This window comes from Kingella potus, assembly GCF_900451175.1.
Lineage (GTDB): Bacteria > Pseudomonadota > Gammaproteobacteria > Burkholderiales > Neisseriaceae > Neisseria > Neisseria potus.
On the sequence record NZ_UGJJ01000003.1, the window covers coordinates 224,607 to 338,629 of the forward strand.

A 114,023-nucleotide genomic window follows, 5' to 3' on the forward strand; every position below is an offset into this window, starting at 1 on the left:
AAAGTCGGCGCACGCGCGATGGCGGGCATCGCTTTGCAGGAGCAAGGCGTTGAAAAAGAAGTGGTTCCCGATTTTTACGCCGTGAAAGAAGCCGTGTTCCCGTTTATCAAATTCCCCGGCGTGGACACGATTTTAGGCCCCGAAATGCGCTCCACCGGCGAAGTGATGGGCGTGGGCGAAACCTTCTCCGAAGCCTACCTGAAAGCCCAACTCGGCGCGGGCGAGCGCATGCCCGCCACCGGCAAAGTGTTTATTTCCGTGCGCGGAGAAGACAAGCCGCTGATTGTTCAGACGGCCAAAAACTTCCAAACCTTAGGCTACGGCGTGTGCGCCACACGCGGCACGGCGGCCTATCTGCAAGAACACGGCGTGGTGGTGCAGACGGTAAACAAAGTGCCCGAAGGCCGCCCGCATATTGTGGACGCGATTAAAAACGGCGAAATCGCGCTGGTGGTAAACACCACCGCCAGCGACCCGCAAGAAATCGCCGACAGCCACAGCATCCGCCGCACTTCGCTCACCCAGCGCGTGCCGCAATACACCACCGTCGCCGGCGGCGAAGCCATGAGCGAAGGCGTGAAGAGCCTCAACGACATGGGCGTGTACAGCGTGCAGGAACTGCACGGACGGCTGAAGAAACACCCGGCCTGAGCGGCAGAAAGGCCGTCTGAAAATACGGTTGCGGCAAAGCAAAACAGCATCGCGGATTTCAGACGGCCTGCAAACGACAAAGAGCGCGTGCGCCGCTTTGGCGGCACACCCCACCTGATTCTGCGCAGGCTGCTGCCCGCAGCAAGCCCGTTCCAGCCACCCGCGTAGGGTGTGTCGCCCCAGCGGCACACGTGTTCTCCGAATTTCGGCAAAAGGCCGTCTGAAAAGCCGATTTTGCGTTTTTCAGACGGCCTGTGCAGGTATAATCCCACCCTTTGCGCCTGCCGTCCCGCCAAGTGCGGCAGGCCGTCTGAAACTTCCCTCCAAACCCATTATTTCAGGAGCAAACCCATGAGTGCCATCATCGACATCTTCGCCCGAGAAATCCTCGACTCGCGCGGCAACCCCACCGTCGAATGCGACGTTTTGCTGGAAAGCGGCGTAATGGGACGCGCAGCCGTACCCAGCGGCGCGTCCACCGGCCAGAAAGAAGCCTTGGAGCTGCGCGACGGCGACCCCTCCCGCTACTTGGGCAAAGGCGTACTCAAAGCCGTTGCCCACGTCAACAACGAAATCGCCCAAGCCCTCATCGGCATTGACGCATCCGAGCAGTCCTACATCGACAAAATCATGATCGAACTTGACGGCACCGACAACAAAGGCAACCTCGGTGCAAACGCCACACTCGCCGTATCGATGGCCGTCGCCCGCGCCGCCGCCGAAGATGCCGGCCTGCCGCTCTACCGCTACCTCGGCGGCGCAGGCCCGCTGGCCATGCCCGTACCGATGATGAACGTCATCAACGGAGGCGCACACGCCAACAACAGCTTGGATATTCAAGAATTTATGATTATGCCCGTCGGTGCGCCCACCTTCCGCGAAGCCCTGCGCTGCGGCGCGGAAGTGTTCCACGCCCTGAAAAAGCTGTGCGACAAAAAAGGCTATCCCACCACCGTCGGCGACGAAGGCGGCTTCGCCCCCAACCTGAACAGCCACGAGGAAGCACTGCAACTGATGCAGGAAGCCGTAGAAGCCGCAGGCTACAAAACCGGCGAAGACGTACTCTTCGCGCTCGACTGCGCGTCCAGCGAATTCTACAAAGACGGCAAATACCACCTCTCCGCCGAAAAACTCTCCCTAACCGGAGCCGAATTTGCCGACTATCTCGCCCGCCTGGCCGAAAAATACCCCATCGTCTCCATCGAAGACGGCATGGACGAAAACGACCGCGAAGGCTGGAAGCTGCTTACCGCCAAACTCGGCGGCAAAGTCCAGCTCGTCGGCGACGACCTGTTCGTTACCAATCCGCAAATCCTTGCCGAAGGCATCAAAGACGGCATCGCCAACGCCCTTTTGGTAAAAGTGAACCAAATCGGCACCCTGAGCGAAACCCTCAAAGCCGTCGAGCTGGCCAAACGCAGCCGCTACACCAGCATCATGAGCCACCGCTCCGGCGAAACCGAAGATTCCACCATTGCCGATCTCGCCGTTGCCACCAACTGTATGCAAATCAAAACCGGCTCCCTTTCCCGCTCCGACCGCATGGCCAAATACAACCAACTCCTGCGCATCGAAGAAGAATTGGGCGAAGCGGCCTTCTACCCCGGCAAAGCCGCGTTCTACCAACTCGGCCGCTAAACCCCGCCATGAAGTGGACAACGCTGGTACTGCTGGCCGCACTGGGACATTTCCAGTACAAACTTTGGGTGGGCAAAGGCAGTTATGAAGATGTCGCGCAGATGGAGCAACGGGTACGTACCCGCGTGGCATCCAACCAAATCCTGCAACTGCGCAACAACGCCCTGGCCGCCGAAGTGGCCGACCTGCAAAGCGGCAGCGATGCCATCGAAGAAATCGCCCGCACCGACTTGGGCTACATCGCACAAGGCGAAATCTACTACCGCCTGGTCAAACCCGCCGAGTAAACAGCACATACCGGCAGGCCGTCTGAAAACCGCAATTACGGTTTTCAGACGGCCTTTCTTTATTTGCGGATAGATCCGGACACCATATCGCAGCAGGCCAAACCGATACCGGCCATACCGGCCGCTTCCGGCAATATATTCGGACAAACAAACCGTCGGCAGCCGTGGAATCCGGCCTGCCGCACCGCTTCTTACCCCGCCCCGCCCAAACAATCCCCCTAACATTTTTTATCCTGCATTGATACTATCAAACAAATAAAAACAATAAATTAAAAAATAGCTTGCAAGAAAGAATAGTTTTAATTAGTATGCCGCCCCTATGAAAAACGATAGCCTGCTCACCTTTTCCGTACTCGGATTTGTCGCACTGATGCACGCGGTGTTGTTTGCCCTGCTCATGATGCTTACCACCTCCCCTCCGCCTCCTGTGGAGGAAATGGAGTTTGTCGATCTGAGCGCGTTCGGCGAACCCGGCGGAGGAGGCGGCGGCGAACCCGAAGCCGCTCCTGCGCCCGAACCCGCCCAAGCCGAGCCGCCCAAGCCCGAGCCGGAAAAACCCGAACCGCCCAAGCCTGTGGAAAAACCCAAGCCCGTGGTGAAAGAGCCGGAAAAACCCAAGCTCAAGCCCGTGATCACACGCGACAAAAAAGCCGACATTCTCGTTCCGAAAGAAGAGAAACCCAAGCCCAAACCCGAACCCAAGCCGGAACCGAAACCCGAGCCCAAGCCCGAACCTAAAGCCGAACCCAAACCCGCAGCTCCCGCACCGCAGCCGGAGAAAAAACCCGAGTTTACCGCCCCCGGCGGCACCGGCAGCGGAGAAGGCCGCGGCACCGACCCCAAAGCCCACGGCAAACCCGGCAGCACGGGCACAGGCGGCGGCAAAGGCGGCGGCGACGGCACAGGCGAAGGCAACGGCAGCGGATCGGGCAAAGGCCCGGGCAGCGGCGGCGGATCGGGCGGCGGCGACGGTGCGGGCAGCAGTGCCGGCAACGCCATTGTCAAAGCAGGCGGCCGTCTCGCCACACCCGAATACCCGCCCATGTCGTTGGAACACGACGAAGAAGGTACGGTCGTAATGGATTTGCTGGTAGACCCGAGCGGCCGCGTAACCGAGGTAAAAGTCGTCAAACGCAGCGGCTATCCGCGCCTCGACAAAGCCGCCGAACGCGGCGCAAGAAGCGGACACTACCAAACCAACGGCAAATGGGTACGCTTCAAGAGCGCGAAAATCGTTTTCGAGCTGAACTGAATCCCGCCATCGGGCCGTCTGCAAAAACAGCGCAGTTTTCAGACGGCCTGAAACAGAAATTTTTCAAATCAACAACCAAGGAAGCATGACAACATGAATTTATTACACGTTTTCGAACAAGGCGATTTCGTCCTCATCACCGCCTTCATCATCCTCATCATCATGAGTATGGCCACATGGACGGTGATGATCGTCCGCGCCATCAAGCTGCGCCGCGCCAAAGCAGGCAACGCCCGCGTCAAAGACCTGATTTGGAGCGCGAAATCCCTTGACGAAGCAGTAAAAATCGCCCGAGAACACGAATCGCCGATGAGCGACATACTGCTGGATGCCGTGAAAACCGACGAAATCTTCCACCGCAACAAAGATGCCAACCTCGCTTCCGGCGTACCCTTCGGCCCCTACCTGATGCGCCAAATCCAATACAACATCGGCCAAATCATGCGCCGCTTCGACGGCGGCCTGACCGCCCTCGCCTCCATCGGCTCGAGTGCGCCCTTTATCGGCCTGTTCGGCACGGTATGGGGCATCCACAAAGCCCTGCTCAACATCGGCCAAAGCGGCCAGGTCAGCATTGCCGCCGTGGCCGGCCCCATCGGCGAAGCCCTGATTGCCACCGCCGTCGGCCTGTTTGCCGCCATTCCCGCCGTGCTGGCCTACAACTTCCTCGTGCGCGGCAACAAAACCCTGTTGCAGGATCTGAACGCCTTCGGCCACGACCTGCACGCGCAAATCCTCAATAAAAACGGAGAATAAGCCATGTCTTTTTCCATGAACGAAGGCGGCGATGACGCACCGGTAAGCGACATCAACGTAACCCCGCTGGTGGACGTGATACTCGTGCTGCTTATCGTCTTCATGATTACCATGCCCGTGCTGACCCACTCCATCCAGATCCAGCTTCCCACCGCCTCGGAAACTGCCGGAGCGCAAGAAGAAACCAAGCCCAAAGATCCGATGTGGCTGAGCATAGACGAAAGCGGCCAATACTTCATCAACCGCACCGACACGCCCATAGCGAAAGAAAACCTCTCTTCCGCGTTTGCCCAAGCGGTTGCCGACAATCCCGAAGTCATCCTGGCGGTGGACGCATCCAAAGACGTAGATTACGGTACGGTCATCCAGGCCATCGACATGGCCAAAGAAGCCAAAATCAAAAAAATCGGCTTCAACACCGAAGTAAAAAACGTCGCCTCCCCGCAGTAACACTGGCGCACAAAAACAGGCCGTCTGAAAACTCCTTTTCAGACGGCCTGTTTGCCATCCCCGCCATGTCGGAACCGATGTCGGGTGTCTCGCTCCGACGACACGCGCGCGCCCTGCCCTGCTGGGAACTTTTCGGCAATACATCCAAACCGAAGCCGCAAACGGTTTGCCGGCCACGCCTGTCTGAGGCCGTCTGAAAACCCGTTTTCAGACGGCCTCAGCCTTTTTCCCCACCCTGCCCCGTTGTCCGCACCCTCCGCCAAATGGTATAAAGCAGCCCGATTCCCGCCGTACAAACACTATTTTCAGACGGCCTCCACCTCCCAAAAGGCCGTCTGAAAACGTTTCCGCCAAAACCAAAACCACATCTGCCCACGGAACCCAGCCATGAAAAAACTCGACACCCAATCCCCCACTTTCCCTTCCGAACTCAACGCCCTGCTGGCGTTTGAAACCGCGCAAAACCCCGAAACCGAACGCATCGTGGCCGACATCTGCGCCGACGTACGGCAGCGCGGCGATACCGCACTCATCGAATACACCAACCGCTTCGACGGCACAGCCGCACAAAGCATGGCCGACCTGACGCTGGCGCAAAACGATCTGCAAGCCGCCTTCCACCGCCTGCCGCACGACATCCAAACCGCCCTGCAAACCGCCGCCGAGCGCGTAAAAAGCTACCACCGCCGCCAAAAAACGGAATCGTGGAGCTACACCGACGAAGACGGCACCCTGCTCGGCCAACAAATCACCCCGCTCGACCGCGTCGGCATTTACGTCCCCGGCGGCAAAGCCGCCTACCCCAGCTCCGTCATCATGAACGCCATGCCCGCGCACGTGGCCGGCGTAGGCGAAATCATCATGGTTGTCCCCACACCGAAAGGAGAACGCAACGACATCGTACTGGCCGCCGCCTACGTTGCCGGCGTACACCGCGCCTTTACCGTCGGCGGCGCACAGGCCGTAGCCGCGCTGGCCTACGGCACCGAAAGCATCCCGCAGGTCGATAAAATCACCGGCCCCGGCAACGCCTTTGTCGCTGCCGCCAAACGCCGCGTATTCGGCGTAGTCGGCATCGACATGGTGGCCGGCCCCTCCGAAATCCTCGTCATTGCCGACGGCAGCACACCCGCCGACTGGGTGGCAATGGACTTGTTCAGCCAGGCCGAACACGACGAAATAGCCCAGGCCATCCTAATCGGCACCACACAGCAATATCTCGACGACGTTCAAACCGCCATGAACCGCCTGATAGACACCATGCCGCGCCGCGCCATCATCGAAGCCTCTTTAAACAGCCGTGGCGCAATGATACTGGCCAAAGATTTGGACGAAGCCTGCGCCATCGCCAACCACATCGCGCCGGAGCATTTGGAGCTTTCGGTAGAAAACCCGCAGCATTGGGCGGAAAAAATCCGCCACGCAGGCGCAATCTTCATGGGACGCTACACCAGCGAAAGCCTCGGCGACTATTGCGCAGGCCCCAACCACGTCCTGCCCACCAGCCGCACCGCCCGCTTCTCCTCCCCGCTGGGCACCTACGATTTTCAAAAACGATCCAGCCTGATCCAAGTTTCCGCAACAGGCGCACGCAAACTGGGACAAACCGCCAGCCTGCTGGCACACGGCGAAAGCCTCACCGCCCACGCACGCGCGGCAGAACTCCGTTTCCAAGAGTAAGCCGCAACAAACGGCAACAGGCCGTCTGAAAAGCCCGACAAGGTTTTTCAGACGGCCTTTCCCATCCGCAGCCGACCACCGGCAAAATATCCGGCAAACCCGTTTCACAGCAGCCAGAGGCCGTCTGAAAAAATGATTTCCATACCGTTTACCACCGTTTCCGCTATACTGTCCGCATTTCCAACCGCAAGGAGCAAGCACATGAAAAACATCCTACTTCTCTCCCTCGCCGCCATCACGCTCACCGCCTGTTCCGGCTCCTCCGTCAACCTCGGCATCGGCGGCTTCGGCCGCCATCTCGGCTTAGGCACATCCGTCAGCATCCCCGTCGGCGGCAAAAAAACCCCGTCCGATGCCGACATCCCCGACACCGCCAAAGAACAAACCGTCGTCGTCCGTTTCGCCGCCGACGGCCAAGCCACCGACAGCCCCGCCAAAGGCGGCAGCTACCGCCAGCTTCTCGGCAAACGCAGCGACAGCGAATACCTGGTGCAGGACTTCTACGAAGACGGCGGCGCAAAACGCACCGACCCGATGGTGCTTACCCGCCAAGCCCTGTTTTCCGCCGACGCACACCCGCAAGACGGCACACTCACCGTCTACTCCCCCGACGGCAAAATCCTGCGCCACCAGCTCTACCGCAACGGCCAGCCCGCCGCCCAGCAATAAACCGCACGCAAAAACAGCCCGACAAGCAATCGGGCTGTTTTCCGTTTCGATGACTTTCCGGCCGGCCGAAACCTTTGCCAAACCCCTAATCTGCCCGAAACCCGTACCTGTCCGAAACCCGTACCTGTCCGAAACCCGTCATTCCCGCGCAGGCGGGAACCTCCTTGGATACTTTGAAATTATTGTAAAAACAACGCAACAAAATTCCCGCCTGTGCAGGCATGATAGAAAGAAGGCTTTTGCAAAGGTTTCAAACAGCGGCGACACAAACGAAAAACGCTTAACAAGTTGAATTTAATAAACAAAAAAGACTTTCCGTATAGATTTTCGGAAAGTCTTTTTTTCAAAACTGGCACGCCCACGGGGATTCGAACCCCGGTTGCCGCCGTGAAAGGGCAGTGTCCTAGGCCTCTAGACGATGGGCGCGTTGCGGGAAGACGCGCACTATACGGAAGGGGGGGTTTTACGTCAAGCGCGGGGGCGGCGGGCGGATTTCAGACGGCCTGCCACGGGCGGGGGCATACTGTATAATGCGGCGGTTTGACAAAAGGAACCAGCCATGTGGTTTAAGCAAATCAGTTTTTACCCGCTTGATAAAGAAAAACTGCCCGATCCGGAAACGCTTTCCGACAAACTCGGCGCAGCGGCATTTGCCCGCTGCCAGGGGCTGGACCGGTTCAGCGAAGGCTTCGCACCTGCCGTTCCGTTTTCGCCCGAACCGGTTTTTCCTGCCGACTACACTTGGCGCGTGGCCTTGAAAAAAGAGGAAAAAGTGCTGCCCGCCGCCGTGATACGCGATGTTTTGGACGAAAAAGTGGAGGAAATCCAAAACAACGAGGCGCGCAATGTCGGCCGCAAGGAAAAGCAGGAGCTGAAAGAACAGATTACCGACGACCTGCTGCCGCGCGCCTTTACCCGCAGCAGCCGCGTGCAGGCTGTTTTCGATACGCGGCACGGTTTTTTGCTGGTAAACAGCGCATCGCCGGCCAAGGCCGAAAATATGCTGACCAAGCTGCGCGAAGCCTTGGGCGGCTTGGAAGCGTCGCTGCCGCATACCAAACAGTCGCCATCCAGCCTGATGACGGCCTGGCTGCTCGACGGGCATTGCGCCGGCGGTTTCAAACTGGACTGCGACTGCGAACTCAAAGGCGCGGGCGATATTGTGCCGGTGGTTAAAGTGTCGAAACAGGATCTGACCGCCGACGAAGTGGTGCAGCACGTCAGAAACGGCAAAACCGTTACCCAGCTCGGCCTGGTATGGCGCGAGCGGATTGCCTTTGTTTTAACGCAGGATTTTACGCTCAAACGCATCCAATACCTCGATGTGTTGCAGGAAGAGGCGGAAAGCCACGGCGACGATGCCGAAAGCCTGACTTTCGCTTCGCAAATCCTGATGACCGAAGCCCTCAGCACCATGATTGCAGAACTGGCCGCACACTTGGGCGGCTGGCAGGACTGATTTTTCAGACGGCCTCAAAATATGTTTGAGGCCGTCTGAAAACATAGGAAACAAAGAAAACCTTATCCGGAAACAATAGATTTGCTTTTCATCCGACTTGCCGGAAACAGTACGGAATATTGAAGACAGAAAAGGACAAAAATGTTGAAAAACATACTTCTGCTGCTGACCGCCCTCACCGCCCTACCCGCCCACGCGGCCTCTCTGCCTTCCTACGGCGGGCAAGGCTGCGCCTATGAAGGCGCAGTCGGTGCGGACAATCTCCCCGAAGGACAGGGCGTGTGGACGTGCGCCAACGGCAACCGCTACGAAGGCGCGTTCAAAAACGGAAAATTCAACGGCAAAGGCCGTTTTACGGTAACACAGCGCGGCGACATCTTCCTCGAACCCTTCGGCGTATACAGCGCGTATTTCAAAGGCATGACCGTCGAAGGCGGCTTCCAGAACAACCGCGCCTCCGGCCGCCACAAAATATTTGAAAACGGACAACAGCTTTTCGATGTCCGTTTCGACAAAGGCATCATGAAAGACGTAAAACTCACCGCCAAACCGAAAAAATGATTTTTCAGACGGCCTCTATACCATTGCAGGCCGTCTGAAAACGCCACCGAACCGCAAAACAGGACTCCCCATGAGCATCAAATCCGACAAATGGATCCGCCGCATGAGCGAACAGCACGGCATGATCGAACCCTTCGAGCCGCGCCAAATCAAAGAAACCGACGGCAAAAAAATCATCTCCTACGGCACATCCAGCTACGGCTACGACATCCGCTGTGCCAACGAATTCAAAATATTCACTAACATCAACAGCACCATCGTCGATCCGAAAAACTTCGACCCGAAAAACTTCGTAACAGTGGAAGACGAGTGCTGCATCATCCCCCCCAACTCCTTCGCCCTCGCCCGCACCGTCGAATACTTCCGCATCCCGCGCAACGTGCTGACCGTGTGCCTGGGCAAATCCACCTACGCCCGCTGCGGCATCATCGTCAACGTAACCCCGTTCGAGCCTGAATGGGAAGGCTACGTTACCCTCGAATTTTCCAACACCACCCCGCTGCCCGCCAAAATCTACGCGGGCGAAGGCGTGGCGCAGGTATTGTTTTTCGAAAGCGACGAAATCTGCGAAACCTCCTACAAAGACCGCAGCGGCAAATACATGGGGCAAACCGGCGTAACCCTGCCGAAAACCTGATCCGCCGTTTTCAGACGGCCTTTTTGCAAGATTAGAGGCCGTCTGAAAAACACATCCGTCCCATTCCACCATCCGGCCGACACCATGCTCCTGCTTATCTCACCCGCCAAAAACCTCAACGAAAAAGATCCCGCACCCGTCTGCGGACACACCCTGCCCGCCCTGCTACCGGAAGCCGCAGAGCTTATGGACGAAGTCAGGCAACTGGCTCCGCAGCAAATCGCCGCGCTCATGCACGTTTCCGACAAAATCGCCCTCCTCAACGCCGAACGCAACGCCGCCTGGCACACACCGTTTACCCCTGAAAACGCCAAACAGGCCGTCTTCCTCTTCAACGGCGACGTATACGGCGGACTCGATGCCCCCAGCATCGGCACCGACGGCCTTGCCTATCTGCAACAACACCTGCGCATCCTCTCCGGCCTCTACGGCCTGCTGCGCCCGCTCGACCTCATCCAAGCCTACCGCCTGGAAATGGGCATCCCCTTTGCCAACCGTCGCGGCAGAAACCTTTACGAATACTGGGGCGCACGCATCACCGCCCTGCTCGCCGACACCCTGCGCGAACAACAGGCCGACACCATCGTCAATCTTGCCTCGCAGGAATACTTCAAAGCCGTGCAGCCGGAAAAACTGCCCGCCCGCATCATCACACCCGTCTTCAAAGACGAAAAAAACGGCGTGTATAAAACCATCAGCTTCCACGCCAAGCGCGCGCGCGGCCTGATGGTGCGCTATGCCGCCGAACACCGCGCCGCCGTCCCCGAACAGCTCAAACACTTCGACAGCGAAGGCTACGCCTACAACGACGCCGCCTCCACGGAAAACGAATGGGTCTTCATGCGGGCGGCACGAAAATAAGGCCGGCGCGCTCTTGCCAAACCCAAAACGCTCGGATATTATGCGCGGCTTCAAGAAACGGAAGCGTGGCAGAGCGGTTTAATGCAACGGTCTTGAAAACCGTCGAGGGTTGATAGCCCTCCGTGAGTTCGAATCTCACCGCTTCCGCCACTCTTGCACTTTCAAATGCGCCGTAATACAGGAAACGTGGCAGAGAGGCTGAATGCAGCGGACTCGAAATCCGCTAAGGGCGCAAGTCCTTCGTGGGTTCGAATCCCACCGTTTCCGCCAACAGCCGGTTCAGATAAAACAGGGTAAGGTTTTAACGACTTACCCTGTTTTCTTTTCGGCTGTCTGAAAACGGCAAAGCAGTAAATCCGCAGAAACAGACTTTTAAAAAAAGGCGAAACCGCCGAAAATATCCGCCCCATATCGACCTCCGTTACCGCCGCCGAACTGCCATGAACCGCTTCCAAAGCCTTACCTTCCGCCTCAAATTCTTCACCCTGTTGTGGATTGCCGTGTCCGTCGCCTCGATTGTGTTCACGCTTTATCTTTCGCTGTGGCTGGAAGGCAATGCGGCGGCGATCAACGATTTGGGCAGCCTGCGTTTCCAAAGCTACCGGCTGGCACTTTTGGCGGAGGAAGCCGTGCCGCAGCCGGAAATCGACGCGCGGATCGGGCAGTTTGACGAAGTGTTGGCCGCCGTGCGGCGCGGCGATCCGCAGCGGCCGCTGTCGCTGCCGGACAATCCGCAGGTCATGGCGCGGATGGCCGCTTTGGAGACGCAGTGGCGGCAGGAAATCAAGCCGGTTTTCCAAGCCGCCTCGGCGGGACGCAAAATCGGCTCGGCGCAACTGGACAGCTTTCTCCACACCGTCGACGACACCGTGGCGGCGGTGGAGCGCACCAGCGCGGCCTACATTACCTGGCTGCGCATCTTCCAAAGCGCACTGCTCGCGCTGGTGCTGGTCAGTTCGGCGGTGATGGTGTGGCTGACGCGGATTTGGATTATCGCGCCGCTGCAAGAGCTTTTGAGCGGCGTTCAGGCGGTGCGCGACGGCGACTTCGGCGTGCAGATGCAGGCGGCGGGTTCGTCGGAATTTGCCGAAGTAAACAGCGGCTTCAACCAGATGAGTGCGCGGCTGTCCGAGCTGTACGGCAGCCTGGAGCAGCAGGTGGCGGAAAAAACGCAGGATTTGGAACGCAAAAACTTCATCCTCGGCACGCTTTATGCGTTTTCCTCGGTGCTGGGCAAGCCGCAGAGCGCGACGGAGGCTTCGGAAGTGTTTTTGGAGCGGCTGATGAAAATCGCCGAAGCCGATGCGGGCAGCGTACGCCTCACCGACCCGAAGCGGCAGCGCATGGACTTGGCCGCGCAGATCAGCCTGCCCCAATCCCTGCAACAGTCCGAAGCCTGCTCGAAAATCGGCGACTGCTTCTGCGGCGCGGCGGTGCAGAACAACGAAGCGCGTGCCATCCGTTTTTACGACACGCGCCCCAAAGCCGCCGACCTCGGCCCGCAATACGACTACGAATGCCGCCGCCACGGCTTTGCAGACCTGCGCGTGCTGCCCATCCGCTACAAGGAGCAGGACATCGGCATCGCCACCCTCTACTACCGCCATACCCAGGAAATCGGCGGCACCGTGGGCGAGCTTTTGGAGCTTTTGTGCAGCCAGTTCGGCGTGGTCGTTACCAACAGCCGTCTGGGCGAGGAAAGCCGCCAGCTTGCCGTGTTGCAGGAGCGCAACCTGATTGCCCAGGGGCTGCACGACAGCATCGCCCAAACCCTAGCCTTTCTGAATTTGCAGGTACAGATGCTCGAAAGCGCGCTGGACTCGGGCAGCAGCGAGCTGGCCGGCGAAAACCTGCAATTCATCAAAAGCGGCGTACAGGAATGCTACGACGATGTGCGCGAACTGCTGTTGAATTTCCGCACCAAAATCGGCCGCCGCGATTTTGCCGAAGCAGCCGACGAAGTGGTTGCCCGCTTCCGCCGCCAAACCGGCACCGAAGCCCATATCGTCTGGACGCAGGACCAGGGGATGCCCCTTTCCAGCGACCAGCAGCTCCAATGTATTTTCATTTTGCAGGAAAGCCTGTCCAACATCCGCAAACACGCCCGCGCCGCCCGCGTGGACATCGAAATCGACAACGGCCGCGACTTCGTGATGACCATTACCGACAACGGCATCGGCTTCGATGCCGAACACCTCGAAAAGCTCTCCGGCAACCACGTCGGCCTCAACATCATGAAAGAGCGTGCCGCCCGCATCCGTGCGCAACTGAACCTCGCCTCCCAACCCGGGCAGACCCGCATCCGCCTGATTCTGCCCGCCCAAGAAAGACACCCCGCATGAACACCGAAAACCAAAACATCCGCATCGTCCTCATCGACGACCACACCCTCTTCCGCAGCGGCATCAAAGCCCTGCTCGCCCGCCAGAGCGGCTTTGAAATCGTCGGCGAAGCCGCAGACGGCCTCTCCGGCATCAAAACCGTGCGCCAGACCGAGCCGGACGTGGTGCTTTTGGACTTGGATATGCCCGTGATGAACGGCCGCGAAACCCTCGCCCAAATCCTCAGCGTCCGCCCGCACCAGTGCGTCGTCATGCTGACCGTGTCCGAAGACAGCGACGACCTGCTCGAATGCATGAGGCTGGGTGCGCACGGCTTTCTGCTCAAAAACATCAACGCCGACTTCCTGACCGAATCCATCCGCAACGCCGCCGAAGGCAACAACGTCTTCTCGCCCGAAATGATGGCCAGCATGGTGCAGTCGCTCATCCGCCCCGCCAAACCCGCGCAGGACAACCGCCTCGAAGAACTCACCGCCCGCGAACTCGAAGTGCTCGGCTACCTCGCCGCCGGCCACAGCAACAAAATCATCGCCCGCAGCCTCGATTTGGCCGAGTCCACCGTCAAAGTCTATGTGCAGAACATCCTGCGCAAACTCGAGCTGACCAGCCGCGTCCAGGCCGCCGTGTATGCCGTGCAGCACAAAGTGCCGCTGCCGCCGGAAAAAGCATAAGGCATCCGCTGCGCACAAACACACCACGCTTGGAGGCCGTCTGAAAACACAGTTTTGCCAAACCCTGTTTTCAGACGGCCTTTTTTACCCGCCCCGCCGCAGCGCGGCAAAACACGGCTCAAACACCTCCCCCGCTTCACCCGCCCCCTGCCGTTTCCCCGTCGGCGGCTATATAATCCGCCCTTTTTCAGACGGCCTTAACCGGAGGACAACCATGCTGCTGGCACTCACACTGGACGACTTCGTCATCGTCGACCACCTCGACCTCGACTTCCAACCCGGCTTCACCGTACTCACCGGCGAAACCGGCGCGGGCAAATCCATCACCCTCGACGCAATCGGCCTGCTCCTGGGCGACAAGGCCGACTACGCCCAAGTGCGCAGCGGCGCGAAAGAAGCCCGCCTGTCCGCCCTGTTCGACCTCTCCGGCCTGCCCGATCTGCAAAGCGACCTCGCCGCGCAAGGCCTCATCGAAGAAAACGCGGCCGAACTCACCATCCGCCGCATCATCGATGCCAAAGGCAAAAGCCGCAGCTACATCAACGGCCAGGCCGCCACCCTCGCCCAACTCAAAAGCATAGGCAGCCGCCTGATTGACATCCACGGCCAACACGCCCACCAGTCGCTCAACCGCGAAGCCGTCCAACGCGAACTGCTCGACGCATACGCCGGCTGCACGGAGCTTGCCGCCGAAGTCAAAACCGCCTACCGCAGCCGCCAAGCCGCCCTCGAAGCCCTGCGCACCGCCCGCGAAGAAGGCGAACAGCTGCAAACCGAACGCGAACGCCTCGAATGGCAGGCCGGCGAACTCGACCGCCTCGCCCCCCTTCCCGGAGAATGGGAAAGCCTCAGCCGAAGCCACGACAGCCTCGCCCACGCCGCCGAACTCATCCGCGCCGCGCAGGAAGCCGAAGAAACCATCAACGGCGAACAAGGCCTGCAATACCACGTTTACCGCTGCCGCAAAACCCTCGAAAGCCTCAGCCACCTCGAACCCCGCTTCGCCGAAAGCGTAGAGCTCCTCACCAGCGTCGAAGCCGAACTGGAAGAAGCCGCCGCCGCCGTGCGCAGCGTCGCCTACCGCACCGAACTCGACCCCGCCGAGCTGGCCGCCAAAGAAGAACGCATGGGCGAACTCATGTCCGCCGCCCGCAAATACCGCATCGAGCCGCAGGAGCTGCCCGCCAAACTCGCCGAAACCGCCGACGCACTCGGCCGCCTCGAAGCCGCCGCCGACACAGAAGCACTCGAAGCTGCCGTGCAAAAATGCGAACAAGCCTATATGCAGACCGCCGAACAGCTCTCCGCACACCGCCGCCAAGCCGCCGCCCGCCTCGGTGAAGAAACCACCGCCTATATGCAGAAACTCGCCATGAAAGGCGCGGAGTTTGCCGTAGCCCTCCAAGCCGCCCCACCCTCCGCCCACGGCCTCGAACAAGTGCAGTACCAAGTATCCGCCAACCAAGGCAGCCCCCTGCGCCCCCTGGACAAAGTCGCCTCCGGAGGCGAACTCGCCCGCATCAGCCTATCCCTGCAAGTGGCCGCCAGCCGCCACACCGCCATCCCCACCCTCATTTTCGACGAAGTGGACACCGGCATCGGCGGCGGCGTGGCCGAAACCGTCGGCCGCGCCCTCGCCGCCCTCGGCCAACAACGCCAGGTACTCGCCGTAACCCACCTGCCCCAAGTCGCCGCCTGCGGCCGCAACCACTGGCAGGTCAGCAAAAACAGCGACGGCACGCAAACCCTCAGCAGCATCCGCGTCCTCGACGGCGACAGCCGCACCGGCGAAATCGCCCGAATGCTCGGCGGCGAAACCATCACCGACACCACCCGCCGCCACGCCGCCGAAATGCTGGAAAACGCCCAAAAAGCGTAGCACCCGTTTTTCAGACGGCCTCCATACGCAAGCCGTCCGCCAAACAAGATACACCGCCCAAGCAGCACCCGCACACCACCATGCCGGTCAAAGGCCGTCGAAAACCGTTTTGCAGTTTTCAGACGGCCTTTTGTCGGAGTTTGGGAAGTTTGGGAAAAGTTTTGGGGACGAAGTTTGGGAGAACGCGTGCGTCGCTGTGCGACACCCTGCGCGGTTTGCATGATGTAGGGCGTGCCGCCCCAAAGCGGCGCACGCGTTCTTTGTTTTACAGGCAACATCTCCGACCAATCCGCAAAACCGCGTGCATGGCAGAGCGACACCCTAACGCGGGAATCGGCATGAAAAAACAGCAAACCGTCAGGTAGGGTGTGTCGCCAGAGCGGCGCACACGGCCAAAGGTTTGACGGTTGTTCCCGAACTTGCGGCAAACGGGGACGTGCAGAACTGTTATCCCATGCAGAGGGCGGAGATTGGTTTTCAGACGGCCTGCTTCCCTCTCCCGCTCTGTACATGTACATACGGGGGAGGATTAGGGTGGGGGAAGCTGCCGCTTCGGCTGCACTGGCGGTGTTCCGGTGCTTGCAGCGGAAAAGCGGTTCGGGAAACCCGTCCCCGTCCCCGCCTCTCCCCCGCGCGGGAGCAAGGGAGGGGGTGGGTAGATGTCGGATTGCCTGTTGTGGAACTTGCGGCAGACGCGTGCGTGGCAGAGCCGCACCCTGCGCGGACGCTAAGGCCGTCTGAAATGCTGTACGGCAGATTTTCAGACGGCCTTTTTATCGAGGATGGAGGAGACGCGTGCGTCGCTGGGGCGACACACCCTACTCGGGTGGTAGGAACAGGTTTTCAGAAAGAGACAAAGCCGAAAACCACAGAAGGTACGGATACGGCAAGGCAGCAGATTTTTTATTTTGTTCCGCTATACGCTATATATGTGTCTGGCGCACGCATTTTCGGATTGCGGCTGAAAGACAATCCCCGACCAAAAACCGCGTGCGCCGGAGCGGCATCCCTGTCTGAATGAACGGCAGCAGGCCGTCTTAACCGCCCATCGGCACTCTTTTCACTTCCACGCGGCCGGACTGCACCGCTTCAAGCATCCGTTTTGCCTCTCCGTCCTGCGGATACTGCTTCACATAGGCGCGGATTTCGCGCAAGGCCTGCTCTTTCTGACCTTTGGTCAGCAGCACGGCGGCAAGCGTTTTGCGCGATGCGGCGTTGCCGCCGTCCACTGCCTGCCGCAACATGCGCAAAGCCGCGTCGGGCTGGTTGGCAGAGGCGAGAAAGCTGCCGTATTCGCCCAGCGTCTGCGCCCGCTGCGCTTGGGGCTGCACCGACAGCAGTTTGCGGTAGTAGCCGTCGGCGGTTTGCGCCGCGCCCTGCACGTCGAGATTGTGGGCAATCCAGGCCAGCCGCGCGGTGTGGTGCAGCATGGGAAGGTAGTTGCCGTCCGAGGGCTTGACGATGTCGGTTTCAATCAGGGCGCGGAATATATTCAAAAGCTCGCCCGCATCGCGTGCGGCGCGTTTTTGGTCGGCGGCATTGTCGAAACGCACGGGATAATTGCCCGCGTGTCCGGCCAGATCGTTGAAGATTTTGTCGGCGGCAGGGCCGTTGAAACGCTGGCCGGCCAGTACGCTCTGCTTCACATTGTGCTGCAGGTAGGGCGCGGCAAAGGCTATGCCGAAAGATGCCAGCAGAATGGCGGCGAGGATTTTTTTCATGTTGCTGCTCCTTATGTTTGGCGAATCGGGAACGCGATTTTACGCAGCAAACCGCGCAGCCGCCAAATTCCTTGTCGGCGCGGCGAAAAATGGCAATAATGCCGCCTTTCGCATTGTTCAAACAGAAAGCACGAAAATGGCACTAATCGTACAGAAATACGGCGGCACTTCGGTGGGTTCGCCCGAACGCATCAAAAACGTCGCCAAACGTGTCGCCCAAGCCCGCGCCGAAGGCCATGACGTGGTGGTGGTGGTGTCCGCGATGAGCGGCGAAACCAACCGTCTGGTGGCTCTGGCACACGAAATGCAGGAGTTTCCCGACCCGCGCGAGCTGGATGTCGTCCTTGCCACCGGCGAGCAGGTAACCATCGGCCTTTTGGCAATGGCCTTGAAAAACATCGGCCTCCCCGCCAAAAGCTACACCGGCTGGCAGGTGGCCGTGCAAACCGACGACGCGCACACCAAAGCCCGTATCGACCACATCGATGCGGACAAAATGCGTGCCGATCTGAAAGAAGGCCGCGTGGTTATTGTGGCCGGTTTCCAAGGCGTTACCGCAGGGGGCGACATTTCCACCCTCGGACGCGGCGGCTCGGACACTTCCGCCGTCGCCCTGGCTGCCGCGCTCCACGCCGACGAATGCCAGATCTACACCGACGTGGACGGCGTATACACCACCGACCCGCGCGTCGTGCCCGAAGCGCGGCGCATGAGCACCATCTCGTTTGAAGAAATGCTCGAACTGGCGAGCCTGGGCTCGAAAGTCCTGCAAATCCGCTCGGTGGAGTTTGCCGGCAAATACAAAGTGCGCCTGCGCGTATTGAGCAGCCTGACCGAAGGCGGCGAAGGCACCCTGATTACCTTTGAAGAGGACGAAAACATGGAAAAAGCGGTTGTAAAAGGCATCGCATTCGACAAAAACCAAGCCCGCATCAATGTGCGCGGCGTATCCGACAAACCCGGCATCGCCTACCACATCCTCGGCTGCGTCGCCGAAGCCAATATCGAAGTGGACATGATCATCCAAAACGTCGGCGCACAAGGCACCACCGATTTCTCCTTCACCGTGCCGCGCGGCGACTACAAACAAACCCTCGGCCTGATGAACGGCCTCAAATCCGACCTCGGCGCGGCCGAAGTAAACGGCGACGACACCGTATGCAAAGTGTCCATCGTCGGCGTGGGTATGCGCTCGCACGCGGGCGTGGCCGCACAAATGTTCCGCGCCCTGGCCGAAGAAGGCATCAACATCCAGATGATTTCCACCTCCGAAATCAAAGTGTCGGTGCTGATTGACGAAAAATACATGGAGCTGGCCACCCGCGTCCTGCACAAAACCTTCGGCTTGGAACACGCCTGATTCCGCCGGCGCACGATTGCAAAGGCCGTCTGAAAACTGTTTTTCAGACGGCCTTTGCTTGTCCTGCGCGGCTACTGCCCTGCTTTCAACACCTTCTGCCTGCGCGTTTCGCTCAAAACCATGCCCGCGCTGACCGACACGTTCATGCTGCCGACCGTGCCGAACATCGGTATCGCCACCAGCATATCGCAATGTTCGCGCGTGAGGCGGCGCATCCCTTCGCCTTCGTTACCCATCACCCACGCCACGCTGTCGGGCAAATCGGTGTGGTACAGGTCGGATTCGCCACCCATATCCGTGCCGACAATCCAGATGCCGTATTCTTTCAGTTCGCGCAGGGTGCGGGCGAGGTTGGTTACCGTGATATACGGCACGGTTTCGGCCGCGCCGCAGGCAACCTTGCTGACCGTGGCGTTCAGCCCCGCACTCTTGTCTTTGGGCGCAATCACGGCGTGTACGCCCATCGCGTCGGCGGTACGCAGGCACGCACCGAGATTGTGCGGGTCGGTAATGCCGTCGAGTACCAGCAGCAGGGGCGGCTCGCGCAAATTGTCGAGCACGTCTTCCAGATGGACATGGTTTTTCGATGCGTCGATAAAACCGGCTACACCCTGATGACGTGCGCCTTTGGCTATCGTGTTCAAGCGGTCGGCATCGGCAAAATGCACGCGCACGTTTTCGGCGGCGGCCTTTTCCAACACTTCGCGGGTACGCGCGTCGGATTTTTCTTTCTGAACATAAAGCTCGGTAATCGATTTGGGATTCTGCCACAGGCGGGCATTGACGGCGTGGAAGCCGTAGATGAGTCGTTGGTTGGCCATGGTGTATTCGGAAGGGAAGGAAAACGGTGGAAGCGGCGGGATGATACAGGCCGTCTGAAAACGGCAAACGGGCTTGGGCGGCAGTAAAGCCGTTTGCCGTTTTCAGACGGCCTCACGCGGTTTGCGGACAACAGGAAAATGCGGATTCGACGGCGGTTCCTGCCGGCGGACAAAGGCGGAAAACCGGTGCGGAAGCGCGGGCAGCGCGGGATTTTTCGGACAGTGCGGATAGAGCGGACGAGGCCGTCTGAAAAACGGTTTACATTCTGCTCAATTCGCGCTGCAAGGCCTGGATATTCTGCTGGCGGTCTTGGATGCTGGCGGTAAGCTGGCTGGCGCGGTTTTGGTTTTTCTGGGCGCGGGCAACGCTCAATTCGTTTTGTGCGGAATTGAGTGCCTGGCGTTCGTTGGCCAGCTCCTGTTCCAAGATGCTGCGGCGGCCGCTGTTGCCGGAAGGCTTGGGCAGGTTGAGTTCGGCGGTTTGCAGCGGCGGGGCGTTGCGCACGGGGGCGGAGGCTTTCATGCTGCCGCCGGCGCGGGGGGCGGCGGGAGATGTGGCGGCGGATGGGGTGTAGCTGCGCGGGGTCGGCAGGCTGGTATATTTACCGATTTTGGGCAGGTCGGGCGTGCGGCAGCTTGCCGACGGGCGCGAAGTGTAGACGGTTACGCCGCCGATGGTGCATTCGTAAACCTTCGCTGCGGCCGCGTCGGAGAATGCGGCGGCGGCAAGCACGGCAAACACGAGCGGTTGCGTTTTTTTATATTTGATTTTCATAATGTTAACCCCTAAGTTCGGTTTCGGTGTCGCGCAGGATGCTTTCGAGTTCTTCCTGCCAGCCCAGCCAGTTTTCTTCCATTTGTCCTAATTTTACTTTGGTTTCTGCCAGTTGGGTAAGTGTTTGCTGCAATTTGGCTTTATTTTCTTCGCAATAGGCCTGCTCTTGTGCCAAAAATGCTTCACAGGCCGTCTGAATTTCGCCCAGTTCGGCCATTTCTTTTTCCACACGTTCGATTTTCTGCCGTATCGGTTTGCCGCGTTTGGCTTTTTCCTGACGGATTTGCGCTTCGATGCGTTTGCTGTCTTTGCGGTTTTGGCCTGTGGCGGAGGCGGCGGGCGCGGCGGCGGCGTTTTCTTGTGCCAGGCGGTAGCGGCGGTAGTCGTTCAAATCGCCGTCAAACGGTTTCAGACGGCCTTTTTCGATCAGCAGGAAGCTGTCGGTGGTGGCTTCGAGCAGGCTGCGGTCGTGGGATACGACGATGAGTGCGCCCTGAAAGCTCTGCAAGGCCAGCGTGAGGGCGTGGCGCATGGCCAAATCAAGGTGGTTGGTCGGCTCGTCGAGCAGAAGCAGGTTGGGTTTCTGCCAAACGATCATGGCCAATGCCAGCCGTGCCTTTTCTCCGCCGGAAAAGGGCCCGGTGTTTTGCAGGGCGGCATCGCCGGTGAAGTTGAAGCCGCCGAGGAAGTTGCGGATGTCTTGTTCTTTGGCTTCGGGCGAAAGCGTGCGGATGTGCCACAGCGGGCTTTGGTCGCCGCGCAGGGTGTCGAGCTGGTGTTGGGCGAAATAGCCGATGTTGAGTTTTTCGGCACGGACGATGTGGCCCGCCTGCACGGGAAGACTGCCCGCCAGCGTTTTGACAAAGGTGGATTTGCCGCTGCCGTTTACGCCCAACAGGCCGTAGCGCGCGCCGCTTTCGAGCGACAGGCTGATGTCGTGCAGGACGGTGCCGCCGCCGTAGCCGAGATCGGCATGGTCGAGTTTGAGCAGGGGGTTGGGCAGGTGGGCGGGCGGATCAAATTCAAACGAGAAGCCGCTGTCGAAATGGGCAGGGGCGATGCGTTCGAGTTTGTCCAGGGCCTTCATGCGGCTTTGCGCCTGAACGGCTTTGGTGGCTTTGGCTTTGAAGCGGTCGATAAAGGATTGCAGGTGTTTGATTTGTGCCTGCTGTTTGAGGTAGGCGGCCTGCTGCTGCGCCAGACGGCGGGCGCGTTCGGCCTGGTAGAAGTCGTAATTGCCGCCGTAGAGTGTGAGCTTGCGGCCGGACAGTTCGACGGTTTGCGTGGTGGCGGCGTTGAGGAAGTCGCGGTCGTGGGAGATGATGATTTGGGTGCAGGGCAGGCCTGTCAGATGGTTTTCCAGCCACAGCACGGTTTCCAAATCCAGGTGGTTGGTGGGCTCGTCGAGCAGCAGCAGGTCGGCACGGCACATGAGTGCCTGCGCCAGATTGAGGCGCATCCGCCAGCCGCCGGAAAAAGATTTGACGCTGCGGCCGTGTTCTTCCTGCGAAAATCCCAGCCCGTCCAGCAGCTTGGCCGCGCGGGCGGGGGCGGTGTAGGCTCCGATTTCTTCCAGCCGCGCATGACATTCGGCTTGTTTCATGCCGTCGTTTTGCGCCTGCGCCTGCGCTAAGGCCGTCTGAAAAAGCTGCAATTCCCTGTCGCCCTGCAAAACGTAATCCAAGGCGGAAATGTCGAGTGCCGGGGTTTCCTGCGCAACCGAGGCGGTTTTCCAATGCGGCGGCAGGGAAATGTCGCCGCCGTCTTGGGCGATTTCGCCTTTTATCAGGGCAAACAGGCTGGATTTGCCGCTGCCGTTGCTGCCGATCAGTCCGATGCGCCGGCCGGGGGCAACGGTCAGGCCGGCACGCTCGAGCAGCAGCTTGCTGCCGCGTTGCAGGGTAATGTTTTTGAGTTCTATCATGGTTCGGCGCGGGCGCGTTTGCGGGAAAGGCGGCATTTTAGCCCGTATGTGCGTTTGCCGAAACATTCGTTTCAAATTCGTAAAAAGGCGGCGTATAATGGCGCGGTTTTTGCCAACGATTTTTTTCAAGGAACCCAAATGAGCATCCAAGAGCAGATTAAAGAAGTGCTGGCCGAGCATCCCGTCGTGCTGTTTATGAAAGGCACCAAGCAGTTTCCGCAATGCGGCTTCTCTTCCCGCGCCGTGCAGCTTCTGAACGCGGTGGGCGCGCAATATGTTACCGTCAATGTGCTGGAAAACCCGGAAGTGCGCCAGGGCATCAAGGAATACAGCAATTGGCCGACCATCCCGCAGCTTTATGTCAACGGCGAATTTATCGGCGGCGCGGACATTTTGCAGGAAATGTACGAAGCGGGCGAACTGGAAGAGCTGTTGGGCGCGAAATAAAGCCCGCGTCCGAAATGCCGGAAAAAGGCCGTCTGAAAATCCGTTTGCGCGGTTTTCAGACGGCCTTTTTGGTTTGCAAATCCGCCCCAAAAACTACGGCGGGAAAATCCGTTGTCCATCCCAAAACGCGTGCGCCGCTTAGGCGGCACATCCTGCCTAAACGGCAATAAGGCCGTCTGAAAACTGTGTTACGGGTTTTCAGACGGCCTCCTGCCCAAGCGGCGGATTCAGCGTTTTTCGTATTCGGTGGCGGGGTCGCCGTAATACAGCACGCCCAGTTTGATGGGGATGCGCCCCTGCGATTTGCGGTGGGCGTTGGAATCGCGCAGCGAGTAGGCGCAGCCGCAGTATTCCTGCTGGTAGAAATGTTCGCGTTTGCTGATTTCGATCATGCGCGCGCTGCCGCCGCCTTTGCGCCAGTTGAAATCCCAGTAAACCAAGCCCTCATACGGCGCGGCGGCGCGGCGGCCGCAGTCGTTGATTTGCGCCATGTTTTTCCAGCGCGAGATGCCCAGCGAGCTGGTAAACACGGGAAAGCCGTGTTCGTGGGCGTATTGGGCAGCTTTTTCAAAACGCATGTCAAAGCACATGGTGCAGCGGATGCCGCGTTCGGGTTCAAACTCCATGCCTTTGGCTTTGGCAAACCATTCTTTGCGGTCGTTTTCGTAGTCGTCGTCTTTATCGACGAAGGGGATACCGAATTTTTCGGCAAAGCGCAGGTTTTCCTCCTTGCGCAGCAGGTATTCTTTGAGCGGATGGATGTTGGGATTGTAGAAATAGATGGTGTAGTCGATGCCGCTGGCGAGCATGGCTTCCATCACTTCGCCGCTGCACGGTGCGCAGCACGAATGGAGCAGGACTTTTTTATGGCCGCCGGGCGGCACGAGTACGGGGCGGTCGATGGCGGAAACTTCGGGTGTGTTGGTGTTCATGACGGTATGGTTTGATGTGTGTGAAAACGGATTATGCGGTGCGCCGCTGCCGTTTGCGCCACAGCCGCCAGCCGTAGTGGATGTAGCCGGAGAGGCTGTAGCCGAAGGCGATCAGAAACAGGGCGAGCGCGGGGCTGAGGGCGAGCGCGAGCAGCACGAGCATGATGAGGACGAGGGAGAAAAACGGCACTTTGCGGCGGACGTTGATTTCTTTGAAGCTCCAAAAAGGAAGCTGCACCACCATCGACAGACCGGCAAAGAGGGTGATGAAAAACGCCCACCATTTCACGCCGGTGAAGTTTTCGACGCTGTGGTTGACCCAAATCAGGCCGACAATCAGCGCGGCGGCGGTGGGGCTGGGCACGCCGACAAACCAGCGTTTGTCGGATTTGCCGCTGCCGATGAGCGTGTTGAACAAAGCCAGACGCAGGGCGGCGCAGGCGCAGTAGATAAAGGCAACGGTGTAGCCGAGCCGGCCGAAATTCAGAAGCTGCCATTTGTACACAATCAGGGCGGGGGCGACTCCGAAGCTCACCATGTCGGCCAGGCTGTCGAGCTGTTCGCCGAACGCGCTCTGGCTGTTGGTCCAGCGGGCGACGCGGCCGTCCATGCCGTCGAGCAGCATGGAGATGAACACGGCGATGGCGGCGGTTTCGTAATGGCCGTGCATGGCCTGGGTGATGGCGAAAAAGGCGGAAAACAGGGCGGCGATAGTGAAGGAATTGGGCAGGATGTAGATGCCGTTTTCACGGATGCGCCGGATGGCGGCGCGGCTGCCGGGGTGGGGAGTGGCGGACATGGTGTCGTGCGGTGGGAATGGTTGCAAATCGTGCGCGATTATAACCGATTTGCAACAGGCCGTCTGAAAACGGGTTTTCGGAGCGGCAAGGCAGGAAGCGCGTGCGCCGCTTTGGCGGCACACCCCACACCGGCGCAGAGGCCGTCTGAAAATGCGGTTTCGGCCTGCCCGTAAGCCCGCGCTGGTGCCCTACTTCACCCGCCTGACCGGAAGATAGTAGGCATCGGGCGCGGAGTACATTCTCAGCCCTTCGTTGCGGTTGAGTTGGATGAAGACCATCGCGCCGTCCGAGCAGCTCAGCGAAAGGCTGACGCGCGGGTATTTTTTGTCGGGGCGGATTTCCGCCAACACGTCCCGCAGGGAGGCGGCATAGGCCTCGGCTGCTTCTTGCGGGCTGCCGATGCCGTCGTCTTTGATGCTGGCGCGGATGTCTGCGGCAAGTTTGCTGCCGCCGATGCGGTCGGTCTGGTGCGAATAGCCTTGTTTGCGGTTGGCGCATTCCGGCCGGGGGGCGGCAAATTCTTCAAAACCGTGGCGGCCGATCACAAAGCGTTCGGCAGAGGCCTTGCCGTTTTTGCCAACGGTTTCTTCCCACGTTCCGTAACTTTGGCGGTACGGATTGCCGCCCGCTTGGGCGGCGGCAGCCAGAAGCAGCGAAGCGGCGAGAACGGCTGTTTTCAGATGTTTCATGGCATTTTCCTTTTTGTGGTTGGGGAGATTTTCAGACGGCCTCCAAGCTATTTTCTGCGGCGTTTCTCGCCCGGCAGGCCCATGTCCGCCCATTTGACGATATTGGCCACTTCGGCGGGATTGAGTTCGTAAAACCGGCCGCGTTTGAGGCGGTTGGGCAGGCCGATGGGGCCGAAGCCGGTACGCACCAGGCGGCTTACCGTCAGGCCGAAATGCTCGAAAATGCGGCGCACTTCGCGGTTGCGGCCTTCTTTGATGACCACGCTGTACCATTTGTTCGCACCCTCGCCGCCCTGCTCGAAAATGCGCTCGACTTTCGCTATGCCGTCTTCCAGCATCACGCCCTCTTCGGTGAGTTGGCGCATTTGTTCGGTAGTCATTTCGCCGAGCACGCGCACGGCATATTCGCGTTCGACTTCAAAACTGGGGTGGGCGAAACGCTGCACCAACTCGCCCGATGTGGTGAGAATCAGCAGGCCGCAGGTGTTGATGTCCAGCCGCCCGACGGCCACCCAGCGGCTGCTGGCGGCCTGCGGCAGGCGGTCGAAAATGCTCACGCGGCCTTGCGGGTCGTCGCGCGAGACGATTTCGCCTTCCTGCTTGTAATACAGGATGATGCGCGGCAGCCTGTCCGCCCATTTGAGCCTGATGATGCTGCCTTTCACCGTTACCTGGTCGTCGGGCGACACTTTGTCGCCAAGCTGCGCGGGTCTGCCGTTTACCTGCACCAGCCCTGCGGCAATCCATTCCTCCATTTCGCGCCGCGAGCCGACACCCGAGGCGGCCAGCACTTTTTGCAGGCGTTCGGGCTCGATGCGTGCAAGGTCGCCGCGCCGCTCTTTCAATTCGCGTGCGCGCTCCATGATTTTCCGGTTCGGATTGCGGACAACCAGTTTTTTCGCTTTGGAGGCACGCTGCTTGGGAGGACGGCTGCCGCTAAGGTTTTCAGACGGCTTCCTGCTTTCGGGCAAACGTTTTTCGGACGCTCTGCCGCCTGTGCCGCTGCGGGCGGCGGCTTGGTTGCGGGCGGTTGGGCGGCGGCCGTCGGATTCGGGCTGCTGCGTGCCGTCGGAATGCCGCCGCCTTTCGCCGCGCCCGAACGCTTTTTGCTCGTTTTCGCCGCGCGGAAACTCCCTTCGGTCGGTTTCAACCGCTCTGCGGGCGGCCGGGCGGTTTTCAGACGGCCTTTTGGCCGCGCGGGCGGTTTTGGCGGGGGTGGCGGACACGCCGTCGCGCCATTGGCGTTTGCTGGTTTTTTTCTTCGGCATAGCGTTCTCCTGACGCGCCCCCGCGCCGTGCGGCGGGCGGTTCTTCTGCGGTTTGGCAACGGCAGGTGTGGGCAAAAAATGTGGTTTCAGACGGCCGCCCTACTCTTTCCTGCCCAGCACCATTGCGTCGCCGTAGCTGAAAAAGCGGTATTGCCGCTCGACGGCGTGGCGGTAGATGCGGCGGATTTCTTCCGTGCCGGCAAAGGCCGACACCAGCATCAGCAGGGTGGACTTGGGCAGGTGGAAATTGGTAACGAGGCGGTCGGCAACGCAAAAGCGGCAGCCGGGGGTGAGGAAGATGTCGGTGTCGCCGCTGCCCGCTTGCAGACGGCCTGTGCTGCGGGCGGCGGATTCGAGGGCGCGGACGGAGGTGGTGCCCACCGCCCAGACTCTGCCGCCGCGCGCTTTGGTGTCGGCTACGGCGGCGGCGGTGTCTTCGGGAATCTCGTACCATTCGCTGTGCATTTTGTGTTCGGCAATGTTTTCGCTGCGCACGGGCTGGAAGGTGCCTGCGCCGACGTGCAGGGTGATTTCGGCGGTGCGCACGCCTTTGGCACGCAGTTCGGACAGCAGCGCGTCGGTGAAATGCAGGCCGGCGGTGGGGGCGGCCACCGCACCCTGGTGTTTGGCATAGACGGTTTGATAACGTGCCTCGTCGTCGGAGCCGACAGCGCGGGCGATGTAGGGCGGCAGGGGCAGGTGTCCGCAGCGTTCGAGGATGCGGTAGACATTTTCGCCACCCTCGAAACGCAGGACGAAGAGTGCGCCCGCGCGTTCGGCCATTTCGGCGCGGATGCCGCCGTCAAACAGCAGCATCGTGCCGGGCTTGGGGGATTTGGAGGCGCGGATGTGCGCCAGCGCGGTGCACTCGTCGAGCACGCGCTCAATCAGGGCTTCGATGCGGCCGCCGCTTTCTTTTTGGCCGAACAGGCGGGCTTTGATGACTTTGGTATTATTGAACACAAACAAATCGCCCGCCTGCGCAAGCTGCGGCAGGAAGGCAAAAGTTTCGTCGCGCAGGGGTTCGCCGGGCAGGGCGGCAAGCAGGCGGCTGGTGCCGCGTTCGGCAGGCGGGTGCTGGGCGATGAGGTGTTCGGGCAGATGGAAGTCGAAGTCGGAAAGAAGCATGGGAGGCCGTTGGGACAATGCGGCATTTGCGCCGCCGCGAAAAGGCGCGATTATAGCGGAATTTGCCGCCGCAGGCCGCACGGAAACGGCGTTTCAGACGGCCTGCGTCCTGCACAAAATGCTGCTTATCCAGTAAAATGCGCCCGTTTGCAACACTTGTAAAGCTGCCCGACGCAGCCGGAAATAAAAGGAACCCGCCATGAACCATCCGAATCAAGAAGCCGTCGTCATCACACCGCACGATCTGCCGCTGCATTGCAGCGGCCCGCGCCACGAAACCTGGAACGGCCATCCGCGTGTTTTCCTGCCGATACAGTCCAACGGCAGCATCGAGTGCCCCTACTGCGGCACGGTTTACCGTTTGGAAGGGGAAATAGGACACCACCACGCCTGACCTGCGCGCCCGTACGATAAGGCACAGAGGCCGTCTGAAAACCTGCAAACGGGTTTTCAGACGGCCTTTCCGTATTTGGTGCGGCGCGGTCAGCGGGATGCGGCCTGCCGCAGGGCGCGGACGACCTGCCCGACCTGTGCTTCGTCCATATAGGGGTGCATCGGCAGGCTCATGACTTCTTCGGCAATGCGGTCGCCCACGGGCAATACTGCGTCGGAAGCGACGGCGGGCTGTTTGTTGAGCGGAATCGGGTAATGCACGGCGGTGGGGATGCCTGCCGCTTTTAAGGCCGTCTGAACGGCATCGCGGTTTTTGACGCGCACGGTGTATTGGGCGTAGGCGCTCACGTTGTGCGCTTCGATAAAGGGGGCGGTGATGCCGGCTTCGGCCAATTCGTGCGCGTACATTTGTGCCACTTGGCCGCGCAGTCGGATTTCTTCGGCCAAGATGGCCAGCTTGGGCAGCAGGATGGCGGCCTGGAGGGTGTCGAGGCGGCTGTTTACGCCGACGCGGATGTGGTGGTAGCGGCGGTCTTGGCCGTGGCGGGCAGTCTGGCGCAGGACTACGGCCAAATTGTCGTCGTTGGTGAATACCGCGCCGCCGTCGCCGTAGCAGCCCAGCGGTTTGCTGGGGAAGAAGCTGGTGCAGGCGATGGTGGTGAGATTGCAGGATTTGCGGCCTTTGTAGCTTGCGCCGAAACTTTGCGCCGCGTCTTCAATCACGGGCAGCTTGTGTTTGGCGGCGATTTCGTTAATGGCGTCGAAATCGGCGCATTGGCCGTAGAGCGATACGGGAATGATGGCTTTGGTGCGCTCTGTGATGGCGGCTTCGAGCAGGGCGGGGTCGAGGTTGTAGGTTTGTTCGTCAACATCGACGTAAACGGGCTTCGCGCCCAAGAGGGCGACGGTTTCGGCGGTGGCGATGTAGGTGAAGCCGGGGGTGATGACTTCGTCGCCCGCGCCGATGCCTAAGGCCATCAGGGCGATTTGCAGCGCGTCGGTGCCGTTGGCGACGCTGATGCAGTGTTTCGCGCCGCAAAAGGCGGCCAGTTTTTCTTCGAGTTCGGCTACTTCGGGGCCGAGGATGTATTGGCCGTGGGCAAGCACTTTTTGGATGTTGGCATCGATTTGGCTTTTGAGGCGTGCCTGTTGGGCGGCCAGGTCGATAAACTGCATAGTGGCTCCTTGCGATGTTGTGCCGTTCAGGCCGATTTGGCCAAGAGGCCGTCTGAAAGGATATATCTGTCGCCGCTGTGGGGGCAGACGGCTTCTCCGCTGCCGGTAACGGGCAGGTCGAGCTGTTCGCCGTATTCGCTCATCCAGCCGATTTGGCGGGCGGGCACGCCTACCGTCAGCGCGTAGTCGGGCACGTCTTTGTTGACCACCGCGCCCGCGCCGACAAAGGCGAAACGGCCGACGGTTACGCCGCAGACGATGGTGCAGTTTGCGCCCAGCGTTGCGCCTTTTTTGACCAGTGTGTCGCGGTATTCGCTTTTGCGCTCGATCAGCGAGCGGGGGTTGTACACGTTGGTAAACACCATGCTGGGGCCGCAAAATACGCCGTCTTCGAGAAATACGTTGTCGTATACGGAAACGTTGTTTTGGATTTTGCAGCCGTCGCCGATGATGACGTTGTTGCCGACAAACACGTTTTGGCCGAACGAGCAGTTGCGCCCGATTTTCGCGCCGCCGCAGATATGGGCGAAATGCCAGATGCGGCTGCCTGCGCCGATTTGCGCGCCTTCGTCGATAACGGCGCTGGGGTGGGCGGTGTAAGCGGTCATGCGGGTTTCCTTTCGGATTCGGGATAAAACGGGGCGGCATCTCGGAGGCCGTCTGAAAGCGTGGTTTCGTGGCTGCAAGGCAGGGAGCGCGTGCGTCGCCGAGGCGGCACACCCTACCCCAGCGCAGAGGCCGTCTGAAAACGGGGTTTCGGGCGGCAAGGCAGAAAACGCGTGCGTCGCTTGGGCGACACACCCTACCCCAGCGCAGAGGCCGTCTGAAAGCGGGGGTTTCGGGCGGCAAGGCAGGGAGCGCGTGCGTCGCTTGGGCGGCACACCCCACCTTAGCGCAGAGGCCGTCTGAAAACGGGGTTTCGTGGCTGCAAGGCAGGGAGCGCGTGCGTCGCTCGGGCGACACACCCTACCTTAGCGCAGAGGCCGTCTGAAAAGGTTTTTTCAGACGGCCTCTTGTCCGTTTTCGCCGGCCGCTTCGTAGGCTTCGACGATTTTCTGCACGAGGGGGTGGCGCACCACGTCTTCGCTGGTAAAGGTGTGGAAATACAGGCCTTCCACTTCGCGCAGTTTTTCGCGTGCGTCTTTGAGGCCGGATTTGATGTTTTTCGGCAGGTCGATCTGGCTGGTGTCGCCGGTGATGACGGCTTTGGTGCCGAAGCCGATTCGGGTGAGGAACATTTTCATTTGTTCGGGGGTGGTGTTTTGGGCTTCGTCGAGGATGACGTACGCGCTGTTGAGGGTGCGGCCGCGCATATAGGCCAGCGGGGCGATTTCGATCAGGCCTTTTTCGATGAGTTTGGTAACGCGGTCGAAGCCTATCAGGTCGTAGAGCGCGTCGTACAGCGGGCGCAGGTAGGGATCGACTTTCTGGGTGAGGTCGCCGGGCAGGAAGCCGAGTTTTTCGCCCGCTTCGACGGCGGGACGCACGAGGATGATGCGCTCGATTTGGTGCTTTTCCATCGCGTCGGCGGCGGCAGCCACGGCCAGATAGGTTTTGCCCGTGCCGGCGGGGCCGAGTCCGAAAACGATGTCGTGGTTGAGCAGGGCGCGGATGTAGCCGTTTTGGCGCGGGGTGCGCCCGCCTATGCTGCCGCGTTTGGTTTGCAGGTAGTATTGCACCGGCTCGTTTTTTTCCGTGTGGGCGGCATCGGCGGCTTTGGCTTCGACGGCGGCAAGCTGGATGTCGCTGTCTTCAAGCTCGCGTCCGGCAGCGGTGGCGGCGAGGGCGGCGAGGGCGCGGCGGCCGGCGTGGGCGTGGCCGCCGATAAAGGTAAATTCGTCAAAACGGCGGCTGATGCGGATGCCGAGGGCTTTGCCGAGGGCGGCAAGATGGGCATCGAGCGGGCCGGCGAGGCGTTGCAGGACGGTGTTGTCCGTGTCGTCGAGTTTGAAATGTACGGTGTGGGTCATGGCCGGATTCCGGTTTGGTCGGGGCGGGAGGATAATCGGGACAGGCCGTCTGAAAACGTGTTTTTCAGACGGCCTGTTGCGTTTAGTGTGCTTTGTGGGTGGTGCTGTATACGATTTTGTCGGTCCAGGCCATAGCCAGGGCGGAGGCAAGGAAGCCGAGATGGATCAGGCTCTGCCACAAGAGCTGTTTTTCCGACAGATGGGCGGCGTTGATGAAGGTTTGCAGCAGGTGGATGGAGGAGATGCTGATGATGGACATGGAGAGCTTCACTTTCAGCACCGAGGCGTTGACGTGGCTGAGCCATTCGGGCTGGTCGGGGTGTTCGTCTACGCGCAGGCGGGAGACGAAGGTTTCGTAGCCGCCGATCAATACCATGGTCAGCAGGTTGGCAATCATGACGACGTCGATCAGGTTGAGTACGGTGAGCATGACGGTGGTTTCGTCCATCTGGCCGAGGTGTGCCACCAGATGCCACAGCATTTTCAGAAATTTGTAGGCATAAATCGCCTGTACGGCAATCAGGCCGAGGTAAATCGGCAGCTGCAGCCAGCGGCTGGCGAAAACCATGCGGGCGAAGAGGTTGTCGCGGCGGATTTGCGGTGTGGCGGGGCGGGGGCTGTGTTCCATAAAAAGTATCGTTGGCGGCGGGTGGGAAAAGGGCGGATTTTAACGGCGGGGCGGCGGAAAGAAAAGGCAGGGGCGGCTTTGTGTTTTCAGACGGCCTGCGGCTGCGTGCCGCCCGCGCTATTTCGGCAGCAGGGTGGCCGAAAGCGGCAGGTGGTCGGAAAGGCGGAGCCAGGGTTCGCCGCCGTGCAGCCGCGCGTCGAGGATTTCGAGGTGGCGGGTGTAGATGCGGTCGAGACTGAGCACGGGCAGGCGGGCGGGAAAGGTTTTGGGCAGCGTGCCGCTCCGTTCGAGGAATACTTCGGTCAGGCCGAGCGTGCGGCCGATGTTGAGCGGCGATTTGCGCCGCCAGTCGTTGAAGTCGCCGGCGAGAATCAGCGGTGCGGCGGGCGGGATGCAGGTGGTTACGTATTCGAAGATGGCAACGTATTGTTTGACGCGGTCGCGTTCGAGCAGGTTCAGGTGGGCGCAGAGGCAGACAACGGGCGTGTCCCAGCCTTCGGGCAGGATTTCGCAATGCAGCACGCCGCGCTTTTCCAGGCGGTTTACCGTGATGTTGAGATTGTGTTCGCTGAGGATGGGCAGGCGGCTGATGATGGCGTTGCCGTGGTGTTTGTGCGGAAAGACGGCGTTTTTGCCGTAGCAGGGATGGTAGTCGAGATAGTCGGCGATGATGTCGTGCTGCGGTCTGGCAGGAAAACCGGGCAGCGCGGCCTCGCGCGGCAGGTGCTGCCCCTGCACTTCCTGCAAAAACAAAATGTCGGATTTCAGGCTGTCGAGCGCGGCGGCCATATTGCCGATCTGCACTTTGCGGTTGAGCGGCGACATGCCTTTGTGGATGTTGTAGGTGGAAACGGTAATCGGCTGGTACATGGTCGTAATGTGCGGGGGTTTTGTTTTCGGCTGCGCAAAAGCCGTGTTTTCAGACGGCCTTTTCCAGTTTTCAGACGGCCTGTGCAAAGGCCCGGCAGTATAACCCGCCCCGCGTCCGCTTTGCGCTAAAATACGCGCCTTTTTCCCAAGCGGACAAACCGAAATGTTGGTACTCGGCATCGAATCTTCCTGCGACGAAACCGGCGTCGCCCTCTACGACAGCGCACGCGGCCTGCTCGCCCACCGCCTGCACACGCAAATGGCCATGCACGCCGAATACGGCGGCGTAGTGCCCGAGCTGGCCAGCCGCGACCACATCCGCCGCCTCGTCCCCCTCACCCGCTCCTGCCTTGCCGCAGCAGGCAAAAACTATGCCGACATCGATGCCGTGGCCTGCACGCAGGGGCCGGGGCTGGGCGGCGCGCTGCTCGCGGGGGTGTCTTATGCCGCCGCGCTGGCTTTCTCATTGGGCAAACCCGTCATCCCCGTCCACCATCTCGAAGGCCACCTGCTCTCGCCGCTGCTGGCCGAACATCCGCCCGAATTTCCCTTCGTCGCCCTGCTCGTCTCGGGCGGCCACACGCAGTTTATGGCCGTGTACGGCATAGGCCGCTACACCCTCTTGGGCGAAAGCGTGGACGACGCGGCGGGGGAAGCCTTCGACAAAACCGCCAAGCTGCTCGGCCTGCCCTACCCCGGCGGCGCGAAACTGGCCGATCTGGCCGAACAAGGCCGCGCGGGCGCGTTTGAATTTCCCCGCCCCATGCTGCATTCGCACGATTTGCAGATGAGCTTTTCCGGCCTGAAAACCGCCGTCCTCTGCGCCGTGGAAAAAGTGCGTGCCGAAAACGGCGGCAGGATGCCCGAACAAACCCGCAACGACCTCTGCCGCGCCTTTCAGGACGCTGTAACCGACGTACTCGCCGCCAAAGCCGAAAAAGCCCTGCGCGACACCGGATTACGCACCCTCGTCGTGGCCGGCGGCGTGGGTGCAAACAAAAAGCTGCGCCAACGCCTGAACGCCCTTACCGTGCGCCCCGCCGCCGCGAAAGGCCGCCAAAAGCCGCCGCCCGAAGCCGTGCGCACCTATTTCCCGCCGCTCGAATACTGCACCGACAACGGCGCAATGATCGCCCTTGCCGGAGCCATGCACCCCGAACGGGCGCAGCCGGCCGGCGCGTTCGGCGTCCGCCCCCGCTGGCCGCTGGCGGAAATTGTGCGTTAAACCCCTCCGCCGCTGCCGCCTTTTCTGCCCGATGCAGACAAAGGCTGCCGGGCAGAAAGCAAACAACAGGCCGTCTGAAAACACTTTTCAGACGGCCTCTCCTATGGTTTTGCCTCCGCACTAGTCTTGCGGCGCATCCCTGTCCGGCAGCACCAGGTTCAGCACAATCGCCAGCACCGCGCACAAGCCCACGCCGGCGAAACTCACGCTGCCCACCTTGAACACCATCCCGCCCACGCCCGTGGTCAGCACCGAGCTGGCAATCACCAGGTTTTTCGGCTTCATCAGATCCACCTGCGCATCAATCAGCGTTTTCAGGCCGAGCGAAGCGATGGTGCCGAACAGCAGAATCATCACCCCGCCCATCACCGGCAGCGGAATCGAAGCGAGAAAAGCATTGAATTTGCCGAAAAACGCCATGCAGATGGCAAACACCGCCGCCCAAGTCATAATGGCCGGATTGCTGTTTTTGGTGAGCATCACCGCGCCGGTTACCTCGCCGTAGGTCGTTACCGGCGGCCCCCCGATCAAACCCGCCGCGCACACGCCCAAGCCGTCGCCGGCCAGCGTTTTGTGCAGGCCCGGATCGGCGGCGTAATTGCGCCCCGTTACCTTGCCGATGGCCATAATGCCGCCGATGTGTTCGATGGCGGGGGCAACGGCCACCGGCAGCATGAAGAGCGCGGCCTGCCAGTTGATTTCGGGGCGTTGGAACACCGGCGGCGCAAACCAGTCGGCACGGGCAAGCGCGGAAGTGTCCACCATACCCAGCGACCAAGCCAGCAGATAGCCCGCCGCCACCCCGATCAAAATCGGCACCAGTTTCATCATCTTACTGCCGAACACCGCCACGATGACGGTAACGCCAAAGGTAAAGCCCGACAAAAGCAGCGACTGCGCATAGCCGTATTTCTGCTCGCCGCCCGCCTGCCCCATCGCCATCTGGCTGGCCACCGCCGCCACCGACAAACCGATCACCATAATCACCGGCCCGATTACCACCGGCGGCAGCAGCCTGTTTACCGCGTCCAGCCCGCGCCATTTGATCAGGGCGGCAAACACGAAATACATAAAGCCGGCGGCAAACAGGCCGAACATCGTGCCGCCCATGCCCCATTCCTGCAAGGCATAGATAATCGGCGCGATAAAGGCAAACGACGAACCGAGAAATACCGGCACTTTACGCCGCGTGCAAAGCTGGAACAGCAGCGTGCCGATGCCCGCCCCGAGCAGCGCCATCGAAGGATTGAGGCCGGTCAGCAGCGGCACCAGCACCATCGCGCCGAAGGCGACAAACAGAATCTGCGCCCCCGCCACCGCCTGTTTCAAATGTTGCATATTGCACTTTCTTTACAAAAACGAGCAGATTATAGCGTTTTACAGGGAATGCGATAAGAAAAACAGCAAAAAGTCCGTCTGAAAACGGATTTTCAGACGGCCTTTTCCATCCCGCCGCGCCTTCCGCCCGTATGCAAAAATATGCCGCTTGTCTTGCAAAATATGTAAAAAAACACCGCCCGTTTATTATCCGCCGCATTCCCATCCCACACTGTTTTACTTGTTTCATTTGTTTTATTTGGAGGACACACACTATGAAAATCGGTACTCTTCTGATCGCGGCAGCCGTATTCGGCGGCTTGTACTACGTCAAACACCATGTCGATACTTCCGCATTAAACGGCAATATGCTGCAACCGCAATCCGTACATTCGGCACAGCGTTAAACCGCACAAACAGCCATACGCAAAACCGCCTTTTCAAAGGCGGTTTTCTTTTTTTCAGACGGCCTCACAAACGAGCGGTGCGGCCGTCTTCGCGGCAGACGGTACGTTACGGAGTCCGCTAAAAACAAACAGAATTGCCATCCGGCTTCATGCGTCTTCCGCGCAAGCCAGCTCCTCTGCCGCGTTTTGCACCATATCGGGCGTGAGTTTGTTCAGGCAGTCCGTATGCCCCAGCGGGCATTCGCGTTTGAAGCAGGGCGAGCATTCGAGATGCAGGCTGACGATACGGGCTTTTTCGCTCAAAGGCGGCGTGTGGTCGGGGCTGGACGAGCCGTAAACGGCGACGAGTTTGCGCCCGAGCGCGGCGGCCAGGTGCATCAGGCCGCTGTCGTTGCAAACCACCGTGTCGGCGCAGGAAAGCAGGTCGATGGCTTCGGAAAGACTGGTTTGGCCGCAAAGATTGGTACAGAGGCCGTCTGAAAGGCTGTTGATTTCTTCGGCAACGGCAAAATCCTTTTGCGAACCGAACAGCCATATCTGCCAGCCTTCCGCCAGATAACGGCGGCCGAGTTCGGCGAAACGGCTTGCCGGCCAGCGTTTGGCGGGGCCGTATTCCGCACCCGGGCAGAAGGCGAGGATGGGTTTGTTTGTATTAAGGCCGTGTGCGGCAAGCGCGGCTTGGCGGCTTTCGGGGTCGATGGCAAAACGCGGGTTGTCGGAATAGCCGTTGAAGTCGGCTTGGCTGGGATGGGCGAGCGCGGTATATCTGTCCACCATCAGCGGCAGGGCGGCCTTGTCGAGTTTGCGGATGTCGTTTAGAAGGAAATAGCGCGATTCGCCCACATAGCCCGTGCGCTGCCTGATGCCGCTTGCCAGCGCGATCAGGGCGGATTTGAGCGAACCGGGCAAGACGATGACTTGGTCGTAGCCGCGCCCGCCCAGCTCCCGTCCGACGCGCCAGCGTTTTTTCAAATCGAGTGCGCCGTGGCCGAACGGATTTTCGATGATGCTGCCGACTTCGGGCATACGCGCAAATACGGCCATCGACCATTTGGGTGCGAATACGTCGATGGTGCAGCCGGGATGCAGCTCGCGCAGGCGGCAGAAAAGCGGCTGGGTCATCACGCAGTCGCCTATCCAGCTCGGGGAAATAATGAGGATTTTTTTAGACATTATGGTGGTGCGGTTTGGGTTTGCGGCTATTTTAATATGGATTGCAGGCCGTCTGAAAACTGCTTTTCAGACGGCCTCTGCGTATGCCTGTGTTAATATCCGCATATTGCGGTATAACCAATCTGCCACACAGGGAGAACGATGATGCAGAATGCCTTTCAAGAAAACGATCTGCCGGAACGTGAGCCGGAAACGGAAGAATACCTGCTCGACCAACCCGCTTCGCGCAGCGTCGAACGCGGAGCCGCCTGGGTTTACGAAGCGTTTTTGCTGTTGCGCGAATATTGGGCCGCTTGGGCGGTGATTGCGGCGGTGCTGTATGTCGGCGAAGTGGTCGGCCTATGGCTGGTAACTTACACGGCGGGCATCGGCGCGGCGGTGTATGCCATGTTTATGCTGTTCAAAGCCGGCGGCATCGCCATGGCCGCGTCGGCTCAGGAATACGAAGAAAGGCCGCCCCGCATCTCGGATCTCTTTATGATTTTCGACAACAAAATCTTTGATTTTGTTTTCCTGCTGTTTCTGATGGCTGTGTTTGCCGGCATTTGGGCACTCCTGCTGTTTGCTATCGCTTCAACGCTGCTGCCCGGCCTGACGGCCTCGCCCATCGCCTTTGCCCTGCTGCTTGCTTTTTGGCTGGTATCCGTGCAGATGCTGCTCGGTTTCGCCCCGATTTTGCTTTTTCTGCAAGACGAAAACCCGCCGAACGCTATTTTGTCGAGCATAAAAACCACTGCGGCCAACATTCTGCCCATCATGCTGAACGGCCTGATTTTTGTCGTTATCACCATGCCGCTCATGCTGCTGTCTGCCAAGCTGGACGGCATTGCGTCCCTCGTCATAACGGCCATGCTGCTGGCGGTAAACATACTGAGCTATCTGAGTACCTACGCGGCCTACCGCGACATTTGGTTTGAAGAAGGCGTGCGCGACGAAGTAACGGTGGGCTACCGTTAAGGTTGCGCCCAAACATCTGCCGCACGAAAGCACCGCCCTGCCCCAAATCGGTGCTTTTTTCCTTCCGATACGCAGACGGAAAACATTTTCCGCGTTAAAAACAAACACAACGCCCAAATTTTCTGTTTGCAATTTCTTCTTTTCGGTGTTTTTTTGCTAAGAAAAAGACAGTTTCTGAAAAAAACAGGCCTATCCGCTTGACGGGATTCCCGCTGCCGCAGATAATGCGCGGCGTTGGACGGCTGGCAACAGCCGTTTGACAGTTTCTCCTCTATTTCTCCTTTGTAGACTTGGCACACATTCGCAAGAATGTGTGCATTTTTTTTGTTTTTTTCAGGCTGCCCGCTTGGTTGGGCGGGAAAGCGGCATATCAAAAACAAATAAGGCCGTCTGAAAACCGCTTTTCAGACGGCCTTTGTATATTTTCAGACGGCCTCCTGCGACAAACAGACAATTTAAGCGTTTTTGATACGGCGGATTTGCAGCGGGGTCTCCCATGCGGCGCAACATTCTGTGCCGCGTGTTTGTTGCCGGACAAATATCGCGGCGGCAGGTTTGTATCGCTGATGGAGTCCGGTTCTCTGCAACACCGAATATCCTGCCTGCTGGCCCGTTTGGCATGACAAGGCCGTCTGAAAACCGCTTTTCAGACGGCCTTTTTTCTGCGTCCGGCGGCAAGCAGGGCAGCCGCCGTGAGGGCGAGCAGCCCGATCAGCGGCCACGAGCCGCCGAGTTTCATATAGGGCGTTTGCCCGCTGCGGCCTTCTACGGTGCCGGTAAGGACGGCGGCGGTGTCGGCGGGAAGCTGTGCGGTAATGCGCCCCTGATGGTCGATAAAGGCGGTGGCGCCGGTGTTGGTGGCGCGCACCATTGGGCGGCCGAGTTCGAGTGCGCGGGCTTGGGATTGCTGCACATGCTGGTACATGGCGTTGGATTTGCCGTACCAGGCAAGATTGCTGGCATTGGCCAGCAGGGTGGATTCGGCGGCGGCGGCAATGAGTTCGTCGCCGAAGCCGTCTTCATAACAGATGTTGAAAGCGATTTTTTGGTTTTTCATCCGCAGCGGGGTTTGGCTGCCGCCGCCACGGCGGAAATCGGCCAGCGGCATATCCATCATGGTGTAAAGCCCGGTAGTGAGGGCGGGCAGGGGTTTGTATTCGCCGAAGGGGACAAGGTGGTTTTTGGCGTAAAACGGCAGCTTGTGCGAACTGCCGGAACGGTGTTCCGTGAGGTTGATGACGGCGTTTTGGTAGCCTGTTCCGTCGTCGGTGTAGCGGATTACGCCCACGGCCAACGCGCTGCCGTTCTGTCTTGCGGCGGCGGCAAATTCTTCCAGCACGCTGTCGGGAAGCTGCTGCAAAATCACGGGAATGGCGGTTTCGGGCAGGATAACGATGTCGGCGGCGGATTCGGCGATTTGGGCATAATAGCGTTGCAGGGTGGGCAGGACTTGGTCTTCGCGGAATTTGAGGGTTTGCGGAATATTGCCCTGCGCCAGCGCGACGGCGGCCTTGGCTCCTGTCGGCTGCGTAAAGACGGCTTGGCGGGCGGTATGACCGGCAAAAAGCAGGGCGGCCAGGCCGCAGGCAAAGGCGGCACGGGTTTTCAGACGGCCTGTACTGTCCACCACCAACACCAGCCACGCTCCGGCCAGGGCGGTGGCGAAGGTAACGAGATGGATGCCGCCTATCGGGGCAAAACCGGCCAGCGGCGATGCGTCGGCAATCTGCGAATAGCCCAATGCACCCCAGCCGAAGCCGGTAAGCAGGCGTTCGCGGGCAAACTCGGCCAGCGTCCAAAATACGGGCAGGGCAAAGCCGACGGCAAGCCAGCGGTTGAGCCGGGTTTTGCCCCACAGCCATACGGCGGCGGCAGGATACAGGGCGAGATAGGCGGGCAGCAGGGCGGTGAGCGGCAGGGCATAGACATTCGGCAGGCCGGAAACGTCGTGCAGCGCGGTGTGTATCCAGTAAAACTGGCAGGTGTAGGCGGCCAAAGCAAACAGATACGCGCTGCGTACGCGCACTTCTGGACGCAGCTCGAGCAGGCGGACGAAGGCGGCAAACAGCAGCGGCATCAGCCAGAAACGGTAATAGGGAGCGAAAGCGAGCGGCGTGGCGGCAGCCAGCACCGGCAGCAGCGGCCAGTAAACGGCAGGTTTGCGCCACAGGTTTTCGAGTTTGGAGAAAATTTCGGCCATATGCGCCCGTTTGTGCGTGTCAGACAAAGGCGCGGATTGTACCGAAATTCCGCGCCGCCGCCCCATGTGAAAAATGTTATATATTTGCAATGGTTTTGTAAAAAACGGCGGATACATCTGCCGGAAAGAAAATATTGCAAGCGATAATAGATACATAGGTATTTGCGGCACAGAAAGCCCGCAGCGCAAAACCATGCCGTCATGCTGGACAATAAGGCTGATTAAAGGCAAAATCCGCCGAATCTTCTTTCCGGTCAAATCTGCCGGAGCAGCAAATAACGAAGATGCCGGGAAAGCTGATGGATTACTCATTTTTTATTGGATACTTTTGAAAGAGGTAAAGAATATGCCGCAACTGAAACTGAACGTAACCGGAATGGCGAGCAAAGAAGACTCGCGCAAACTCATTGCCAAAGCCGAAGAAGTGCCGAACGTGCGCATGGTGAACGCCAATTTTGAAACCGGCGTGGTCGTGGTAACCCATGCCGAGGGCTTGGATGTCAATGCTGTGAAAAAAGCCATTGCCGACGTAGGCTTCAACGCTGCCTGAACCGTGTTCCGCAGAGGCCGTCTGAAAGAAACGCTTTCAGACGGCCTCATTGCGTTCTGTTAGAATGGCCGCTTTTCCACAGCAGTACCGAATATGAATTCCCTGTTAGCCAAACTCCAGCCCTACCCTTTCGCCCGTCTGCGCGAAGCCATGCAGGGTATCGAGCCGCCCGCGCACCTTGCTCCCGTAATGCTGCAAATCGGCGAACCGAAGCATCCCACCCCGGCCGTCATCACCGAAGCCCTCAACGCCTCTGCCGCCGAATTTGCCAAGTATCCGGCCACCGCCGGACTGCCCGAGCTGCGTCTGGCCTGCGCCCGCTGGATCGAACGCCGCTACGGCGGCCTGCGGCTCGATCCCGAAAGCGAAATCCTGCCCGTACTCGGCAGCCGCGAAGCCCTGTTTTCCTTCGCGCAGGTCATACTCGACCCTGCCGCAAGCGAACGGCAGATTGTCGCCTGCCCCAATCCGTTCTACCAGATTTACGAAGGCGCGGCCTTTCTCGGCGGCGGCGAAATTTGTTTTGCCGACAGCACCCCGCCGCGCTGCCTGCCCGACTGGGACGGCATACCCGCCGATGTCTGGCCGCATGTGCGCCTGCTTTTCGCCTGTTCGCCCGACAACCCCAGCGGCAGCGTGATGAATCTGGACGACTGGCGCAAACTCTTCGCGCTGCAAGACCGCTACGGCTTCGTGATCGCATCCGACGAATGCTATTCCGAAATCTATTTCGGCGAAGACAAGCCGCTCGGCGCATTGCAGGCCGCCGCTCAGCTCAAACGCAGCCGCAAAGGCATTGTCATGTTTACCAGCCTGTCCAAACGCTCCAACGCCCCCGGCCTGCGTTCCGGCTTTGTGGCCGGCGATGCCGCCCTGCTCCGCTCCTTCCTGCTCTACCGCACCTACCACGGCAGCGCGATGAGCCTGCCGGTACAGCGTGCCAGCATTGCCGCATGGGACGACGAAGAACACGTTATCGAAAACCGCCGTCTGTACCGGGAAAAATTCGACCGCGTTATCCCGCTGCTGCGTCAGGCGTTTGACGTAAACATGCCCGAAGCCTCTTTCTACATCTGGCTGAAAGTGCCGGACGGCGACGATTTGGCCTTCGCGCAAAAGCTGTGGCGCGAAGCGGCCGTGCAGGTGCTGCCCGGCCGCTTCTTCGCACGCGACAACGGACAAGGCAACCCGGGACGCGGCTACGTCCGCATCGCCCTGGTCGCCTCCCTAGAAGACTGTCTCGAAGGCGCGCGCCGCATGGTGGAGCTGTTCGGCAGCAAAGGCTGAACCGCAGCAAGGATCGGGATAGGCAAAAGGCCGTCTGAAAACCTCGGAAACAGGTTTTCAGACGGCCTTTTGCCATCATGCGCCGCACAGCGTATCCGCAACGGACAACGGATACGGACAAGACAAAACGCGCTTCGGCACGGAAGTGGTTTGTATGGAACAAACACACAGGCCGTCTGAAAATGCCGTTACGGCGCACGGCTGGTTCTCTTGCCCCGTTTTCAGACGGCCTCGAAGCAGGCGGCAAGGGCGGCTTCCACGTCGGCTCGGACTTCGGCTTTGTCGCGGTTGCTGTCGATGACGCGGTAACGCTGCGTATCGGCGGCGGCGCGGTCGAGATAGGCTTGGCGGACGCGCAGGAAAAAGGCGGCCTGCTCCTGCTCGAAACGGTCTTTGTTCCGCGCTTTGGCAACGCGTTCGAAAGACACTTCGGCGGGTACGTCGAGAATCAGCGTGAGGTCGGGGCGCAGGCTGCCCTGCACCCAGTTTTCCAGCGCGGCGATGTCGGCGGCGGGCAGGCCGCGTCCGCCGCCCTGATAGGCAAAGGTGGCATCGGTGAAGCGGTCGGAAACGACGTTGGTGCCGCCTGCCAGCGCGGGCAGGATGACATCGTCGAGGTGCTGGCGGCGGGCGGCAAACATTAACAGGGCTTCGGCGTGCAGGCCGACGCGGGTGGCGGGATCGAGCAGCAGGCGGCGCAGCTCTTCGCCCAGCGGGGTGCCGCCCGGTTCGCGGGTAAAGAGGACGGGCAGGCGGCGGGCGGCAAACCAGTCTTTCATGGCATCGAGGTGGGTGGATTTGCCGGAGCCGTCGATGCCGTCAAGCGTAATGAAGCGGGGTTTCATGGGGTTTCCTTGTTGGCATGAGGCCGTCTGAAAAAAGGGAATCGGGCGGCCTTGTTGTCTGCCGTGCGGCGGTGTGGCGCGGAATGCCGTACGGACGGGATGTGTGCTGCGTTTCGGCAAAAGCGCAGTTGCGCCCTGCCCTGCCGCAACGGGCGTATGCGGGATTTGAGGCCGTCTGAAAAGTGTTTTTCAGACGGCCTGTTGCTATTCTTTCGCTTTGCCGCCGTCTTTCGCGCCCGAGGGCGGGCTTGGCACGGGGAAGAACAGATTAAGCGGGTTGGCCCTGATCTGCTGCCACAAGGTGCCGGTGAGTTTGGACAGGCTTTCTATCCGTGCGCCGCGCGAGCGCAGGGCGACAATCAGGGCGAGCGAGAAACTGACGATGAGATTGACGAGGCCGATCATCAGCACAAACACCAGGTTCATCAGAAAATAGAAAAATCCGCTGCCGCCACTGACGGAGGCATAGCCGAGGTTGGCGGAAGAGAAGGCAACGTGGCGGATGTCGAGCGGCAGGCCGAGCAGGTGGCCGAACCAGCCGGTCATGCCCAGCAGCATACCGAAGATGAAATTGCCCGCCAGCGAGCCGTAGTGGCGGTGGAGGTAGTCGCCCAGCCATGTGCGCACGCGCAGGGGCAGGATGCGTTTGAGCAGGGGCTGCACGGTGAGGCGTTTGCGCAGGTTGAGATAGTCGGCACGGTTGTCGTAGAAACCGGAGATGATGCCGGAGCAAAACAGCCACACGCCGGCTATGGCGGCATACCAGAGCGTCGGCTGGGTGAAGGGTTGCAGCGATTTGAACTGGTAGGCGGCGTTGTGCTCGTCGAGCATGGGGGAGCCGGTGCTTTCGGCAATGGATACGGCCACGAGAGAGGCAACGATAACGGCGACAACGACATTGCCGAATACGGCCACGGTCTGCGAACGGGCCACGTCTATCAGCAGCCTGGCCAGCTTGCTTTCGACGGCACGGGCTTTGTCGTTTTGTTCGACGTGTTCGGCGATGCGGGCGGCGGTCATGGCCGGCTGTTTGGTGGCAACGGTGCAATGCACCATGTGGATAAACATAAAACCGATGCCGTAATTCAAGCCAGCGAGAAAGGCGGTGGAGAAATCGCCCAGGCCGAGGCCGCTGATGCGGATTTTGTTGCCCGCCATCAGGGCGATGATGACCCCGCCGCCGGCTGCGGAAGCCAGCATGGAGAAATATTCGCGCCGGTTGCGGGTGATGTAGTGTTCGCCGTGGCCGCTGGTGTTTTCGCTGATGCTTTTGGCAAGCATCTGTATGCTGCGGCGGCGCAGCAGCTCGGTGCTGTGCTGCTCCACGGCGGCCATAGTGAGCGAGTTGAGCAGGGAAACACAGTGGCGGCGGCAGGTTTTTTCATCGGGCGCGGTTTGGATGTCGAGCAGCACGGCAATGCGGTCCAGCGTTTGCGACAGACGTTCCAAAAGGTGCGCCACTTTCACCGACGAACCCGCACCCGCACCCGTGCCTTTGCGGCGCAGGCGTTCCACTTGGGCGCGGCACTGCTCCATCATCACGGCGATGTGCGCGGTATCAAAGGCTTCCTTCTGCTCCGGTACGCGGTAATGGGAAACGAGGCGGCTGATTTCCTGATGCAGGGCGACAAAGGCCGAATCCACTTCCATCAGCTTGGGTTCGATGCGGGTAAATTCGGGCTCGAGCTCTTCCGCCGCCACCCACACGGAAAGCATTTCCAGCGCGTGCAGCCGCGCCTGCTCCAAATGGCGCGAAGCCGTCTGGACGGCGGCGGGATCGCTGTGTTCGCGCAGGATTTCGTAAAGCGAGAGCCATTGGTGCAGGCTGACGGTTTGCAGCCATTTCTCATCGTTTTGCGAGCGGAAAATATAAAGGAATACGTCGCGCAGATTGTTCAGGTCTTTAAACGAAGGCATAAAGCGTTCGTAAACACGGATGGCGATTTCGCGGGCGAAGCCGCTGCGGGAGAAAATGCCCAGCCCCACCAGTGCGGGGTAGATGTGGATACCGGCAAGCCATTGGTGGAAACGGCCGCCGAATGCCTGCGCCAAATCGGGATTCTGCTTCAATACGTCGAGCAGGAGGTCGAAACGCTGGGATGCGCGCTTCGTGCCGCCGCCGCGCAGAAACTGCACCAGCGCATTGAGGATGCAGGCCATGTCTTTTTCCGGTATCACGCTGGACAACAGGGGAACGAGATTTTCGGCGGTAATTTTTTTCATATGCGGCGGCTTGGTTTTCTTAGGACAAACAAGGGCGGGAAACATAGCGGAAAGGCGGCGGGCTGTAAAGGCCGATTCATACGGCGGACGTGCTTTGCCCAAAGCGGAGGCCTGCGCTGAAACGGAAACAGAGGCGGAAACCCTGTTGCCGGACAAGAGCGGGGACGGACGCGTGAAAGACGGCATACCGATTCGGGCTGTTGCACAGCTGCGGCCTGCCGACAGAAAAAACGACACGCAAGCGTGTCGTTTTTGCTTTTCAGACGGCTTCAGCCGCCGCATACGCCGCAGCAGCCGCTTTCGGTGGTTTCGCCTTTGTCCCCGTCGGACGGAGGCTGCACGCTTTCTTCCTGCGGCTGCTTGCTGTCATCCGTATCCACTTTGATTTTGTTTTCCTGCTCGCTCATGGTCATACCTTTCTGCTGTCGGGTTAAAAACAGGCGCATTGTACGGAAAAACCGCGCAATACCCCACTATCGTCTGCGCCTTAACGATAAAAATCGGCAAAAGGCCGTCTGAAAACCATGCTTTCAGACGGCCTGTCGGATGCGGACGGCAATCCGCCCCGCCTATTTGCCCTCTTCGCTGTCGAGGAAACTTTTCAGGCGGTCGCTGCGGGTGGGATGGCGCAGCTTGCGCAGGGCTTTGGCTTCGATCTGGCGGATGCGCTCGCGCGTTACGTCAAACTGTTTGCCGACTTCTTCCAGGGTGTGGTCGGTGTTCATATCGATGCCGAAACGCATACGCAGCACTTTGGCTTCGCGCGGGGTAAGGCTTTCGAGTACGTCGGCGGTTACTTCGCGCAGGCTGGAATACATGGCGGCTTCGGCGGGGGCGACGTTGTTTACGTCTTCGATAAAGTCGCCCAAGTGCGAGTCGTCGTCGTCGCCGATGGGGGTTTCCATCGAAATCGGCTCTTTGGCGATTTTCATGATTTTGCGGATTTTGTCTTCCGGCATTTCCATCAGTTCGGCCAGTTTGGCGGAATCGGGATCTTCGCCGTGTTCTTGCAGATACTGGCGGGAGATGCGGTTCATCTTGTTGATGGTTTCAATCATGTGCACGGGGATGCGGATGGTGCGCGCCTGGTCGGCGATCGAGCGGGTGATGGCCTGGCGTATCCACCATGTGGCGTAGGTGGAGAATTTGTAGCCGCGCCGGTATTCGAATTTGTCCACCGCTTTCATCAGGCCGATATTTCCTTCCTGAATCAGGTCGAGAAACTGCAAGCCGCGGTTGGTATATTTTTTGGCGATGGAAATTACCAGACGCAGGTTGGCCTGAATCATTTCCTCTTTTGCCCGCGCGGTTTCGCGTTCGCTGCTTTGCATATTTTTGTTGATTTCCTTCAATTCTTCGATGGAAATCTGTACGCTTTTCTCCATTTCGGCCACTTCGGTCTGCTTTTCCAAAATGGCGTGGCGGAAACGTTCGAGCGCGTTGCTCCAAACACGGCGGCGGCCGATCTCGCCTTCCAGCCAGTCCAAATCGGTGATGTTGGGCAGAAATTGGGCGATGAAATAGTCTCTGTCCATCTGCACGCGGTCGAGACAGATGTCGCGGATTTCCCGTTCGAGCTTGCGGATGTTGTCTACTTTTTGGCGCAGGCTGCCGCTCAGGTTTTCAATCTGGCGGGTGGAAAAACGCACTTCCAGCAGCTTGTGGGCGATGGCCTCGCGGTATTTGAGGTAGTCCGGATGCTTGCTGCCGCCGGCCTGCAATGCTTCGACCATCAGGCCGTAGTTTTCGCTGATGCCGGCAAAATGTTCCAATACATCCTGTTTCAGTTCTTCGAGATTGATGCGGTCGAGTTCTTCGGCAGACGCGCTGTCTTCTTCGTCCGATTCTTCGCCGTCGCCCTCTTCTTCCGCCGCTGCCGAACGGTCGGAAGGTTTGCTGCCGGGCGGGATGATTTCGAGATCGCTTACGCCCAGCTCGTGCATCAGCACTTCGTTGGGATCGAGGATGGCTTCCACCACGTCGTCCACTTTGGTTTCGCCGTTGCGTATCTGTTCGATGAGTGCGAGGATTTCGGCAATCGAGCCCGGACACGCTGAAATGGCCTGCACCATGTTTTTCAGGGCGTTTTCGATTTTTTTGGCGATGATGATTTCGTCTTCGCGGGTAAGCAGGTCAACCTGCCCCATCTCGCGCATATACATACGCACGGGATCGGTGGTGCGTCCGAACTCGGAATCGGCGTTGGAAAGTGCGGCTTCGGCTTCTTCCACCGCATCGTCGTCGGTCATGCCCGTGCCGGTGTCGTTCATCAGCAGGGTGTCGGCATCGGGGGCTTCTTCGGTTACCTGTATGCCCAGCCCCTGGATCATATTGACGATGTTGTCGATTTGTTCGGCATCGGACATATCGTCGGGCAGTGCGTCGTTGATTTCGGCGTAAGTGATGTAGCCACGCTCTTTGCCCTGGATAATCAGCAGGCGCAGACGTTGGCGTTGTTCTTCGGGAGTGAGCGGGCGGTTGCCGTCTTCCTGTTCTTCGTAGTCTTGGGTATCGGATTGGTTGCTCATAGTGTCGTTCCGTGGTTTGGCGGCGGGCGGAGTGTGCGGGAATTCTGCCTGTTTTGTATGCAGCTTGTCGGTAAGGTCTGCCGCGCCGCAGGGCGTGCGGCCTGCGATAGCTCGTGGCTTTCAGGCCGGGAAATGGATGTTGCCGCCAAGTAGGGCCGCCTGCGCGGAAAAACAAGGGCATGGCGGCAAAAAAGCTGCGGATTATACTGAAAACCGAGGCCGTCCGAAATGCCGTAAGCGGCTTTTCAGACGGCCTCAATCCGCCTGCTTATAAAAACCAGCGGCGCAGGGCTTCGAGGCCGTTGTGGGAAATGCGCAGCCTTGCCGCCTGCCGCGTTTTCGGTTTGGCACGGTAGGCGGTGCCGAATCCTGCTTCGCGCAGCATGGGGATGTCGTTTGCGCCGTCGCCCACGGCGATAACCTGCTCCGCCGCCAGTCCGAGCCGGCTGCGGTATTCGCGCAGCAGCCGTGCTTTGGCTTGCGCGTCGATAAGCGTGCCGTTCAGGCGGCCTGTGAGTCTGCCGTTTTCGCTTGCCAAAACATTGGCAAAGGCGTAGTCGAGGACGAGGCGGGTTTGCAGGCGGTCGGTAAAAAAGGTAAAGCCGCCGGACACCAGCATGAATTTCACGCCGTGTTTTTTGCATTCGGACAGCAGGTATGGCACGCCGGGCGAGAGTTGCAGAACTTCGTCATACACTTTCTGCAAGGCGGCTTCGGGCAGGCCGGCAAGCAGGGCGACACGTTCGTACAAGGATTGCCGGAAGTCGGCTTCGCCGCGCATCGAGCGTTCCGTGATGGCGGCCACCTGATCTTTCAGTCCGGCCTGCGCGGCGATTTCGTCTATACATTCGATGGTAATCAGCGTGGAATCCATGTCGCTGACCACCAGTCCGAAAGCGGAAAACGGCAGCGCGGGCAGCACGGCGTAATCTATCTGCTGCGCATCGAGGACGGCGGCGGACTCGGGCGGCAGCGCGTAGCCCTCGTTTACGGCAAAACGGCGCACGCTGTCGGGAAACGGGTTTTCAGACGGCCTCAATGCGTGCAGGCAGGACAGGTCGCAGCGGGCAATGTCGGAATGCTGCAAAACCAAATGGTCGGACATGGGTTTTCTCTTTTTTGAAAATTGCGCTACGGACATAGCTCAGGCCGTCTGAAAAACAAAACACGGCTCCGTTAAAGCATGAAGCAGTGTTGGCGGCGTTTTCAGACGGCCTGCCGGATCGACGGGTGTTTCAGCCGGCAAATTCCGATGGGTGGGCGCGGACGAATGCGGTCAGCAGGCTGTCGAGCGGCATACGGTTTTCCAACAGGTAGAATTCGTCATCGAAGGCTTCCAGCGGGTTGTTTTCATAGGAAGCGCAGAAGGTTTCCAGCGTGCCGTCCTGCCGTTGCGCCAGTTTTTCCTGTTCGTAACAGGCATTGGCACGGCGGACGAGATCTGCATATTCGGGTGCGCCTATCAGCTCGCAGGCCTCGGGCAGATAGGCCGCCGCCTCGGCTTCGGTGTTGTAGTAATACTGGTTGAAACCGCCGTTGTCCACTTCTCCGGCAAGAATATAGAGTGCGTACACGGCGCGGCGGGCGGGACTCAGGGTTTGCAGATATTCCTCTTCCGACAGGCTTTCCGGAGCCTGCACGGCCAGCGTGTCGAATACGGTCAGCACCAAATCCTCGTCGCTTGTTTGCGCAAGGATGTCTTCGGTGAGTTTTTCGTGGATGGTGCGCTTGTCGAAAGCATCAAACATTTCGGCCACTTCGGCAAAAAGCTGGCGGGATTCGCGCCTGAACTCGGCGCGTTCTTCTTCGCTCATTCCCGAGAGCATCTTTTGGAAATCTTCGTCGTCGCAGCCGCCGCACAGAATGTCGAAATCGCTGTCTTTCATATTCTTCTCCTACAAAAGGCCGTCTGAAAAACGCATTGCCCGTTTTCAGACGGCCTCCGTTTATTCTTCGTCCTGCTTTTCGCGCCACAAAACCAAAAGTTTGCCGATGTGCTGCACCAGATGCGCATCTGTTGCCTGACACAGCGCGGCGGCCAGTTCCACGCGCTCGGCGCGGTCGTCTCCGGCCACGCGCACTTTGATAAGCTGGTGCGCCGCCAGCGCGGCAACGGTTTCTTTAATGACGGAATCGGTCAGCCCGTGCTGCCCGATCATCACCACCGGATTCAAATGGTGGGCACGGGCTCTCAGGGACAAAATCTGCTTGCTGTCGGGTGCGTTGCTCATCGTATCGTACTGCCTGTCGGAAAAAAGCGGCATTTTACGCGAAAGCACAAGACGCGTCATGCGGCGCAAGAGGCCGTCTGAAAATCGTGTAGAATGGCGGCCTTTTGTCTTTCGGATACCCAAAATGGCGGCACGCTCCAAATCGTCGAAAGCATGGCTGCACGAGCATGTGAACGACCACTACGTCCATCAGGCGCAAAAAGACGGCTACCGCGCCCGCGCCGCCTACAAACTTTTGGAAATCAACGAAAAAGACAAACTCATCAAGCCCGGAACCATATTGGCCGACTTGGGCAGCGCGCCGGGAAGCTGGTCGCAGGCGGCGGCAAAACTGGCAGGCACACAGGGCAAAGTGTTCGCGCTCGACATTCTGCCGATGGAGCCGGTCGCAGGCGTATCCTTCATTCAGGGCGATTTCCGCGAAGAGGAAGTGCTGGCGCGTTTTGAAAGCCTGCTCGGCGGCCGCGCCCTCGACCTTGTAATCTGCGATATGGCACCCAATATGAGCGGCCATTCGGTAACCGACCAGGCCAAAAGCCTCTATTTGTGCGAACTGGCTTTGGATTTTGCCCGCTGCCATCTCAAACCGGGCGGCAGTTTTTTGGTAAAAGCGTTTCAGGGCGCGGGTTATCCCGAATTCACGGCTCAAATGCGCGCAGACTTTGCCTCGGTGCAGACACGCAAACCCGATGCTTCGCGCGGCCGTTCCAGCGAGATTTACCTGCTGGGAAAAAATAAACGCTGACAAGGCAACAGGGGTCAATTACAATCGCGCCCCCTGTTTTTTCACTTCATTTTTCACTATTTTGGGAGCCCGTTTTTGTGAGGAGCATTGTAAAAAGCCTTTTGATTTGGTCTGCATTGATCATCGGCCTGCTGGCCGCCTTCAACGCCGTGAAAGAAAGGCGGGAAGAAGCCCGGCTGGTCGATTATTCGCAATTCGTACAGCAGGTCGACAAAGGCGAAATCGCCTCGGTAACCGTCGAAGGCTCGGCGTTGGCGGGCTACACGCTCAAAGGCGAGCGCACCGACAAAAGCAAATTCGTAACCAACGCGCCGATGGACTACAAGCTGTCCGAACGCCTGCTGGCGAAAAACGTCCGCGTACAGGTTACGCCCGAAGAACGCCAGAGTATGCTCGGCAGCCTCTTTTTCAGCCTGCTGCCTGTGCTGCTGCTGATCGGCGCATGGTTTTATTTCATGCGTATGCAGACCGGCGGCGGCGGCAAAGGCGGTGCATTCTCTTTCGGCAAAAGCCGCGCCCGCCTGCTCGACAGCGACAACAACAAAGTTACCTTTGCCGACGTGGCCGGCTGCGACGAAGCCAAAGAAGAAGTCAGCGAAATTGTCGACTACCTCAAAGCCCCCAACCGCTATCAGAGCCTCGGCGGCCGCATGCCGCGCGGCATCCTGCTGGCAGGCAGCCCGGGTACGGGCAAAACCCTGCTCGCCAAAGCGATTGCCGGCGAAGCAGGCGTGCCGTTTTTCAGCATTTCCGGCTCCGATTTCGTAGAAATGTTTGTCGGCGTGGGTGCAAGCCGCGTGCGCGATATGTTCGAGCAGGCGAAGAAAAACGCGCCCTGCATTATCTTTATCGACGAAATCGACGCAGTAGGCCGCCAGCGCGGCGCAGGCCTCGGCGGCGGCAACGACGAACGCGAGCAGACGCTCAACCAGCTTTTGGTGGAAATGGACGGCTTTGAAAGCAACCAGACCGTAATTGTGATTGCCGCCACCAACCGCCCCGACGTACTCGACCCCGCGCTGCAACGCCCCGGCCGTTTCGACCGCCAGGTTGTCGTTCCCCTGCCCGACATTCGCGGCCGCGAACAGATTCTCAACGTACACGCCAAAAAAGTGCCGCTGGACGAATCTGTTGATTTGGTGTCGCTGGCACGCGGCACGCCCGGCTTCTCCGGCGCGGATTTGGCCAATCTGGTCAATGAAGCCGCCCTTTTTGCCGGCCGCCGCAACAAGGTCAAAGTCGACCAAAGCGATTTTGAAGATGCGAAAGACAAAATCTACATGGGTCCCGAACGCCGCAGCATGGTGATGCACGAAGACGAAAAACGCGCCACCGCCTACCACGAATCCGGCCACGCCATCGTTGCCGAAAGTTTGGAAGGCACCGACCCCGTGCATAAAGTTACCATCATGCCGCGCGGCCGCGCCCTCGGCCTGACCTGGCAGCTTCCCGAACGCGACCGCATCAGCATGTACAAAGACCAAATGCTGAACCAAATCTCCATTTTGTTTGGCGGACGTATTGCCGAAGATTTGTTTGTCGGCCGCATTTCCACCGGCGCATCCAACGACTTCGAACGCGCCACCCAAATCGCCCGCGAAATGGTTACGCGCTACGGCATGAGCGACAAAATGGGTGTGATGGTGTATGCCGAAAACGAAGGGGAAGTCTTCCTCGGCCGCAGCGTAACCCGTTCGCAACATATTTCCGAGAAAACCCAGCAGGAAGTGGATGCCGAAATCCGCCGCATTTTGGACGAGCAATACGCCGTCGCCTACAAAATCCTCGATGAAAACCGCGCCAAAATGGAAACCATGACCCGCGCCCTTATCGAATGGGAAACCATAGACCGCGACCAAGTGCTGGAAATCATGGCAGGCAAACAACCCAGCCCGCCGAAAGATTACAGCCACAACGTGCGCCAAAACGGAGAATCCGAAAACGGAGAATCCGGAGGCAGCCAATCCGATGCACAGCAGGAAGCGGCGGCAGATGCCCGTGAAAACGGTGCAGATGCAGACACCCGCCGGCTTTCAGACGGCCAATCCGCAACACCGCCCGCAGAAGACACGGCCGGCAGCCGTCCCGACGGCAGCGGAGACAAACCGCCCCAAGCATAAGCCCGTACGGAAAACGCAACACAACAGCCCGCATATGCGGGCTGTTTTTCTATCTGCCGATTATCTTTCCCCCAAACCGATACACCGCCGCGCCCCATCTCCCGCCCTGCCCCGCCATACCGCATTTTCAGACGGCCTTTTCCCACCCTGACAAGGTTTGATTTGAATCAAAAACGCTTTCGGCGTTATGATTAAATAATAGCAACCATTCCTATTTATTTCACAAAAACATGAAATGAACCAAACCATTACCATCCGTCCCGACCAAGCCCTACCCGATGCCTTTCCCGAACGGCAGGCTCTGATGCCCATTTGGGGCGGGATACCCGTACCAAACAGCCAATGGCAGCGGCTTTGGCGGCAGCAGGCCGAAACCGTGTTGCAGGAAGACGCGCTGGCCTATCTGCACATCCCTTTCTGCGCCAACCACTGCGTCTTCTGCGGCTTCTACCGCAACGCTTGGAAAGACAGCCACAGCAAACAATACACCGACAAAGTTATCGAAGAGCTTGCCCGGGAAGCCGAAATCCGCAAAGGCAGCGGCAAAATCCGCGCCGTTTATTTCGGCGGCGGCACGCCCACCGCCCTGCTTACCGACGATTTGGTACGCCTCATCCGCGCCTGCTACCAATATCTTCCGCTCGCGGACGGCTGCGAATTTACCCTCGAAGGCCGCATGAGCCATTTCCCTGCCGACAAAGCCCGTGCCGCCGTCGATGCGGGTGTCAACCGCATCTCCATCGGCATACAAACCTTCGACACCGCCATCCGCCGCCGCCTCGGCCGCAGACACAGCGGCGCGGAAGCCGCAGCCTATCTCGAACAATTAGGCCGTCTGAACGCCGTCCTCGTTGCCGACCTCATCTTCGGCCTGCCCGGCCAAAGCGACGAAATCTGGCACAACGACCTGCGCACCGCCGCCGCCCTGCCCCTTGCAGGGCTCGACACCTACGCCTTCAACTGCTACCCCTTCCTCCCCATCAACCGCATGATCGAAAAAGGCGCGTTTCCCCCGCCGCCGGGCTTTGACACCCAGTCGCTGCAATACGCCTATGCGGCAGACTATCTCGCACGACAAAGCTGGGAACAAATCAGCAACAACCACTTCGCCTACCCCGGGCGCGGCGAGCGCAACCTGTACAACCGTTTGGTCAAATCCAACATCCCCTGCCTCGCCTTCGGTTCCGGCGCGGGCGGCAACGGCGGCGGCTACAGCTACCAGGTGCAAAGCGATCTCGACAACTACCTCGCCACACCCGAAGGCGAAAAAAACATCGCCTACATGAGCCGCCACAGCGAAAACAAATACCTCCTCGGCCGCCTGCAACACGACATCGAACTGGGCTTTATCGACAGCCGCCTGTTCGCCCCCCACCCCCGCGCCGCCGCCCTCCTGACACAATGGGCGGAACTCGGCCTTACCGCCCCGCCCGATTCAGACGGCCTCATCCGTCTCCACACCAGCGGCCGCTACTGGTCGCCCACCCTCATCCGCAAGCTCATGCTTGCGCTGCCCGCAAACGAAGACAAGGAGCAACTCATGGCAACACCCCTATCCGAAGAGCAAAAAACCGTCCTGCGCAACACCCTGGCCGAAAACCCCGGCCAAATACTCGAAATGCTTGCCGGCCGGCACCAATGCAGCTTTGAAGAAATCATCAACTGCCTGCCCGCAGGCTGCGTACACAAAACCGACGGCAGCCGCTTCGTCGAAATCATGCAGGCCGTTGCCGCATGGGACGAAGCCGTAACCTTCATCGCCCACACCCCCGACGTAATCGCCGAAGTAACCGGCAAACTGCCCGGCGGCAGCATCGGACGCGGCTTCTACAACTTCAAAGAAAGCGAACCCGGCGGCATCCACGGCCACATCTATTATGAAAACTGCGCCGCTATCTACCTCATCGAACGCCCCTTTATGGGCAAACGCACCGTCTCCCTCAACTTCATCAACCGCGCAGGCGGCGCCATGTTCAAAATCTACGTCGGACGCGACAAAGAAGGCGAACTCATCGAACGCCAAATCCACGCCATGCGCGCCCTCTTCGGCATCGGGGAGGCCTGATATGCTCATGATATTCGGCGCAAACGGCAAAAGCGGCCGCGCCCTCATCGCCCGTCTGCGCCAAAACGGCTTTTCAGACGGCCTCACCGCCGTCCTGCGCCGCCCTGCACAGGCAGACGACCCGTTCTACCCGCAGCACCAAACCCAAACCGTCATCGCCGACGCACTCGACCCCGCCGCCGTCCTTGCCGCCGTTTCCCAAACGCAGCCCGACACCGTCGTCAGCTTCGTCGGCGGCAAAAACGAAGCCGGAGAACGCAGCGACGCGGCAGGCAATGCCAACATTATCGAAGCCGTCCGCCAAAAAGCCCCAAATGCCCGCTTCCTGCTCGTAACCAGCATGGGCTGCGGCGAACAATACGAAAACACCGGCGCAATGTTCAAGCAGGCCCTCGGCGAAGCCGTCCTTGCCAAAACCGAAGCCGAAAACCGCCTGCGCCAAAGCGGTTTGGACTGGGTCATCCTCCGCCCCTGCGGCCTCGGACAAGACGCGGGCGGCAGCTTCACCCTCCACCGCGAAATCGACGAAATCCCCCGCAGCTACATGGACAGAAACGGCCTCGCCGCCGCCGTCTGCTCCCTGCTTGCGGCAGAGCAATGGCCGTCTGAAACCGTCTTTTCCGTCAGCGCGTAATCCGCCCGCCGCACAAGCATCAGGCCGTCTGAAAACGTTTTTCAGACGGCCTGATGCCGTGTCAAATCCACGCGGATACACAGCCAAGCTGCAAAACCAAGCGGCGCAAACGGCATTTTCAGACGGCCTCCCCCTACCCCGCACCCATCATCCGACGGACTAATCCCATCAGCCGATGGCAGCGGCAGAAACCCATTGCTACATTATCAAAATCCTAACCAAACCTTACGAACTGCCATGGAATTCCGTCCCAATGCCATCCTGCTCGGCTTCCTCGCCTCTGTCGGCAGCCGTCGTTTTCCATTTTCCACAAGACAAAAAGTGTAAATTTTATACATTAGAAAATAATACTAAAATTACGAAAATAATTTATTTTATATATGCTTTATATTTCACAACCTCCTGCTTACGACAACAGCGGTACTATTTCATCCGCCTCGAAATGTAAAGAAAGCTGCCGCAGTCTTATTAAAAATTTGCAAATACCGTACAATCCGCCGCAGCCGTCGCAGAACGGTCTTCCTGACATCTACAAATCCAAAAAACACAAGCCGCTTCCTATCCGCCGCCGAGGCAGCCTCCCTGCCGAAGCACCCGCCGACAAACAAGGAGCGAACCATGAACCATACCAAGCTGAACACTCTGGCCGCCTGCCTCGGCCTGCTTTTCTGCACGCCGGAAATTTGGGCGGAAGATGCCGCGCCCGCGCAAAACGCCGCCGAAAGCAACGCCCTCGATGCCGTAACCGTACACGGCAAACGCATGAAGGCCGACGAAAAAGGCGAAGCGCAGCAATACAGCAAAAACGTATCCAACGCCTATCTGGGCAAAGAATATCTCGAACGCTACCAAACCGACGCGGCGGGCGACATTCTGAAAGGCCTGAACGGCGTATACAATATGAACACCCGCAATGCCGGCAGCGCGATCACCCCCAGCATACGCGGCATTTCCGGCAAAGGCCGCATCCCCGTTACCATCGACGGCACGGAGCAGACCGTGGACGTGTGGATGAACAACTACGGTACGGCCGACCGGAACTATGTCGATCCCGCCCTGTTCCGCAGCATTGCCGTAGAAAAAAGCCCCGCCATGACGCGGGGCATAAAATCGGGCGTGGGCGGCGCGGTGGCCATCAGCACCATCGAAGCCGACGATATAGTGCCGGAGGGCGACAAATGGGGCATCCAAATCAAGGGCAGCCTGTCCGACAACACCGCCAAGCCGCGTGTGGACAATCTGCAATATCTGGGCTGGGAAGACTACCGCACCATTCCCGGCCATCCGATAGCCGACGGGCCGGCCGGCGGCGTGGAAAGCACGGGCGAACGCTATCGGGCATTGACTTTTACCAATTATGTAACTCCCGACAGCCGCAGCCACAAATTGTCGAATTTCAAAGGCGACCGCTCCGGCATGATCGCGGCCGCTTTCAAAACAAATATTGCCGACGGCCTGATTGCATACAGCGATCGCAAAAAAGGCAATTATTTCTCCGGCAAGCGCGGCGCGGGCGGCTATCTCTACAATCCCGTTTACGATTCCGACTATGCCGATTTCGGCAACACTTCCGCCACCATGATTCCCAATATGGCCAAGCTCTACCGCCCGGGCGAAGAAGTGTTCAACAGCAATGTCGAAAGCAAAAGCCTGCTGCTGAAAAACAACTGGCATCTGCCGCACAATCAGACCATCAGCCTCAGCCATCTGCGCACCCGCGTGCGCTTCGGCGAAAACAATCCCTTTTACAATGCATTGGTATTGGGCTTCAGCAACGCATACAATTTTGTCGGCCAGCAGCCGAGCTATTATCCGATTCAGGGGCTGGATTCCCGCCTCCAAACCAAAAGCTACAAGCTCGGCTATTCGTGGCAGCCGGAAAACAGCCGCTGGATAGATTTGCAGGCCAATATCTGGCGCACCCGCACCGACAGCAGCCGCCACCAGAGCGGCGGCCCCGAATTGAATGTCATCCTTGCCGACAACAATTACGACAACTGGGTGGCCTGCCATATCCGCCATGAAGTGCCGGAAGATCTGCGCCGGTTCGGCATGAGCTGCGCCGACGTGCCCAGAGAAGAGCCTGCAAAGGAAGAGCCGCCGATACCCGGCGCATACCGTGTCCGATCGGGTTCGGAGCAAAACACCCGCGCCACCCGCCTCGGCGCGGACATCAGCAACCGCTTCCGCCTCACCGACAATCTGAGCATGACCCTGTCGGCCAACATCCAACACGAAAAGCTGGACGAGACCACAAAAGTATCCAACAACGACAACGATTTTTACAACATCATCGGCGCAGTCAGCACCGCCACCGCCATTGCCGGCCCGCGCGCCGGCCGCCGCCACGAATGGGGCGGCGGCTTGGTGTTTGACTGGCAGCCGACAGCCCGCCTGAATATCCAGGCGGGCGTGCGCTATGACAAATTCTGGGCATATGATGACGCGCTGGCCAAAGAGCGGAAGGCAAAGCGCGATCCGTTTTATTCTTCCAATATGAGCGGGGTAATAGACGGCAGCGGCTACATCATCGGTGTGGATGTGCCTTACTACGAGATTATCGGCAACAAAGAGGAAGCCGACGATATACGGAGGATTGAAAATGCCTATGACGGCACCAACATCGATGAAGTGAACAGGCTGATTGATCGGTTTAGGAGCAGATACGGCTACGATTACGATTATGTCGAACGAAGAACCCATACTATCCAAGACCGTATCCAAATTACCGACCGCAACGGGGAAATCCAGCCCGACAGCGACGCGGTGTACCGCCTGAAATACGCCTACGCGCCCTATACCAACGGCCAATTTCAGGGGCCGCTGTTCCGCAAAGGCCAGTTTGACGAGCGGGTGGACAATCCGCAGGGATTGCGGGGCAGCTATTTGAAATACCTGAACGGTATGGCGATGAATGGCTGGGGGGGCGGAGGGCCAAACGAAAATTATCTGGAAAGACAAAATGCGGCCAATCAGGCAAGAAATGCGGCTCATGTTCACAAAATGCCGACTACCGAAGAAGAGCTTTGGCCGACTCCGAAACACCTCAAAGCCCGCGCCTGGTCGCCGCTGCTGGCCGTCAGCTACGATCTTACCGACAAAAGCCGCCTGTTTTTCCGCTTCGCCCAAGCCACCCGCTTCCCCAGCATCTACGAAGCCACCACCACCAATGTCAATCTGCTTTATCCGCACAATCTCGAATTCGACCTCAAGCCAGAGCGCAGCACCAACTGGGAAATCGGCTACGCCTTCAATTTCGCCCCCTACTCCAAGCGGCTCAAGGCGGGCGACATCCGCATCACCTACTACGACAACACCATCCGCAACGCCATCGACATCAGCGAAAACAAAAACATCGTCCAATACGAGAAAAAACAGACTTCGGGCATCGAGCTGCAAAGCCGCATCGACAGCGGCAAATGGTTTGCCACCTTCGGCGCGAACTACCGCCTCAAACAGCGCGTGTGCGACAAAACCACCGCCTGGAACTACGACATCTACAACAACCGCATCCCCGAATGCATCGACGGCGGCTTCGGCGCGACCCGCTTCTACCAGACCATGCAGCCCAAATACTCGCTCAACCTCGATGCCGGCACGCGCCGCCTGAACAACCGCCTCGAGCTCGGAATGCGCGGCACCTACCACAGCACCGTCAGCACCAAACAGCAGGACGAACTGGCTGCGCAAGGCCTGGCGCGCATCCTCGAAGCCACCGGCCGCCCCTACCACTGGCGCGCCTCGCTGGTGTTCGATATGTACGCCAAATACCGGATAGGCAAAAACTTCGGCCTGAACCTGGGCATCACCAACCTCACCAACCGCTACTACCTCGACCCCATGTCCAACGTACCCGTACCCGCCCCGGGCAGGGCGGTAACGTTCGGATTTACAGGGAAATTCTAAGCGGAACGGCAGAGTTTGCAACAGCACGGGAGCCTGTGCAGGGTGTGTCGCCTAAGCGGCGCACGCGTTCCCGACTCTCGGCAAGATGCCGACGCGGCTTTCGAACGCCAATCCCCCACTAAGCAAACTCCCTCCCCTGCGCCCGCGCGGGGGAGGGAATAGAGGCCGTCTGAAAAGCGCGGCTGCGCCACATACCCTGCACAAATCCCAAGTAGGGTGTGTCGCCTAAGCGACGCACGCGTTCCTTGCCATTTGGAAAATAAGGCCGTCTGAAAACATAAGCCGCGTGCGTGGCAAGCCACACACCCTACAACCATCCCGTAGGGTGTGTGGCGCAGCCGCGCACACGCTTGCAGACAGTTGCAGATATTTGGTGCGGGGTTCATAAAGCAGAACAGAGGCCGTCTGAAAATACTGTTTTCAGACGGCCTCTATCTGTACGTGGCGCACAACAAAACAGCCGCAGACCAAATCTGCGGCTGTTTCTTAAAAGCGGGCGGCGAGCCCGACCCCCGGCACTGGCTCGTCGGAGTGGGCTGCTGGCTTCCGCCCCTGACCCGTTGTTCCAATCCGCCATGCGGGGAGACCCGCCAAAGAAGCGGCGCATTATAGGGGTTTTGCCGCAAAACACCAAGCGGATTTTTCCCTGCCCGCCGCCCGCTGCGGGAATTGTCTACATTCCAACTTGAAACGGTGTCAAATTTACATTACATTGCAACAAAACCGACAGGCCGTCTGAAAAACGGGCTTCCCTGCTTTTCAGACGGCCTGACAATAAAAACACCAAAAATACCAAAACACGGAACACAGCCATGACCACACCCGCCGCCGCGCACGAACGCCTGCGCGAAATCCCCTACAACTACACATCCTACACCGACCGCGAAATCGTCATCCGCCTGCTGGGCGAAGAAGCGTGGCAGATTTTGGAAGACTTGCGCACCCAGCGCAAAACCGGCCGCTCGGCGCGGATGCTGTTTGAAGTGTTGGGCGACATCTGGGTGGTGGAGCGCAATCCGTATCTGGCGGACGATTTGCTCGCGCACCCCAAACGCCGCGCGGCTTTGGTGGGCGAGATGCGCCACCGTTTGGGCGAAATCCGCAGGCGGCGCGACGACAATCCGCAGGTTGCCCTGCTGGTTTCGGCGGCGGAAGCGGCGGTAAGGCGTTTTGACGAGGGTTTCGACATCATCCGCGCCAGGCGCGAAAAGGTATGGCAGCGGCTGTCGAAAATCACCAAGCCGCACAATATTATGTTTGACGCGCTGGCGCGGGTTACGCACGTTACCGACGCAACCGACTGGCGCGTGGAATATCCGTTTGTGGTGGTCAATCCCGATTCCGAAGCCGAAGTTGCGCCGCTGGTGCGCGCACTCATCGAGCTGGATTTGGTGATTATTCCGCGCGGCGGCGGCACGGGTTATACCGGCGGCGCGGTGCCGCTGGATGCGGACAGCGCGGTCATTAACACCGAAAAACTCGATTTGCACGGCGGCGTGCAGTATGTGCCGCTGGCGGGTTTGGACGGCAGACATCCCATTATCCGTTGCGGCGCGGGCGTGGTAACGCGGCGGGTGGAAGAGGCCGCGCATCAGGCCGGGCTGGTGTTTGCCGTTGACCCCACTTCGGCCGACGCTTCCTGCGTGGGCGGTAATGTGGCGATGAACGCCGGCGGCAAAAAGGCCGTGTTGTGGGGCACTGCGCTGGACAATCTGGCCTACTGGCAGATGGTCAACCCGCAGGGCGAATGGCTGCGCATCGAGCGCGTGCGCCACAATTTCGGCAAAATCCACGACGAAGAAACCGCCGTGTTCGACATCCACACCCTCGATTCAGACGGCCTCAACACCGTAAAAACCGAGCGGCTGGAAATACCGGGGCACAAATTCCGCAAAACCGGCCTGGGCAAAGACGTTACCGACAAATTCCTCAGCGGCCTGCCGGGCGTGCAGAAAGAAGGCACCGACGGCATCATCACCAGCGTGGCCTTTGTCTTGCACACCATGCCCAAACACACGCGCACGGTGTGCATGGAGTTTTTCGGCACGGTGGCCAAGGCCACGCCGTCTATCGTGGAAATCCGCGACTACCTGCTGGGACACGAAAGCGTGCGGCTGGCCGGTTTGGAGCATCTCGACTGGCGTTATGTGCGCGCCGTGGGCTACGCCACCAAAGCCGCCGGACGCGGACGGCCGAAAATGGTGTTGCTGGCCGACATCGTGTCCGACGACGAAGCAGCCGTATCTGCCGCCGCCGAACGCATTTGCGAACTGGCACGCGGGCGCGAAGGCGAAGGCTTTATCGCCGTCAGCCCCGAAGCGCGCAAAACCTTCTGGCTCGACCGCAGCCGTACCGCCGCCATCGCCAAACACACCAACGCCTTTAAAATCAACGAAGACGTAGTTATCCCGCTCGAGCGGCTGGGCGAGTATTCAGACGGCATCGAGCGCATCAACATCGAATTGTCGGTTCAAAACAAGCTCAAACTCTGCGACGCGCTGATCCAATATCTTTCCGGCAGCCTGCCGGTGGACAAAATGGACACCGACCTGCCCAAGGCCGAATTGCTGGGCGGCCGCGCCCGCCACGCCCTCGAACACGTCGAAGCCGTGCGCAGCCGCTGGCAGTGGCTGCTGGACAATCTCGACGCGCCGCTGGCCGACTATAAAAACCGCTTCGGCGATGCCGTTCGGGCTGCCGCCGAAGCCCGCGACGACGAAAGCTGCTTTACCGCCTTCCGCGATTTCAGGCTGCGCGTGTCGGTAAAAACCGATGTAATGAAGCCGCTGGCCGATATTTTCAGCGGCAAAGCCGATACCAAAATCAACGCCGCGCTGGGCAGAATCCACAGCAAAACCGTGCGCGGCCGCGTGTTTGTCGCCCTGCACATGCACGCGGGCGACGGCAACGTCCATACCAACATCCCCGTCAATTCCGACGACCACGAAATGCTGCAAACCGCCCACCGCGCGGTTGGGCGCATCATGCGCATCGCACGCCGTCTGAACGGCGTGATTTCCGGCGAACACGGCATCGGCATCACCAAACTCGAATTTCTCACCGACGAAGAAATGCAGCCCTTTTGGGACTACAAAGCACGCATCGACCCCGAAGGCCGCTTCAACCGCCACAAGCTGATGAAAGGCTCCGACCTGCGCCGCGCCTACACCCCCTCGTTCGAGCTTTTGGGGGCGGAATCGCTGATTATGGAAAAATCCGAACTCGGCACCATCGCCGAATCGGTCAAAGACTGCCTGCGCTGCGGCAAATGCAAACCCGTCTGCTCCACCCACGTTCCCCGCGCCAACCTGCTGTACAGCCCGCGCAACAAAATCCTCGGCGTTGGCCTGCTCACCGAAGCCTTCTTATACGAAGAACAAACGCGGCGCGGCATTTCGGTGAAACACTTTGAAGAACTCGGCGGCATCGCCGACCACTGCACCGTCTGCCACCGCTGCGTCAAACCCTGCCCCGTCAACATCGACTTCGGCGACGTAACCGTGGCCGTGCGCAACTACCTCTCCGAATCCGGCCGCAAACGCACCACGCCCGTGGCCGCCCTCGGCCAGGCACTGCTCAACACCACCAGCCCCCGCACCGTCAAAGCCCTGCGCGCCGCCATGGTGCGCACCGGCTTCCCCGCCCAGCACTTCGCCTACAAAGTCGGCAAAATGCTGCCCATCGGCGCGGAAAAGCAGAAAGCCGCGCCCAAAGCCACCGTTGCCAAAGCCCCGCTGAAAGAGCAGATTGTCCACTTTATCAACCGCCCGCTGCCCAAAAACGTGCCCGCCAAAACCCCGCGCTCCATGCTCGGCATCGAAGACGGCAAAAGCATTCCCATCATCCGCAACCCGCACACGCCCGAAGATGCCGAAGCCGTGTTCTACTTCCCCGGCTGCGGCTCCGAGCGGCTGTTCAGCCAAATCGGACTGGCCGTACAGGCCATGCTCTGGCACGTCGGCGTGCAAACCGTCCTGCCGCCGGGCTACATGTGCTGCGGCTACCCGCAGGAAGCCGGCGGCGACCGCACCCGCGCCGAAAAAATGAGCACCGACAACCGCGTCGCCTTCCACCGCATGGCCAACACGCTCAACTACCTCGACATCAAAACCGTCGTCGTCAGTTGCGGCACCTGCTACGACCAGCTCGAAAAATACCGCTTCGAAGACATCTTCCCCGGCTGCCGCATCATCGACATCCACGAATACCTGTTGGAAAAAGGCGTAAAACTCAACGGCGTAAAAGGGCAGCAGTATCTCTACCACGACCCCTGCCACACTCCGGTAAAAACCATGAACGCCACTCAAATGGCCGGCGAGCTTCTCGGCCAAAAGGTCGTATTGAGCGACCGCTGCTGCGGCGAAAGCGGCATGTTCGCCGTCAAACGCCCCGACATCGCCACCCAGGTCAAATTCCGCAAACAGGAAGAAATCGAAAAAAACCTGAAAGAGCTGCCGCAGGGCGAGCCGGTCAAAATGCTCACCACCTGCCCCGCCTGCCTGCAAGGCCTCAGCCGCTACGCCGACGACAACAACATGCCCGCCGACTACATCGTCATCGAAATGGCGCGCCACATCCTCGGCGAAAACTGGCTGGACGAGTTTGTGAAAAAAGCCAACGGCGGCGGCGTGGAGAAGATACGGCTGTAAATGCCCCCTTGCGCTGCCGCCTGCGGAAAGCTGCGGCAAACTGCGGTAGAATGCCGGCTTTCACGCTTGCGGCCGTCTGAAAACGCCATCCCGCCCCGCATTTTTCAGACGGCCAGATTCAGGACGACACATGAACAAAATCCCCGCCGCCGCCGCGCTGCTGCTGGCCGCCTGCGGCTTCCACCCGAAAGGTATGCAGCCTTACGACCGGCTTCCCTACCAACAATGGCACATTCAGGGCGCACAATTGCAACGCCCGCTGGAAAACGCGCTGCGCAGCGCGGGCGGCACGCCCGTTCCCGCCGCCCAGGCACAGGCCGTCTTAAAAGTGGAAGAAGCAGAAACGCAGAAAGACGTACTCACCATCACCCGAGCCGCGCTGGTGGCCGACTACCTCCTCGTCCTGAAAGTGCGGGCGCAGGCCTACCGCAACGGCGAGCCGCTGGGCAAACCGATGGAAGCGGAAGTGCGCCGCCAGCTCGAATATGCCGACAGCGAAGTGTTGGGCAAACAGGAAGAAGAAGAAACCGTCCGCCGCGAAATGCAGCGCGATGCCGCCGAACAGCTCGTCCGCCGCCTGTCTTTCCTGCCGCACTGACTTCCCCATCCGTTTTCAGACGGCCTCTGTGGCCTGCCGGAACAAAAGGCCGTCTGAAAAAACGTTCCGCCTCCCGCCTATGCCCGCCCTGCCCATCGAATCCCTCACCCCTGACACACCGCTGCACGCCCTCTACGTCATCCACGGCGAAGAAGACCTGCTGCGCATCGAAGCCCTCGACACCCTCCGCGCCGCCGCCAAAAAACAAGGCTATCTCAACCGCGAAGTCCACACTCCCGAAACCGCCGCCGACTGGGACGGCCTGCTTGCCTCGGCCGGCAGCGCGGGCCTGTTTGCCGATTTGAAACTGCTGGAAATCCACATCCCCAACGGCAAACCCGGCAAATCCGGCGGCGACGCGCTGCAAACGCTGGCCGAAAACCTGCCCGCAGACACCGTTACCATTGTCGCCCTGCCCAAGCTGGAAAAAGCGCAGACACAGGCCAAATGGTTTGCCGCACTCTCGAAGCACGGCACCGTACTGGAAGCGAAAGCCGTATCCGCCAACGCCCTGCCCGTATGGATAAAAGGCCGTCTGAAAGCCGAACAGCTCGACATCGGAGCCGACGCACTCGCCCTGTTTGCCGAACGCGTCGAAGGCAACCTGCTCGCGGCCAAACAGGAAATCGGCAAACTCGCCCTGCTCTACCCGCCCGGACACACCATCGGCATGGCCGAAGCGGAACAGGCCGTGGCCGACGTGGCGCGTTTCGACGTATTCAGCCTGTCCGCCGCATGGATGGGCGGCGACACCGCACGCACGGCAAGGCTTTTGGAAGGCCTCGAAGCCGAAGGCGCGGAACCCGTCCTGCTGCTGTGGACGCTGGCCGAAGACATCCGCACCCTCATCCGCCTCACCGCCGCGCTCAAACAAGGCCAAAGCGTGCAGTCCGTACGCAACAGCCTGCGCCTGTGGGGCGAAAAACAAACCCTCGCGCCGCAGGCCGCACGCCGCATCGGCATCATCCGCCTCATCGCCGCCTTGCAGCAATGCGCCCGCATCGACCGCCTCATCAAAGGCGCGGAAGCAGGCGACGTATGGGCCGCCTTCCGCCAAACAGTTGCCTCGCTCGCCGCATAAAACAGGGCGGACAATGCCCGCCGCGTGCGCGGCTGCGCCACACGCCCCGCAAGCATCCGCGTAGGGTGTGCCGCCTAAGCGGCGCAAGCATTTGCCGAAAGTTCGGGCAACGGTTACCGCCAAACCATCAACCGCGTGCGCCGCTTAGGCGACGCACCCTACACGGTGCGGCGCGGAAAAACGGACAGGCCGTCTGAAAAGCCAGATTTTGTTTTCAGACGGCCTTTGCCGCTAAGGTAGGGTGTGTGCCGCAGCCGCGCACGCGTTCCCAATATTTCGGAAAGATGCAGGCTGCGGCTGCAAACGGCTCGTCCGACACCCATCCAACTCCCTCCCCTGCGCCCGCGCGGGGGAGGGCTGGGGAGGGGGTAGCGGTTTGCAAAACCGCTTTGCCTGCCGCCCTGCTGCCCTGCAAATGTCTGCCAAGCGGCAACAGCCCCCACCCTAACCCTCCCCCGCAGGCGGGAGAGGGAACAAACGTCAGAGGCCGTCTGAAAACAGTTTTTCAGACGGCCTCTATCTGTTTTATGAACCGCCGCACCAAATATCTGCAACCATCTCCAAGCGAGTGCGCGGCTGTGCCACACACCACGCAACCATCCCGTAGGGTGTGTCGCCTAAGGCGACGCACGCGTTTCCCTGACTCTTGGTACAAAGGCCGTCTGAAAATTTGCTTACGGATTTTCAGACGGCCTCTATTCCCTCTCCCGCTTGCGGGGGAGGGTTAGGGTGGGGGCTGTTGCCGCTTCGGCTGCGCTTGCGGGCGGGAAATCGGTTCTGCAAACCGCCACCCCCTCCCCGGCCCTCCCCCGCGCGGGCGCAGGGGAGGGAGTTTGGCTAGTGGCGGATTGGCGTTTGCAAGCCGCGTCGGCATTTTGCCGAGAGTCGGGGACGCGTGCGTCGCTTAGGCGACACACCCTACGGGATGGTTGTAGGGTGTGTGGCGCAGCCACGCACGCGGCTTATGTTTTCAGACGGCCTTATTTTCCAAATGGCAAGGAACGCGTGCGTCGCTTAGGCGACACACCCTACTTGGGATTTGTGCAGGGTGTGTGGCGCAGCCGCGCACGCGGTCTTCTTGTGGGAAAACATGAGGCCGTCTGAAAATCAGGTGGCACGTGCGCCGCCTTTGGGCGGCACACCCTACACAGGTTCCCGTGCTGTTGCAAACTCTGCCGTTCCGCTTAGAATTTCCCTGTAAATCCGAACGTTACCGCCCTGCCCGGGGCGGGTACGGGCACGTTGGACATGGGGTCGAGGTAGTAGCGGTTGGTGAGGTTGGTGATGCCCAGGTTCAGGCCGAAGTTTTTGCCTATCCGGTATTTGGCGTACATATCGAACACCAGCGAGGCGCGCCAGTGGTAGGGGCGGCCGGTGGCTTCGAGGATGCGCGCCAGGCCTTGCGCGGCCAGTTCGTCCTGCTGTTTGGTGCTGACGGTGCTGTGGTAGGTGCCGCGCATTCCGAGCTCGAGGCGGTTGTTCAGGCGGCGCGTGCCGGCATCGAGGTTGAGCGAGTATTTGGGCTGCATGGTCTGGTAGAAGCGGGTCGCGCCGAAGCCGCCGTCGATACATTCGGGGATGCGGTTGTTGTAGATGTCGTAGTTCCATGCGGTGGTTTTGTCGCACACGCGCTGTTTGAGGCGGTAGTTCGCACCGAAGGTGGCAAACCATTTGCCGCTGTCGATACGGCTTTGCAGCTCGATGCCCGAAGTCTGTTTTTTCTCGTATTGGACGATGTTTTTGTTTTCGCTGATGTCGATGGCGTTGCGGATGGTGTTGTCGTAGTAGGTGATGCGGATGTCGCCCGCTTTGAGCCGCTTGGAGTAGGGGGCGAAATTGAAGGCGTAGCCGATTTCCCAGTTGGTGCTGCGCTCGGGCTTGAGGTCGAATTCGAAATTATAGGGGTCGAGCAGATTGACATTGGTGGTGGTGGCTTCGTAGATGCTGGGGAAGCGGGTGGCTTGGGCAAAGCGGAAAAACAGGCGGCTTTTGTCGGTGAGATCGTAGCTGACGGCCAGCAGCGGCGACCAGGCGCGGGCTTTGAGGTGTTTCGGAGTCGGCCACACTTCTTCTTCGGTGGCAGGCCTTTTTCTGACGGAATACGCATTTCTTGCCGCCTGATCGGCCTGATCTTTCCTTTCCAGATAAGTCAGGCTGCCCCTACCGTACGTTGCCAAACCATTCAGGTATTTCAAATAGCTGCCCCGCAATCCCTGCGGATTGTCTGCCCGTTCGTCAAACTGGCCTTTGCGGAACAGCGGCCCCTGATATTGGCCGTTGGTATAGGGCGCGTAGGCGTATTTCAGGCGGTACACCGCGCCGCTGTCGCTGTTTTCCCCGTTGCGGTCGGTAATTACGATTCCATCCCTGCCTCTTGTATTTCCCTCGACATGATCGTAATCGTAGCCGTATTTTATTCTGAATGCGTCATATAGCCTTTGCTGTGTATTGGGATCTCTGCCACTATTATCAACAATCCTCCGTATATCATCTGCTTCCTCTTTGTTGCCGATAATCTCGTAGTAAGGCAACTCCGCGCCGATGATGTAGCCGCTGCTGCTCTGCCCGCCCTCCATATCGGAAGAATAAAACGGATTGCGCTTTGCCTTACGCTCCTTAGCCAGCGCGTCATCATATGCCCAGAATTTGTCGTAGCGCACGCCCGCCTGGATATTCAGGCGGGCTGTCGGCTGCCAGTCAAACACCAGGCCGCCGCCCCATTCGTGGCGGCGGCCGGCGCGCGGGCCGGCAATGGCGGTGGCGGTGGTCAGCGAATTGATGATGCCGAAAAAATCCCTGTCGTTGGTGGTGATTTGGGTATTTTCATCCAGCTTTTCGTGCTGGATATTGGCCGACAGGGTCATGCTCAGATTGTCGGTGAGGCGGAAGCGGTTGCTGATGTCCGCGCCGAGGCGGGTGGCGCGGGTGCGCTGCTCCGATCCCGATTTGACGCGGTATGCGCCTTCGACGGGAGCCGGATCGTTCGGCTCTTGCGCGGGGATTGTACCGTCGGCCACCAGCTCGTCGCAGGACATATTGAGGTTTGCCAGCCTGTATGGTACTTGGTGTCTGATAAAGCAGGATACCCAGTTGTCGTAATTGGAATCGCCAAAGGTAACGCCCAGCTCGGGGCCGCCGTTTTGATGGCGGCTGCTGTCGGTGCGGATGCGCCAGATATTGGCCTGCAAATCTATCCAGCGGCTGTTTTCCGGCTGCCACGAATAGCCGAGCTTGTAGCTTTTGGTGTCGATATGCGAATTTAAGCCCTGAATCGGATACACCGCAGGCTGCTGGCCGACAAAGTTGTAATCTTGGCTGAAGCCCAGTGCCATAGCTACATAGAAAGGATTGACTTCGCCGAAATCGACACGGGTGCGCAGATGGCTGAGGCTGATGGTCTGATTGTGCGGCAGATGCCAGTTGTTTTTCAGCAGCAGGCTTTTGCTGGCAACATTGCTGTTCATTACCTCTTCGCCCGGGATATAGAGCTTGGCCATATTGGGAATCATGGTGGCGGAGGTGTTGCCGGTGTCGGCATGGTCGGAATCGTATTCGGGATTGTAGAGATAGCCGCCCGCGCCGCGCTTGCCGGAGAAATAATTGCCTTTTTTGCGGTCGCTGTATGCAATCAGGCCGTCGGCAATATTTGTTTTGAAAGCGGCCGCGATCATGCCGGAGCGGTCGCCTTTGAAATTAGATAATTTGTGGCTGCGGCTGCGCGGGCGCGGAAAATCATCGAAATCCAAAGCCTGATAGATTTCGCCCGTGCCGCCCACCTGTCCGGTCGGCCCGTCGGCTATCGGGCGGCTCGGAATGGTGCGGTAGTCTTCCCAGCCCAGATATTGCAGATTATTGACGGTAGGCAGGGCGGTGTTGTCGGACAGGCTGCCCTTGATTTGGATGCCCCATTTGTCGCCCTCCGGCACTATATCGTCGGCTTCGATGGTGCTGATGGCCACCGCGCCGCCCACGCCCGATTTTATGCCCCGCGTCATGGCGGGGCTTTTTTCTACGGCAATGCTGCGGAACAGGGCGGGATCGACATAATTCCGGTCGGCCGTGCCGTAGTTGTTCATCCACACGTCCACGGTCTGCTCCGTGCCGTCGATGGTAACGGGGATGCGGCCTTTGCCGGAAATGCCGCGTATGCTGGGGGTGATTGCGCTGCCGGCATTGCGGGTGTTCATATTGTATACGCCGTTCAGGCCTTTCAGAATGTCGCCCGCCGCGTCGGTTTGGTAGCGTTCGAGATATTCTTTGCCCAGATAGGCGTTGGATACGTTTTTGCTGTATTGCTGCGCTTCGCCTTTTTCGTCGGCCTTCATGCGTTTGCCGTGTACGGTTACGGCATCGAGGGCGTTGCTTTCGGCGGCGTTTTGCGCGGGCGCGGCATCTTCCGCCCAAATTTCCGGCGTGCAGAAAAGCAGGCCGAGGCAGGCGGCCAGAGTGTTCAGCTTGGTATGGTTCATGGTTCGCTCCTTGTTTGTCGGCGGGTGCTTCGGCAGGGAGGCTGCCTCGGCGGCGGATAGGAAGCGGCTTGTGTTTTTGGGATTTCGTAGATGTAAGGAAGACCGTTCTGCGACGGCTGCGGCGGATTGTACGGTATTTGCAAATTTTTAATAAGGCTGCGGCAGCTTTCTTTACATTTCGAGATGACGGAAATAGTATCGCTATCGGGTGCATAGCCGGCTATAAATTTGAAAAAACATAAAAAATAAACCATGCTTGAAATTTTCATATTTGTTTTCAATGTGCAATCTTTACACAATTGCATCCTTTACAAAAAAAAATCGAAAAAAATACTTGTAAAACAGAAAACACAGGATTATCATCCGCAGCCATAAGTAAAGCAGAGTTGCGGCAGCTTGGCACTAGGCTGCCGCAAACCCCGGCAAATTTTACAAATCCCGCCTTGCCGGGCGGATGCGACAATAAAGGCCGTCTGAAAAAACAAGCGGCCGCCTCTCGGAAACACAAACCTGCCGCAAGTTTTGCGCCCCGCGCAAAAACCGCAGGCTGGTTTCGACAACAGCCTTTCTTTCCTCATCCTTAACGAAAGGACTCATCATGAGCACCCCAATGAAACTGTTGGCCGCCACTCTGGCTCTGACCGCATCCGCTTTTGCCGCCGCAGCTCCAATAAAAGGCGAATCTTCGGATAAAAACTCCGTTAATACAGAAGATGCATCGACCGCGATCCCGTTTGGCGCAGGAAAAGCTGCTTTGCAGATTAACAACAGCTCCATCCGCATCAATATCGGCGACGGCCCGGTCAAGCACATCAACAAAAAATACGGCGGCAAAGCCATCAACGGCAACAACTTTACCGCCAATGCCGACGGCACGAAGTCGCCCACCTACCTGACTGTGAAAGATGTCAACCGCGTTGCGGGGTTCTTTATGAACGATACTTTGGGACAGGTGTGGTATGAAAAACGCGCCCAAAATGTCGATGTTTATTCCGTGCGCCAGCTTGGCAATCCGAGGCTGCCCATTGCGCCGAAATTCGGCGGCCTGGTAATCGGCCAAGTGAAAAACCTTTCCAGCGGCGGCGTGTACTTCGGCGAATGGGCTCCGCGCAAAGCGGGTGCGGTGGTGCAGAACAGCACCGATCTGAACCTGAAAGATGCCAAGCACACTGTTTGGTATGCGGGCGACAATCCGACCGGAGCCACCAAAGGCCTGGCCAGCGTTACCTATGATGTGGTGGGTATCAACCAGCACACCCCGGGCAAGGAAGACTTCTATCGCGGCAAGGTAACGGCCAAGTTCGGTACTGGGAAAGATGGAACAATGAGCGGCGCGATTGCACGCGGCAGCGACAGGTTGAGCTTTGATAAAGCCACAATCGACAATGCCAACGGCAAGTTCTCCGATACAGCGCAAGGCATGAACGGCCGATTCTTCGGCAAAGGCGCGGAAGCGATGGCAGGTATCGCCACACGCAAAGCAGGCAGAACCGACGACATCGCCTTCGGCGGCCGCAAGCAATAAGGCTGCATAAAAAACGTTTCATGATTTCAAAATACTCCTTTTATAGTTGATCAAATTAAAAAAGCAGGCAGGGGAAACCGGAGCGGCATCACGGTTTCCCCGCTTGTTTGGAGCTCCGATGGACAAACACCTCCTGCTGCTGGGTGCCCTGCTGCTCTGCCACGCCGCCCGCGCCGACGACGACGACACCCGCCTGCTGCTCGACGGCTCGCGCCTGCAAATGCGCCAGCAGGAAGCCGCCGCCTTTTCAGACGGCCTCCCAAGCAGCGGCAGCATCGAAATCGACGGCGAAACCTATCTCGTGCCGGACACGGCACACGATTTGGAACTGGGCATTTACTACGCGCTCGACGGCCGGCAATGGGCAAAAGTGCGGGAATTTGCCGCCCGCTACCGCCGCCTGCCCGATCACAAGCCGCAACTGGTGCTGCTGGCCGAAGGGCTGGAGGCACGCGCCGGGGGCAATATCCCCGCCGCGCTGGAAAAAATGCAGGCCGCACACCAAAGCGCGCCCGACGATGTGCGGATTGGCCTGGAACTGGCACGGCTCTACGGCGAAGACGGCCAAACCCGCGAATCGCAGGCGCAGTTCAAACAAGTTTTGCCCGCCGAAATGCCGCCCGAAACCCGCGAAATGGTGCAGGCCCACCTCCAATCGCTCGACCAACGCCGCCAATGGCACGGCAGCATCAGCATCGGCGGCGGCTACAACGACAATATCAACCAGGGCAACGGCAAACGCGAATGCGCGGGTATGTTTATGGGGCAGTGTTTCAGCTACCGCAGCCTGCCCGCGCCTGTCGGCTCGCCGTTTTGGCAATACAGCGCGGTGGCCGCCAAAAAAATCCCGCTGCGCGGCCACCACAACCTGCTGCTGCGCCCGCTCGCCTACGGCACGAAATACCGCCGCGACGACACACAGTCCGAGCCGCCCGAACCATACAGCGAAAACACCGCCGCGCTGTATGCGGGCTACGAATACACCGATGCCGACGACGATTTCACGTTTACCCCCTATTTCGAACATTACTATCGCGGCGGCCGCAGCCGCTACCGCGCATGGGGCGCGGAAGCAGGCTGGGAACGCAATCTGAACGCCAAATGGTCGCTCAACGCCCGCGCCGAAGCCAAGCGCGTGAAATACCTCGAACAGGAGCGGCAGTATTACAGCGACTACACCCTCTACTCGGGCGGGCTGGGGCTGGGCTACACGTTTTCAGACGGCCTCGGCCTCTACGGCGGCCTCGACCTCGCCCGCCGCAAATACCCCTACGCCGCATCCAGCAGCAAGGAATACACCGCCCGCCTCGGCGGCTACAAAATGTTTCAAAACGGCATCTATTTCAACGCCGCCGCACTCCGCCGCCTCGCCCGCTACGACGCAGGCAGCTACCTCACCGCCGGCGAACCGCGCCGCGACCGCCAAACCATCTTCACCGCCGCCATCGGCGCATCGAAATGGTCGTTTAAAAACATCTATCCCGAGCTGCGCTTCAAACGCACCACATCCCGCAGCAATTCCGATTTTTACGTCTACCGCCAAAACGAATTCGCACTGGCTTTGAAATACCGTTTTTAAACGCGGCAGGTATCGGGTATATAAAGATAAAAAGGCCGTCTGAAAACCATATTCCGGTTTTCAGACGGCCTTCTGCTGCAATCGCGGAAGCTCGTGCGCCGCCTTTGGGCAATACACCCTATGTGGGATTTATGTAGTGTGTGTGGCGCAGCCACGCACGCGGCTTATGTTTTCAGACGGCCTTATTTTCTCGAAAATTGGAGAACGCGTGCGTCGCCTTTGGGCGACACACCCTACGCGGAATGGTTGTAGGGAGTGTGGCGCAGCCGCGCTTTTCAGACGGCCTTTATCCCCTCTCCCGCTCTGCGGGGGAGGGTTAGGGTGGGGGCTGTTGCCGTTTCGGCTGCGTTAGCGGGCGGGAAAGCGGCTCTGCAAACCGCCCCCTCCCCAACCCTCCCCCGCGCGGGCGCAGGGGAGGGAGTTTGGATTAGCGTTTGCGAGCCGTGTCGGCATCTTGCCGAGAGTTAGGGGACGCGTGCGCCGCCTTAGGGCGACACACCCTACTTGGGATGTGCAGGGTATGTGGTGCAGCCGCGCTTTTCAGACGGCCTTTATCCCCTCTCCCGCTCTGCGGGGGAGGGTTAGGGTGGGGGATGTTGCCGTTTCGGCTGCGTTAGCGGGCGGGAAAGCGGTTCTGCAAACCGCCCCCTCCCCAACCCTCCCCCGCGCGGGCGCAGGGGAGGGAGTTTGGATTAGCGTTTGCGAGCCGTGTCGGCATCTTGCCGAGAGTTAGGGGACGCGTGCGCCGCCTTAGGGCGACACACCCTACGGGATTGTTGCAGGATGTGGCGCAGCCATGCACGTGCTTGCAGCCAGTTGCAGATATTTGGTGCCGCAGTGAATAAAACAGAAATAGAGGCCGTCTGAAAATACTGTTTTCAGACGGCCTCTATCCCTTCTTCCGCGCGAGTGCAGAGGAGGGAGTTTGGTTGGTATTGGATTAAGGTTTGCCAGCCGCAGCCTGCATCATCGGGTAGGGTGTGTCGCCCACAGGCGACGCACGCGTTCTTCGCAGCAGTACAAAGGCCGTCTGAAAATCCGTAAAGCAGATTTTCAGACGGCCTTTTTATATCCGGCGGCGGTGCTAATGTTTTTCCGTTTTTCTTTTGCTATTCCGTTATAAAAAAGCAAAACGGATACCGCAGGGCGGCACGCTGCGGCAGGAGTGATGCGTAAAATATCATATAATTTTAATTTTTCCCGAATATTTATGTATAATGCGCAGGAAATGTTATCGCCTTTTTCATGCAGACGTTTGCAAAAACATTGTGTTTTGAAGCAAAACGCATGATATTCCTCAAGGAAATCATTTGCCCATGAATACAATACAAAACCTTGTACGGGAAAACATAAGGAAGATGTCGGCCTATGCTGTGGCCGATGTGCCCGCTTCCTTTATCAAGCTCGATGCGATGGAGCTTCCCTGCCGTTTTCCCGAATCATTACGGCGGGAGCTGGCGGCGGAGCTGGCGGAAGCGGAAATCAACCGCTATCCCAATGCCGCAGCCTGCGGCTTGCAGCCGCTGCTGCGCGATGTGTTCGGTATTCCCGCTGCGGCGCGGATTGTGTTGGGCAACGGCTCGGACGAACTAATCCAGCTTCTGACCCTGCTTTTGGCCAAGCCGGGCGCGAAGATGCTGGCTTTGGATCCGGGCTTTGTAATGTACCGCCACAATGCCGCGCTGTTCGGCATGGAGTATGTCGGCGTGCCGCTGAATGCCGATTTCACGCTGAACCTGCCCGCCGTGCTGGCGGCATTGGCAGAACACCGTCCCGCGCTGGTGTTTCTCGCCTATCCGAACAATCCGACGGGTGTGGGCTTTGCCCGCGAAGATGTGCAGGCGGTAATCGATGCCGCGCCGGGCGTGGTGGTGGTGGACGAAGCCTACGGCGCGTTCAGCGGCGGCAGCTTCCTGCCGCAGGCAGGCGGCATGGAAAAGCTGGTGCTGCTACGCACGTTGAGCAAAACCGGTTTTGCCGGCCTGCGTTTGGGCTATGCCTGCTGTCATCCCGTTTTGGCGGACGAATTGGAAAAAATCGTGCCGCCCTACAATATGAACCGCCTGAGTCTGGCCGCCGCCGCATTCGCCCTGCGCCATTACGGCTGGGTGGCGGAGCAGATAGATATGCTCAAGCAGGAGCGCGCCCGTCTGGCTTCGGCGTTGGCCGCGCTGCCGGGAGTGTGCGTTTTCCCCAGCGAGGCCAATTTCCTTACCGTCCGTGTAGCCGATGCCGCTTTCGTGTTCGACAAACTCAAAGAAAACGGCATTCTGATTAAGAAGCTGCACGGCACGCATCCGCTTTTGGAGGGCTGCCTGCGTTTTACCGTCGGCTCGCCCGAAGAAAACCGCCGGGTTTGCGCCGTGCTGCAAACCGTTTGCCGCTAAACAGCAAATATTTTTTCAAACACCCAACATTTTCTGAAAGGAATAAAACTATGGCCACCGATAAAAAAGCCATCCGTACCGAAAACTTCCTGCGTCTGGTCAAAGAAGCGGGCAGCGTGTCCAAACTTTCCCGCGCCTGCGGCTACAACAACCCCGCTTCGCTGCACCAGCTTAAAAACCGTCTGTCCAAGGATGATGAAAACGGACGCGGCATTTCCAGCGTGCTGGCCGCCAAGCTCGAAGCGGGCATGGGCAAGCCCAAAGGCTGGATGGACAGAAAACACACCGAACGCGCTCCGAGAGCCGCCGCACCGGATGCCGCCGCCGTACAGCATCCGCCGCTGCCCGTGCTGTTCGTGCCGCAAAACGGCGGCCGCTGCGTAACCGTTACCCGCAACACCAGCGAAACCCAAATCACCCTTACCCTGAACCTCGACGGCACGGGGCAGGGGCGTTTCGACACGGGCGTACCCTTCCTCGAACACATGCTCGACCAAATCGCCCGCCACGGCATGATTGATTTGGACATTACCTGCAAGGGCGACATCCATATCGACGACCACCACACCGTAGAAGACATCGGCATCACACTCGGACAGGCATTGAAACAGGCATTGGGCGACAAAGCCGGCATCCGCCGCTACGGCCACGCCTATGTCCCGCTCGACGAAGCCCTCAGCCGCGTCGTTCTCGACCTCTCCGGCCGCCCCGGCCTGGTGTACAACGTAAACTTCGTCCGCGCGTGGATCGGGAAATTCGATGTGGATCTGTTCGGCGAATTTTTCCACGGCATCGTCAACCACAGCATGATGACCCTGCACATCGACAACCTCAGCGGCGACAATGCCCACCACCAGGCGGAAACCGTATTCAAAGCCTTCGGCCGCGCCCTGCGCATGGCTGTGGAATACGACCCGCGTATGGCAGGCAGAATGCCATCCACCAAAGGCACGCTGACCGATTGAGGCCGTCTGAAAACACGGCGGCAAAGCGGGCGGCGCAAAGCGCAAACCGTTTGCGGCATCTGCCGCCTCCGCAACCGATGCGGGCATTTCGACAATGCCCGCATCTGCCCTGCAGTCTGCCTGTGCGCAAAGGCCGTCTGAAACGGATTTTCAGACGGCCTTTTCCTTTTGGCAGACCGGTTTCGGCTATAATCGCGCCCGTTTTTTCAAACCCGCGAAAGGCCGCCCGCTATGGCGCAAAATGCAAACAACCTCTGCTGGATCGATATGGAAATGACCGGACTCGATCCCGAAAGCGAACGCATCATCGAAGTTGCCGTCATCATTACCGATTCCGACTTGAACGTACTGGCGCAGTCGCCCGTGTATGCCGTACACCAAAGCGACGAAATCCTCGACGCGATGGACGAGTGGTGCACCGCCACCCACGGCCGCACCGGCCTGACGCAGCGCGTGCGCGAATCGCACCACACCGAAGCCGGAGTGGAGCAGGAGCTTTTGGATTTTATTGCCGCATGGATACCCGCAAAATCCTCGCCGATGTGCGGCAACTCCGTCCATCAGGACCGCCGCTTCATGCAGAAATACATGCCCCGCCTCGAAGCGCATTTCCACTACCGCAATCTCGACGTATCCACCCTGAAAGAGCTGGCCAAACGCTGGAATCCAGCCGTAGCCAAAGGCGTGGTCAAACGCGGCACGCACAAAGCACTCGACGACATACTCGAAAGCATCGAAGAAATGCGCTACTACCGCGAGCATTTTTTAAAGCTGGCCGAATAAGCCGGAAAATACGGCAGAGGCCGTCTGAAAGCTCAGCTTCACAAACAGCGGGAAACGCTTTCAGACGGCCTTTTCCAAAGTTTTTGGAACGCGTATGTCCTGCGGCAAAGCACCCTACGCGGTTGCAAAGGCCGTCTGAAATTCTGTAAAGCAGATTTTCAGACGGCCTTATTTTCCAAATGGGAAGGAACGCGTGCGTCGCTTAGGCGACACACCCTACTTGGGATTTGTGTACAGACCGGAGACATAGGTAACACATGTGCGGGGACATGGGTAACAGTTGCAGCATAACAAAATCGGTACCCGGCTCAACAGTCATCCAAGTCAATTTCGCCCAGCCGGTGATGACAAAAATACAGCACAAGCCGCCCGTCAACCCCGTCTTCGGCACGCAAAGCCACCCGTTGGCCGACCAAGGCTTTGCCGACCCGTATCTCGCGGCCTTTCAGGCTTAACCAGCCGCCTTGCTGTACTTTGAGTACGATGTCGCCCTCCAGGTATTCAATCTCCGGTAGAACCGACGGCATGGTTCTGGCACTAACACGGTAGCGCTGCGCCGGACTGTCCATGTTCAGCGCCTCGTGCGGCCGTTGGTGGTTGTAGATATGCCGCCAGTGCTCAAAATGGCTTTGCACATGCGCCAAATCGGCAAAGGTATGCGTCTGCAGGACTTCTGCTTTCAAAGTGCGGTGAAAGTGCTCGTCTTTGCCGTTGGTCTGCGGATGTGCCGGGCGGCTGTATGTCAAACGTATCCCCAGCCGTATCAGCCAGACCGCCAACGCGGTCAAACCGCCTTGCCCGCCCCACGGCGCACCGTTATCGACGTTGATGCGCTCCGGCAGGCCGTAGCGGCAAAAGGCTGCGTGCAAGACGTTTTGTACCGTGGCGCGCCGCTCGTTGTCCAAGGCTTGCAGCACAATGTTGTAGCGCGAATGGTCGTCCAACACGGTCAAGGGATGGCAACGCCCCTGCATCAGCGCAAAATGGCCTTTGAAATCCATCTGCCACAGGGCGTTGGGATAGGCGTGTTCGAAGCGCAGCCAAGGGGTGGCGGCGGCGCCGGCCTGCGGTGTAATGCGTTGATGGCGGTGGAGGATGGCGGTGATGGTGCTGGGTGCCAAAGCAATCCCCTGCTCGCGCTGCAAGAGGTGGGCGATTTTGCGCCCGCCCCAGGCGGGATGGCGGTCGCGCAGCGCCAACACTTGCGTTTCCAAGAGCAGCGGTGTGCGCTTGGGGCTGTGGTGCGGGCGGCGGGAAAGGTCGTGCATATCGTCGCGGGGCAGCCATTTGTAGGCGGTTTTGCGACTGATGGCGAAGCGGCGGCAAAGTTCGCTGATGTTGGCATCGTCTTTGCGGGCGAGGGTAACGAATTCGTGTCGTTGTTCGGGCATGGTAGTGGTTCTCCAAGGTATAGGTTTCTCCGTCTGTGGGACGGGTAAGAGTGTTACCTATGTCTCCGCACAGGTGTTACCTATGTGTGCGGTCTGTACACCGCAGGCGGGGGAGGGAACAAACGTCAGAGGCCGTCTGAAAATACCGTTTTCAGACGGCCTCTATTCTGCTTTATGTGTAGAAATCAACAGCGTTGTTTACACAACAGGTTGGGAAAAATAAGCCTGCAACACCTCAAAAGGCGTATCCCCTTTCAGGCTGCTGTGCGGCTTCACGGTATTGTAGAAATTCACAAAGCGGCACAGCTCTTTCTGCCGATGACTGGGGCTGTCAAACTGCTGTTTGTCGTGCCACATCTCCATAATCGTCCGTATCACCCTTTCGGCTTTGCCGTTGGTTTGCGGACGCGCAGGACGGGTAAACTTCTGATTGATGCCGTTCTCAAAACAGGCAACGCCAAACGCATGATTAGCCGCGCCTTTGTACTCGCTGCCGTTGTCCGAATAGATGCATTCAATCAGATACGGGCAGGGTTTGATAACGTGGTCGTTAAGAAACATGGCGGCACTGTTTGCCGTTTTGTCGGGCAAGACAGCCGCGTATAGCTCTCGTGAGAAGTCATCAATGGCAACAAACAGGTAATCGCGTTTGTCGCTAACTCTCTGCCCTTTGAGCAACGGCAGCCGTTTGGTGTCCACATGAACCATTTCGCCCGGGTAGGACTTGTTGTAGCGTTTGGCTTGCTTTTTAAGCTTCTCTTAGATGGCGCGTTCTGCTTTGGCCAAACGGCGCATTCCGTAATAGGCCTGCTTGAAGCGGTTGTTGGTGCTGTTCTGCGGCACAAGTAATTGGACTCGTGCGGCTTTGAGCACACGATAGATGGTGGTACGGCTGACCATAAAGCGGCGGGCAAGGGAAGTAACGCTTTCTTTGTTCTGTGTGTAGGCGAGCCAGATGGCTTGGCGGTCGTGTGGGACGAGGCGGGTGTTTTTGTGGATGTTCATTTACGGTATTTTCCTTGAAATACTGTAAACAACGCTAGGGGTTTCTACACTTTATGAACCGCCCTACCAAATATCTGCCCCGATCTGCAAGCGCGTGCGTGTCCGCGCCATATACCCTGCAAGCATCCGCGTATGGTGTGTCGCCCTAAGCGACGCACGCGTTTGCCGAAAGTTCGGGCAACGATGACCGCCAAACCGCAAACCGCATGCGCCGCAATGCAAAGGCCGTCTGAAAAAACCGCCGTCCCGCCTGTGGCGCATCTAAGGTTAAGAAGGATGCGCCGGATGCCTGTTTCGGTTTACAATCCGCCCCCGTACCACACCGTATATAAAGAAACGCCATGAATCCGAAAATGTTTGTCCAGCCCGCCATCCGCATCTCGATCATCGCCGCCGTGATTGCCGGCATCCTCATCCTCTTCGGCGTGCGCTGGTGGATTGCCCTGCTCTCCGTCGTACTGGCGGCCGCCGTCATCGCCCTGGCCGCCGTATGGGTTATCAAACGCCAGCGCAAACAGTTTGCCGACCGCCTCAAATCCTTCAACATCGACCCCGAAAGCGGCCGCATCAATCCGGCCGACCTGCGCCGTATGTACAACAGCGGCGGCCAGGCACAAAAAGACGCGGTGCTCATCTACTGCATGGCCAATAACAACTGCCCGCCCGCAGAAGCACACCAGTTCTTCAAAGACACCTCGCCTTTCAACGCCAAAACCCGGCAGGCGCAAATCAAAGCCGCGCAGCAGATGCAAGCGCAGCAGCGCAAAGGCAAAGGCAAAGGGCGCGGCGGCTTCCGCTGATTCTGCAACTTTCGGGCCGTCTGAAAACCTGTTCGGACGGCCCCAACCGCAAACACACCATGTACGACGTAAACACCCACGATGTCCGCCGCTTTTTCGCCCGCGTCTGGCAGGAGCGGCTCAACCCACTCGCCCTCGACGGCCTGCAACAAAAAGCCCTGCGCATCGTCGAAGCGCATCAGGAATACGCCCCCTATCTCGAACACGTCGAAGACTACCTCGACACCGAGTGGAAACCCGAAAACGGCCGCGAAAACCCCTTCCTCCATCTCTCGCTGCACCTCTCCATCCAAGAGCAGGCCGCCATCGACCAGCCTCCCGGCATCCGCTCCATCCACCAAACCCTCACCGCCCGCCACAACGGCGACTGGGTGGCCGCCGAGCACAAAATGATGGAAGCCCTTGCCGAAACCGTGTGGGAAGCACAGCGTTACGGCAAAGGCCTGGACACAAACGCCTACATGACCCGCCTGCGCCGCCTCGTCGGCCTCGGCCAGGAAGACACGCCCCGCATCAATCCCCACGAAGTGCCGCTGTCCGACAAAATCAGCGGCAGGTAAATACCGCCCGAGGCCGTCTGAAAACCAAACCGTTCAGACGGCCTCCTCTCCCCGCAATACCCACCGAAAGCACAGCATGAACAACACCAGCCTGAAAAAAACCTACTCCGGCAAAGTCCGCGACCTCTACGAAATCGATGCCGAACGGATGCTGATGGTCGCCTCCGACCGCCTCTCCGCCTTCGATGTCATCCTCGACGACCCCATCCCCGGCAAAGGCGAGATTCTCACGCAGATTTCCAACTTCTGGTTTCAAAAACTCGCGCACATCATGCCCAACCACTTCACCGGCGACACAGTATACGACGTTCTCCCCGAAGCCGAAGCACGCGCCCTTGCCAACCGCGCCGTCGTTGCCAAACGCCTCACCCCCCTCAAAATCGAAGCCATCGTGCGCGGCTATCTGGCCGGCAGCGGCTGGAAGGAATACTGCCGCAGCGGCAGCGTCTGCGGCATTCCCCTCCCCGCAGGCCTGCGCGAAGCCGACAAGCTGCCCGAAGTCCTCTTCACCCCCTCCACCAAAGCCGAAGTCGGCGGCCACGACGAAAACATCTCCTTTGTCGAATGCGAACGCATCATCGGTGCGCAACTCGCCGCCCAAGTGCGCGAAAAAGCCGTCGCCCTCTACACCGAAGCCGCCGCCTATGCCGAAACACGCGGCATCCTCATCTGCGACACCAAATTCGAATTCGGCCTCGACGAAAACGGCACCCTCACCCTGATGGACGAAGTGCTCACCCCCGACTCCAGCCGCTTCTGGCCCAAAGACCAATACCGCCCCGGCAGCAACCCGCCCTCCTTCGACAAACAGTTTGTCCGCGACTGGCTCGAACAAAGCGGCTGGAACAAACAGCCGCCCGCCCCGCGCGTTCCCGCCGAAATCATTGAAAAAACCGCCGCCAAATACCGCGAAGCCCTGCGCCTGCTCACCGAATAGTCCCGCCATGACCCCGTTCCAACTCGGCCACACCGCCGCCGTCCTTGCCGACATACTCACATTCGCCCAGCCCGCCGATGCCGCCGTATCGGCCTATTTCCGCAAGCACCAAAAACTCGGGCGGCAAGACCGCGGCGAAATTGCCGAAACCGCGTTTGCCGCCCTGCGCCATTATCAGAAAATTTCCGCCGCCCTGCCCAAGCCGCACACCGCGCCGCGCCGTGCGGCTCTGGCCGCGCTGGTATTGGGACGGGGATTCAACATCAGCCAAACCAAAGACCTCTGCGACCAAGAAGAACAAGCCTTCCTCGCCGCCCTGAAAGCACGCAAAGCCGCATTTTCAGACGGCCTCGACACCGCCGCCGAGCTGCCGCAATGGCTGATCGGCATCCTGCGCGAAAGTCTGTCCGACGAAGAAATCCTGCGATTCGGCAGCAGCGTCTCCCGCCCCGCCCCGCTGGATTTGCGGGTAAACACCCTCAAAGCCCGACGCGACAAAGTATTGGCCGCCCTGCATCAGGAAGGCCTGCGTGCCGAAGCCGCACCCTTTTCCCCGTGGGGCATCCGCCTGCACGACAAAGCTGCCCTCTACGGCCACCCGCTGTTTCTCGACGGCACCATCGAAGTACAAGACGAAGGCAGCCAGCTTCTCGCCCTGCTGACAGGCGCGAAACGCGGCGAAACCGTCATCGACTTCTGCGCCGGCGCAGGCGGCAAAACACTGGCCATCGGCGCAATGATGGCCAACAAAGGCTGCATTTATGCTTTCGACACCGCTGACAAACGCCTGGCCAAACTCAAACCGCGCATGACCCGCGCCGGCCTCACCAACATCCGCCCCGAACGCATCGACAGCGAACACGACCCGCGTACCGCCCGCCTGCAAGGCAAGGCACACCGCGTGTTGGTTGATGCCCCCTGCTCCGGCCTCGGCACCCTGCGCCGCAATCCCGACCTGAAATACCGCCAGTCGCCGGACACCGTCGCCCAGCTTGCCGTGCAGCAGCACAGCATCCTCGCCGCCGCATCCGCGCTCGTCGCAGCGGGCGGGCGGCTGGTTTACGCCACATGCAGCATCCTGCCGCAGGAAAACGAACGGCAGGCCGAACAATTCCTCGCTGAACACCCCGAATTTGAGCTGCTCGACTGTGCCACCCTGCCGGAAATCCGCAAAACCGGCCTGAACACCGGCCCCTACCTGCGCCTCGACACCGCCGAACACCGCACCGACGGCTTTTTCGCCGCCATCTTCCAATGCAAAGAGGCCGTCTGAAAACAATGCCTGCAACCTGCGTAGGATGTGTGGCGCAAGCCACGCACGCGCTCCCCGATTTCCAGCAAAGAGGCCGTCTGAAAACCGAAAACCGCGTTGCAGAATACCTCCGCCGCGTCCAAGCGCGCCTGCCGCAAACCAAACCCGTAAAAAGAAACGCAGCATGAACAACCCCGTCAAACAACAGCTTGCCTGGCTTACCGACCAAGCCCTGTGCCTGCTCGTTTCCTTCCTCACCGGCATCCGGCCCAAACCCGAAAGCAGCCTGCCCTTCCCGCCGCAGCACACCGTTTACTACGCCAACCACGGCAGCCACGGCGACTTCCTCCTCGTTTGGATTGCCCTCCCCCGCCGCTGGCGCAGGGCGGCACGCCCCGTTGCCGGAGCCGACTACTGGCTTACAGGCCGTCTGAAACGCTTCGTCATCCAAACCGTCTTCAACGCCCTGCTCATCCCCCGCCACAGCGGCCTGGCGCAGGAAACCACCGCAAAAATGGCTGCCGCCCTCGATGGTGGCCACGCCCTCATCGTCTTCCCCGAAGGCACCCGCAACACCGACGACACCGCCGCCCTGCTGCCTTTCAAATCCGGCATCTACCATCTCGCCCGCAGCCGTCCCGCCACCCGCTTCGTCCCCATCTGGATAGACAACATCAGCCGCGTCCTGCCCAAAGGCAAAATCCTCCCCGTCCCCCTGCTGTGCGACGTACACATCGGCGCACCCCTGTTTTTGCAGGAAAACGAAGACAAAGACAGCTTCCTGGAGCGCAGCCGCGCCGCCCTCCTCGCCCTCGCCCCGCCCCAGCGTGAAAAGGCCGTCTGAACACACCGCTCCGGTAAAAAACCGCCGCCGCAACCAGCCGTTCTTCCGTATAATGCGAACGCTTTTCAGACGGCCTCAAACCGTCCCCAAAGCCCTTTTACCCATACCCCAAACAGGAGAACACCATGCTCATCACCAACATCGAAACCGTCCCCGGCCGCACCATCACCCGCCACATCGGCCTGGTACAAGGCTCCACCGTCCGTGCCAAACACGTCGGCCGCGACATCATGGCCGGACTCAAAAACATTGTCGGCGGCGAACTCAAAGGCTACACCGAGCTGCTCGACGAAGCCCGTAACGAAGCCCTGCAACGCATGATTGCCCAAGCGCGGGAAGCCGGTGCCAACGCCGTCGTCAACGTCCGTTTCTCCACCGCCTCCGTCGCCGCCGGCGCAGCCGAAATCTTCGCCTACGGCACAGCCGTCGTCATCGGAGAATAGGAACCGAGCCATGAACCAGCCCGACACCGCCTCCATCATCCTCGCCGCCTGGCCGCTCTGGCTTCCCCTCATCCTCCTGGCCGCCGCCGCCTTCATCGGCCGCTACAACGCAAAAAAACACCTCGCCGACCTCGCCGAACGCGAAGCCGCGCTGGCCCATATCGCCCTGATTTCCGTCAAACACCCGCCGTCCGACTTTTACGAAGGCGAACTCGTTTACGGCAGCGTCGTCCTCTCCGGCGACCGCTTCAGCCGCGTCATCGCCTTCTTGCGCAAAATCATCGGCGGCCACATCGGCGTATACGAAACCTTGATCGAGCGCGCCCGCCGCGAAGGCATCCTGCGCATGAAAGAAAAAGCCGCCGCACTCGGCGCGGACACCGTGTACAACGTCAAACTCGACACCATCACCCTCTCCCCGCCCACCCAGCCGAACAACGGCGGACAGGCCGGCACAGTCGAAATCCTCGCCTACGGCACAGCGGGAAAAACCAAACGGCAGGCCGTCTGAAAAAACGGTTTACGCAGCAACAATGCCAAGCCGCACCGCTTGCGCAGGGAGTGTCGCCAGCGACGCACGCCCCCCAAACTTTCAGAAAAAAGGCCGTCTGAAAACCATTTCTCCCGCGTAGAAAGCGCACTTTCAGACGTCCTCATCCGCCTCCTGCACCACAGCACATGACCGAATCCCGCCGCCTCACACCCGACGAAACCCGCGCCGCACAAACCGTATTCGGCCCCCATCTGGACTATGCCGCCGTCCGCATCCACCGAGGCCTGCCCCTGCTGCCGCAATATCACACCGCCGTTTCCCCCAACGGCCGCATCTATTTCCCCCAAACACACTACCTTCCCGACTACACCCGTGCCGCACCGGGCTACACGCTGTGGCTGATACACGAACTGACCCACGTCTGGCAATGGCAGCACGGCTTCAAAACCTGGCTGGGCGGCCTCATCCTCGCCGCCCGTGGCGGCTACCTCCGCCGCCGAGCCTACCGCTGCCCGCCCCTGCACGAAATACGCAGATTTTCCGATCTCAATATGGAGCAGCAGGCCGAAACCCTCGCACGCTGCTATGCCGTCCTTCATTCCCCGCATACGCACACAGCAGTACAAAACGATGCCTGCCGCCGCATCCTGCAACAATTCTCCGCCCAAACCCCGTCCGACAAGCTGCTGCCCCGCTACTTCGCTGCCATGAGAAAAATTAAATAAGCTGTTTATTTATCGGCTTAGCGGCAAATCCGTTTGCAAACGAACGCAAAATTTGACAAAAAATCCGCCCAAGCTATAATGCGCGTCTCCTTTCCCCGATAGCTCAGTCGGTAGAGCGACGGACTGTTAATCCGCAGGTCCCTGGTTCGAGCCCAGGTCGGGGAGCCAATACAGATGTACAAGAAAAATCTCCACAATGAAATGTGGAGATTTTTATATTTTGGGCTTCAAAAAATCCGCACGCCCCTATCTCGGAAACAGAAAATCCGGTTTTCTGTTTCCAAACGCGGTTTGTCCAAAAATTCCCAAACGTTTCCCGATAACAAAACAGGCATCCGAAATACTCAGGATGCCTGTTTTGCTGTATGGGAATAGCAAGAAAATCAGCGTTTTTCCTTTTTCTGGCAAGTGCTGCACACACCGTACATATACAGTGCGTGATCAACAATGCGGTAGCCGTGTTCTTCGGCCATTCTGTCTTGCAGCTCTTCGATTTCCTCGCTGTGGAACTCGGCCACTCGGCCGCATTTGACACAGACAATGTGGTCATGGTGTCCGCCGGTATTCAATTCGTACACCGCTTTACCGGTTTCAAAATGATGGCGCAGCAGAATACCCGCCTGCTCAAACTGGGTCAGTACGCGGTAGATGGTGGCCACACCGATCTCCACATCGCTTTCCAAAAGCATACGGTACACATCTTCCGCGCTCATATGCTCTTTCGGATGTTTTTCAAACAGATCCAGGATTTTCAAACGGGGACCGGTTACTTTCAGGCCGCTGTCTCTCAGTTGTGCAATATTGTTGTCCATATAATCAGGCTCTTTCATATCGTAGTTGGATGATTGCCGCTATAATACGCAAATTTGACGCGCTTGCCCACTATCATTTGATAAAAATTTTCAAATAAAATCTTTGTCGTGTATAACACCCGTTTTCCCGTATTTTCCGGAAAGGTAACATTGTGAACAAAACCGCCATTCTGCTTGCCGCAACAGCCTGTATCGCCCTCTCCGCCTGCTCGTCCGAGCGGGTTTCCCATTTTCCGTCGTACAAACTGAAAGTCATCCAGGGCAACCGGCTGGATGCCCGCGCCGTAGCCGCCTTGCAGCCCGGAATGAGCCGCGACCAGGTTCAGCTTCTGCTCGGTACGCCCCTCCTGCGCTCCGCTTTCCGACAAAACCGTTGGGACTACACCTACGAGATCAGCCGCAACGGCATTATCGACCAAAGCGAAACCCGCAATCTGACCGTTTGGTTTGAAAACGACCGCGTCGTTAAAGCAGAGGGCAACGCCATCGGCTATGCCCGCGAACAACTCCAATCCGCCGCACAGGCGCAATAGCACGGGGCGCAGGGCATGAATCCTTTGAAAATCGCCATCGCCGGTGCAAACGGCCGCATGGGGCGCGTCCTCATCGAAGCTGTCGGTAAACACCCCGACACCGTATTGAGCGGCGCACTCGAACATTCCGGCTCCGACGCACTGGGTCTCGATGCGGGTTTTGCAATCGGTCTGAAAACCGGCATTCTGATTACAGACGACGCAGATGCGGTATTGGCACAAAGCGACGTACTCATCGACTTTACCCGCCCCGAACCTACCCTGCGCCATCTGCACAAATGCGTGGAACACGGTGTGAACATCGTCATCGGTACTACCGGCTTCGACGATACGGGCAAAGCCGCCATCAAAGCCGCAGGCGAAAGCATCGGTGTGGTGTTTGCTGCCAATTTCAGCGTGGGTGTCAACCTTACCTTCCACATTCTCGACACCGTTGCCCGCGTGTTAAACGAAGGCTACGACATCGAAATCATCGAAGCGCACCACCGGCACAAAGTCGATTCCCCCAGCGGTACGGCTCTGCGCATGGGCGAAGTGATTGCCGACGCACTCGGCCGCGATTTGAAAAAGTGCGCCGTTTACGGCCGCGAAGGCCACACCGGTGCGCGTGATTCGGACACCATCGGTTTCGCCACCGTACGCGGCGGCGATATTGTCGGCGACCACACCGCGCTGTTTGCCACCGACGGCGAGCGCGTGGAAATTACCCATAAAGCATCCAGCCGCATGACCTTCGCCTCAGGCGCGGTGCGTGCTGCGGCGTGGGCAAACGGCAAAACCGGGCTGTTCGATATGCAGGACGTACTCGGCCTAAACAAGCACTAAGCCATTTTACCGAGGCCGTCTGAAACGGAAAAACCCCTTTCAGACGGCCTCTTTCCATCCTAAGACCATATTTCAGACGGCCTCACTATGTATCCCGAAATTCCCACAAGCATCGGCGAATGCCGCCAATGGCGCAACGAAAGCACGCAAAAGCCGCCGCAAAACGCCATCTTTCTACGTGAAACCAACGCCGATGCAGTCCTGCAAAACGCCCGTGCCAACATAGCCACCGTCTTTACCGGCGACTACCACAACGCCAAACAAATCCTTAGCGCCCTGAAAAAGCGCGTGCGTGGCAACAGGCCGTCTGAAAAAAACAAAAAAACAGACAACAAGCAGCAGGCACCCGCCGATCCTGCATCCGCCTTCCACCGACACCGCCTGCGGCAGTCGCAGCAAAGCCGCCTTATCAATATGTTTGCTGTCGAAATCGGCGCGGATTTTACCCTTACATTACCCCGTGCACCCGACATCAAACCCGCGCTGGCAGACATATACGACCAACCTGCCGACGCGCCGTTCCTTCTCCCGCTCAACCTGCTGCTCGGCTTCATCGGTGCTCACGAATGGCACCAAAAAGGCACGGACATCCCTGCACTCGGAGCAAAAGTCCACGTTCCCTTCGGCGTATTTTCCCCAATTCGCGGTGAATACCTCGAACTCATTATGCGCTCCGAACTCAATCCCGATTTTCAGACGGCCTTCGACATCGGCACAGGCTCCGGCATCCTCGCTGCCCTGCTGGCAAAACGCGGCATCCCCCGCATTACCGCCACCGATAACAATCCCCGCGCCCTTATCTGCGCCGAAGCCAACATCCGCCGCCTCGGTTTCACGGACAGCATCACCATCCAAGCAGCCGACCTCTTCCCGGAAGGATGTGCCGACCTCATCGTCTGCAATCCGCCCTGGCTGCCCGCCAAGCCCACTTCCACCATCGAAACCGCCCTATATGATCCCGATCATGCCATGCTGCGCAGCTTCCTCGGCAATGCGGCGGCACACCTCAATCCCGGAGGCGAAATCTGGCTTATCATGTCCGATATTGCCAAACATCTCGGCCTACACTCCTCCGACTTCCTACCCGTCCTTTTTCAGACGGCCTCTCTTCACGTTATCGAAACGCTGTACACCCACCCCGCCCACAAAAAAGCCGCCCTACCTTCCGACCCTCTTGCTTTCGCCCGCAACCGTGAAGTTACTGCGCTTTACCGTTTGCAAGCGGCAAACGGTAAAGCATACCGAATATCCTGCACAAACATCCGAAGCTAAGCAACAACCAGCAGATAAAAAAGGCCGTCTGAAAACCTATTTCCAAGTTTTCAGACGGCCTGTCAGCATATTGCTATGTATTAGAAAATCTCACGCCAGCTGACACGTTTTACCGGAGGTACAGGCAAATTGACTTTAACTACGTGAGTCTTGCCGTCCGGCGTTTTATACAGCATCACAGTATGGATGAAACCTTTCGAGTCTGTAACCCGCAAGATACTTACCGTACCGTTTGCGCCGTACAGTGCCGCGATCGCACCGGTTCCCTTGTTGTAGTAATCGGTAATACCGCCGCCAGTGCTGCTGAGGAGCGGATAGGTCGCACCAGAGGCTGCAACAGTATCACAGGAAAGCAAAGGTGCGCTGCCATCTATGAAGCTGTTGACAATAAGGAACTTGCCTCTTTCCAAATAGGGGTTATAAACAATCTGCTCGTATTTGACAATATCTTGGTTGTTACTGTCTTTGCCGATTATTTTGCTGCCCAAATCCATATACCAGCCGTGCTGGGAAGCCCAATTCACCAATTCGTCGCTCAGCTGTTTGGAGCCGTGGGTTTCGCCGTTACCGTCGGTAAAGGTTCCTGTCGTTTGGCTGACGGTCTGCTGTTGCAACTCGCTGTGGCTAATCGGCTGCACGGCACCGAATTTCGCAGCGGTACGGTCGCGCAAGCCGTAAAGGCTTTGGACACCTTCGGCAAATGTTGTGGGATTATCCAAATAACCTTCCTGACGGCGGCCGGTACCGAAATTCAAAATCGGGTCGCGACCGGTCTGCTCGCTGGTGCCGATAACAATTTTAGTGGTAATCGGCTGTCCGGCACGGGTCGTGAAGATTTTTTCCACACCTCCCGCAGCATCGGTCAGGTTGAAACGCCATACATTGCCTTTAAGATCGCCAGCATAGGCATAATCGTAGATCAGGTCGCCATCCACATCGGCGGGTGTTACATAGGCAATGCCGTTGGGATTGGCAGTTGTGCCGCCTTCGCCGGTACTGATAAAGCGGAAGCTCGGTACGCCGGTATCCCTATTGATAGACATTACATAAATACCTGCCGGACCGGCATTGGCCGTACAGTTGCCATTGGCGGCATCTGTGGTGCTGCACCAGCCGTTACCGAATACTGCACCCCAGTTACCGTCATGGAAGCGGCCGAACACCGGTGTGCCGTAAGTATTGCCCAAATTCGACCATTGTCCGCCGCTGTTGTTTGTCCATTCACCGATAACGTTTCCGGCGGAGAACTGGGCGGGATTGGTAATGTCCAGCGCATACATGGTGCTTCCACCTGCACCCAAACCGCTCAACAGCCAAGTATGCCATTGGCCGTTGTAATACACATCTCCGGTTGCAGGCGAAGCATCGTTATAGAAGTTATGGGCATAATGGGGATTTGAAAAATCAAGAGCATCTTCTGCTGCCGTTTTTTTATGCATTCTCTGTAACACGGAAGAAGGCATATAGGCAAACAGCTCCTGACCGTCGTTATCGCTTACGTCAAACTGACGGTTGGCATTGTAATGCCCAGTACGGAAAGCATGGAGGAAACCGTCATTGGATCCTGCATATACCGCATTGATGCGGCCGTAATTGTCGTTGGCGAATTCACGGTATCCGGTTTCATTGCCTGTTCCGGTACCGCGCTTGTCACGCCATGTACGCTGGTAGCTCGTACTGGCAGGATAGCCCACCCATGTCGGGCTGGAATTGATAATGTCGCCCAAAATGTTTTTTCTGACGCGGAACAGGCCGACACCCACGCTGGTTTGCTCTTGACTTTGATCGCCTTTGATATATTCCAAACGCTGGCGACCGACAGTTTCCGCTTCGCCGGCAGAAAGCAAACTTGCTTTTTGCGCAGCAGTCAGATTGCCCCATTCCAAAGACGTACCGGCAGAACCGTTCCAAGTGAAGAACTTCCTTGCGGTTTGTTTCGGGGTATTATTTACTTTGGTTTCATTACACAAACCGCCGTTCAGCTTACAGGAAGCATCCCAGTTGGCTGTTTCATTGACACCGAATTTGGCATCGTCGCCCGTACCGCTGTGAACCAGCGTACGCGCCAGCAGCTGGCCGGACCAGTCGTATGGATTATACAGAGAGAGATAAACCTGGGTATCGCTCACCACTTTTGCATCAGGCAGGTTAACGCTGGCACTACCCTCAGACTGCGTACTCGGTGCCGCTTTAAAGCAGGTAACTTCGTGATTATTATGCGAACCGCCTGTCGAGCCGACGAAAGCGAAACGGAACGCGCGCGGCAGCTTGCCGTTTCTCGCAACCAAATCTTCATCTTTCATTACCGGCTGGAAAGCACCGCCATTTCGGCTATACCAAACGCTGCCCTTACTGTCAGGGGTAATTTTGATTTTATATTGGATGGGAATAGCGCGAGTACGGCTATTGACATTATTCCACATCGACTGAGGCAAACGTTTGCTGGTAATGTATTCGTAATTGTAGAGCTTGGTTTTGGGATCTGTGGAGTCGGCACTTAAGCGCATATTCCGCTGTCCGGCCGGCAGAAATTCTGATCTGACGATCAGCGTACCAGTACGGCACATACTTTTCAGCCAGTTTTTATTTTGCGCATTATCCCGTCCACCACCATCAGGGGCTAATTTGGGCGTATCAGTCGTATTGGGTGTCGGATCCCATGTCCAGTAATATTTATATTTATTACCGTCCCATGCGCGCCGCCAAGCATCCAGTTTGTTCTGAGGCACATTACCCCAGCCGTTTGTCGCATACAGGTCGCGCAAAAAATCGCCGGATGTCATATAGGTAATATTGGTTTTACCCGCACCGCGGATACCGATGGCATTAAACGGTCCTCTTGGATCAGTTCCATAACGCTCATCATGCCAACGAGTAGCACTCTCTTTACCCAAACCCGTGCTGGTACTATCGTGAGGGCCGTTTACAAAGTTACCAAACTCATCCATACCGATGCCGAGATAAGCACCATCCACACCGCTGTAAATCGGGTTGTCGTTCGCACAGGTATAACCCAGCGAACCACCGTTCGCACCAATACTTACCGGACGATCCGCATCCATCAGATAGAACGCCATGCCGTCGGCACCGCTACCACCCCACACGTAAGTGGTAAACGTAATTTCCACACCTTCGTTGGTAGGGAACGGAGTGTCGGACACAATCCCCCCCACGCGGTGGTGTTCCGCAGGTGTCAGACGCAATGCGCCTTGACCGGATGTATCCCTTGTACCGCTGGTACAGGCTCCCGGCACACCGGCTCTATTAGCAGATGCCGTCTGGGCTCCGGATCCAGCCGTCAAACACGCTTGGTTTAAGGCGCGGGAATCCGAACGGCTGGTAATGCCGTCACCAGGAGCAGGCATATACCAATTGTGTTTCGTTACGCCTTTTGTAAAGTCCTCTTCAATGACCAGTGCGCCCGCTCCGCCTGCCGAAAGCAGGGTAATAGCGGCAAGAACGGCCGAACAACACGGTTTTAATTTTGATTTTTCCATTTTGTTTTCCTTAGTTTTCACTCCGAAATTACAGATTTTTCGAAACAGCCTGTACAACAATCGGCGAACGCTTTCCCGTGCGGACGGAAACCCGATTTACAGATTTTCTTATTATATCGTAATATTTTTAATTTAAAAAAACTTTTTTACATCTATCGGGAAAATACAGCAGAAATCCGGCTTTGTTTTTCAGACGGCCTCATTCTTCCACATCTGCATCTTCCCCGCCGCCGGTTATCCCTACTGCGCCGGCAGCGAAAAAGCCGGACAAAATCGCCTGTGCGGCAACGCTGTCGAGGATGTTTTTCTGTTTTTTGCCGAACACTTGTGCTTCGGCAAGCAGGCTTTCGGCCAGCAGGGAGGTGTGGCGTTCGTCGGCCCAGTACACGGGCAGGCCGAAGCGGGCATGGAGGCGGCGGCCGAATTTGCCGGCGAGACGGGTAAGGTGGTGTTCGGTGCCGTCGCTGTGGACGGGCAGGCCGACAACGAGATAGTCCGGCTGCCATTCTTTAATCAGGGCGGCGATGGCGGCAAATTTTTTTTCGTTGCTGTCGCCGGAAACGGTGGCCAACGGGTGTGCGGTGGCGGTTTCCGCGCCGCCTTGTGCCACGCCGATGCGCTTTTCGCCGAAATCGAAGGCAAGGCAGGTGCCGGGCGGAGCGGGAATGGTGGCGTGCATATCAGGCATGACCCGCGTCTTTCACTAGGGCGGCGGGGCTGATGCCGAGTTTGGACAGGGCTGCGCGGTGGCGTTTGCGCAGCGGCAGGTCAAATAAAATGCTGTCGTCGGCGGGTACGGTGAGCCAGGAGTTTTGCGCCAGTTCTTGTTCGATCTGTCCGGCAGACCAGCTCGAACAGCCGATGGTGAGGATGGCTTTTTCTACGGAATCGTTCTGCGCCAGACGATCGATGATGTCGCGCGAGGTGGTCAGCGCGGTATCGCCGGCGATGGGGAAGCTGCTCTGCCATGCGCCGCGCGGGGTGTGGACGACGAAGCCCCTGTCGATTTGCACGGGGCCGCCCATCAATATCGGCCGATCGCGGAAACGTTCGGGCACGTCTTTTTCGGCGGCGGCAAAAACAGCCTCCATCGGTATCGGCGAGGCTTTGTTGATGATGATGCCCATCGCGCCCTCGTCGTCGTGCCGGCAGACATACACCACGCTGCCGCCGAAAAGCGGGTCTTCCAGCGCGGGTGTGGCGATAAGGAAATGGTTGGTAAGATTATCCATAATCGAAAACAGGGTTTGTATTGCGCGGCCATATTGGGCTGCGGCGGGAAAATTGCAAGCCGGGCGGCAGGCCGTCTGAAAACGGCCTGCTTATGTTAGAATCGCGCCCTTATTTTTTCAAATGCAGGCGGTGCGTGCTTTTAGGCCGTCTGAAAACAGATTGTTTTTTTTATTTATATTTAAAGGATACGAATATGGCAGGCCATAGCAAGTGGGCGAACATCCAGCATAAAAAAGCCCGCGCCGATGCCCAGCGCGGCAAAATCTTTACCCGTCTGATTAAGGAAATCACTGTTGCCGCACGCTTGGGCGGCGGCGATCCGAACTCCAATCCGCGCCTGCGTCTGGCAATGGACAAGGCTTGGGATGCGAATATGCCCAAAGACAATGTGCAGCGCGCCATCGACAAAGGCACGGGCAATGTCGAGGGGGCGGAATACATCGAGCTGCGCTACGAGGGCTACGGCATCGGCGGTGCGGCTCTGATGGTGGACTGCATGACCGACAACAAAACCCGCACTGTCGCCGATGTTCGCCATGCGTTTTCCAAAAACGGCGGCAATCTCGGCACCGACGGCTGCGTGGCGTTCAACTTCGTCCATCAGGGCTATCTGGTCTATACGGATGCCGACGAAGACGCGCTGATGGAAGCCGCGCTCGAAGCGGGGGCGGAAGATGTGCTGGCCGACGAAGAAGGCATTATCGAAGTCATCACCGCCCCCACCGACTGGGCGGGCGTGAAAGCCAAGCTCGAAGAGGCGGGTTTCAAATCGCAGGACGGCGACGTAACCATGCGTGCGCAAAACGAAACCGTACTTTCCGGCGAGGATGCGGTAAAAATGCAGAAACTCATCGACGCGCTGGAAAACCTCGACGACGTGCAAAACGTTTATACCTCCGCCGTGTTGCAGCTCGACTGAGCTTTTTCAGACGGCCTCCCTGCATCAGGATGCCGTCTGAAAAAACCGTTCGTATATGCAAACCGCGCTTTCGCAATGTTTTCAGACGGCCTTTATCCATCGGGGCCGTCTGAAAACACATCCGCACGCCGGTTTCCCTTTCCCATCAGTTTTACCGAAAGCAACACCATGAAAGCCAAACGCCGCACCGCCCTCCTGCTGGCCGCCCTTGCCGCCGCCGCACAGGCCGAGCCTCTAAACTACAATGTCGTCGAATTTGCCGAAAGCGCGACCGTTGCCGTGCCGCACGACACCATGACCGCCGTGTTCGCCGTCCGCTCCGAAGCACGCGAGCGCGAAGCCGCCCACCGCGCCTTTGCCGCCAAACAGGCTGCTTTCGTACGCCGCACGCGCGGCCAATCCGCATTCAAAATCAGCGAATCCGGCCGCAACGTCTATCCCGTCTACCACTATCCGGGCAACCGCCGCGTGCTGTCGGGCTGGCAGGAATCGGTGGAATACACCATAGAAAGCCGGGATTTCGCCGCGCTCGGCCGCTTGGTCGAACAGTCGCGCCAGGAAACCGAAATACAAGACACCCGTTTCTCGCTCTCGATGCAGAAACGCCATGCCGCCGTAGACGAAGCCGGCCGCACCGCCCTGCTGCGTTTCAAAGAACGCGCCGCCTCGCTGGCACAAACGCTGGGCTTTTCCGGCTACAAAATCGTCAGCCTGAAACTGGGCGAATTGGGCGATATGCCTGTGGCCATGCCCAAGGCTTACGCCGCTTCCGCAAGAATGGCGGCGGATTCCGCTCCTGCCGATATTCCGCCCGCCCCCGGCGTGGAAGATGTGCGCATCACGGTAAACGGATCGGTGCAGATGGACGGAGGGCAATAGCTGCTTTTCCACACCGTCCTGCCTTCCGCCTGAATCGGCGCAGCCGTTTTCCTTCTTTATGTTTGCGCAAACTGCAAACCGTCTGTGCGCCTGCGGAACAATGCACAACAAAGGCCGTCTGAAAATTTCAGACGGCCTTTGTTGTGCAAAAAACGGTTTCCGCCTTTTGTTTTTATAGTGGGAAAAATAAAAAATAGACAATTGCCCCGACAACGGAAAAGCGGATGGCGAGCCAGGGTGTGCCGCCCAAGCGACGCACGCGGTTTCAGAATACCTGCAAAACGAAAGAACGCGCACACTTTGGTGCGGCACACCCTGGCTGCCGTGCCAACAGCATGGCGGATATTTCCGTGTTGCTTCACCATGACGTGAGGCCGTCTGAAAACACGGCTTCGGTGCGCCGCCACTCTGTTTCCGTGTTTTCAGACAGCCTCATCCTTTTCCCGACGCTTCATCCCTTTATACGTTTTTCTTCCAAGATTAGGCGCAATGGTTCTTTGTTGCCCGCCGCAGGGTCTTCCTATAATCGCGCCGTTGCTTACAGGAAATCTCCCATGAACCATTTTCCCCTTTTTGCCGATTTGCGCGGCCGGCCCGTTTTACTGGTGGGCGGCGGCGCGGTGGCGGCACGCAAGGCCGAGAGCCTGCTCAAAGCCGGTGCGCGGGTGCGCGTGGCGGCGGCAGAGCTGGGGGCGGCGATGACGGCTTTTCATCAGGCCGGCTGCGTGGAATGGTCGGCGCGTACGTTTGACGACGCGCTTTTGGACGGCGTGTTTCTCGCCGTGGCCGCCACCGGCGACACCGCGCTCAACCGCCGTGTGTTTGCCGCCGCCGAGGCGCGTCAGAAGCCGGTAAACACGGTGGACGATGCCTCGCTGTGCAGCTTTATTTTCCCTGCAATGATAGACCGTGGCGACATCCAAATCGCGGTGTCCAGCGGCGGCAAAGCCCCCGTGCTGGCGCGGCTGGTGCGCGAGAAGCTCGAAGCCTTGCTGCCGCAGGGCTTGGGCGTGATGGCGGATTTGGCCGGACGCTGGCGCAGCCGTGTCAAACAACGTTTGGACAGCATTACCCAACGCCGCCGCTTTTGGGAAAAACTGTTTGCCGATGCGGATTTCAGGCGTTTGTGCGAAAACAGCCGCACCGGCGAGGCCGAAACGCTGCTCGCCCGCTCGCTCGATGCGGGCGTAACGCGGCGCGGCAGCGTGGCTCTGGTGGGCGCGGGGCCGGGCGACGCGGGGCTGCTCACGCTCAAAGGCCTGCAAAAAATCCAGGCCGCCGATGTGGTGCTGTATGACGCGCTGGTTTCAGACGGCGTGTTGGAACTCATCCGCCGCGATGCGGAAAAAATCTTTGTCGGCAAACGCGCCGGCGGCAAACGGGTGGCGCAGGAGGAAACCAACGCGCTGCTGGTGCGGCTGGCGCAGGAGGGCAAGCGGGTGGTGCGGCTCAAAGGCGGCGATCCGTTTGTATTCGGGCGCGGCGGCGAGGAATTGGAAACGCTGGCGGCGGCGGGGATTGCGTTTGAAGTGGTGCCCGGCATCACTGCCGCCCTCGGCGCAACCGCCTACGCGGGCATCCCGCTCACCCACCGCGACCACGCCCAGTCGGCGATGTTTGTAACCGGCCATGTACAGCCCGACGGCAAAGCCCTGAACTGGAAAACGCTGGCGCAGGGGCGGCAGACGCTGGTGGTGTATATGGGCGCAATCCGCGCCGCCGAGCTGGCCGCCGCCCTGCTCGAACACGGCCGCAGCCCCGACACGCCCGCCGCCGTTATCAGCAGAGGCACGCAGCCGCAGCAGCGGGTCAGCACCGGCACGCTGGCCAACCTGCCCGCGCTGGCCGCCGCCGCCGAATCCCCCGCGCTGATTGTCATAGGAGAAACCGTTGCCCTACGCCGAAAACTCGACTGGTTTGGCAAAACCGCCGAACGCAAACCGCACCGCTTCCGACAGGAATACTTTTATGCTGCGCCCGCAACTGTGGACGATACCTGCACCGCCGCCGCCGGTTTATGACGCGCTGGACGCAAAAACCGACAGCCTGCGCCGCCGCCTTATCCGAGCCGCCGCCGCACATCAAAACGTAAAACTGGCCAGCAGCCTGGCAGTGGAAGACATGGCCGTTACCCACATCATCGCCGAAGAAAAGCTGCCGATTGCCGTGTTTACTTTGCAGACAGGCCGTCTGAACGCCGAAACGCTCGCGCTGATTGATGAAGTGCAACGGCGTTATCCCGATTTGGATTTCCGCTGCTACACGCCCGATGCCGGCGAAGTGTCCGGCTATGTTGCCCGCCACGGCGCAAATGCCTTTTACGACAGCGTGGAGCTGCGGCGCGAGTGCTGCCGCATCCGCAAAATCGAGCCGCTCAACCGCGCACTGGCCGACGCGGACGCATGGCTGACCGGCCAGCGGCGCGGGCAGTCGGTAACGCGCTCGGAGCTGGCCTTTGCCGAAACCGACACCCAGCGCGGCATTGCCAAATACAACCCGATTTTCGACTGGACGGAAAACGACGTGTGGGCCTTTGTCCTGCGGCACGAAATCCCCTACAACGCCCTCTACCGCCGAGGCTATCCCAGCATAGGCTGCGAACCCTGCACCATGCCCGTAAAGGCCGGCGAAGACATCCGCGCCGGACGTTGGTGGTGGGAAAGCCGCGACAGCAAAGAATGCGGGCTGCACAAATAAAGGCCGTCTGAAAACGGAAATATGCGGCCGGAAACACCCTCCGCCGCACATTCCGCAACAGCCGCAGAGGCCGTCTGAAAACCCGAAACCACCCAAAGAAAGCCAAACCATGAGCCTGCAAAACAACCATCTCGACTGGCTGGAAGCCGAGTCGGTGTACATCATCCGCGAAGTGATTGCCAACGCCAAAAATCCCGCGCTGCTGTTTTCCGGCGGCAAAGATTCCGTCGTGCTGCTTGCGCTGGCGGTAAAAGCCTTCAAAATCGAAGGCCGCGCCCTGAAACTGCCGTTTAAGCTGCTGCACATCGACACCGGCCACAACTATCCCGAAGTCATCCGCTTCCGCGACGAAACCGCCGCCGCAACAGGCGTGGAACTCGTCGTCGGCAGCGTGGAAGCATCCATAAAGAAAGGCACGGTGGTCTTGCGCCGCGAAACCGATTCGCGCAATGCCGCACAAGCCGTTACGCTGGTGGAAGCCATCGAAGAAAACGGCTTCGACGCACTGATGGGCGGCGCGCGGCGCGACGAAGAAAAAGCCCGCGCCAAAGAGCGCATCTTCTCGTTCCGCGACGAATTCGGCCAATGGGATCCGAAAAACCAACGCCCCGAGCTTTGGGACCTGTACAACACACGGCTGTTCCCCGGCGAAAACATGCGCGTGTTCCCGATTTCCAACTGGACGGAACTCGACATCTGGCAATACATCGAACGCGAAAACCTCGCCCTGCCGCCGATTTACTACGCCCACGAACGCGAAGTGGTCGAACGCGGCGGCCTGCTCGTCCCCGTAACGCCGCTCACCCCCAAGCGCGAAGGCGAAACCGCACACATCCGCAGCGTGCGTTTCCGCACCGTGGGCGACATCTCCTGCACCTGCCCCGTGGCCAGCACCGCCGCCACACCCGCCGACATCGTGGCCGAAACCGCCGCCGCCACCATCTCCGAACGCAGCGCGACCCGCATGGACGACCGCGTCTCCGAAGCCGCCATGGAAGAACGCAAAAAACAGGGATATTTCTAACACTCCCGCCAAAAGCCGCCGCACAAACAAACAATCTTTCAGACGGCCTCCAACCATCCGCAGGCCGTCTGAAAACCCTAAAAAAGGAAACCCGCCATGACCGCACCCGTACTCCGTTTCATCACCGCCGGCAGCGTGGATGACGGCAAATCCACCCTCATCGGCCGCCTGCTCTACGACAGCAAAACCCTGCTGTCCGACCATGCCGCCAAGCTCGAAGCCGCCGCGCAAAACGGCCAAACCCCCGACTTCGCCGCCCTCACCGACGGCCTCGCCGCCGAACGCGAGCAAGGCATCACCATCGATGTCGCCTACCGCTACTTCGCCACCCCGCGCCGCAAATTCATCATCGCCGACACCCCGGGACACGAACAATACACCCGCAACATGGTAACAGGCGCATCCACCGCCGATGCCGCCGTCGTCCTCATCGACGCAACCCGCGTAAACTTTGCCGGCTCCGACGGCACCGCCGCACTGCTGCCGCAAACCAAACGCCACAGCGCGATACTGAAACTCCTGGGCACCCCGCACATCATCGCCGCCGTCAACAAACTCGACCTGGTCGGCTTCGACGAAAACCTGTACGGCAAAATCACCGCCGCCTACCGCAGCCTTGCCGCACAGCTCGGCATCAGCGCACAAATCCACTTCATCCCCATCAGCGCATTGGGCGGCGACAACATCGTAAACCGCAGCACCAACACCTCCTGGTATCAGGGCGACGCACTGCTGCCCCTGCTCGAAAACCTGCCCGCACGCGAAAGCAGCAGCGAAAACCTGCCCGCCCATTTCCCCGTGCAGCGCGTATTGCGCCAAGACGGCAGCAGCAGCGACGACTTCCGAGGCTATCAGGGACGGCTCGAAGCAGGCCGTCTGAAAACGGGAGACGCAGTCAGAATCCTGCCCACAGGCGCAACCGCCCGCATTGCCGCGATTTACGGCATCAACGGCCGCACCGACACCGCCCGCGCAGGCGACGCACTCACCCTCACGCTCGATGCCGACATCGGCATATCGCGCGGTGACACCATCGTATCCGCCGCCAACCCCACCCTGCCGCAACAAAAAATCGAAGCCGCGCTGTGCTGGTTTGACGACACCCCGCTCAACCCCGCCCGCCGCTATCTCCTGAAACACACCACCCACACCGCCCCCGCCAAAATCAAAGCCGTGCGCCATGTGTGGGACGTAAACACCCTGCGTGCGGGACAGGCCGACACCCTGCAAACCAACGACATCGGCCTGGTCGAAATCGCCCTGCAACAACCCATCGCCGCCACCGCCTACGCCGCCAACCCCGCCACCGGCGCGTTCATCCTCATCGACGAAGCCACCAACCACACCGCCGCCGCAGGCATGATACGCATCGCCGACTCCGGAGCGGACAGGTTTGCGATTTAAAGGGTACAGACCGAAAACGCCCGGCGGATTTCAGACGGCCTTTTTTGACGGTTCAAACAACATTTGAGGCCGTCTGAAACTTTGGGGAACAGGTAGGGTGTGTGGTACAGCCACGCACGCGGTTTTGAATACACGGCTTTGGACAGAACAATGCCCGTCAGCCGTAAAGCATTATTGATGTACAAATACAAGAGAGGCCGTCTGAAAGATTGTTTTCAGACGGCCTCTTCTGTGGTGCGGGCGGTGTTTCAGCCAAGCTGAAAACAGGTAGCTTGGGTTGCCAAACCCAACGGATGCAGACTGGTTGGGGGTATCGGAGAAAGACCCAGGCTGCGGCAGCTTGAAAAATCGGAATATGTGCGGAGTATTCGGCAAACGCGTGCGTGGCTGTGCCACACACCCTACGCCTGCTTTTTTAAGCTGCAAACAACGTTTAAGGCCGTCTGAAAATTTGGAGGAACAAGTAGGGTGTGTGGCACAGCCACGCACGCGGTTTTGAATACACGGCTTTGGACAGAACAATGCCCGTCAGCCGTAAAGCATTATTGATGTACAAATACAAGAGAGGCCGTCTGAAAGATTGTTTTCAGACGGCCTCTTCTGTGGTGCGGGCGGTGTTTCAGGCTGCCTGAAAACAGGTAGGTCGGATTCTTGCATCCGATACAATGCGGGGATGCGCGGTAACGGCGAGTATTTCAGACGGCCTTAGATGGTTTTGTCGGATACAAGTATCCAACCTACACCGGCTACGGCTTTTCGGTTTCAGACGACCTTATAGACCGCCTGAAAACAGGTGGGCGGCTAATCGGGCTGCTCGTAATAATAGGACTGATCGATGCCTTTCATAAACACTTCGCGGCTGTCGGTTTGGTCGGTAAGGGCGTTTTGCAGCAGGAAGCTGATTTCCAAATCGTTCACAGGGCTGCGCTCCATTGCTTGCAGGTAAAGGCACTTGTCCACGCGCTGCCAGTCCGCCACTTTGCCGAGACGCTTTCTCAAAATCAAATCCAGCCAGATGCGTGTAGCGCGGCCGTTACCCTCCAAAAAGGGATGGATGACATTCATTTCCACGTATTTGTCAATGATTTCGTCAAAACTGTTTTCCGGCATTTTTTCCACCGCATCCAGCGCGGCGCGTAAATAAAGCGCGTTGGCAAAACGGAAATTGCCTTTGGAAATATTCTGCTCGCGGATTTGCCCCGCAAACGGATACAGGCCGCCAAACAGGTGGCGGTGGATGTCTTGCAAACCTTTGGCCGTACCGACTTCAAGGCGGTGGATTTTGCCTGAGTCGTACAGATCATAAGCACGCAGTTTGCTTTGACGGTCGGTATCTTGGGGCATACGGGTTTTCTCGTTGGGCGTGGATTGGTGAGGTTTTCAGACGGCTTTCAGGCAGGTCGGATTCTTGAATCCGACACAATGCGGGAATGTGAGAGAATGGTAAGTGTTTCAGACGGCCTTACTGTTTTCAGCAGGCAAACCCAACAAAACGGATGGATTTACGGTTTTGTTGGGTCTTGACCCAACCTACGCTTGCTGAAAGGAAAGTTTCAGACGGCATTGGAACAGAAGCTCGAACACCGCGTACGTGCGTACTGCATAAACCCTACGCATGGAATTAGGTTTTATGCGGGCTACGGCTAAATTGATAACTCCGTTTGACCAATAATACTTTTTCTAATCTCAATATCTTTTGAATTAATGACCAAGTTATTAAATTTATTTTTATACTTAGTCTCAATTGCATATTTAATTTTCTCTGCAGTACTTTTATCACCTTTATATAGCGTAATATGTGGATTAAATCCAAACTTTTTTCTAGGAAAATCAGGTTTGTCCCACACAGTCTTTAATGCTGGTGCTTTAATTTTAAAAATACAAAAGTATATATTACCAAATTCAAGTATATCTAACTCAGAAACGCCTATTGATATACTATCCGTGATCATTTTAACTTTATTAATAGTTGATTGATTAAAGCGTTTTTGCGGGCCACGAATAGTAATGTGCGGGAATTTAGGTATTGCATTAAGATGATTTTTTCGTAACTCATCAAATAAATAATTTATTTCTGTATTATTTATATTCAATACAAGTACTTTGTTTTTCATGACATACCTCATAGCTAATTATGAAATTAAAAATAATTTAAGATGCTTATCTATGTCACCATTATTAACAAGTATCTCAGATATTAACTCTCTAAATGTATCGCTATTACTAAGCTTCCTAAGCTCAGATATTATCGATTTATCATCTTGGTTGGAATCATAGCCTTCCTTTAGATTTAAAAAATTATCGTATTCATCCTTAAACTTACTAAATAAATTTTGTATCTTGCAATTGCCACTCAACTTCTCAATGGACTCATTAAGTCTGTCCAAGGGAGTTTTTTTAATCATTTCTAGCAGCCTATCCTCCGAATTAATTTGGAAAACACATATATATATAATGGTGGCAAAAACTGTTAATCTTCTGCTGAATTTCAAGCTAATATTTTTCTTTTCCCATTTTTTTTGCTGTGTTCTGCTTACCTCATAATTTAAGCAGAGTGTTCTCCAAAATCGCAATATATCATTTAGTAGAAAATATAGCTTAAAATCTTTTTTAGATTTATCTCTCAAATAAAATTTAATAATTCTACCAATTAATTCATTATATTTTTCTTCATTATATAGACACTTACTTTCTAATATTAAAAGCATCCTGGCAGTAAACCAATTATGATGATCATCATTTGGAGAACCTATAATTTTCTCAACTTCATTATATTTAAATATCTTGAGAAATTCGCCATCATTACTAAATTCTGGAAATTTCAATTCCATATTAATTTTTATCAACTCTGAAAATATCTTTATTTCATCAATTTTTCCATAGTTGTAATTGTCAGCATCTTCCCCGATTATGAAAATATCTAAATCAGATTTTTCCGTTGCTTCTAAGCGAGCAAGAGAGCCAGTTGTATAAATACATAAATTATTCAAATTGTCAGATGAGAAAAATTCTTGCTCTTTTATTTTCTTTTTAATTTCATCTAATTTTCTTTCTGAAAACTCTTTATAATTTTGGGGCTGTACTAGATAAGCAGTCATGATAGACTGCAAAAATGAAGATAACCCATTGTAAACTAAAAAAGAGTATCCAAAAAAAACTCCTTCAATTTTTTGTACTCGAAGTTACCGCCCGTTCTGCTGCCGATTTATTGGGCATCCACCCCAATTCAGCAGCACTGTTTTACCGCAAAATTCGTGAAGTCATCAGCTACTATCTTTCATTGGAAGCTGACGCTGTTTTTGATGGCGCTGTCGAATTAGATGAAAGCTATTTCGGTGGGCATCGTAAAGGCAAACGGGGGCGCGGAGCAGCGGGAAAAGTGGCGGTATTTGGTATTCTTAAACGGGGTGGGAAGGTTTATACCGTGGTTGTTAAGAATGCCAAAATAGAAACCTTACTTCCTGTTATCACAAGAAAAATCATGCCTGACAGCATTGTTTATACCGATTGTTTAAGCAGCTATGACGTGTTGGATGTAAGTGGTTTTACCCACCACCGCATCAACCACAGCAAGCTGTTTGCCGACAGACAAAACCATATCAACGGCATTGAGAATTTTTGGAATCAGGCAAAACGGGTTCTGCGAAAATATAACGGAATTGACCGTAAATCTTTCCCTCTTTTCTTGAAAGAATGTGAGTTTCGTTTTAACTTTGGTACACCGTCCGAGCAGCTTAAAGTGCTGCGTCGGTGGTGTGAAATTTAGGGCTTATCTAGTACAGCCCCATAATTTTTACACTGTGATTCTTTCATTGTAGACATATGAGTACCTTAAATTCATTAAAATTTTAATTCTAATAGAGTTTCCAAATATTTTCCAGTATAACCGATTTCTGCTTTTGCAACCTCCTCAGGCGACCCGCAAGCAATAATCCTTCCCCCGCCATCGCCGCCTTCCGGTCCCAAATCCACAATGTAATCAGCGGTTTTAATCACGTCCAGATTATGCTCGATAATCACAATCGAGTTGCCTTTGCCTTTCAGACGGCCTATGACTTCGAGCAGCAGGGCGATGTCGGCGAAGTGCAGTCCTGTTGTTGGTTCGTCGAGAATATACAAGGTGCGGCCGGTGTCGCGTTTGGACAGCTCCAACGCCAGTTTGACGCGCTGGGCTTCGCCGCCGGAGAGGGTGGTGGCGGACTGGCCGAGTCTGATGTAGCCGAGGCCTACATCCATCAGGGTTTGCAGTTTGCGGGCGACGGTGGGGACGGCATCGAAGAAGGTGCGGGCTTCTTCTACGGTCATTTCCAGCACTTGGCTGATGTTTTTCCCTTTGTATTGCACTTCGAGGGTTTCGCGGTTGTAGCGTTTGCCGTGGCAGACTTCGCAGGGGACGTAAACGTCGGGCAGGAAGTGCATTTCTACTTTAATCACGCCGTCGCCCTGGCAGGCTTCGCAGCGGCCGCCTTTGACGTTGAAGGAGAAGCGTCCGACGCTGTAACCGCGTTCGCGCGAGAGGGGTACGCCGGCGAAGAGGTCGCGGATGGGGGTGAACAGGCCGGTATAGGTGGCGGGGTTGGAGCGGGGGGTGCGGCCGATGGGGGATTGGTCGACGTTGATGACTTTGTCGAGGTGTTCCAAACCTGTGATGTCGTCGTAGGGGGCGGGTTCTTCGTGGGCGCGGTTGAGTTCGCGGGCGGTGATTTTGGCGAGGGTGTCGTTAATCAGGGTGGATTTGCCGCTGCCGGATACGCCGGTGATGCAGGTTATCAGCCCCAGCGGCAGTTCCAGCGTTACGTTTTTGAGGTTGTTGCCGCGCGCGCCTTTGAGTACGAGCATCCGTTCGGGATTCACGGGAGTGCGTTTTTCAGGCAGCCTGATGGTTTTTTTGCCGCTGAGGTATTGGCCGGTAACGGATTGTTCGCAGGCGGCGACTTGTGCGGGCGTGCCGGCTACCAAGACGCTGCCGCCGTGTTCGCCCGCGCCGGGGCCCATATCGACGACGAAATCGGCTTCGCGGATGGCGTCTTCGTCGTGTTCTACCACGATGACGCTGTTGCCCAAGTCGCGCAGGCGTTTGAGGGTGGCGAGCAGGCGGTCGTTGTCGCGCTGGTGCAGGCCGATGGAGGGTTCGTCCAACACATACATCACGCCGGTCAAGCCGCTGCCGATTTGGCTGGCAAGGCGGATGCGCTGGGCTTCGCCGCCGGAAAGGGTTTCGGCGCTGCGGCTCAGGTTGAGATAGTCCAGCCCGACGTTAATCAGAAAGCCCAGCCGTTCGGTGATTTCTTTGAGGATTTTTTCGGCGATTTGTTTTTTGTTGCCTTCCAAGTCCAAAGTTTCAAAAAAATGATGGGCTTGGGTGAGCGGCTTGGCGGAAATTTCGTGCAGCGGCTGTCCGCCCACATACACATAGCGCGCTTCTTTGCGCAAACGTGCGCCGCCGCAGCTTTTGCAGGCGCGGTGGCTTTGGTATTGCAGCAGCTCTTCGCGCACGGTGTTGGAATCGGTTTCGCGGAAACGGCGTTCCAGATTGGGAATGATGCCTTCGAAAGCGTGGCTGCGGTTGAAGGTTGTGCCTTTTTCGGAAAGGTAGCGGAAATCGATAACTTCTTTGCCCGAGCCGTGCAGCACGGTGTTTTTGACTTTTTCAGGCAGCTTTTCAAACGGCGTGTCCACATCAAAGCCGTAATGCGCCGCCAGCGACTGAATCATCTGGAAATAAAACTGGTTGCGCTTGTCCCAGCCTTTAATCGCGCCCGCCGCCAGCGATAATTCGGGGTGCATCACCACGCGCTCGGGGTCGAAGAAATTCATATTGCCCAAGCCGTCGCAAGTGGGGCACGCGCCGACGGGGTTGTTGAACGAAAACAGGCGCGGTTCGAGCTCGGGCAGGCTGTACGAACACACGGGGCAGGCAAACTGCGCGGAGAACCAATGTTCCGCGCCGCTGTCCATTTCCAAGGCCAAAGCCCGTTCGCCGCCGTGGCGCAGCGCGGTTTCAAAACTTTCCGCCAAACGTTGTTTGATGTCGGCTTTCACTTTTACGCGGTCGATGACCACATCGATGTTGTGCTTGATGTTTTTTTCCAGCTTCGGCACTTCGTCAAGCTGATAGACCTCGCCGTCCACGCGCACGCGGGCAAAACCCTGCGCCTGCAAGTCGGCGAAAAAGTCCACAAATTCGCCTTTGCGCTCGCGCACGGCGGGGGCAAGAATCATCACGCGCGTGTTTTCAGGCAGCCCCAAAACGTGGTCGACCATCTGCGACACGGTTTGGCTGGACAGCGGTTTGCCGTGTTCGGGGCAGTGCGGCGTGCCGACGCGGGCATACAAAAGACGCAGATAATCATGGATTTCCGTAACCGTGCCGACGGTGGAACGCGGATTGTGGCTGGTGGATTTCTGCTCGATGGAAATGGCGGGCGACAAACCCTCGATCAAATCCACATCGGGCTTGTCCATCATCTGCAAAAACTGGCGCGCATAGGCGGAAAGGCTTTCCACATAACGCCGCTGCCCCTCGGCATACAGCGTGTCAAACGCCAGCGAAGACTTGCCGCTGCCCGACAAACCCGTTACCACCACCAGCTTGTGGCGGGGAATGTCCAAATCGACGTTTTTCAAATTATGCGTGCGCGCGCCGCGGATGCGGATGGTGTCGTTGTCGTTTTGATGGTAGGGTTTGTTGCACATGGTCAGGCCGTTCGGACAGGAAAAAGAAACCGCGCATTGTAGCACTTTCCACCAAATCCTCCCGCCCAACACCCCAATCGAATCCTGATGGATAAACCGCCCGCATCTCGGGTCATAATACCTAAACAGATTGTCATGCCACCCCGTCTCTTTATCACAATACTGGTTTTGCAGGCGGAATGGCTGATGCGCATTCGGATAGACTTTGCTTTCGCTTTTCAGGCTGCCCCAAGCGGTATATCTGCCATACCACAACAGATTGGCAAACCGGTCGGTTTGCTCTCGCGCAATGCCGATTTGGTCGGTATGGTAATAGCTTAAATACAGCTTATCGTCTTTACCATTATGGAAGACATGAGCTAAAGGTTCGTAGCTGTCTTGGTCGGTATAGATGTAGGTGTAAGTACCTTTGTAATTGTATTCCTGCGCCAGTTTGGTACCGTCCCAAATAAAGACGGTGCGTTTGGGGGTGGCTTTCAGACTGCGTTAAACCACGTGTGGCGAAGCTACACGCCCTACCTATATGCGAGCTTTGCTTTGCTAAATTTCGTCAATCCATTTATTGTTAATCAACCAATCTTTCACTTCAGAAATAAATTCGGGGTTTATATTTGGGGCTGTACTAGATAAGCAGTCATGATAGACTGCAAAAATGAAGATAACCCATTGTAAACTAAAAAAGAGTATCCAAAAAAAACTCCTTCAATTTTTTGTACTCGAAGTTACCGCCCGTTCTGCTGCCGATTTATTGGGCATCCACCCCAATTCAGCAGCACTGTTTTACCGCAAAATTCGTGAAGTCATCAGCTACTATCTTTCATTGGAAGCTGACGCTGTTTTTGATGGCGCTGTCGAATTAGATGAAAGCTATTTCGGTGGGCATCGTAAAGGCAAACGGGGGCGCGGAGCAGCGGGAAAAGTGGCGGTATTTGGTATTCTTAAACGGGGTGGGAAGGTTTATACCGTGGTTGTTAAGAATGCCAAAATAGAAACCTTACTTCCTGTTATCACAAGAAAAATCATGCCTGACAGCATTGTTTATACCGATTGTTTAAGCAGCTATGACGTGTTGGATGTAAGTGGTTTTACCCACCACCGCATCAACCACAGCAAGCTGTTTGCCGACAGACAAAACCATATCAACGGCATTGAGAATTTTTGGAATCAGGCAAAACGGGTTCTGCGAAAATATAACGGAATTGACCGTAAATCTTTCCCTCTTTTCTTGAAAGAATGTGAGTTTCGTTTTAACTTTGGTACACCGTCCGAGCAGCTTAAAGTGCTGCGTCGGTGGTGTGAAATTTAGGGCTTATCTAGTACAGCCCCTTATATTTTTAAGCTCAGGAAACCTTTTTTCGTACTTTTTCATGACATCGCAAAAAAAATTATAAAATTCTTCACCAAATATTTTTCTTTTTAGATCTAAATCATTTTTTATAGGTAATAATCTATTTTCGTAAACGACAATATCCATATCCAAATAATTGTCAGATTTTAAATATCTGCTTTTTGAAGTCCAGCCACCATCTTTCTCTAAGGCTCTTAAACATACCCCTAAATTAAAAGGAAATGAATTAAATTTATCCAAAACTGTTTGCAATCCTTCAAGCTCATCACAAAAATTGGAAACAGAAGTCCATTTAAATCCATCGCTAGTTGTGTGAATTTTCATTACTTTAACTCTTAAATTTAATGTTTACATTTATTGCTAGGTGGAAGTTTTTTCCAGCGTTTAATGTATTTTACTATTTTTAAACGCTCCCATCGTTGCATCATAGACTTTGGTTCTCTCATGACAGATCTATATTCCAAATTCATTCTTAGCAGCCACGTTGCCGAGTATCTTCGTTGCGAACCATTAACTATATTTTTTGTTTCTCCAATCTTCCATATGTCCCCCTTTTTAAGCCAAACTTGACCTACTGGCTTCCGCTTTCCCCATTCCATTAGAGGATAAAAGCCATCTTTTTTCGCAACTAGGTAGTATAGTTCTTTCAAACCTAAAGGATCAATCCAAACCAAAGCATTAGGCACAAACCAATAAAGATTCTCTCCCCCCAACAACCCAATCGGATCCTGATTGATAAACCGCCCAGAGTTCGGGTCATAATACCTGAACAGATTGTCATACAACCCCGTCTCTTCATCACAATACCGGTTTTGCAGGCGGAATGGTTGATGTGCATTCGGATAGACTTTGCTTTCGCTTTTCAGGCTGCCCCAAGCAGTATATTCGCCATACCACAACAGATTACCAAACTGGTCAGTCTGTTCTCGCGGGATGCCAATTTGGTCGGTATGGTAATAGCTTAAATACAGCTTATCGTCTTTGCCATTATGGAAGACATGGGCTAAAGGTTCATAGCTGTCTTGGTCGGTGTAGATATAGGTGTAAGTACCTTTGTAATTGTATTCCTGCGCCAGTTTGGTACCGTCCCAAATAAAGACGGTGCGTTTGGGGGTGGTGGCTTTCAGGCAGCCTTTTGAGCTATTGAAGGCTGCCTGAAACAAAGATTATAAGTAAGGTAAATCTAATGCTTCCCCATAGCTTTCATCTAATATCTGATTAATTACAGACGCAAACTGTATCGCACCTATATCTGTAATAGTAGAGTTATTGGGTGTAGGAAATAGCGCAATACCAAAATTATTTTCCATCAGCCAAGGAATGCCTTCTTCTAAAAACATTTCTAGCTCCAACTCAAAAATCGACAACTCCACATCACCATCTTCTTCTAAAGATATTTTAGCAAATTCCATTTCCGGCCAAATGGCTAGAGACGTATGTCCCTGATCATCACTCCAAAGTGACCAGTTTTCATCATCATCTGCTAAAACATAAAGAACCCTTGAATCTGCAATTCTTTTAATTGCATATTTATAACGTTCTTCATTCGATAAATTTAAAATCGAATTTATAGCTTGACTTGGCAGACCCATATAAACTATCTCCTAAAATTAATATTCAATTATTACTTTTTACGGGAATCTTTTATTTGTTGCTCTGTTCTACCTTCACATTTTTTAGATCTTTTTACAGATTGTCATGCAACCCCCGTCTCTTCATCACAATACCGGTTTTGCAGGCGGAATGGTTGATGCGCATTCGGATAGACTTTGCTTTCGCTTTTCAGGCTGCCCCAAGCGGTATATCCGTCATATCACAACAGATTGGCAAACCGGTCGGTTTGCTCTCGCGCAATGCCGATTTAGATTGCCGACATTGCCGTAAGTGATGCCGTCTGAAAGGCGGTCAGAAGCGATAGAGACTGGGTTTCAAGCTGTTTTGAACCGAACCGCGTACGTGACGAAGCTACACGTCCTAAATTATGCAGGCTACGCTTTGCTGCTAAAACAAATAAGCCTTTTCGGCATCCAGATGCCCCAAGCCTAATTCTTCTTTATTTAAACCAAATGCCTCACTCTGTTCGACCAAAAGCGACATTACTTCATAAATTGCAAAATCATATCCCTTTTGCAGATCGCTATCCTCTTCAAAGGTATTGTTTTGATATTTATTAGAAATTTCGTTGATAACATCATTTAAGAAATTTTTGTAGATTTCTGCACTCATCATGGCAAATATCCTTTTCCTTGTAAGATACCTTACAAAATACGTTTTTGCTCTTTTTGCCTAGACATGATGTCTTTGCAATTGTACTACCGCGCCGGTTTTACATCCCGACACGCGGCAGGCGGACAAACTTATTGAGGCCGTCTGAAAACCGCAACGGCGGCAAAACCGCCTTTTCAGACGGCCTCGATACGGATTTCAAAGCCTGCGCACATAATGCACAAACGCATAATGCAAACCGTTTGCCGCCGTGCGTTCCTCGCGGGTGTTTTCCCGCCACAGAGCGGCATCGATTGCGGGGAAAAACGCATCGCCCTGCGGCCGCAGCGCGATTTCCGTAATCCGCAAATCCGAAGCCTGCGGCAGGGCTTCGCGGTAAATCTCGCCGCCGCCCATAACCACGGTTTCCGCTTCATCCGCACACAGCGCGAACGCGGCGGCAAGCGAAGAAACGGTTTGCGCACCTTCTGCGGCATAGCCCGCCTGGCGTGTAACCACAATATTGCGGCGGCCGGGCAGCGGCTTTTTCGGCAGCGATTCCCAGGTTTTGCGCCCCATAACCACCGGCTTGCCCAAAGTGTAGGCCTTGAAAAAGGCGAAATCCTCGGGCAGATGCCAGGGCATACGGTTGCCGATACCGATCACGCCGTTTTCGGCGCAGGCGGCGATAAGGGTGATTTTCTGCATAACATTCCTTGAAACAGGTTTTCAGACGGCCGCGATTATAGCGTTTGCCGCGTTTTCCCCGCCGCGGCCGTTTTCAGACGGCCTTTCGGTTATAATTCCCGTTTGGCCTGTTTGTGCGGCAGCCGCCCGCGCAGGCCGTCTGAAACGGAACGGACTCCTAATGAAACAAAAAATCATCGACCAAGCCCGCGCCAACGGCGCACAGGTAACCGCCCTGCGCGAACAGGTTTTGGACATTGTTTTGCAGCAGGAAGGCGTGATCAAAGCCTATCAGGTACTCTCGCTGATGCAGCAGCAAAGCCCCACCCCCGTCGCCCCGCCCACCGCCTACCGCGCCCTCGATTTCTGGGTGGAACAGGGCGTGCTGCACAAAATCACGGCGGTAAACGGCTATGTGCTGTGCAGCCACGCCCGCCACGACTGCAGCGAACACGGCCACGAAGACCACACCGGCCACAGCCACAGCGCGTTCATCCTCGTCTGCACCAAATGCGGCGCGGTAGACGAACAATCTCTGAGCAGGCAGTGGCAGGAATTGCAGCAGGCTTTGGGCGATACCGGCTTCGAAATGACGGAAAAACATTTGGTACTGACCGGAGTGTGCGCAAAATGTCATTAAAAAAAACCAAAGTCCACCTGATTTCCGGTTTCCTGGGCACAGGCAAAACCACCGCGCTCAAAAGTCTGATGGCGCAGAAAGACCCGAATGAAAAATGGGTGATTATTGTCAACGAGTTTGGCGAAATCGGCATCGACGGCGCGGTATTGAGCGACAACGGCATCCCCGTGGCCGAACTGGCGGGCGGCTGCCTGTGCTGCACCGCCGGTGCGCAACTGGGCGCAACCGTGCAGAAAATGCTGCGCGACGCACAGCCCGACCGCCTGTTGATCGAAGCCAGCGGGCTGGCACACGCCGCCGGCGTGATTGACGAACTCAAAGCCCCGCCCTTCGACAAAATGCTCGAAATCGCCGCCGTGTTTACCGTGGTCGATCCGCGCCAGTTTACCGACCCCGATTACGCCAACCAGGCTCTGTATAAAGACCAAATCGGCGTGTGCGACGTATTGGTGGCCAGCAAAACCGATTTGTGCAGCCCCGAGCAGCTTGCCGGATTCCACGCCCAAGCCGCCAAGCTGTTTCCGCCCAAGGCCAAAGTGGCGGAAGTGCGGAACGCGCAGCTCGACATCCGCTGGCTGGACATCCCCGTTATCGAAAAACCGCGCTACCGCCTGAAAAGCGAATCTCTGCCCGACAACACCATGGGTTTCCAGTCGGAGGGCTACACCTTCCCCGCCGGATGCGATTTCGACGGCGAAAAGCTCACCGATTTTTTCAACCGGCTGCCGCAGATGGCCGAAGGGCTGGTGCGCGCCAAAGGCGTGTTCCAAGTGCTCGGCACCTGGGTGTGGCTCAACTGGGTGGACGGCCGCTGGGGCGCAAGCCAGGTCTCATGGCGGCGCGACAGCCGCTTCGAGCTGATTGCCAAATCGTTTGACGCGGATTTGATTGAAAAAACGCTCAACGACGCTTTGGAAAAATAAGCCCCGCACAGGCCGTCTGAAAAACGCCCCGCCCGTTTTCAGACGGCCTCCCCTTATGCGATAATCCGCCCGTTTCTTTACCGCTCCAACAACGAAAGTACCCACCACATGGCAGAAGACAAAAGCAAAGACAAAAGCAAAGACAAGCCGGCAGACAAAAGCAAGGCTCTAGAAGCCGCATTGGCACAGATAGAAAAACAGTTCGGCAAAGGCTCCGTGATGAAAATGGACGGCAGCAGCGACACCGAAGACTTGCAGGTCATCTCCACCGGCTCGCTCGGCCTCGACCTCGCCCTCGGCGTGGGCGGCCTGCCGCGCGGGCGCATCGTCGAAATCTTCGGCCCCGAATCTTCCGGCAAAACCACCCTCTGTCTGGAAACCATCGCCCAATGCCAGAAGGCGGGCGGCGTATGCGCCTTTATCGACGCGGAAAACGCCTTCGACCCCGTTTACGCCCGCGCCCTCGGCGTGAAAGTGGAAGAGCTGCTGGTATCCCAGCCCGACACCGGCGAACAGGCTCTGGAAATCTGCGACATGCTGGTACGCTCCGGCGGCGTGGACATGGTGGTGGTCGATTCGGTGGCCGCGCTGGTGCCCAAAGCCGAAATCGAAGGCGATATGGGCGACAGCCACGTCGGTTTGCAGGCGCGCCTGATGAGCCAGGCTCTGCGCAAACTGACCGGCCACATCAAAAAAACCAACACCCTCGTCGTATTCATCAACCAGCTCCGCATGAAAATCGGCGTAACGTACGGCAATCCCGAAACCACCACCGGCGGCAACGCGCTGAAATTCTACTCTTCCGTGCGCATCGACATACGCGGCACGCAGCAGA

The 114,023-nt window shown here is 57.8% G+C and carries 101 protein-coding genes, 4 tRNA genes, 1 other RNA gene and 2 pseudogenes (2 of these 108 cut by a window edge); 64 read left to right on the forward strand and 44 right to left on the reverse strand.

Annotated features, from left to right (window positions below; genetic code table 11):
• The 8 genes from carB to DYE40_RS11170 form a co-directional block, all read left to right on the forward strand.
• Positions 1-651, forward strand: partial view of a carbamoyl-phosphate synthase large subunit gene (gene carB, locus DYE40_RS11135; RefSeq protein WP_115309161.1) — the 3' end only. The gene continues 2,568 nt to the left of window position 1, outside the view; the window shows 651 of its 3,219 coding nt (coding positions 2,569-3,219); its start codon lies beyond the left edge, outside the window; its stop codon occupies positions 649-651.
• Between the two features lie 351 nt (positions 652-1,002).
• A complete protein-coding gene (gene eno, locus DYE40_RS11140; protein ID WP_115309162.1) occupies positions 1,003-2,289 on the forward strand; it encodes a phosphopyruvate hydratase in 1,287 nt (428 codons plus the stop codon).
• Between the two features lie 8 nt (positions 2,290-2,297).
• Positions 2,298-2,576: a cell division protein FtsB gene (gene ftsB, locus DYE40_RS11145; RefSeq protein WP_115309163.1), complete on the forward strand. Its 279-nt coding sequence runs from the start codon at positions 2,298-2,300 to the stop codon at positions 2,574-2,576.
• A 319-nt stretch (positions 2,577-2,895) separates the two neighbouring features.
• Positions 2,896-3,828 (forward strand): energy transducer TonB, encoded by a 933-nt coding sequence (locus tag DYE40_RS11150; RefSeq protein ID WP_115309164.1) that lies wholly within the window; start codon positions 2,896-2,898, stop codon positions 3,826-3,828.
• Positions 3,829-3,921: 93 nt separating this feature from the next.
• Positions 3,922-4,584, forward strand: a complete 663-nt coding sequence (locus DYE40_RS11155; RefSeq protein WP_115309165.1) for a MotA/TolQ/ExbB proton channel family protein — start codon at positions 3,922-3,924, stop codon at positions 4,582-4,584.
• Positions 4,585-4,587: 3 nt separating this feature from the next.
• On the forward strand, positions 4,588-5,034 hold the full coding sequence (locus DYE40_RS11160; protein WP_115309166.1) for an ExbD/TolR family protein: 447 nt from the start codon (positions 4,588-4,590) through the stop codon (positions 5,032-5,034).
• Between the two features lie 387 nt (positions 5,035-5,421).
• Positions 5,422-6,714, forward strand: a complete 1,293-nt coding sequence (gene hisD / locus DYE40_RS11165) for a histidinol dehydrogenase (RefSeq protein WP_115309167.1) — start codon at positions 5,422-5,424, stop codon at positions 6,712-6,714.
• 201 nt (positions 6,715-6,915) lie between these two features.
• Positions 6,916-7,383, forward strand: coding sequence for a NemA protein (locus DYE40_RS11170; RefSeq protein WP_115309168.1), 468 nt, complete (start codon positions 6,916-6,918; stop codon positions 7,381-7,383).
• Positions 7,384-7,733: 350 nt separating this feature from the next.
• Here the strand turns inward: DYE40_RS11170 and DYE40_RS11175 are convergent.
• Positions 7,734-7,809 (reverse strand) — tRNA-Glu (locus DYE40_RS11175).
• A 133-nt stretch (positions 7,810-7,942) separates the two neighbouring features.
• On the opposite strand from DYE40_RS11175, the gene DYE40_RS11180 reads away from it, so the two are divergent.
• From DYE40_RS11180 to recN, 9 genes are all read left to right on the forward strand, one after another.
• A complete protein-coding gene (locus tag DYE40_RS11180; RefSeq protein ID WP_115309169.1) occupies positions 7,943-8,842 on the forward strand; it encodes a recombination-associated protein RdgC in 900 nt (299 codons plus the stop codon).
• A 141-nt stretch (positions 8,843-8,983) separates the two neighbouring features.
• The gene (locus DYE40_RS11185) at positions 8,984-9,403 is read left to right on the forward strand and encodes an MORN repeat-containing protein (RefSeq protein WP_115309170.1); all 420 of its coding nucleotides are present in this window, start codon (positions 8,984-8,986) and stop codon (positions 9,401-9,403) included.
• Between the two features lie 70 nt (positions 9,404-9,473).
• Positions 9,474-10,040: a dCTP deaminase gene (gene dcd / locus DYE40_RS11190; RefSeq protein WP_115309171.1), complete on the forward strand. Its 567-nt coding sequence runs from the start codon at positions 9,474-9,476 to the stop codon at positions 10,038-10,040.
• 84 nt (positions 10,041-10,124) lie between these two features.
• Entirely contained in the window at positions 10,125-10,901 is a 777-nt protein-coding gene (yaaA, locus tag DYE40_RS11195; protein ID WP_115309172.1) for a peroxide stress protein YaaA, read from the forward strand.
• 59 nt (positions 10,902-10,960) lie between these two features.
• Positions 10,961-11,051 (forward strand) — tRNA-Ser (locus DYE40_RS11200).
• Positions 11,052-11,081: 30 nt separating this feature from the next.
• Positions 11,082-11,171: transfer RNA gene (locus DYE40_RS11205), tRNA-Ser, on the forward strand.
• A gap of 170 nt (positions 11,172-11,341) precedes the next feature.
• On the forward strand, positions 11,342-13,243 hold the full coding sequence (locus tag DYE40_RS11210) for a type IV pili methyl-accepting chemotaxis transducer N-terminal domain-containing protein (RefSeq protein ID WP_115309173.1): 1,902 nt from the start codon (positions 11,342-11,344) through the stop codon (positions 13,241-13,243).
• Positions 13,240-13,914, forward strand: coding sequence for a response regulator (locus DYE40_RS11215; RefSeq protein ID WP_115309174.1), 675 nt, complete (start codon positions 13,240-13,242; stop codon positions 13,912-13,914). The genes DYE40_RS11210 and DYE40_RS11215 overlap by 4 nt, the downstream gene beginning before the upstream one ends.
• Positions 13,915-14,128: 214 nt before the next feature.
• Positions 14,129-15,793: a DNA repair protein RecN gene (gene recN / locus DYE40_RS11220; RefSeq protein ID WP_115309175.1), complete on the forward strand. Its 1,665-nt coding sequence runs from the start codon at positions 14,129-14,131 to the stop codon at positions 15,791-15,793.
• A 1,037-nt stretch (positions 15,794-16,830) separates the two neighbouring features.
• Here recN and DYE40_RS11225 read toward each other — a convergent pair.
• On the reverse strand, positions 16,831-17,514 hold the full coding sequence (locus DYE40_RS11225) for a tetratricopeptide repeat protein (RefSeq protein WP_115309176.1): 684 nt from the start codon (positions 17,512-17,514) through the stop codon (positions 16,831-16,833).
• Positions 17,515-17,650: 136 nt separating this feature from the next.
• Between DYE40_RS11225 and DYE40_RS11230 the strand changes: the two genes are divergently transcribed.
• Positions 17,651-18,874 carry an aspartate kinase gene (locus DYE40_RS11230; RefSeq protein ID WP_115309292.1) on the forward strand — a complete coding sequence of 408 codons (1,224 nt, stop codon included), beginning with the start codon at positions 17,651-17,653 and terminating at the stop codon, positions 18,872-18,874.
• Between the two features lie 71 nt (positions 18,875-18,945).
• On the opposite strand, the gene rlmB is transcribed toward DYE40_RS11230, so the two are convergent.
• The 3 genes from rlmB to DYE40_RS11245 form a co-directional block, all read right to left on the reverse strand.
• Positions 18,946-19,695: a 23S rRNA (guanosine(2251)-2'-O)-methyltransferase RlmB gene (gene rlmB, locus DYE40_RS11235; protein WP_115309177.1), complete on the reverse strand. Its 750-nt coding sequence runs from the start codon at positions 19,693-19,695 to the stop codon at positions 18,946-18,948.
• Between the two features lie 259 nt (positions 19,696-19,954).
• Entirely contained in the window at positions 19,955-20,470 is a 516-nt protein-coding gene (locus DYE40_RS11240; RefSeq protein WP_115309178.1) for a hypothetical protein, read from the reverse strand.
• A gap of 4 nt (positions 20,471-20,474) precedes the next feature.
• Positions 20,475-22,394 (reverse strand): ABC-F family ATP-binding cassette domain-containing protein, encoded by a 1,920-nt coding sequence (locus DYE40_RS11245; RefSeq protein WP_115309293.1) that lies wholly within the window; start codon positions 22,392-22,394, stop codon positions 20,475-20,477.
• 138 nt (positions 22,395-22,532) lie between these two features.
• On the opposite strand from DYE40_RS11245, the gene grxD reads away from it, so the two are divergent.
• Complete coding sequence (gene grxD / locus DYE40_RS11250) at positions 22,533-22,841, forward strand: Grx4 family monothiol glutaredoxin (protein WP_115309179.1); 309 nt, start codon at positions 22,533-22,535, stop codon at positions 22,839-22,841.
• A gap of 227 nt (positions 22,842-23,068) precedes the next feature.
• On the opposite strand, the gene DYE40_RS11255 is transcribed toward grxD, so the two are convergent.
• From DYE40_RS11255 to queA, 5 genes are all read right to left on the reverse strand, one after another.
• Positions 23,069-23,773, reverse strand: a complete 705-nt coding sequence (locus tag DYE40_RS11255; RefSeq protein ID WP_115309180.1) for an epoxyqueuosine reductase QueH — start codon at positions 23,771-23,773, stop codon at positions 23,069-23,071.
• A 31-nt stretch (positions 23,774-23,804) separates the two neighbouring features.
• A complete protein-coding gene (pssA, locus tag DYE40_RS11260) occupies positions 23,805-24,572 on the reverse strand; it encodes a CDP-diacylglycerol--serine O-phosphatidyltransferase (protein WP_115309181.1) in 768 nt (255 codons plus the stop codon).
• A gap of 189 nt (positions 24,573-24,761) precedes the next feature.
• Entirely contained in the window at positions 24,762-25,262 is a 501-nt protein-coding gene (locus DYE40_RS11265) for a transcriptional regulator (RefSeq protein ID WP_115309182.1), read from the reverse strand.
• Positions 25,263-25,309: 47 nt separating this feature from the next.
• Complete coding sequence (locus DYE40_RS11270) at positions 25,310-26,530, reverse strand: pseudouridine synthase (protein WP_244731347.1); 1,221 nt, start codon at positions 26,528-26,530, stop codon at positions 25,310-25,312.
• Positions 26,531-26,629: 99 nt separating this feature from the next.
• Positions 26,630-27,658, reverse strand: coding sequence for a tRNA preQ1(34) S-adenosylmethionine ribosyltransferase-isomerase QueA (gene queA / locus DYE40_RS11275; RefSeq protein WP_115309183.1), 1,029 nt, complete (start codon positions 27,656-27,658; stop codon positions 26,630-26,632).
• Between queA and DYE40_RS12695 the strand changes: the two genes are divergently transcribed.
• Both DYE40_RS12695 and DYE40_RS11280 read left to right on the forward strand, forming a co-directional pair.
• Positions 27,657-27,794, forward strand: coding sequence for a hypothetical protein (locus DYE40_RS12695; protein WP_172461268.1), 138 nt, complete (start codon positions 27,657-27,659; stop codon positions 27,792-27,794). The genes queA and DYE40_RS12695 overlap by 2 nt on opposite strands.
• A gap of 63 nt (positions 27,795-27,857) precedes the next feature.
• Positions 27,858-28,052, forward strand: coding sequence for a zinc-finger domain-containing protein (locus tag DYE40_RS11280; protein ID WP_115309184.1), 195 nt, complete (start codon positions 27,858-27,860; stop codon positions 28,050-28,052).
• Positions 28,053-28,141: 89 nt separating this feature from the next.
• On the opposite strand, the gene DYE40_RS11285 is transcribed toward DYE40_RS11280, so the two are convergent.
• The gene (locus DYE40_RS11285; RefSeq protein ID WP_115309185.1) at positions 28,142-29,227 is read right to left on the reverse strand and encodes a DegT/DnrJ/EryC1/StrS family aminotransferase; all 1,086 of its coding nucleotides are present in this window, start codon (positions 29,225-29,227) and stop codon (positions 28,142-28,144) included.
• Positions 29,228-29,253: 26 nt separating this feature from the next.
• Complete coding sequence (locus DYE40_RS11290; protein ID WP_115309186.1) at positions 29,254-29,835, reverse strand: acyltransferase; 582 nt, start codon at positions 29,833-29,835, stop codon at positions 29,254-29,256.
• A 68-nt stretch (positions 29,836-29,903) separates the two neighbouring features.
• On the opposite strand from DYE40_RS11290, the gene DYE40_RS12405 reads away from it, so the two are divergent.
• The gene (locus tag DYE40_RS12405; protein WP_147286639.1) at positions 29,904-30,218 is read left to right on the forward strand and encodes a hypothetical protein; all 315 of its coding nucleotides are present in this window, start codon (positions 29,904-29,906) and stop codon (positions 30,216-30,218) included.
• 10 nt (positions 30,219-30,228) lie between these two features.
• Here DYE40_RS12405 and DYE40_RS11295 read toward each other — a convergent pair whose 3' ends face one another.
• The 3 genes from DYE40_RS11295 to DYE40_RS11305 all read right to left on the reverse strand — a co-directional run bounded on the left by DYE40_RS11295 (position 30,229) and on the right by DYE40_RS11305 (position 32,695).
• Positions 30,229-31,197, reverse strand: coding sequence for a PhoH family protein (locus tag DYE40_RS11295; protein ID WP_115309187.1), 969 nt, complete (start codon positions 31,195-31,197; stop codon positions 30,229-30,231).
• An 82-nt stretch (positions 31,198-31,279) separates the two neighbouring features.
• Complete coding sequence (locus DYE40_RS11300; protein ID WP_115309188.1) at positions 31,280-31,825, reverse strand: TIGR00645 family protein; 546 nt, start codon at positions 31,823-31,825, stop codon at positions 31,280-31,282.
• 117 nt (positions 31,826-31,942) lie between these two features.
• Positions 31,943-32,695, reverse strand: coding sequence for an endonuclease/exonuclease/phosphatase family protein (locus tag DYE40_RS11305; protein ID WP_115309189.1), 753 nt, complete (start codon positions 32,693-32,695; stop codon positions 31,943-31,945).
• 163 nt (positions 32,696-32,858) lie between these two features.
• Between DYE40_RS11305 and tsaD the strand changes: the two genes are divergently transcribed.
• The gene (gene tsaD, locus DYE40_RS11310) at positions 32,859-33,920 is read left to right on the forward strand and encodes a tRNA (adenosine(37)-N6)-threonylcarbamoyltransferase complex transferase subunit TsaD (RefSeq protein WP_115309190.1); all 1,062 of its coding nucleotides are present in this window, start codon (positions 32,859-32,861) and stop codon (positions 33,918-33,920) included.
• A gap of 120 nt (positions 33,921-34,040) precedes the next feature.
• Here tsaD and DYE40_RS11315 read toward each other — a convergent pair whose 3' ends face one another.
• Entirely contained in the window at positions 34,041-35,258 is a 1,218-nt protein-coding gene (locus DYE40_RS11315) for a uracil-xanthine permease family protein (RefSeq protein ID WP_115309191.1), read from the reverse strand.
• A gap of 254 nt (positions 35,259-35,512) precedes the next feature.
• Here DYE40_RS11315 and DYE40_RS11320 point away from each other — a divergent pair, with 254 nt between their 5' ends.
• Complete coding sequence (locus DYE40_RS11320; protein WP_115309192.1) at positions 35,513-35,644, forward strand: cell surface protein; 132 nt, start codon at positions 35,513-35,515, stop codon at positions 35,642-35,644.
• 147 nt (positions 35,645-35,791) lie between these two features.
• Here DYE40_RS11320 and waaF read toward each other — a convergent pair whose 3' ends face one another.
• Positions 35,792-36,817 carry a lipopolysaccharide heptosyltransferase II gene (gene waaF / locus DYE40_RS11325; RefSeq protein ID WP_115309193.1) on the reverse strand — a complete coding sequence of 342 codons (1,026 nt, stop codon included), beginning with the start codon at positions 36,815-36,817 and terminating at the stop codon, positions 35,792-35,794.
• A gap of 144 nt (positions 36,818-36,961) precedes the next feature.
• Here waaF and DYE40_RS11330 point away from each other — a divergent pair, with 144 nt between their 5' ends.
• Complete coding sequence (locus tag DYE40_RS11330; protein WP_147286640.1) at positions 36,962-37,774, forward strand: hypothetical protein; 813 nt, start codon at positions 36,962-36,964, stop codon at positions 37,772-37,774.
• 646 nt (positions 37,775-38,420) lie between these two features.
• On the opposite strand, the gene lnt is transcribed toward DYE40_RS11330, so the two are convergent.
• Positions 38,421-39,974: an apolipoprotein N-acyltransferase gene (gene lnt / locus DYE40_RS11335; RefSeq protein ID WP_115309195.1), complete on the reverse strand. Its 1,554-nt coding sequence runs from the start codon at positions 39,972-39,974 to the stop codon at positions 38,421-38,423.
• 346 nt (positions 39,975-40,320) lie between these two features.
• Here lnt and DYE40_RS11340 point away from each other — a divergent pair, with 346 nt between their 5' ends.
• Together DYE40_RS11340 and dapC are read left to right on the forward strand one after the other, a co-directional pair.
• Positions 40,321-40,524 (forward strand): heavy-metal-associated domain-containing protein, encoded by a 204-nt coding sequence (locus DYE40_RS11340; protein WP_115309196.1) that lies wholly within the window; start codon positions 40,321-40,323, stop codon positions 40,522-40,524.
• Between the two features lie 93 nt (positions 40,525-40,617).
• Positions 40,618-41,811 carry a succinyldiaminopimelate transaminase gene (gene dapC, locus DYE40_RS11345; RefSeq protein WP_115309197.1) on the forward strand — a complete coding sequence of 398 codons (1,194 nt, stop codon included), beginning with the start codon at positions 40,618-40,620 and terminating at the stop codon, positions 41,809-41,811.
• A 221-nt stretch (positions 41,812-42,032) separates the two neighbouring features.
• On the opposite strand, the gene tmk is transcribed toward dapC, so the two are convergent.
• The 7 genes from tmk to yhbY all read right to left on the reverse strand — a co-directional run bounded on the left by tmk (position 42,033) and on the right by yhbY (position 49,638).
• The gene (gene tmk / locus DYE40_RS11350) at positions 42,033-42,656 is read right to left on the reverse strand and encodes a dTMP kinase (protein ID WP_115309198.1); all 624 of its coding nucleotides are present in this window, start codon (positions 42,654-42,656) and stop codon (positions 42,033-42,035) included.
• Positions 42,657-42,860: 204 nt separating this feature from the next.
• The gene (locus DYE40_RS11355; protein WP_115309199.1) at positions 42,861-44,879 is read right to left on the reverse strand and encodes a site-specific recombinase; all 2,019 of its coding nucleotides are present in this window, start codon (positions 44,877-44,879) and stop codon (positions 42,861-42,863) included.
• Between the two features lie 269 nt (positions 44,880-45,148).
• Positions 45,149-45,286: a hypothetical protein gene (locus DYE40_RS12700; protein WP_172461269.1), complete on the reverse strand. Its 138-nt coding sequence runs from the start codon at positions 45,284-45,286 to the stop codon at positions 45,149-45,151.
• A 162-nt stretch (positions 45,287-45,448) separates the two neighbouring features.
• The gene (gene rpoD / locus DYE40_RS11360) at positions 45,449-47,407 is read right to left on the reverse strand and encodes an RNA polymerase sigma factor RpoD (protein WP_115309200.1); all 1,959 of its coding nucleotides are present in this window, start codon (positions 47,405-47,407) and stop codon (positions 45,449-45,451) included.
• 268 nt (positions 47,408-47,675) lie between these two features.
• Complete coding sequence (gene serB / locus DYE40_RS11365; protein WP_115309295.1) at positions 47,676-48,512, reverse strand: phosphoserine phosphatase SerB; 837 nt, start codon at positions 48,510-48,512, stop codon at positions 47,676-47,678.
• A 130-nt stretch (positions 48,513-48,642) separates the two neighbouring features.
• Positions 48,643-49,293, reverse strand: a complete 651-nt coding sequence (locus tag DYE40_RS11370) for a DMP19 family protein (protein WP_115309201.1) — start codon at positions 49,291-49,293, stop codon at positions 48,643-48,645.
• Between the two features lie 60 nt (positions 49,294-49,353).
• Positions 49,354-49,638 carry a ribosome assembly RNA-binding protein YhbY gene (gene yhbY, locus DYE40_RS11375; RefSeq protein WP_115309296.1) on the reverse strand — a complete coding sequence of 95 codons (285 nt, stop codon included), beginning with the start codon at positions 49,636-49,638 and terminating at the stop codon, positions 49,354-49,356.
• A 124-nt stretch (positions 49,639-49,762) separates the two neighbouring features.
• On the opposite strand from yhbY, the gene DYE40_RS11380 reads away from it, so the two are divergent.
• The 5 genes from DYE40_RS11380 (at position 49,763) to DYE40_RS11400 (ending at position 59,108) form a co-directional block, all read left to right on the forward strand.
• Positions 49,763-50,383 (forward strand): RlmE family RNA methyltransferase, encoded by a 621-nt coding sequence (locus tag DYE40_RS11380; protein WP_115309202.1) that lies wholly within the window; start codon positions 49,763-49,765, stop codon positions 50,381-50,383.
• Positions 50,384-50,460: 77 nt separating this feature from the next.
• Complete coding sequence (gene ftsH, locus DYE40_RS11385; RefSeq protein WP_115309203.1) at positions 50,461-52,503, forward strand: ATP-dependent zinc metalloprotease FtsH; 2,043 nt, start codon at positions 50,461-50,463, stop codon at positions 52,501-52,503.
• Between the two features lie 235 nt (positions 52,504-52,738).
• Complete coding sequence (gene hutW, locus DYE40_RS11390) at positions 52,739-54,568, forward strand: heme anaerobic degradation radical SAM methyltransferase ChuW/HutW (protein ID WP_115309204.1); 1,830 nt, start codon at positions 52,739-52,741, stop codon at positions 54,566-54,568.
• A 1-nt stretch (position 54,569) separates the two neighbouring features.
• On the forward strand, positions 54,570-55,202 hold the full coding sequence (locus tag DYE40_RS11395; RefSeq protein ID WP_115309205.1) for an NAD(P)-dependent oxidoreductase: 633 nt from the start codon (positions 54,570-54,572) through the stop codon (positions 55,200-55,202).
• Positions 55,203-55,820: 618 nt separating this feature from the next.
• Positions 55,821-59,108, forward strand: coding sequence for a TonB-dependent receptor domain-containing protein (locus DYE40_RS11400; protein ID WP_115309206.1), 3,288 nt, complete (start codon positions 55,821-55,823; stop codon positions 59,106-59,108).
• Between the two features lie 495 nt (positions 59,109-59,603).
• Here DYE40_RS11400 and ffs read toward each other — a convergent pair.
• An RNA gene (gene ffs, locus DYE40_RS11405) (signal recognition particle sRNA small type) lies at positions 59,604-59,700 on the reverse strand.
• Positions 59,701-59,920: 220 nt separating this feature from the next.
• Here ffs and DYE40_RS11410 point away from each other — a divergent pair.
• The 3 genes from DYE40_RS11410 to holA all read left to right on the forward strand — a co-directional run bounded on the left by DYE40_RS11410 (position 59,921) and on the right by holA (position 65,436).
• On the forward strand, positions 59,921-63,757 hold the full coding sequence (locus DYE40_RS11410) for a DUF3683 domain-containing protein (protein WP_115309207.1): 3,837 nt from the start codon (positions 59,921-59,923) through the stop codon (positions 63,755-63,757).
• Positions 63,758-63,887: 130 nt separating this feature from the next.
• Positions 63,888-64,355, forward strand: coding sequence for an LPS-assembly lipoprotein LptE (locus tag DYE40_RS11415; protein WP_115309208.1), 468 nt, complete (start codon positions 63,888-63,890; stop codon positions 64,353-64,355).
• A 79-nt stretch (positions 64,356-64,434) separates the two neighbouring features.
• Positions 64,435-65,436, forward strand: a complete 1,002-nt coding sequence (gene holA, locus DYE40_RS11420) for a DNA polymerase III subunit delta (RefSeq protein ID WP_115309209.1) — start codon at positions 64,435-64,437, stop codon at positions 65,434-65,436.
• Between the two features lie 158 nt (positions 65,437-65,594).
• Here the strand turns inward: holA and DYE40_RS12705 are convergent, their stop codons facing one another.
• Together DYE40_RS12705 and DYE40_RS11425 are read right to left on the reverse strand one after the other, a co-directional pair.
• A complete protein-coding gene (locus tag DYE40_RS12705) occupies positions 65,595-65,759 on the reverse strand; it encodes a hypothetical protein (RefSeq protein ID WP_172461270.1) in 165 nt (54 codons plus the stop codon).
• A gap of 861 nt (positions 65,760-66,620) precedes the next feature.
• Entirely contained in the window at positions 66,621-69,905 is a 3,285-nt protein-coding gene (locus tag DYE40_RS11425; RefSeq protein WP_115309210.1) for a TonB-dependent receptor, read from the reverse strand.
• A gap of 598 nt (positions 69,906-70,503) precedes the next feature.
• Between DYE40_RS11425 and DYE40_RS11430 the strand changes: the two genes are divergently transcribed.
• The 5 genes from DYE40_RS11430 to orn all read left to right on the forward strand — a co-directional run bounded on the left by DYE40_RS11430 (position 70,504) and on the right by orn (position 77,144).
• Complete coding sequence (locus tag DYE40_RS11430) at positions 70,504-71,430, forward strand: Slam-dependent surface lipoprotein (RefSeq protein ID WP_115309211.1); 927 nt, start codon at positions 70,504-70,506, stop codon at positions 71,428-71,430.
• Between the two features lie 118 nt (positions 71,431-71,548).
• The gene (locus tag DYE40_RS11435) at positions 71,549-73,009 is read left to right on the forward strand and encodes a surface lipoprotein assembly modifier (RefSeq protein ID WP_115309212.1); all 1,461 of its coding nucleotides are present in this window, start codon (positions 71,549-71,551) and stop codon (positions 73,007-73,009) included.
• A gap of 1,316 nt (positions 73,010-74,325) precedes the next feature.
• A complete protein-coding gene (hisC, locus tag DYE40_RS11445) occupies positions 74,326-75,396 on the forward strand; it encodes a histidinol-phosphate transaminase (protein ID WP_115309214.1) in 1,071 nt (356 codons plus the stop codon).
• Positions 75,397-75,446: 50 nt separating this feature from the next.
• Entirely contained in the window at positions 75,447-76,361 is a 915-nt protein-coding gene (hisB, locus tag DYE40_RS11450; protein ID WP_115309215.1) for an imidazoleglycerol-phosphate dehydratase HisB, read from the forward strand.
• Positions 76,362-76,592: 231 nt separating this feature from the next.
• The gene (gene orn, locus DYE40_RS11455; protein ID WP_115309216.1) at positions 76,593-77,144 is read left to right on the forward strand and encodes an oligoribonuclease; all 552 of its coding nucleotides are present in this window, start codon (positions 76,593-76,595) and stop codon (positions 77,142-77,144) included.
• A 308-nt stretch (positions 77,145-77,452) separates the two neighbouring features.
• Here orn and DYE40_RS11460 read toward each other — a convergent pair whose 3' ends face one another.
• Complete coding sequence (locus tag DYE40_RS11460; RefSeq protein WP_425451197.1) at positions 77,453-78,556, reverse strand: IS481 family transposase; 1,104 nt, start codon at positions 78,554-78,556, stop codon at positions 77,453-77,455.
• Positions 78,557-78,707: 151 nt separating this feature from the next.
• Positions 78,708-79,540, reverse strand: a pseudogene (locus DYE40_RS13320) (integrase core domain-containing protein).
• A 341-nt stretch (positions 79,541-79,881) separates the two neighbouring features.
• Between DYE40_RS13320 and DYE40_RS11470 the strand changes: the two are divergent.
• The 9 genes from DYE40_RS11470 (at position 79,882) to DYE40_RS11510 (ending at position 85,762) form a co-directional block, all read left to right on the forward strand.
• Positions 79,882-80,340: a hypothetical protein gene (locus tag DYE40_RS11470; RefSeq protein WP_115309218.1), complete on the forward strand. Its 459-nt coding sequence runs from the start codon at positions 79,882-79,884 to the stop codon at positions 80,338-80,340.
• A gap of 59 nt (positions 80,341-80,399) precedes the next feature.
• Complete coding sequence (locus DYE40_RS11475) at positions 80,400-80,900, forward strand: DUF1841 family protein (protein ID WP_115309219.1); 501 nt, start codon at positions 80,400-80,402, stop codon at positions 80,898-80,900.
• 76 nt (positions 80,901-80,976) lie between these two features.
• Positions 80,977-81,837, forward strand: coding sequence for a phosphoribosylaminoimidazolesuccinocarboxamide synthase (locus tag DYE40_RS11480; RefSeq protein ID WP_115309220.1), 861 nt, complete (start codon positions 80,977-80,979; stop codon positions 81,835-81,837).
• Between the two features lie 7 nt (positions 81,838-81,844).
• Entirely contained in the window at positions 81,845-83,110 is a 1,266-nt protein-coding gene (locus tag DYE40_RS11485) for an RsmB/NOP family class I SAM-dependent RNA methyltransferase (RefSeq protein ID WP_115309221.1), read from the forward strand.
• A 163-nt stretch (positions 83,111-83,273) separates the two neighbouring features.
• Positions 83,274-83,933, forward strand: a complete 660-nt coding sequence (locus tag DYE40_RS11490; RefSeq protein ID WP_115309222.1) for a lysophospholipid acyltransferase family protein — start codon at positions 83,274-83,276, stop codon at positions 83,931-83,933.
• Positions 83,934-84,058: 125 nt separating this feature from the next.
• Complete coding sequence (locus tag DYE40_RS11495) at positions 84,059-84,376, forward strand: YbjQ family protein (protein ID WP_115309223.1); 318 nt, start codon at positions 84,059-84,061, stop codon at positions 84,374-84,376.
• Between the two features lie 10 nt (positions 84,377-84,386).
• Positions 84,387-84,887: a YbjQ family protein gene (locus tag DYE40_RS11500; protein ID WP_115309224.1), complete on the forward strand. Its 501-nt coding sequence runs from the start codon at positions 84,387-84,389 to the stop codon at positions 84,885-84,887.
• Between the two features lie 167 nt (positions 84,888-85,054).
• Positions 85,055-85,594 carry a type IV secretion protein Rhs gene (locus DYE40_RS11505; protein WP_115309225.1) on the forward strand — a complete coding sequence of 180 codons (540 nt, stop codon included), beginning with the start codon at positions 85,055-85,057 and terminating at the stop codon, positions 85,592-85,594.
• 92 nt (positions 85,595-85,686) lie between these two features.
• Positions 85,687-85,762, forward strand: a tRNA-Asn gene (locus DYE40_RS11510).
• A 215-nt stretch (positions 85,763-85,977) separates the two neighbouring features.
• Here DYE40_RS11510 and fur read toward each other — a convergent pair.
• Positions 85,978-86,406, reverse strand: a complete 429-nt coding sequence (gene fur, locus DYE40_RS11515; protein WP_115309297.1) for a ferric iron uptake transcriptional regulator — start codon at positions 86,404-86,406, stop codon at positions 85,978-85,980.
• A gap of 152 nt (positions 86,407-86,558) precedes the next feature.
• Here fur and DYE40_RS11520 point away from each other — a divergent pair, with 152 nt between their 5' ends.
• From DYE40_RS11520 to DYE40_RS11530, 3 genes are all read left to right on the forward strand, one after another.
• Positions 86,559-86,939, forward strand: a complete 381-nt coding sequence (locus DYE40_RS11520; protein WP_115309226.1) for an outer membrane protein assembly factor BamE — start codon at positions 86,559-86,561, stop codon at positions 86,937-86,939.
• Between the two features lie 15 nt (positions 86,940-86,954).
• Positions 86,955-87,764, forward strand: a complete 810-nt coding sequence (gene dapB / locus DYE40_RS11525; RefSeq protein ID WP_115309227.1) for a 4-hydroxy-tetrahydrodipicolinate reductase — start codon at positions 86,955-86,957, stop codon at positions 87,762-87,764.
• An 87-nt stretch (positions 87,765-87,851) separates the two neighbouring features.
• Entirely contained in the window at positions 87,852-89,036 is a 1,185-nt protein-coding gene (locus DYE40_RS11530) for a methyltransferase (RefSeq protein ID WP_115309228.1), read from the forward strand.
• Positions 89,037-89,116: 80 nt separating this feature from the next.
• On the opposite strand, the gene DYE40_RS11535 is transcribed toward DYE40_RS11530, so the two are convergent.
• From DYE40_RS11535 to DYE40_RS11545, 3 genes are all read right to left on the reverse strand, one after another.
• Complete coding sequence (locus DYE40_RS11535) at positions 89,117-92,533, reverse strand: PilC/PilY family type IV pilus protein (protein ID WP_147286641.1); 3,417 nt, start codon at positions 92,531-92,533, stop codon at positions 89,117-89,119.
• A gap of 199 nt (positions 92,534-92,732) precedes the next feature.
• Positions 92,733-93,221 carry a Holliday junction resolvase RuvX gene (gene ruvX, locus DYE40_RS11540; RefSeq protein WP_425451196.1) on the reverse strand — a complete coding sequence of 163 codons (489 nt, stop codon included), beginning with the start codon at positions 93,219-93,221 and terminating at the stop codon, positions 92,733-92,735.
• Positions 93,214-93,765, reverse strand: a complete 552-nt coding sequence (locus DYE40_RS11545) for a YqgE/AlgH family protein (RefSeq protein ID WP_115309231.1) — start codon at positions 93,763-93,765, stop codon at positions 93,214-93,216. The genes ruvX and DYE40_RS11545 overlap by 8 nt, the downstream gene beginning before the upstream one ends.
• 194 nt (positions 93,766-93,959) lie before the next feature.
• Here DYE40_RS11545 and DYE40_RS11550 point away from each other — a divergent pair, with 194 nt between their 5' ends.
• From DYE40_RS11550 to DYE40_RS12710, 7 genes are all read left to right on the forward strand, one after another.
• A complete protein-coding gene (locus DYE40_RS11550) occupies positions 93,960-94,685 on the forward strand; it encodes a YebC/PmpR family DNA-binding transcriptional regulator (RefSeq protein WP_115309232.1) in 726 nt (241 codons plus the stop codon).
• A gap of 168 nt (positions 94,686-94,853) precedes the next feature.
• Positions 94,854-95,564: an SIMPL domain-containing protein gene (locus tag DYE40_RS11555; RefSeq protein ID WP_115309298.1), complete on the forward strand. Its 711-nt coding sequence runs from the start codon at positions 94,854-94,856 to the stop codon at positions 95,562-95,564.
• Positions 95,565-96,118: 554 nt separating this feature from the next.
• Positions 96,119-97,585 (forward strand): siroheme synthase CysG, encoded by a 1,467-nt coding sequence (gene cysG, locus DYE40_RS11560; RefSeq protein WP_115309233.1) that lies wholly within the window; start codon positions 96,119-96,121, stop codon positions 97,583-97,585.
• The gene (locus DYE40_RS11565) at positions 97,533-98,261 is read left to right on the forward strand and encodes a phosphoadenylyl-sulfate reductase (RefSeq protein WP_115309234.1); all 729 of its coding nucleotides are present in this window, start codon (positions 97,533-97,535) and stop codon (positions 98,259-98,261) included. Before cysG ends, DYE40_RS11565 begins: the two co-directional genes overlap by 53 nt.
• Positions 98,262-98,370: 109 nt before the next feature.
• Positions 98,371-99,285 carry a sulfate adenylyltransferase subunit CysD gene (gene cysD / locus DYE40_RS11570; protein ID WP_115309235.1) on the forward strand — a complete coding sequence of 305 codons (915 nt, stop codon included), beginning with the start codon at positions 98,371-98,373 and terminating at the stop codon, positions 99,283-99,285.
• Positions 99,286-99,381: 96 nt separating this feature from the next.
• Positions 99,382-100,689: a sulfate adenylyltransferase subunit 1 gene (locus DYE40_RS11575; protein ID WP_115309236.1), complete on the forward strand. Its 1,308-nt coding sequence runs from the start codon at positions 99,382-99,384 to the stop codon at positions 100,687-100,689.
• Positions 100,690-101,159: 470 nt separating this feature from the next.
• Complete coding sequence (locus DYE40_RS12710; RefSeq protein ID WP_172461271.1) at positions 101,160-101,321, forward strand: hypothetical protein; 162 nt, start codon at positions 101,160-101,162, stop codon at positions 101,319-101,321.
• Between the two features lie 169 nt (positions 101,322-101,490).
• Here DYE40_RS12710 and fic read toward each other — a convergent pair whose 3' ends face one another.
• The 3 genes from fic to DYE40_RS11590 form a co-directional block, all read right to left on the reverse strand.
• Positions 101,491-102,033, reverse strand: a complete 543-nt coding sequence (fic, locus tag DYE40_RS11580) for a protein adenylyltransferase Fic (RefSeq protein WP_115309237.1) — start codon at positions 102,031-102,033, stop codon at positions 101,491-101,493.
• A 299-nt stretch (positions 102,034-102,332) separates the two neighbouring features.
• Positions 102,333-102,803 (reverse strand): hypothetical protein, encoded by a 471-nt coding sequence (locus tag DYE40_RS11585; RefSeq protein ID WP_147286642.1) that lies wholly within the window; start codon positions 102,801-102,803, stop codon positions 102,333-102,335.
• An 18-nt stretch (positions 102,804-102,821) separates the two neighbouring features.
• A complete protein-coding gene (locus DYE40_RS11590; RefSeq protein ID WP_147286643.1) occupies positions 102,822-103,787 on the reverse strand; it encodes a nucleotidyltransferase domain-containing protein in 966 nt (321 codons plus the stop codon).
• Positions 103,788-103,801: 14 nt separating this feature from the next.
• Here DYE40_RS11590 and DYE40_RS11595 point away from each other — a divergent pair, with 14 nt between their 5' ends.
• A complete protein-coding gene (locus tag DYE40_RS11595; RefSeq protein ID WP_115307381.1) occupies positions 103,802-104,455 on the forward strand; it encodes an IS1595 family transposase in 654 nt (217 codons plus the stop codon).
• A 74-nt stretch (positions 104,456-104,529) separates the two neighbouring features.
• Here the strand turns inward: DYE40_RS11595 and uvrA are convergent, their stop codons facing one another.
• Entirely contained in the window at positions 104,530-107,385 is a 2,856-nt protein-coding gene (gene uvrA / locus DYE40_RS11600; protein WP_147286644.1) for an excinuclease ABC subunit UvrA, read from the reverse strand.
• Positions 107,386-107,457: 72 nt separating this feature from the next.
• A pseudogene (locus DYE40_RS13325) lies at positions 107,458-107,865 on the reverse strand (RHS repeat-associated core domain-containing protein); the annotation flags it as partial.
• Between the two features lie 172 nt (positions 107,866-108,037).
• Here DYE40_RS13325 and DYE40_RS11605 point away from each other — a divergent pair.
• Positions 108,038-108,691: an IS1595 family transposase gene (locus DYE40_RS11605; RefSeq protein ID WP_115307381.1), complete on the forward strand. Its 654-nt coding sequence runs from the start codon at positions 108,038-108,040 to the stop codon at positions 108,689-108,691.
• Between the two features lie 3 nt (positions 108,692-108,694).
• On the opposite strand, the gene DYE40_RS12415 is transcribed toward DYE40_RS11605, so the two are convergent.
• From DYE40_RS12415 to DYE40_RS11625, 5 genes are all read right to left on the reverse strand, one after another.
• Positions 108,695-109,057, reverse strand: a complete 363-nt coding sequence (locus DYE40_RS12415) for a hypothetical protein (RefSeq protein ID WP_147286645.1) — start codon at positions 109,055-109,057, stop codon at positions 108,695-108,697.
• 17 nt (positions 109,058-109,074) lie between these two features.
• Positions 109,075-109,896, reverse strand: coding sequence for an RHS repeat domain-containing protein (locus DYE40_RS13330; RefSeq protein WP_172461272.1), 822 nt, complete (start codon positions 109,894-109,896; stop codon positions 109,075-109,077).
• Positions 109,897-109,899: 3 nt separating this feature from the next.
• Positions 109,900-110,325, reverse strand: coding sequence for a DUF2750 domain-containing protein (locus DYE40_RS11615; protein WP_115309241.1), 426 nt, complete (start codon positions 110,323-110,325; stop codon positions 109,900-109,902).
• Positions 110,326-110,734: 409 nt separating this feature from the next.
• On the reverse strand, positions 110,735-110,962 hold the full coding sequence (locus tag DYE40_RS11620; protein WP_115309242.1) for a hypothetical protein: 228 nt from the start codon (positions 110,960-110,962) through the stop codon (positions 110,735-110,737).
• A 195-nt stretch (positions 110,963-111,157) separates the two neighbouring features.
• Positions 111,158-111,646: a dihydrofolate reductase gene (locus tag DYE40_RS11625; RefSeq protein WP_115309243.1), complete on the reverse strand. Its 489-nt coding sequence runs from the start codon at positions 111,644-111,646 to the stop codon at positions 111,158-111,160.
• A gap of 139 nt (positions 111,647-111,785) precedes the next feature.
• Between DYE40_RS11625 and DYE40_RS11630 the strand changes: the two genes are divergently transcribed.
• From DYE40_RS11630 to recA, 3 genes are all read left to right on the forward strand, one after another.
• A complete protein-coding gene (locus DYE40_RS11630; RefSeq protein ID WP_425451198.1) occupies positions 111,786-112,265 on the forward strand; it encodes a Fur family transcriptional regulator in 480 nt (159 codons plus the stop codon).
• The gene (locus tag DYE40_RS11635; RefSeq protein ID WP_115309245.1) at positions 112,256-113,188 is read left to right on the forward strand and encodes a CobW family GTP-binding protein; all 933 of its coding nucleotides are present in this window, start codon (positions 112,256-112,258) and stop codon (positions 113,186-113,188) included. Before DYE40_RS11630 ends, DYE40_RS11635 begins: the two co-directional genes overlap by 10 nt.
• 108 nt (positions 113,189-113,296) lie before the next feature.
• Positions 113,297-114,023, forward strand: partial view of a recombinase RecA gene (gene recA, locus DYE40_RS11640; protein WP_115309246.1) — the 5' portion only. It continues 359 nt past the right edge of the window; 727 of the gene's 1,086 nt are visible here — the first part of the coding sequence; it begins with the start codon at positions 113,297-113,299; its stop codon lies off the right edge, out of view.

What these genes read in the sequence shown, in the direction of transcription:
- rlmB (WP_115309177.1), bottom strand. Translation starts at nt 19,695, where the DNA reads ATGGCCAACCAACGACTCATCTACGGCTTCCACGCCGTCAATGCCCGC.
- DYE40_RS11225 (WP_115309176.1), bottom strand. Translation starts at nt 17,514, where the DNA reads ATGAAAAAAATCCTCGCCGCCATTCTGCTGGCATCTTTCGGCATAGCC.
- DYE40_RS11410 (WP_115309207.1), top strand. Translation starts at nt 59,921, where the DNA reads ATGACCACACCCGCCGCCGCGCACGAACGCCTGCGCGAAATCCCCTAC.
- yaaA (WP_115309172.1), top strand. Translation starts at nt 10,125, where the DNA reads ATGCTCCTGCTTATCTCACCCGCCAAAAACCTCAACGAAAAAGATCCC.
- tmk (WP_115309198.1), bottom strand. Translation starts at nt 42,656, where the DNA reads ATGAAACCCCGCTTCATTACGCTTGACGGCATCGACGGCTCCGGCAAA.
- DYE40_RS11635 (WP_115309245.1), top strand. Translation starts at nt 112,256, where the DNA reads ATGTCATTAAAAAAAACCAAAGTCCACCTGATTTCCGGTTTCCTGGGC.
- DYE40_RS11530 (WP_115309228.1), top strand. Translation starts at nt 87,852, where the DNA reads ATGTATCCCGAAATTCCCACAAGCATCGGCGAATGCCGCCAATGGCGC.
- DYE40_RS11545 (WP_115309231.1), bottom strand. Translation starts at nt 93,765, where the DNA reads ATGGATAATCTTACCAACCATTTCCTTATCGCCACACCCGCGCTGGAA.
- DYE40_RS11170 (WP_115309168.1), top strand. Translation starts at nt 6,916, where the DNA reads ATGAAAAACATCCTACTTCTCTCCCTCGCCGCCATCACGCTCACCGCC.
- DYE40_RS11380 (WP_115309202.1), top strand. Translation starts at nt 49,763, where the DNA reads ATGGCGGCACGCTCCAAATCGTCGAAAGCATGGCTGCACGAGCATGTG.
- dapC (WP_115309197.1), top strand. Translation starts at nt 40,618, where the DNA reads ATGAATTCCCTGTTAGCCAAACTCCAGCCCTACCCTTTCGCCCGTCTG.
- DYE40_RS11490 (WP_115309222.1), top strand. Translation starts at nt 83,274, where the DNA reads ATGAACAACCCCGTCAAACAACAGCTTGCCTGGCTTACCGACCAAGCC.
- fic (WP_115309237.1), bottom strand. Translation starts at nt 102,033, where the DNA reads ATGCCCCAAGATACCGACCGTCAAAGCAAACTGCGTGCTTATGATCTG.
- DYE40_RS11485 (WP_115309221.1), top strand. Translation starts at nt 81,845, where the DNA reads ATGACCCCGTTCCAACTCGGCCACACCGCCGCCGTCCTTGCCGACATA.
- DYE40_RS11425 (WP_115309210.1), bottom strand. Translation starts at nt 69,905, where the DNA reads ATGAACCATACCAAGCTGAACACTCTGGCCGCCTGCCTCGGCCTGCTT.
- DYE40_RS11340 (WP_115309196.1), top strand. Translation starts at nt 40,321, where the DNA reads ATGCCGCAACTGAAACTGAACGTAACCGGAATGGCGAGCAAAGAAGAC.
- DYE40_RS12415 (WP_147286645.1), bottom strand. Translation starts at nt 109,057, where the DNA reads ATGAAAATTCACACAACTAGCGATGGATTTAAATGGACTTCTGTTTCC.
- ftsB (WP_115309163.1), top strand. Translation starts at nt 2,298, where the DNA reads ATGAAGTGGACAACGCTGGTACTGCTGGCCGCACTGGGACATTTCCAG.
- DYE40_RS11395 (WP_115309205.1), top strand. Translation starts at nt 54,570, where the DNA reads ATGCTCATGATATTCGGCGCAAACGGCAAAAGCGGCCGCGCCCTCATC.
- fur (WP_115309297.1), bottom strand. Translation starts at nt 86,406, where the DNA reads ATGGACAACAATATTGCACAACTGAGAGACAGCGGCCTGAAAGTAACC.
- DYE40_RS11435 (WP_115309212.1), top strand. Translation starts at nt 71,549, where the DNA reads ATGGACAAACACCTCCTGCTGCTGGGTGCCCTGCTGCTCTGCCACGCC.
- DYE40_RS11305 (WP_115309189.1), bottom strand. Translation starts at nt 32,695, where the DNA reads ATGTACCAGCCGATTACCGTTTCCACCTACAACATCCACAAAGGCATG.
- ruvX (WP_425451196.1), bottom strand. Translation starts at nt 93,221, where the DNA reads ATGCCTGATATGCACGCCACCATTCCCGCTCCGCCCGGCACCTGCCTT.
- DYE40_RS11300 (WP_115309188.1), bottom strand. Translation starts at nt 31,825, where the DNA reads ATGGAACACAGCCCCCGCCCCGCCACACCGCAAATCCGCCGCGACAAC.
- DYE40_RS11180 (WP_115309169.1), top strand. Translation starts at nt 7,943, where the DNA reads ATGTGGTTTAAGCAAATCAGTTTTTACCCGCTTGATAAAGAAAAACTG.
- DYE40_RS11500 (WP_115309224.1), top strand. Translation starts at nt 84,387, where the DNA reads ATGAACCAGCCCGACACCGCCTCCATCATCCTCGCCGCCTGGCCGCTC.
- DYE40_RS11155 (WP_115309165.1), top strand. Translation starts at nt 3,922, where the DNA reads ATGAATTTATTACACGTTTTCGAACAAGGCGATTTCGTCCTCATCACC.
- DYE40_RS11605 (WP_115307381.1), top strand. Translation starts at nt 108,038, where the DNA reads ATGAAGATAACCCATTGTAAACTAAAAAAGAGTATCCAAAAAAAACTC.
- DYE40_RS11535 (WP_147286641.1), bottom strand. Translation starts at nt 92,533, where the DNA reads ATGGAAAAATCAAAATTAAAACCGTGTTGTTCGGCCGTTCTTGCCGCT.
- DYE40_RS11150 (WP_115309164.1), top strand. Translation starts at nt 2,896, where the DNA reads ATGAAAAACGATAGCCTGCTCACCTTTTCCGTACTCGGATTTGTCGCA.
- grxD (WP_115309179.1), top strand. Translation starts at nt 22,533, where the DNA reads ATGAGCATCCAAGAGCAGATTAAAGAAGTGCTGGCCGAGCATCCCGTC.
- DYE40_RS11575 (WP_115309236.1), top strand. Translation starts at nt 99,382, where the DNA reads ATGACCGCACCCGTACTCCGTTTCATCACCGCCGGCAGCGTGGATGAC.
- DYE40_RS11400 (WP_115309206.1), top strand. Translation starts at nt 55,821, where the DNA reads ATGAACCATACCAAGCTGAACACTCTGGCCGCCTGCCTCGGCCTGCTT.
- DYE40_RS11285 (WP_115309185.1), bottom strand. Translation starts at nt 29,227, where the DNA reads ATGCAGTTTATCGACCTGGCCGCCCAACAGGCACGCCTCAAAAGCCAA.
- DYE40_RS11215 (WP_115309174.1), top strand. Translation starts at nt 13,240, where the DNA reads ATGAACACCGAAAACCAAAACATCCGCATCGTCCTCATCGACGACCAC.
- DYE40_RS11620 (WP_115309242.1), bottom strand. Translation starts at nt 110,962, where the DNA reads ATGATGAGTGCAGAAATCTACAAAAATTTCTTAAATGATGTTATCAAC.
- DYE40_RS11615 (WP_115309241.1), bottom strand. Translation starts at nt 110,325, where the DNA reads ATGGGTCTGCCAAGTCAAGCTATAAATTCGATTTTAAATTTATCGAAT.
- DYE40_RS11355 (WP_115309199.1), bottom strand. Translation starts at nt 44,879, where the DNA reads ATGAAAAAAATTACCGCCGAAAATCTCGTTCCCCTGTTGTCCAGCGTG.
- DYE40_RS12695 (WP_172461268.1), top strand. Translation starts at nt 27,657, where the DNA reads ATGGGAGGCCGTTGGGACAATGCGGCATTTGCGCCGCCGCGAAAAGGC.
- DYE40_RS11240 (WP_115309178.1), bottom strand. Translation starts at nt 20,470, where the DNA reads ATGAAAATCAAATATAAAAAAACGCAACCGCTCGTGTTTGCCGTGCTT.
- DYE40_RS11330 (WP_147286640.1), top strand. Translation starts at nt 36,962, where the DNA reads ATGCAGAATGCCTTTCAAGAAAACGATCTGCCGGAACGTGAGCCGGAA.
- hutW (WP_115309204.1), top strand. Translation starts at nt 52,739, where the DNA reads ATGAACCAAACCATTACCATCCGTCCCGACCAAGCCCTACCCGATGCC.
- DYE40_RS11320 (WP_115309192.1), top strand. Translation starts at nt 35,513, where the DNA reads ATGAAAATCGGTACTCTTCTGATCGCGGCAGCCGTATTCGGCGGCTTG.
- DYE40_RS11280 (WP_115309184.1), top strand. Translation starts at nt 27,858, where the DNA reads ATGAACCATCCGAATCAAGAAGCCGTCGTCATCACACCGCACGATCTG.
- DYE40_RS11210 (WP_115309173.1), top strand. Translation starts at nt 11,342, where the DNA reads ATGAACCGCTTCCAAAGCCTTACCTTCCGCCTCAAATTCTTCACCCTG.
- pssA (WP_115309181.1), bottom strand. Translation starts at nt 24,572, where the DNA reads ATGTCCGCCACTCCCCACCCCGGCAGCCGCGCCGCCATCCGGCGCATC.
- DYE40_RS11430 (WP_115309211.1), top strand. Translation starts at nt 70,504, where the DNA reads ATGAGCACCCCAATGAAACTGTTGGCCGCCACTCTGGCTCTGACCGCA.
- uvrA (WP_147286644.1), bottom strand. Translation starts at nt 107,385, where the DNA reads ATGTGCAACAAACCCTACCATCAAAACGACAACGACACCATCCGCATC.
- dapB (WP_115309227.1), top strand. Translation starts at nt 86,955, where the DNA reads ATGAATCCTTTGAAAATCGCCATCGCCGGTGCAAACGGCCGCATGGGG.
- DYE40_RS11550 (WP_115309232.1), top strand. Translation starts at nt 93,960, where the DNA reads ATGGCAGGCCATAGCAAGTGGGCGAACATCCAGCATAAAAAAGCCCGC.
- DYE40_RS11415 (WP_115309208.1), top strand. Translation starts at nt 63,888, where the DNA reads ATGAACAAAATCCCCGCCGCCGCCGCGCTGCTGCTGGCCGCCTGCGGC.
- DYE40_RS11265 (WP_115309182.1), bottom strand. Translation starts at nt 25,262, where the DNA reads ATGAAACATCTGAAAACAGCCGTTCTCGCCGCTTCGCTGCTTCTGGCT.
- hisD (WP_115309167.1), top strand. Translation starts at nt 5,422, where the DNA reads ATGAAAAAACTCGACACCCAATCCCCCACTTTCCCTTCCGAACTCAAC.
- DYE40_RS11595 (WP_115307381.1), top strand. Translation starts at nt 103,802, where the DNA reads ATGAAGATAACCCATTGTAAACTAAAAAAGAGTATCCAAAAAAAACTC.
- lnt (WP_115309195.1), bottom strand. Translation starts at nt 39,974, where the DNA reads ATGGCCGAAATTTTCTCCAAACTCGAAAACCTGTGGCGCAAACCTGCC.
- DYE40_RS11475 (WP_115309219.1), top strand. Translation starts at nt 80,400, where the DNA reads ATGTACGACGTAAACACCCACGATGTCCGCCGCTTTTTCGCCCGCGTC.
- DYE40_RS11625 (WP_115309243.1), bottom strand. Translation starts at nt 111,646, where the DNA reads ATGCAGAAAATCACCCTTATCGCCGCCTGCGCCGAAAACGGCGTGATC.
- serB (WP_115309295.1), bottom strand. Translation starts at nt 48,512, where the DNA reads ATGTCCGACCATTTGGTTTTGCAGCATTCCGACATTGCCCGCTGCGAC.
- tsaD (WP_115309190.1), top strand. Translation starts at nt 32,859, where the DNA reads ATGTTGGTACTCGGCATCGAATCTTCCTGCGACGAAACCGGCGTCGCC.
- holA (WP_115309209.1), top strand. Translation starts at nt 64,435, where the DNA reads ATGCCCGCCCTGCCCATCGAATCCCTCACCCCTGACACACCGCTGCAC.
- DYE40_RS11290 (WP_115309186.1), bottom strand. Translation starts at nt 29,835, where the DNA reads ATGACCGCTTACACCGCCCACCCCAGCGCCGTTATCGACGAAGGCGCG.
- recN (WP_115309175.1), top strand. Translation starts at nt 14,129, where the DNA reads ATGCTGCTGGCACTCACACTGGACGACTTCGTCATCGTCGACCACCTC.
- waaF (WP_115309193.1), bottom strand. Translation starts at nt 36,817, where the DNA reads ATGTCTAAAAAAATCCTCATTATTTCCCCGAGCTGGATAGGCGACTGC.
- cysG (WP_115309233.1), top strand. Translation starts at nt 96,119, where the DNA reads ATGAACCATTTTCCCCTTTTTGCCGATTTGCGCGGCCGGCCCGTTTTA.
- DYE40_RS11185 (WP_115309170.1), top strand. Translation starts at nt 8,984, where the DNA reads ATGTTGAAAAACATACTTCTGCTGCTGACCGCCCTCACCGCCCTACCC.
- orn (WP_115309216.1), top strand. Translation starts at nt 76,593, where the DNA reads ATGGCGCAAAATGCAAACAACCTCTGCTGGATCGATATGGAAATGACC.
- DYE40_RS11495 (WP_115309223.1), top strand. Translation starts at nt 84,059, where the DNA reads ATGCTCATCACCAACATCGAAACCGTCCCCGGCCGCACCATCACCCGC.
- DYE40_RS11585 (WP_147286642.1), bottom strand. Translation starts at nt 102,803, where the DNA reads ATGAAAAACAAAGTACTTGTATTGAATATAAATAATACAGAAATAAAT.
- DYE40_RS11470 (WP_115309218.1), top strand. Translation starts at nt 79,882, where the DNA reads ATGAATCCGAAAATGTTTGTCCAGCCCGCCATCCGCATCTCGATCATC.
- rpoD (WP_115309200.1), bottom strand. Translation starts at nt 47,407, where the DNA reads ATGAGCAACCAATCCGATACCCAAGACTACGAAGAACAGGAAGACGGC.
- hisB (WP_115309215.1), top strand. Translation starts at nt 75,447, where the DNA reads ATGGCCACCGATAAAAAAGCCATCCGTACCGAAAACTTCCTGCGTCTG.
- DYE40_RS11315 (WP_115309191.1), bottom strand. Translation starts at nt 35,258, where the DNA reads ATGCAACATTTGAAACAGGCGGTGGCGGGGGCGCAGATTCTGTTTGTC.
- hisC (WP_115309214.1), top strand. Translation starts at nt 74,326, where the DNA reads ATGAATACAATACAAAACCTTGTACGGGAAAACATAAGGAAGATGTCG.
- DYE40_RS11255 (WP_115309180.1), bottom strand. Translation starts at nt 23,773, where the DNA reads ATGAACACCAACACACCCGAAGTTTCCGCCATCGACCGCCCCGTACTC.
- cysD (WP_115309235.1), top strand. Translation starts at nt 98,371, where the DNA reads ATGAGCCTGCAAAACAACCATCTCGACTGGCTGGAAGCCGAGTCGGTG.
- DYE40_RS11370 (WP_115309201.1), bottom strand. Translation starts at nt 49,293, where the DNA reads ATGAAAGACAGCGATTTCGACATTCTGTGCGGCGGCTGCGACGACGAA.
- DYE40_RS11160 (WP_115309166.1), top strand. Translation starts at nt 4,588, where the DNA reads ATGTCTTTTTCCATGAACGAAGGCGGCGATGACGCACCGGTAAGCGAC.
- DYE40_RS11565 (WP_115309234.1), top strand. Translation starts at nt 97,533, where the DNA reads ATGCTGCGCCCGCAACTGTGGACGATACCTGCACCGCCGCCGCCGGTT.
- queA (WP_115309183.1), bottom strand. Translation starts at nt 27,658, where the DNA reads ATGCTTCTTTCCGACTTCGACTTCCATCTGCCCGAACACCTCATCGCC.
- yhbY (WP_115309296.1), bottom strand. Translation starts at nt 49,638, where the DNA reads ATGAGCAACGCACCCGACAGCAAGCAGATTTTGTCCCTGAGAGCCCGT.
- DYE40_RS11230 (WP_115309292.1), top strand. Translation starts at nt 17,651, where the DNA reads ATGGCACTAATCGTACAGAAATACGGCGGCACTTCGGTGGGTTCGCCC.
- DYE40_RS12705 (WP_172461270.1), bottom strand. Translation starts at nt 65,759, where the DNA reads ATGGGTGTCGGACGAGCCGTTTGCAGCCGCAGCCTGCATCTTTCCGAA.
- DYE40_RS11555 (WP_115309298.1), top strand. Translation starts at nt 94,854, where the DNA reads ATGAAAGCCAAACGCCGCACCGCCCTCCTGCTGGCCGCCCTTGCCGCC.
- DYE40_RS12700 (WP_172461269.1), bottom strand. Translation starts at nt 45,286, where the DNA reads ATGAGCGAGCAGGAAAACAAAATCAAAGTGGATACGGATGACAGCAAG.
- DYE40_RS11590 (WP_147286643.1), bottom strand. Translation starts at nt 103,787, where the DNA reads ATGACTGCTTATCTAGTACAGCCCCAAAATTATAAAGAGTTTTCAGAA.
- dcd (WP_115309171.1), top strand. Translation starts at nt 9,474, where the DNA reads ATGAGCATCAAATCCGACAAATGGATCCGCCGCATGAGCGAACAGCAC.
- DYE40_RS11295 (WP_115309187.1), bottom strand. Translation starts at nt 31,197, where the DNA reads ATGACCCACACCGTACATTTCAAACTCGACGACACGGACAACACCGTC.
- eno (WP_115309162.1), top strand. Translation starts at nt 1,003, where the DNA reads ATGAGTGCCATCATCGACATCTTCGCCCGAGAAATCCTCGACTCGCGC.
- DYE40_RS11505 (WP_115309225.1), top strand. Translation starts at nt 85,055, where the DNA reads ATGACCGAATCCCGCCGCCTCACACCCGACGAAACCCGCGCCGCACAA.
- DYE40_RS11245 (WP_115309293.1), bottom strand. Translation starts at nt 22,394, where the DNA reads ATGATAGAACTCAAAAACATTACCCTGCAACGCGGCAGCAAGCTGCTG.
- DYE40_RS11270 (WP_244731347.1), bottom strand. Translation starts at nt 26,530, where the DNA reads ATGCCGAAGAAAAAAACCAGCAAACGCCAATGGCGCGACGGCGTGTCC.
- DYE40_RS11480 (WP_115309220.1), top strand. Translation starts at nt 80,977, where the DNA reads ATGAACAACACCAGCCTGAAAAAAACCTACTCCGGCAAAGTCCGCGAC.